Annotated in this window: 72 protein-coding genes, 3 pseudogenes and 2 riboswitches (2 of these 77 only partly in view); of the genes and pseudogenes, 49 read left to right on the top strand and 26 right to left on the bottom strand. The window is 72.0% G+C overall.

Going from position 1 to position 115343, the window contains the following annotated elements:
- Window positions 1-287: the 3' portion of a hypothetical protein gene (locus tag SNOUR_RS35870; RefSeq protein ID WP_067355513.1), read on the top strand. Its footprint begins 214 nt before the window's first position; the window shows 287 of its 501 coding nt (coding positions 215-501); the start codon falls outside the window, past its left edge; it ends in the stop codon at window positions 285-287.
- A 124-nt stretch (window positions 288-411) separates the two neighbouring features.
- Here SNOUR_RS35870 and SNOUR_RS35865 read toward each other — a convergent pair whose 3' ends face one another.
- From SNOUR_RS35865 to SNOUR_RS35855, 3 genes are all read right to left on the bottom strand, one after another.
- Window positions 412-7998: a non-ribosomal peptide synthetase gene (locus tag SNOUR_RS35865; protein ID WP_067355511.1), complete on the bottom strand. Its 7587-nt coding sequence runs from the start codon at window positions 7996-7998 to the stop codon at window positions 412-414.
- Window positions 7995-22301, bottom strand: a complete 14307-nt coding sequence (locus tag SNOUR_RS35860) for a non-ribosomal peptide synthetase (protein ID WP_312634762.1) — start codon at window positions 22299-22301, stop codon at window positions 7995-7997. The genes SNOUR_RS35865 and SNOUR_RS35860 overlap by 4 nt, the downstream gene beginning before the upstream one ends.
- Before the next feature lie 373 nt (window positions 22302-22674).
- Window positions 22675-22893, bottom strand: coding sequence for an MbtH family protein (locus tag SNOUR_RS35855; protein WP_039638827.1), 219 nt, complete (start codon window positions 22891-22893; stop codon window positions 22675-22677).
- A 1396-nt stretch (window positions 22894-24289) separates the two neighbouring features.
- On the opposite strand from SNOUR_RS35855, the gene SNOUR_RS35850 reads away from it, so the two are divergent.
- From SNOUR_RS35850 to SNOUR_RS35750, 21 genes are all read left to right on the top strand, one after another.
- Complete coding sequence (locus SNOUR_RS35850) at window positions 24290-25768, top strand: sugar transferase (protein ID WP_067355506.1); 1479 nt, start codon at window positions 24290-24292, stop codon at window positions 25766-25768.
- A 79-nt stretch (window positions 25769-25847) separates the two neighbouring features.
- Window positions 25848-27173, top strand: a complete 1326-nt coding sequence (locus tag SNOUR_RS35845) for a nucleotide sugar dehydrogenase (RefSeq protein WP_067355504.1) — start codon at window positions 25848-25850, stop codon at window positions 27171-27173.
- On the top strand, window positions 27163-28458 hold the full coding sequence (locus SNOUR_RS35840; protein WP_067355502.1) for a glycosyltransferase family 4 protein: 1296 nt from the start codon (window positions 27163-27165) through the stop codon (window positions 28456-28458). The genes SNOUR_RS35845 and SNOUR_RS35840 overlap by 11 nt, the downstream gene beginning before the upstream one ends.
- Entirely contained in the window at window positions 28455-29852 is a 1398-nt protein-coding gene (locus SNOUR_RS35835) for a Wzz/FepE/Etk N-terminal domain-containing protein (protein ID WP_067355500.1), read from the top strand. Before SNOUR_RS35840 ends, SNOUR_RS35835 begins: the two co-directional genes overlap by 4 nt.
- Window positions 29849-31435, top strand: coding sequence for a Wzz/FepE/Etk N-terminal domain-containing protein (locus SNOUR_RS35830; RefSeq protein WP_067355497.1), 1587 nt, complete (start codon window positions 29849-29851; stop codon window positions 31433-31435). The genes SNOUR_RS35835 and SNOUR_RS35830 overlap by 4 nt, the downstream gene beginning before the upstream one ends.
- Before the next feature lie 3 nt (window positions 31436-31438).
- Window positions 31439-33373, top strand: a complete 1935-nt coding sequence (asnB, locus tag SNOUR_RS35825; RefSeq protein ID WP_067355495.1) for an asparagine synthase (glutamine-hydrolyzing) — start codon at window positions 31439-31441, stop codon at window positions 33371-33373.
- Between the two features lie 29 nt (window positions 33374-33402).
- Window positions 33403-35574 (top strand): bi-domain-containing oxidoreductase, encoded by a 2172-nt coding sequence (locus SNOUR_RS35820; RefSeq protein ID WP_067355493.1) that lies wholly within the window; start codon window positions 33403-33405, stop codon window positions 35572-35574.
- On the top strand, window positions 35571-37547 hold the full coding sequence (locus tag SNOUR_RS35815) for an alginate lyase family protein (protein ID WP_067355490.1): 1977 nt from the start codon (window positions 35571-35573) through the stop codon (window positions 37545-37547). The genes SNOUR_RS35820 and SNOUR_RS35815 overlap by 4 nt, the downstream gene beginning before the upstream one ends.
- Window positions 37548-37555: 8 nt before the next feature.
- Window positions 37556-39094 (top strand): right-handed parallel beta-helix repeat-containing protein, encoded by a 1539-nt coding sequence (locus tag SNOUR_RS35810; protein ID WP_067355487.1) that lies wholly within the window; start codon window positions 37556-37558, stop codon window positions 39092-39094.
- A gap of 1 nt (window position 39095) precedes the next feature.
- Window positions 39096-40400: an O-antigen ligase family protein gene (locus SNOUR_RS35805; RefSeq protein ID WP_067355485.1), complete on the top strand. Its 1305-nt coding sequence runs from the start codon at window positions 39096-39098 to the stop codon at window positions 40398-40400.
- 2 nt (window positions 40401-40402) lie between these two features.
- Entirely contained in the window at window positions 40403-41623 is a 1221-nt protein-coding gene (locus tag SNOUR_RS35800) for a glycosyltransferase (RefSeq protein WP_067355482.1), read from the top strand.
- The gene (locus SNOUR_RS35795) at window positions 41624-42862 is read left to right on the top strand and encodes a class I SAM-dependent methyltransferase (RefSeq protein WP_067355481.1); all 1239 of its coding nucleotides are present in this window, start codon (window positions 41624-41626) and stop codon (window positions 42860-42862) included. It abuts the gene before it with no gap.
- Window positions 42862-43656: a sugar phosphate nucleotidyltransferase gene (locus tag SNOUR_RS35790; protein WP_067355478.1), complete on the top strand. Its 795-nt coding sequence runs from the start codon at window positions 42862-42864 to the stop codon at window positions 43654-43656. The genes SNOUR_RS35795 and SNOUR_RS35790 overlap by 1 nt, the downstream gene beginning before the upstream one ends.
- The gene (locus SNOUR_RS35785; RefSeq protein WP_067359054.1) at window positions 43653-44303 is read left to right on the top strand and encodes a PIG-L deacetylase family protein; all 651 of its coding nucleotides are present in this window, start codon (window positions 43653-43655) and stop codon (window positions 44301-44303) included. The genes SNOUR_RS35790 and SNOUR_RS35785 overlap by 4 nt, the downstream gene beginning before the upstream one ends.
- Before the next feature lie 3 nt (window positions 44304-44306).
- The gene (locus SNOUR_RS35780; protein WP_067355475.1) at window positions 44307-45332 is read left to right on the top strand and encodes an NAD-dependent epimerase/dehydratase family protein; all 1026 of its coding nucleotides are present in this window, start codon (window positions 44307-44309) and stop codon (window positions 45330-45332) included.
- A complete protein-coding gene (locus SNOUR_RS35775) occupies window positions 45329-46603 on the top strand; it encodes a DUF4910 domain-containing protein (RefSeq protein WP_174717929.1) in 1275 nt (424 codons plus the stop codon). Before SNOUR_RS35780 ends, SNOUR_RS35775 begins: the two co-directional genes overlap by 4 nt.
- Window positions 46600-47919, top strand: coding sequence for an MATE family efflux transporter (locus SNOUR_RS35770; RefSeq protein WP_067355470.1), 1320 nt, complete (start codon window positions 46600-46602; stop codon window positions 47917-47919). The genes SNOUR_RS35775 and SNOUR_RS35770 overlap by 4 nt, the downstream gene beginning before the upstream one ends.
- Window positions 47916-48863, top strand: coding sequence for a glycosyltransferase family 2 protein (locus tag SNOUR_RS35765; RefSeq protein WP_067355468.1), 948 nt, complete (start codon window positions 47916-47918; stop codon window positions 48861-48863). Before SNOUR_RS35770 ends, SNOUR_RS35765 begins: the two co-directional genes overlap by 4 nt.
- Complete coding sequence (locus tag SNOUR_RS35760) at window positions 48860-50143, top strand: polysaccharide pyruvyl transferase family protein (protein ID WP_067355466.1); 1284 nt, start codon at window positions 48860-48862, stop codon at window positions 50141-50143. The genes SNOUR_RS35765 and SNOUR_RS35760 overlap by 4 nt, the downstream gene beginning before the upstream one ends.
- Before the next feature lie 26 nt (window positions 50144-50169).
- Window positions 50170-50721, top strand: coding sequence for a dTDP-4-dehydrorhamnose 3,5-epimerase family protein (locus SNOUR_RS35755; protein ID WP_067355463.1), 552 nt, complete (start codon window positions 50170-50172; stop codon window positions 50719-50721).
- A gap of 7 nt (window positions 50722-50728) precedes the next feature.
- Window positions 50729-52138: a glutamate-1-semialdehyde 2,1-aminomutase gene (locus SNOUR_RS35750; RefSeq protein WP_067355460.1), complete on the top strand. Its 1410-nt coding sequence runs from the start codon at window positions 50729-50731 to the stop codon at window positions 52136-52138.
- Window positions 52139-52175: 37 nt separating this feature from the next.
- On the opposite strand, the gene SNOUR_RS35745 is transcribed toward SNOUR_RS35750, so the two are convergent.
- Together SNOUR_RS35745 and SNOUR_RS35740 are read right to left on the bottom strand one after the other, a co-directional pair.
- Window positions 52176-52856 (bottom strand): phosphatase PAP2 family protein, encoded by a 681-nt coding sequence (locus SNOUR_RS35745; RefSeq protein ID WP_067355457.1) that lies wholly within the window; start codon window positions 52854-52856, stop codon window positions 52176-52178.
- A gap of 311 nt (window positions 52857-53167) precedes the next feature.
- Window positions 53168-54220 carry a bile acid:sodium symporter family protein gene (locus tag SNOUR_RS35740; protein ID WP_067355454.1) on the bottom strand — a complete coding sequence of 351 codons (1053 nt, stop codon included), beginning with the start codon at window positions 54218-54220 and terminating at the stop codon, window positions 53168-53170.
- A gap of 170 nt (window positions 54221-54390) precedes the next feature.
- Between SNOUR_RS35740 and SNOUR_RS35735 the strand changes: the two genes are divergently transcribed.
- Window positions 54391-55230 carry a COG4705 family protein gene (locus tag SNOUR_RS35735; RefSeq protein WP_067355451.1) on the top strand — a complete coding sequence of 280 codons (840 nt, stop codon included), beginning with the start codon at window positions 54391-54393 and terminating at the stop codon, window positions 55228-55230.
- A 165-nt stretch (window positions 55231-55395) separates the two neighbouring features.
- Window positions 55396-56286 carry a COG4705 family protein gene (locus SNOUR_RS35730; RefSeq protein WP_067355448.1) on the top strand — a complete coding sequence of 297 codons (891 nt, stop codon included), beginning with the start codon at window positions 55396-55398 and terminating at the stop codon, window positions 56284-56286.
- A gap of 75 nt (window positions 56287-56361) precedes the next feature.
- Here SNOUR_RS35730 and SNOUR_RS35725 read toward each other — a convergent pair whose 3' ends face one another.
- From SNOUR_RS35725 to SNOUR_RS35715, 3 genes are all read right to left on the bottom strand, one after another.
- Window positions 56362-57738: a sensor histidine kinase gene (locus tag SNOUR_RS35725; protein ID WP_067355445.1), complete on the bottom strand. Its 1377-nt coding sequence runs from the start codon at window positions 57736-57738 to the stop codon at window positions 56362-56364.
- Window positions 57735-58397 carry a response regulator transcription factor gene (locus SNOUR_RS35720; protein ID WP_067355442.1) on the bottom strand — a complete coding sequence of 221 codons (663 nt, stop codon included), beginning with the start codon at window positions 58395-58397 and terminating at the stop codon, window positions 57735-57737. The genes SNOUR_RS35725 and SNOUR_RS35720 overlap by 4 nt, the downstream gene beginning before the upstream one ends.
- A gap of 250 nt (window positions 58398-58647) precedes the next feature.
- A complete protein-coding gene (locus tag SNOUR_RS35715; RefSeq protein ID WP_159425982.1) occupies window positions 58648-60198 on the bottom strand; it encodes a protein kinase domain-containing protein in 1551 nt (516 codons plus the stop codon).
- Window positions 60199-60310: 112 nt separating this feature from the next.
- Here SNOUR_RS35715 and SNOUR_RS43705 point away from each other — a divergent pair, with 112 nt between their 5' ends.
- From SNOUR_RS43705 to SNOUR_RS35705, 3 genes and pseudogenes are all read left to right on the top strand, one after another.
- Complete coding sequence (locus tag SNOUR_RS43705) at window positions 60311-60727, top strand: sensor histidine kinase (protein ID WP_079143633.1); 417 nt, start codon at window positions 60311-60313, stop codon at window positions 60725-60727.
- Window positions 60622-61613, top strand: a pseudogene (locus SNOUR_RS45575) (cytochrome P450). The gene SNOUR_RS43705 and the pseudogene SNOUR_RS45575 overlap by 106 nt, the downstream one beginning before the upstream one ends.
- A 301-nt stretch (window positions 61614-61914) precedes the next feature.
- Window positions 61915-62121: a hypothetical protein gene (locus SNOUR_RS35705; protein WP_067355435.1), complete on the top strand. Its 207-nt coding sequence runs from the start codon at window positions 61915-61917 to the stop codon at window positions 62119-62121.
- Window positions 62122-62378: 257 nt separating this feature from the next.
- Here SNOUR_RS35705 and SNOUR_RS35700 read toward each other — a convergent pair whose 3' ends face one another.
- Window positions 62379-63296: an endo-beta-N-acetylglucosaminidase H gene (locus SNOUR_RS35700; protein ID WP_067355433.1), complete on the bottom strand. Its 918-nt coding sequence runs from the start codon at window positions 63294-63296 to the stop codon at window positions 62379-62381.
- Window positions 63297-63586: 290 nt separating this feature from the next.
- Between SNOUR_RS35700 and SNOUR_RS35695 the strand changes: the two genes are divergently transcribed.
- The 3 genes from SNOUR_RS35695 to SNOUR_RS35685 all read left to right on the top strand — a co-directional run bounded on the left by SNOUR_RS35695 (window position 63587) and on the right by SNOUR_RS35685 (window position 66201).
- Window positions 63587-64120, top strand: coding sequence for a DUF1648 domain-containing protein (locus SNOUR_RS35695; RefSeq protein WP_067355431.1), 534 nt, complete (start codon window positions 63587-63589; stop codon window positions 64118-64120).
- A gap of 374 nt (window positions 64121-64494) precedes the next feature.
- Window positions 64495-65304, top strand: coding sequence for an SDR family NAD(P)-dependent oxidoreductase (locus tag SNOUR_RS35690; protein WP_067355429.1), 810 nt, complete (start codon window positions 64495-64497; stop codon window positions 65302-65304).
- A gap of 366 nt (window positions 65305-65670) precedes the next feature.
- On the top strand, window positions 65671-66201 hold the full coding sequence (locus SNOUR_RS35685) for a universal stress protein (protein WP_067355427.1): 531 nt from the start codon (window positions 65671-65673) through the stop codon (window positions 66199-66201).
- Window positions 66202-66583: 382 nt separating this feature from the next.
- On the opposite strand, the gene SNOUR_RS35680 is transcribed toward SNOUR_RS35685, so the two are convergent.
- Window positions 66584-66865 (bottom strand): peptidylprolyl isomerase, encoded by a 282-nt coding sequence (locus tag SNOUR_RS35680; RefSeq protein WP_039638778.1) that lies wholly within the window; start codon window positions 66863-66865, stop codon window positions 66584-66586.
- Window positions 66866-67527: 662 nt separating this feature from the next.
- Between SNOUR_RS35680 and SNOUR_RS35675 the strand changes: the two genes are divergently transcribed.
- From SNOUR_RS35675 to SNOUR_RS35665, 3 genes are all read left to right on the top strand, one after another.
- Window positions 67528-68835, top strand: coding sequence for an ATP-binding protein (locus SNOUR_RS35675; RefSeq protein ID WP_067355424.1), 1308 nt, complete (start codon window positions 67528-67530; stop codon window positions 68833-68835).
- On the top strand, window positions 68832-69959 hold the full coding sequence (locus SNOUR_RS35670; protein WP_067355422.1) for a tetratricopeptide repeat protein: 1128 nt from the start codon (window positions 68832-68834) through the stop codon (window positions 69957-69959). The genes SNOUR_RS35675 and SNOUR_RS35670 overlap by 4 nt, the downstream gene beginning before the upstream one ends.
- A 126-nt stretch (window positions 69960-70085) precedes the next feature.
- Window positions 70086-71147, top strand: a complete 1062-nt coding sequence (locus SNOUR_RS35665; protein WP_312634725.1) for a hypothetical protein — start codon at window positions 70086-70088, stop codon at window positions 71145-71147.
- 72 nt (window positions 71148-71219) lie between these two features.
- Here SNOUR_RS35665 and SNOUR_RS35660 read toward each other — a convergent pair whose 3' ends face one another.
- From SNOUR_RS35660 to SNOUR_RS35650, 3 genes are all read right to left on the bottom strand, one after another.
- Window positions 71220-71849, bottom strand: a complete 630-nt coding sequence (locus tag SNOUR_RS35660; RefSeq protein WP_067355416.1) for a hypothetical protein — start codon at window positions 71847-71849, stop codon at window positions 71220-71222.
- 75 nt (window positions 71850-71924) lie between these two features.
- Entirely contained in the window at window positions 71925-72533 is a 609-nt protein-coding gene (locus SNOUR_RS46580) for a hypothetical protein (RefSeq protein WP_159425981.1), read from the bottom strand.
- Window positions 72534-72835: 302 nt separating this feature from the next.
- Window positions 72836-75859: an amino acid adenylation domain-containing protein gene (locus SNOUR_RS35650; protein ID WP_312634722.1), complete on the bottom strand. Its 3024-nt coding sequence runs from the start codon at window positions 75857-75859 to the stop codon at window positions 72836-72838.
- A gap of 835 nt (window positions 75860-76694) precedes the next feature.
- Here SNOUR_RS35650 and SNOUR_RS35645 point away from each other — a divergent pair.
- The 3 genes from SNOUR_RS35645 (at window position 76695) to SNOUR_RS35635 (ending at window position 79249) form a co-directional block, all read left to right on the top strand.
- Window positions 76695-77921 carry a molybdopterin-dependent oxidoreductase gene (locus SNOUR_RS35645; protein WP_167739114.1) on the top strand — a complete coding sequence of 409 codons (1227 nt, stop codon included), beginning with the start codon at window positions 76695-76697 and terminating at the stop codon, window positions 77919-77921.
- Window positions 77885-78448, top strand: a complete 564-nt coding sequence (locus SNOUR_RS35640; protein ID WP_376738561.1) for a hypothetical protein — start codon at window positions 77885-77887, stop codon at window positions 78446-78448. Before SNOUR_RS35645 ends, SNOUR_RS35640 begins: the two co-directional genes overlap by 37 nt.
- Window positions 78449-78532: 84 nt before the next feature.
- Window positions 78533-79249, top strand: coding sequence for a class I SAM-dependent methyltransferase (locus SNOUR_RS35635; RefSeq protein WP_067355408.1), 717 nt, complete (start codon window positions 78533-78535; stop codon window positions 79247-79249).
- Window positions 79250-79285: 36 nt separating this feature from the next.
- Here the strand turns inward: SNOUR_RS35635 and SNOUR_RS35630 are convergent, their stop codons facing one another.
- The 4 genes and pseudogenes from SNOUR_RS35630 to SNOUR_RS48650 form a co-directional block, all read right to left on the bottom strand.
- Entirely contained in the window at window positions 79286-80743 is a 1458-nt protein-coding gene (locus tag SNOUR_RS35630) for a hypothetical protein (RefSeq protein ID WP_067355406.1), read from the bottom strand.
- Entirely contained in the window at window positions 80740-81435 is a 696-nt protein-coding gene (locus SNOUR_RS35625) for a TIGR04282 family arsenosugar biosynthesis glycosyltransferase (protein ID WP_067355403.1), read from the bottom strand. Before SNOUR_RS35625 ends, SNOUR_RS35630 begins: the two co-directional genes overlap by 4 nt.
- Window positions 81432-82226 carry a glycosyltransferase family 2 protein gene (locus tag SNOUR_RS48655; protein WP_312636196.1) on the bottom strand — a complete coding sequence of 265 codons (795 nt, stop codon included), beginning with the start codon at window positions 82224-82226 and terminating at the stop codon, window positions 81432-81434. Before SNOUR_RS48655 ends, SNOUR_RS35625 begins: the two co-directional genes overlap by 4 nt.
- A pseudogene (locus SNOUR_RS48650) lies at window positions 82200-83264 on the bottom strand (NAD-dependent epimerase/dehydratase family protein); the annotation flags it as partial. The pseudogene SNOUR_RS48650 and the gene SNOUR_RS48655, both read right to left, overlap by 27 nt.
- Before the next feature lie 371 nt (window positions 83265-83635).
- Between SNOUR_RS48650 and SNOUR_RS35615 the strand changes: the two are divergent.
- From SNOUR_RS35615 to SNOUR_RS35605, 3 genes are all read left to right on the top strand, one after another.
- Complete coding sequence (locus tag SNOUR_RS35615) at window positions 83636-84070, top strand: hypothetical protein (RefSeq protein WP_159425979.1); 435 nt, start codon at window positions 83636-83638, stop codon at window positions 84068-84070.
- Window positions 84071-84192: 122 nt separating this feature from the next.
- Entirely contained in the window at window positions 84193-85332 is a 1140-nt protein-coding gene (locus SNOUR_RS35610; RefSeq protein ID WP_067355398.1) for a PLP-dependent cysteine synthase family protein, read from the top strand.
- The gene (locus tag SNOUR_RS35605; protein ID WP_067355395.1) at window positions 85329-86579 is read left to right on the top strand and encodes an MFS transporter; all 1251 of its coding nucleotides are present in this window, start codon (window positions 85329-85331) and stop codon (window positions 86577-86579) included. The genes SNOUR_RS35610 and SNOUR_RS35605 overlap by 4 nt, the downstream gene beginning before the upstream one ends.
- A gap of 86 nt (window positions 86580-86665) precedes the next feature.
- Here SNOUR_RS35605 and SNOUR_RS35600 read toward each other — a convergent pair whose 3' ends face one another.
- Window positions 86666-88042 carry a cryptochrome/photolyase family protein gene (locus tag SNOUR_RS35600; RefSeq protein WP_067355392.1) on the bottom strand — a complete coding sequence of 459 codons (1377 nt, stop codon included), beginning with the start codon at window positions 88040-88042 and terminating at the stop codon, window positions 86666-86668.
- Window positions 88043-88088: 46 nt separating this feature from the next.
- Window positions 88089-89657: an SDR family oxidoreductase gene (locus SNOUR_RS35595; RefSeq protein ID WP_067355391.1), complete on the bottom strand. Its 1569-nt coding sequence runs from the start codon at window positions 89655-89657 to the stop codon at window positions 88089-88091.
- A gap of 277 nt (window positions 89658-89934) precedes the next feature.
- Here SNOUR_RS35595 and SNOUR_RS35590 point away from each other — a divergent pair, with 277 nt between their 5' ends.
- The 5 genes from SNOUR_RS35590 to SNOUR_RS35570 all read left to right on the top strand — a co-directional run bounded on the left by SNOUR_RS35590 (window position 89935) and on the right by SNOUR_RS35570 (window position 96550).
- The gene (locus SNOUR_RS35590; protein ID WP_067355389.1) at window positions 89935-90699 is read left to right on the top strand and encodes an SDR family NAD(P)-dependent oxidoreductase; all 765 of its coding nucleotides are present in this window, start codon (window positions 89935-89937) and stop codon (window positions 90697-90699) included.
- A gap of 103 nt (window positions 90700-90802) precedes the next feature.
- Window positions 90803-93727 (top strand): ATP-binding protein, encoded by a 2925-nt coding sequence (locus tag SNOUR_RS35585; protein ID WP_067355387.1) that lies wholly within the window; start codon window positions 90803-90805, stop codon window positions 93725-93727.
- Between the two features lie 8 nt (window positions 93728-93735).
- Complete coding sequence (locus SNOUR_RS35580; RefSeq protein ID WP_067355384.1) at window positions 93736-94275, top strand: hypothetical protein; 540 nt, start codon at window positions 93736-93738, stop codon at window positions 94273-94275.
- Window positions 94276-94503: 228 nt separating this feature from the next.
- Complete coding sequence (locus SNOUR_RS35575; protein ID WP_067355381.1) at window positions 94504-95067, top strand: winged helix-turn-helix domain-containing protein; 564 nt, start codon at window positions 94504-94506, stop codon at window positions 95065-95067.
- 40 nt (window positions 95068-95107) lie between these two features.
- Window positions 95108-96550: an alpha/beta hydrolase family protein gene (locus SNOUR_RS35570; RefSeq protein WP_079143078.1), complete on the top strand. Its 1443-nt coding sequence runs from the start codon at window positions 95108-95110 to the stop codon at window positions 96548-96550.
- A 63-nt stretch (window positions 96551-96613) separates the two neighbouring features.
- Here the strand turns inward: SNOUR_RS35570 and SNOUR_RS35565 are convergent, their stop codons facing one another.
- Window positions 96614-97411, bottom strand: coding sequence for an SDR family oxidoreductase (locus tag SNOUR_RS35565; RefSeq protein ID WP_067355378.1), 798 nt, complete (start codon window positions 97409-97411; stop codon window positions 96614-96616).
- A 190-nt stretch (window positions 97412-97601) separates the two neighbouring features.
- On the opposite strand from SNOUR_RS35565, the gene SNOUR_RS35560 reads away from it, so the two are divergent.
- Window positions 97602-98066, top strand: coding sequence for a GNAT family N-acetyltransferase (locus tag SNOUR_RS35560; protein ID WP_067355376.1), 465 nt, complete (start codon window positions 97602-97604; stop codon window positions 98064-98066).
- A 72-nt stretch (window positions 98067-98138) separates the two neighbouring features.
- Here SNOUR_RS35560 and metE read toward each other — a convergent pair whose 3' ends face one another.
- On the bottom strand, window positions 98139-100457 hold the full coding sequence (gene metE / locus SNOUR_RS35555) for a 5-methyltetrahydropteroyltriglutamate--homocysteine S-methyltransferase (RefSeq protein ID WP_067355373.1): 2319 nt from the start codon (window positions 100455-100457) through the stop codon (window positions 98139-98141).
- A gap of 166 nt (window positions 100458-100623) precedes the next feature.
- Window positions 100624-100850: riboswitch (cobalamin riboswitch) on the bottom strand.
- A gap of 540 nt (window positions 100851-101390) precedes the next feature.
- Here metE and SNOUR_RS35550 point away from each other — a divergent pair.
- On the top strand, window positions 101391-101798 hold the full coding sequence (locus tag SNOUR_RS35550; RefSeq protein ID WP_067355371.1) for an Lsr2 family protein: 408 nt from the start codon (window positions 101391-101393) through the stop codon (window positions 101796-101798).
- A gap of 58 nt (window positions 101799-101856) precedes the next feature.
- Here the strand turns inward: SNOUR_RS35550 and thiI are convergent, their stop codons facing one another.
- Window positions 101857-103191: a tRNA uracil 4-sulfurtransferase ThiI gene (thiI, locus tag SNOUR_RS35545; RefSeq protein WP_067355368.1), complete on the bottom strand. Its 1335-nt coding sequence runs from the start codon at window positions 103189-103191 to the stop codon at window positions 101857-101859.
- 154 nt (window positions 103192-103345) lie between these two features.
- Window positions 103346-103563, bottom strand: a riboswitch (cobalamin riboswitch).
- A gap of 332 nt (window positions 103564-103895) precedes the next feature.
- Here thiI and SNOUR_RS35540 point away from each other — a divergent pair.
- Window positions 103896-105767: a transketolase gene (locus SNOUR_RS35540; protein ID WP_067355365.1), complete on the top strand. Its 1872-nt coding sequence runs from the start codon at window positions 103896-103898 to the stop codon at window positions 105765-105767.
- A gap of 143 nt (window positions 105768-105910) precedes the next feature.
- Window positions 105911-108901, top strand: a complete 2991-nt coding sequence (locus SNOUR_RS35535) for an AfsR/SARP family transcriptional regulator (RefSeq protein ID WP_099055748.1) — start codon at window positions 105911-105913, stop codon at window positions 108899-108901.
- Between the two features lie 78 nt (window positions 108902-108979).
- On the opposite strand, the pseudogene SNOUR_RS43685 reads toward SNOUR_RS35535, so the two are convergent.
- Window positions 108980-109335, bottom strand: a pseudogene (locus tag SNOUR_RS43685) (ATP-binding cassette domain-containing protein); the annotation flags it as partial.
- Between SNOUR_RS43685 and SNOUR_RS35530 the strand changes: the two are divergent.
- On the top strand, window positions 109311-110093 hold the full coding sequence (locus tag SNOUR_RS35530) for an HtaA domain-containing protein (protein WP_067355359.1): 783 nt from the start codon (window positions 109311-109313) through the stop codon (window positions 110091-110093). The pseudogene SNOUR_RS43685 and the gene SNOUR_RS35530 sit on opposite strands and share 25 nt — an antisense overlap.
- 97 nt (window positions 110094-110190) lie before the next feature.
- On the opposite strand, the gene SNOUR_RS35525 is transcribed toward SNOUR_RS35530, so the two are convergent.
- The 3 genes from SNOUR_RS35525 to SNOUR_RS35515 form a co-directional block, all read right to left on the bottom strand.
- Entirely contained in the window at window positions 110191-111414 is a 1224-nt protein-coding gene (locus tag SNOUR_RS35525; RefSeq protein WP_174717990.1) for a cytochrome P450 family protein, read from the bottom strand.
- 288 nt (window positions 111415-111702) lie between these two features.
- A complete protein-coding gene (gene car / locus SNOUR_RS35520) occupies window positions 111703-115104 on the bottom strand; it encodes a carboxylic acid reductase (RefSeq protein WP_067355353.1) in 3402 nt (1133 codons plus the stop codon).
- 156 nt (window positions 115105-115260) lie between these two features.
- Window positions 115261-115343, bottom strand: the final stretch of a protein-coding gene (locus SNOUR_RS35515) for a cytochrome P450 (RefSeq protein WP_067355351.1). 1114 nt of this gene lie beyond the right edge of the window; the window shows 83 of its 1197 coding nt (coding positions 1115-1197); its start codon lies off the right edge, out of view; its stop codon occupies window positions 115261-115263.

Raw genomic sequence — 115343 nt, 5'->3', positions numbered from 1 at the left:
TCGTCCAGACCGACTGGGCCACGATGGAGTGGCCGTCGCAGGAACCCGGCCGGTCGGAGACGTTCCCCGGTCGTCCCGCGTGCAGCGAAGTCCTGCGGGCCTTGGACGGGGCCGGGTGCACCTGGGAGACATACGAGCCGCTGACGTGTGACGACCAGTGTGCGATCCGCGTCCCCGTCTCGGGAGCGATCCTCGTCTTCGACACCGAGAACGTGCCGGAACCCCTGCTCTGCAGCGTTTCGGTGGCGGTAGACCGCCCGCACGGCTGCGGCAGCCACAGCCGGTAGGACCTTGTCCGAACGCCGCCGCGCAGGCTGCCCCTTGGCCTGCTGGGGTGCAGGTCAAGGGGCAGGTTGCGGGTCTGTCTCCGCAGGGTGCGTCGTGGGTGCCGGGAGGGTGTGCCGGACCCGTTCAGCGGTTGGGGTCGAGGGTGGGCGTGGGGAGGAATCCCGTGCCGGCGAAGTACGTCAGGTAGGCCCGTACGGTCTCGTCGGTGAAGGGCGGGAGGTGGACTCCCGATGCCGCCGCCGCTCGGTGGGTGAGGGAGGAGTCCAAGGTGCGACGCCGGCGGCGGGGCCGGCCGTCGGCTTCCTCGGCGGTCTCCTGCCGGTCGACCCCGCCGAGGAAGAGCTGGGCGGCATTGTCCGGCTGGTCGGCCACCAATTTGCGCCAGTGGTCGAGTGGCACCGGCTGCACCCTGTAGCCCAGGGCGGCCGCTGCCCGGAACACGTGCGAGAGCATGGGCGGTGCGGGGTGGGTGAGATGGAAGGTTGTCCGTGCCGGACCGGCCATGTTCTGCGGTGGGTTCTGTGGCGCCTGCTGGTTGTTGGCCAGGGCCACGACTGCGGCGCTCACGTAGTCGACCGGTATCCAGTCGGTCGACTCGTCGGATCCCTCGGGTACCGCCTGTGCCTGGAGGCATCCCTTGATGTACTGCCACAGCAGGTCGCGGTCCTGGCAGGCGCCCGTGCGCGAGGCGCCCGAGATACGCGCGGGGCGATAGATGGCCACCGGGATTCCGCGGCTCTGCGCGATACCCACGATCTCCTCGGCGACCCACTTGCTCTGCGAGTAGCCGTCGGGCAGCTCGTGCACGGGGCCGATGGCGGAGGCTTCCGTGAGGGGGCCGGGGGCGGACGTGTGCGGTGGGTACACGCCGGTGGTGGAGACGTAGTGCATGCCGGTCGACCCCGAGGCGGCGGCGATGCGGAGGAGTTCCTCGGTGCCCGTGACGTTGGCAGCGCGGAGTTCGGCGTACGGGGCGGCGAAGTTGACCGTGGCGCCGTTGTGGTACACAGCGCCGACCCGCTTGCACAGTGCCTTGTGCTCCGCGTCGGACAGGCCCAGGCCCGGCGCGCCCAGGTCGCCCGGCAGCGGCCGGATCAGGTCGCCGTAGTGCTCCTTCCACAACCCGTACCGCTCCAGGCCGGACCGCAACCTGCGCGCTCCCTCGGCGGTGTCGCCGGCCCGCACCAGGCAGTCCACCGGGCCGCCCGTCGATTCCAGCAGATCACGCAGGAGGAACGCTCCGAGGAAGCCCGAGGCGCCGGTCAGCAACGGGCGGCGCGGGCTCGCGGGTTCGCCGGACGCGGGCCCGAGCGCCGGGGTGATGTCGGGCGCCAGGTGCACGTCCTGGCGCGGATCGGGGCCGGGCGCGTGGCCGGAGCCGCCGGCCGGCTCGTCCAGGAGGCGCCGCACACCGTCGGGGGTGGGCGCGGCGAAGAGGGCACGCATCGACGGCCGTACGCCGAACCTGTCCTCGATGCGCTGGGCCAGCTTGACCGCGAGCAGGGAGTGTCCGCCCGCCTCGAAGAAGTCGTCGTCGAGACCCACTTCAGGGACACCGAGGACATCGGCGAACACCGCGCACAGCAGCTTCTCCTGTTCGGTGTCCGGGGCGCGTCCGGCGCCTGTGCTCGTGGAGGGGCCGGGGGCGGGCAGTCCCCGGCGGTCGATCTTCCCGTTCGGGGTGAGGGGCAGGGCGTCGAGCACGACGAACGCGGACGGCACCATGTAGTCGGGCAGCTGCGCGACGAGTGCCCGGCGCATCCGGGCGGTCGCCTCCTCCCCCTGCCCGTCGGCGGGAACGGCGTAGGCCACCAGCCGCCGGTCGCCGGGCCGGTCCTCCCGGACGACGGCGCAGGCGGCGGTGATGTCGGGCACCGCGGCCAACGCCGCCTCGATTTCCCCGAGTTCGATGCGGAAGCCCCGTAGCTTGACCTGGTCGTCGGCGCGGGAGACGTATTCGAGCTCGCCGCGGTCGTTCCAGCGGACGAGGTCGCCGGTGCGGTACATGCGTCCGCCGGTGTGGCTGAACGGATCGGCGACGAACCGGGTGGCGGTCAGGCCCGGACGGTTCAGGTAGCCGCGGGCCAGTCCGTCGCCGGCCACATACAGCTCTCCGATCACCCCGGGCGGCACCAACTCCATTGCCGCGTCGAGCACATACACCTGTGCGTTGCGCACCGGGACCCCGATCGGTACCCGGTGGGCCGGCGCCTCCTGGCCGGCCGCCTCCTGGAAGTCGCTCATCGTCGCGCAGACCGTGGTCTCGGTCGGCCCGTAGGCGTTGGCCAACCGCCGGCCGTCGGCCCACCGGGCGACCAGCGCCGGTGGGCACGCCTCCCCGGCGAGCACCAGGGTGGTACCGCCGGGTATGCCGTCGTCCTGCGGCATGACCGCGAGGGCGGCCGGCGGGAGGGTCAGGTGGGTGATGCCGCGTTCCGCGAGCAGGCCGGCGAGCGGGGGCCCCGGCACCAGCTGCGCCGGGTCCGCGACCTCCAGGCAGGCACCGGTCAGCAGTCCCATGCAGATGTCCCAGAACGCCGCGTCGAAGCTGACCGACGCCATCTGCAGGACCCGGCTGGCGGGGGTGAGGCCGAGCCTTTCCGCCTGTGTGCGGACCATCGCGCCGACGCCCTGGTGAGTGACCACGACGCCCTTGGGCCGGCCGGTGGAGCCGGAGGTGTAGATGACGTAGGCGGGGTGGGTGGGCAGGGGGACGGTGCGCGGGTCGGCGGTGTGGCCGGTGGACCAGACCGCGGTGTCGTCGAGGGCCAGGCAGCGGGCGGTGGTGGGCAGTCCTGCGCGGAGAGCGGTGGTGGTGATGAGGAAGGCCGGCGCGGCATCGTCGAGCATGAAGGAGATGCGGGCGGGCGGGTATGCGGGGTCGACCGGCAGGTAGGCCGCTCCTGTTTTCAGTACCGCCAGTATCGCGACGATGAGGTCGGCCGACCGGGGCAGGGCGAGGGCCACCAGGTCCTCGGGGCCGATGCCCTGTCCCGACAGGTGCCGGGCGAGGTCGTTGGCCCGGGCGTTGAGCTGCGCGTAGGTCAAGGCACCCGTCGCGTCGCGTACGGCCCGGGCTTCGGGGGTACGCGTCACCCACTCCCCGAAGAGTTCCGGCACCGTCGGGGTCGGCAGGTATCCGACGGGGCCGCGTCCCCACTCCTCCAGCATCCGCGACCGCTCCTCGGTGGTGAGCAGGTCGTAGCTGCGGACAGGCAGGTCGGCGTCGGCCACGACCGCGGACAGCAGGCAGCGCAGTCGGTGGGCGAGCCGGTGCACCGTCCCGGGCTCGAACAGTTCGGTGGAGTAGTCCACGTGGCCGTCGATGCCGGCGGCACCACCCGCCTCGTCCCGCCGCTCGGTGAAACTGAAGCTCAGGTCGAACTTGCTGACGCCGGTGTGCACCGGCTGGCCGGTCACCGTGACACCAGGCAGTTCGACGTCCGCCGCCGCCTGGTTCTGCAGCACCAGCATCACCTGGAAGAGCGGGTGACGGTCCTGCGACCGCACCGGGTTGAGCGACTCCACCAATCGCTCGAACGGCACGTCCTGATGCGCGAACGCCGCCAGGTCGAACTCCCGCACCCGGTCGAGGAGTTCACGGAAGGTGGGATCACCCGACAGGTCAGTGCGCAGTACGAGCGTGTTGACGAAGAACCCGACCAGGTCGTCCAGCGCCTCATCGCTCCGGCCGGCCACCGCGGTGCCGAGCGGGATGTCGTCACCGGCACCGTGCCGGGACAACAGCATCGACACCGCCGCCTGCACCACCATGAACAGGGTGCATCCCGACGACCGCGCCAACTCGACGAGCCCGCGGTGCGTGTCCTGGTCGATCACGAAGGTGAGCGCGTCGCCCTCGTGCTTGAGCAGTGCGGGCCGCGGCCGGTCCCAGGGCAGGACCAGCGCCTCCGGCGCATCGGCCAGGGCCCGGCGCCAGAAGGCCAGTTGACGTGCCGACAGGCTCTCGGCGTCCGACTCCTCACCCAGCATGCGGCGCTGCCACAGCGTGTAGTCGGCGTACTGCACCGGCAACGGCGACCAGTCAGGCGCCCTGCCCTCTGCACGCGCCCGATAGGCGGCGCCCAGGTCCCGGGCCAACGGCGCCAACGACCAGCCGTCGCCAGCGATGTGATGCAACGTCAGGACCACTACATGGCTCTCCGCGCCCAGCCGCAGCAGGCTCACCCGCAGCGGTGCCTGGGCCTCCACGTCGATCGGCTCGGTCACCGCGGCGGAGATCCGGTCGGGCAGGTCGGACTCCTCGACATCGTCGACGGTCAGCGCGAGCTGCGCCTGAGCCGGGCCGAGGACCACCTGCTCGGGCGCGCCGTCGTGCTGGGGGAAGACGGTGCGCAGGGTCTCGTGGCGCTCGATGACGTCGCCCAGGGCGGCACCCAGTGCGCCCACGTCCAGCGGCCCGTCGAGCCGCAGCACCAGCGGGATGTTGTACGTGGCGCCGGGTCCGTCCAGCCTGCCCAGGAACCACAGGCGCTGCTGTGCGAAGGACAGCGGAAGTCGCGCCGGGCGCTGCGCGGGCACGATGGCGTCCCGCGCCGTGCCCGCACCGTCGAGGGCCGCGGCCAGTCGGGCGACGGTGGGGTGCTCGAAGAGCGTGCGCACTTCGAGTTCCACGCCGAGTGCGGTGCGGATGCGGCTGACCAGGCGGGTGGCCAGCAGGGAGTGCCCGCCGAGCGAGAAGAAGCTCTCGTCGACGGGGACGCGGCCGGTGCCGAGCACGTCGGCGAACAGGTCGGCGAGCAGTTCCTCCTGCACGGTGCGCGGGCCGCGTCCGCCGGTGTCCGCGGTGTGTCGGGGCGCCGGCAACGCCCGCCGGTCGAGCTTTCCGTTCGGGGTCAGCGGCAGTGCGTCCAGCACGACGAACACCGAGGGGACCAGGTATCCGGGCAGCGTCCGGCCCAGTTGCTCCGCCAGTGCGTCCGGGGTTGTCGTGGCGCCGTCCGCCGCCACGGCATAGGCCACCAGCCGCCGGTCGCCGGGGGCGTCCTCGCGGACGACGACGCAGGCGGCCGTCACCGTCGGCAGGGCGGTGAGCGCGGTTTCGATCTCGCCGGGTTCGATGCGGTGACCGCGGAGTTTGACCTGGTCGTCGGCGCGGGAGAGGTAGACGAGCCGGCCGTCCGCGTCCCACCGGACGAGGTCGCCGGTACGGTACATCCGCCCACCCGACGGATCGAACGGATCGGCCACGAAACGCGTCGCCGTCAAGTCGGGCCGGCCCACGTACCCGCGGGCCACCCCCGGACCGGCGAGGTAGAGCTCACCCACCACGCCCGCAGGCACCGGTCGCAGCCGGGCGTCGAGGACGTGGCAGCGCATACCGTCGAGCGGCTTGCCGATGGGCGGAACCCGATGGTCCGCGATCGGTTGCGACGGCACCTCGTAGCGCGTCGCGAACGTCGTGGCCTCCGTCGGCCCGTAGGCGTTGACGAACGACGTCCGGGGGCAGGCGGTCGCGGCGCGTTGCAGGACGCCGGCTGCCGCCACCTCGCCGCCGGTCGCCACCAGCCGCACCGTCGTGAACAGGTGCGGATCGGTGTCGGCGACGATGTTGAACAGGGAGGTGGTCAGGAAGAGAGCGGTGATCCGCTCGGCCGCCAGTATGTGGCCGAGGCGATGCGGTTCGAGTGGCCCGTCGGGGGCGACGACGACCGTGCCGCCGTTGAGCAGCGGGACCCAGATCTCGCAGGTCGAGGCGTCGAAGACATAGGCGGAGTGCATCAGGACCGCGTCGGTGGCGCCGCGCCACATGGCGTCGGCGGTGAGCGCCGCCACGTCGCCGTGCGTGACACCGATCGCCTTGGGGTCGCCGGTGGAGCCGGAGGTGAACATCACGTACGCCAGCCGCGCGCTGCCGGGCAGGTCGGGAAGCGTGCCCGGCTCGACGGGTGCGCCGTCCACGACCCGCCCGTCGGTGTCCACCACCACGACCGGGAGAGAGCCGCGGGCCTCCGCCACCCAGGGGTGGCCGGCGAGGTCCGCAGCGACGACGAGTGCGCGCAGGCCGGCCGCCGCGGATGTCCGGCGCAGCCTCCCGTCCGGCCAGCGGGCGTCCAGCGGTACGTACGCGCCGCCGGCCCGGACCGCGGCCAGCGAGGCCGTCACCACCGCGGCCGAGCGGCCGACCAGCACACCGACACCGTCCTCGGCGGCCACGCCCAGGCCCGTCAGGCACCGCGCCAGGGAACCGGAGAGTCCGTCCAACTCCGCGTAGGACAGGGCGCTTTCGCCCTGCCTGACCGCCACCGCTTCCGGGTCCGACACCACCCGGGCGGCGAACAGTTCCGGGAGGCCGGCATGGCGCACACCGGCCGGTAAGGGGGCGCCCCTCCCCTGGTCGAGCAGCCGCGCATGCTCACCGTCGAGCAGCACCGAGAGGCCGGCGACACGCTGCTCCAGATCATCGGCGCCGGTTTCCAGCAGCCGTCGCAGCCGCTCCGCCATCAGCCGTACGGTGCCGGAGTCGAAGGCGTCCGTGCGATGGCCGAAGGTGATCCGCAGGTCATCGCCCGGTGCGATGGTGAGGGTGAGCGGATAGTGCGCCGCGTCGGTGCCGCGGAAGCCGGTGACCCGAAGGCCGGGGAGGCCCTCCTGGGCCTGCCGCAGCGCCTCCGCGTCCATCGGGTAGTTCTCGAACACGGCGAGCGTGTCGAAGAGGTCGTCCAGGCCGGTCAGCGCGCGGATCTCGGTCAGCCCGAGGTGCTGGCAGCCCAGGAGCCGGCCCTGCTCGTCCTGCATCCGCTCCAGCAGCGTGGCCAGGGTGTCGTCGGGGCGTATGGCGACGCGGACCGGAATCGTGTTGATGAACAGTCCGACCATGGTGTCGACACCGGGGATCTCCGGCGGCCGTCCCGAGACGGTGGTGCCGAACAACACGTCGTCCTGCCCGGTGAGTTGGTGCAGCAGAACGCCCCAGGCGCCCTGCACCACCGTGTTGAGCGTCAGGCGGTGCCGGCGGGCCGTCTCCCGCAGGCGGGCGGTGGTGGCCGCGCCCAGGTCCAACACCAGCTGCTCGGGCAGCTCGCCCGACGACGCGGAGGCCGGCTTCTCCCCGGCCAGCAGGGTCGGCTGCGCCACGCCGGCGAGCGCCGTGCGCCAGGCGCCGGCCGCGGCCGTACGGTCCTGCGCGGCCAGCCAGGCAAGGTAGTCCCGGTAGGGGGCGACGCGCGGCATCGCGCTGCCGTCCCCGCCGCGCGCATAGAGCTCGAACAGCTCCCGTACGAGCAGCGGCATCGACCAGCCGTCGAGGAGGAGGTGGTGGTTGGTCATGACCAGGTGGTAGCGGTGGTGCGCCATCCGGACCAGGGTGAACCGCATCAGGGGCGGTTCGGAGAGGTCGAAGCGCCGCGTGCGGTCGTCGGCAAGGAACGCGGCGAGCCGCTCGGCGCGCTCGGCGTCGTCACCCGTGCCGAAGTCGAGTTCCTCGAAGACCGGCGGGACTTCCACGGCGACGGCCTGGACCGGCTCGTCGAGGTCCTCGTGGAGGAACCCCACGCGAAGGTTGGCGTGCCTGCGCAGCAGTCCCTTGACGGCCGCGTACAGCAGCGCCGCGTCGACCGGTCCCTCGATGTCGAAGACGAACTGCGCGGTGTAGACGTCCACCGCCTCGGAGTCGTACACGGCATGGAACAGCATGCCTGCCTGCAGCGGTGTCAACGGCAGGACGTCCTGCAGCTGGAACCCGGTCACTTGCGTCCACCCCACTTGTTCTGCAGCTTGTTCTGCAGTCGATCGATCTGAGCCTGGTTGAGCGAGACCAACGGAAGGTCGGAAGGCGTGTAGCCGCCGGCGTCGGGTGCCTGGGCGTGTTCGGCGACGGCACGCAGCGCCCGCAGCCACCCTTCGGCGAGTTCCTCGACGTCCTCCTCCTTGAGCAGATCCGTCGGCCAGGTCCAGCCGGCGACCAGCTGCGGCCCCTCCGGCAGGTCCTTGGTGTAGGCGTTGATGTCCAGCACGTGATGCACCGGCATGTCCGGGTCCTGACTGCGTGGCCCGCCCCCGTCGAAGAGCAGCTGCCAGTCCCCGGCGTCGCCGGCCGCCGATGAACCGGCATAGCGGCCCAGGTAGTTGAAGCCGATCTGCGGCGTCACGGCGTCCCCGAGCGCGTCGCGGGTGCCCGGGTTGAGGTGACGCAGCAGGCCGTAGCCGATGCCGTGGTCCGGTACGGCCCGCAGCTGTTCCTTGACCCGCTTCAGCGCGCGGTCGACGAGCGGGGCGTCGAACGCCCGCGCCTCGTACCGGCTCACCGGACCCGGATCGAGCCGCACCGGGTACATGCTGGTGAACCAGCCGACGGTCCGGGACAGGTCGATGTTCTCCGCGATCTGCTCGCGGCCGTGCCCCTCCAGGTCGAGCAGGACGGCCGACCCGCCCGCGCCCCCGCGTTCGGCACGCCATCCGGTGACCGCCAGCGCCAGGCCCGTCAGCAGCACATCGTTGACCCCCGCGTGGAACGCGGTCGGCACGGTGGTCAGCAGGGGCTGTGTCCACTGTGCGGGCAGGGTGACCGTCAGCGTCCGCACGCCGTCGGCGGTGTCCCGGTCCGGGTCGAGCGGCCGGTATCCCCACTGCGGGTCCTCGGTGCGCAGGATCTCCTGCCAGAGGGGCAGTTCCGCGGCGCGTTCGGCGCTCCGTGCATCGGCCACCAGTAGCTCCGCCCACCTGCGGTAGGAGGTGGGCACCGGCGGCAGCGGCGAGGTTTCGCCCGCCGCGCCGGCGACGACCGCCTGCCAGGCAGCGGCCAGGTCGGCGGTGAGGGTGCGCCACGAGACCGCGTCCACCGCGAGGTGATGGACGACGAGCAGCAGCCGACCGGGCCGGTCGGGCCCCGCGTCGTACCAGACGGCCTCCAGCACGTCACCCTTGCCGGGCCGCAGTCGCAGGCGGGCGGCCTCGGCCGCCTCGGCGACCACCGCATCGGTCCGTGCGCCGTCGAGCCCGGCGATGTCGACCCGCGTCAGCCGCGCGCGGGCGCTCACCGCGCCCTGCGGCAGGACTTCGAGCCCGGGCCGCCCGCCGGGCGTCGCGCTCACCCGGAGCCGCAGCATGTCGTGGTGGTCCAGGAGCAGTTGGAGCGCCGCGGCGATGTCCTTCTCCGTTGCCCCGGCCGGTGATCTCAGCACGCTCGACTGGTTGTAGCCGTCGAGGGTGCCGGGCCGGTCGAGGAACCACGCGGCGATGGGCGTGAGCGGCACCTCGCCGATGCCCGGGGTGGCCGCGGTCTCCGGCTCCGCGCCCAGCGGCACGGCAACCGACGCGATCGCCTCGACGGTGCGGTGGACGAAGACGTCGCGCGGCGTGATGACCAGTCCCGCGTTACGGGCCCTGCTGACGACCTGGATCGACAGGATGCTGTCGCCGCCGAGGGCGAAGAAATCGTCGTCGACCCCGACCTCCGGGAGGCCGAGCGTCTCGGCGACCACCCCGCACAGGAGCCGTTCCTCGTCGGTACGCGGAGCCAGTCCACCGCCCCGGTGCACGTCCGGTTCGGGGGCGGGCAGGGCGCGCCGGTCGACCTTGCCGTTGGGCAGCAGCGGCAACGCGTCGAGGACCACGAACGCGGCCGGAACCATGTAGTCGGGCAGGGCCGTCGCAAGGCTCCGGCGCAGCTCGGCGGCGTCCACCCGCCGCCCGGCAGCGACCACCGGATACGCCACCAGGCGCTTGTCGCCCGGTCGGTCCTCGCGGATCAGCACACGGGCCGCAGTCACACCCGGCAGCGCCGTCAACGCACTCTCCACCTCACCCAACTCAATGCGATAGCCACGCAACTTGACCTGATCATCGCTCCGCCCCAGATACTCAAGCCGCCCCAACGCATCCCACCGCACCACATCACCCGTGCGATACATCCGCCCACCCGACGGACCAAACGGATCAGCCACGAAACGCGAAGCCGTCAAACCCGGACGACCCACATACCCACGCGCCAACAACCCACCCGCCAGATACAACTCCCCCGGCACACCAGGCGGCACCACACGCAACGACCCGTCCAACACATACGCCCGCGCATTCCACACCGGCCGCCCGATGGGCACCGGACCCGAACCACCCGACACCACCGCATGCACCGTCGCATCGATCGTCGCCTCCGTCGGCCCATAGAGATTGTGAACCTCCACCGACCACGCATCAGCAACCCGAACCGCCAACTCCCCCACCAACGGCTCACCACCACACAACACCGCCCGCAAACACCCCGGAACCGGCCCCCCACTCCCCAACACCAACGACAGATGCGACGGCACGAACTGCGCCACCGTCACACCGAAGTCCCGCATACGGTCGAGCAGTTGACCCGGATCGCGATTGGTCTCGGGTGACACCAGACAGGTGGAGGCACCGTGAAGCAACGGCAGCCAGACCTCCCACACGGAGGCATCGAAACTCGGCGACGTACGCGCCAACACCCGATCCTCGACCGTCAACCCGAGATGGTCGGCCAACCACGCCATATGAGACGCCACCGAGGCATGGGTGACCACCACCCCCTTCGGACGACCCGTAGAACCCGACGTGTAGATCACATACGCCGGACCGGCAACCGACACCGCACCACCCGGACCCGACACATGCCCCACAGCCCAGGACGCGGAATCATCCATCACGACCAACGGCAGGTCGGTGGAGGGCAGTTGCCCCTGAACCGCGCGATCGGTGATCAGCAACTCGGGACGGGCGTCCTCCAGCAGATACCTGATCCGGGCGGCCGGATACGCCGGGTCGACAGGCAGATAGGCGGCACCCGCCTTCAACACCGCCAACATCGCCACGACCATCCCCGCGGTACCCGGCAGCGCCAGCGCCACCAGATCCTCCGGGCCGACCCCACGCCCCGACAAGTGATGCGCCAGGTCGTTGGACTCCAACTCCAACTGGGCGTACGTCAGGGTGCGCCGACCGTCACGGACCGCCACCGCATCCGGCGTGCGTGCCGCCTGCGCGCTGAAGAGCTCCGGCACGGTCAGTCGCGGCATCGGCCGAGGCCGGCCGTGACCTGCGGCGATCACACGCGCCCGCTCCTCGTCGGTGAACAGTTCGACATCGTGCACGCGCAGGTCGGGGTCGGCGACCACGGCTGCCAGCAGCCGGGACAGGCGTTCGGCCAGCGCCCGGACCGTGCCGGGCTCGAACAGTTCGGTGGAGTACTCCAGGTGGCCGTCGATGCCCGCGGCACCACCCGCTTCGTCCCGCTTCTCGGTCAGCGAGAAGGTCAGGTCGAACTTGCTGACACCGGTGTGCACCGGCTGACCGGTCACCGTGATCCCCGGCAGTTCGACGTCCGCCGCCGCCTGGTTCTGCAGCACCAGCATGACCTGGAAGAGCGGGTGACGGTCCTGCGACCGCACCGGGTTGAGCGCCTCCACCAACCGCTCGAACGGCACGTCCTGATGCGCGAACGCCGCCAGGTCGAACTCCCGCACCCGGTCGAGCAGTTCGCGGAAGCCGGGGTCGCCGGACAGGTCCGTGCGCAGTACGAGCGTGTTGACGAAGAACCCGACCAGGTCGTCCAGGGCCTCATCGGTCCGGCCGGCCACCGCGGTCCCGAGCGGGACGTCGTCTCCGGCACCGTGCCGGGAGAGCAGGACCGACACCGCCGCCTGCAACACCATGAACAGGGTGCACCCGCACGACCGCGCCAACTCGGACAGCCCCTGGTGCGTGTCCCGGTCGATCACGAAGGTGAGGGCGTCGCCCTCGTGCTTCAGCACCGCGGGCCTCGGCCGGTCCCACGGGAGCTCGACCAACTCGGGTATACCCGCGAGCTGTTGCCGCCAGAAGTCCAGTTGGCGTGCCGACAGGCTCGCGGCGTCCGACTCCTCACCCAGCATGCGTCGCTGCCACAGGGTGTAGTCGGCGTACTGCACCGGCAACGGCGACCAGTCAGGCGCCCTGCCCTCGGCACGCGCCCGATAGGCGACGCCCAGATCCCGGGCCAGCGGAGCCAACGACCAACCATCCGCGGCGATGTGATGGACCACCAACACCAGTACATGCGCCTCCGCACCCAACCGCAGCAACCGCACCCGCACCGGAACGTCCGCTGCCAGGTCGAACGCGAAGCTGACGGTGTCCGTGAGCACCCGGTCGAGCTCGGCGGGCGACACGTCCCGGGGGCGCGGCGCGAGGTCGACCGCGGACGCGTCCAGGACCAGTTGACGGGCGACGCCGTCGGTCACCGGGTAGACGGTGCGCAGGGTCTCGTGGCGTTCGACGAGGTCGCCCAGTGCGGCACCCAGCGCCTCGACGTCCAGCGGGCCGTCGAGCCGCAGCACCAGCGGGATGTTGTAGGTGGCGCCCGGCCCTTCGAGCCTGCTCAGGAACCACAGGCGCTGTTGCGCGAAGGAGAGCGGCATGCCTTCGGGCCGCCGTTCGGGCAGCACCGACGGCCGTGCCGCGTCGGCGGCGTCGAGGACCGCGGCGAGTCCGGCGACTGTCGGGTGCTCGAAGAGCGCACGGACTTCGATCTCGACGCCCAGGACCGAGCGCACCCGGCTCACCAGTCGCGTCGCCAGCAGCGAATGCCCGCCGGCCTCGAAGAAGTTGTCCGCCACACCGACCCGGTCGAGGCCAAGGACGGCGGCGAACAGGCCGCACAGGATCTCCTCGTGGGCCGTCCGCGGACCGCGGCCTCCGCCGCCGCCGGACGCCTCGGGCGCAGGAAGCGCGCGGTGGTCGACCTTCCCGTTCGGCGTCAGCGGCAGTGCGTCCAGCACGACGAACGCGGAGGGAACCATGTACGCCGGGAGTGTCTGTCCCACACCTGTCGCCAGCTCCGCGGGGTCCAGCGCCGCACCGGCGGAGGGCACCGCATACCCGACCAGCCGCCGGTCGCCCGGCAGGTCCTCCCGGACCCGCACGTACGCGGTGGCGACGCCCGGCAGACCGGCGAGAACGCCCTCCACTTCCCCGGGTTCGATGCGGTGGCCGCGGAGTTTGACCTGGTCGTCGGCGCGGGAGAGGTACACGAGTCGGCCGTCCGCGTCCCACCGGACGAGGTCGCCGGTACGGTACATCCGCCCACCCGACGGATCGAACGGATCGGCCACGAAACGCGTGGCCGTCAGGGCCGGGCGGCCCAGATAGCCGCGGGCCACCCCCGGTCCGGCGAGGTACAGCTCGCCGGTCACGCCTGGCGCCACCCGTGCCAGGCCCGCATCCAGCACATGGGCACGCATGCCGTCGAGGGCCCGTCCGATGGGAGGGGGGCCCAGCGGTGTTTCGGGGGTGACGTGATGGCGGGTGGCGAAGGTGGTGGTCTCCGTCGGCCCGTAGACGTGGTGGACCCGCGTGCCGGGCAGATACCCGGCGACCTGCTGCATCGCGGCGGGCGAGGCCGCCTCGCCGCCCGCGCAGACCATCCGGAGACCGGCCAGGGCCTGCGGGTCCACCTCCGCCACGACATTGAACAGGGCGGTGGTCAGGAACAGGGCGGTGACCTGCTCCGTGGTGACGATGTCGCGTAGGACGTGCGGTTCGAGAGCGCCCTCCGGGGCGACGACCACCCGTCCGCCGTTGAGGAGGGGAACCCAGATCTCGAAGGTGGAGGCGTCGAAGACATAGGCGGAGTGCAGGAGCACCGCGTCCGCGACACCGCCGGCCCAGGCACTGTCGGCGGCCAGCGCCGCCACGTCCGCATGCGAGACCCCGACGCCCTTGGGCACACCGGTGGAACCGGACGTGAACATCACATACGCCAGTTGGTCACCGGACCGCACGGAAGGCAGCGCGGCGGCGGGCGCAGGCGCACCGTCGACCACCCGGCCCACGGCATCGACCACCACGACCGGCAGACGCCGCCGCATCTCGGCGACCCACCCGTGACCGGCGAGCTCCTCACCGACCACCAGCACCCGAATGCCACTGACGCCGGCGACCTGACGCAGCCGCTCCACGGGCCAGCGGACGTCCAGCGGCACATACGCGCCACCCGCCCGCACCGCCGCCAACGACGCCGTCACCACAGCGGCAGAACGCCCCAGCAGCACCCCCACCCCGTCCTCGACCGCTACGCCACACCCCACCAGCCGCGACGCCAGAACACCCGAAAGCTCCGCCAACTCCCCATACGACATCACCACTTCGCCACCGGAGACCGCCACCGCGCGCGGGTCCGCGGCCACCCGCGCCGCGAACAGCTCGGGCAGGCTCGCCGTAGCCGTACCGATCGGAAGGCGCTCGCCCTCGCCCCAACCGGCGACCTCGGCGCGTTCGTCCTCGGACAGCAGGTCGTAGCTGTGCAGGGGCCGATCCGGGTCGGCGGCGACGGCCTCCAGCAGCCGGACCAGGCGACCGGTCAGGGCCTCGACGCTGGCGGCGTCGAAGAGCGCGGTCGCGTACTCGACGCCGGCCGTCAGCCCGCCCTGCGCACGATCCTCACCGAAGGCGAAGGTCAGGTCGAACTTGCTCACCCCGTTGTGCACCAGTCGGCTGCCGACCGTCAGTCCCGGCAACTCGGTGTCCGCGGTGTCCTGGTTCTGCAGCACCAGCATCGCCTGGAACAGCGGGTGGTGGTTGCGCGCCCGGACCGGGTTGAGGCTCTCCACCAACCACTCGAAGGGCACATCCTGATGGGCGTAGGCCGAAAGGTCGAACTCCCTCACCCTGTCGAGGAGTTCACGGAACGTCGGGTCGCCCGACACGTCCGTGCGCAGGACGAGGGTGTTGACGAAGAAACCGATCAGGTCGTCCAGCGCCTCGTCGGTACGGCCCGCGACAGGGGTGCCGAGGGGGATGTCGTCGCCGGCACCGTGCCGGGAGAGCACCGTGGCCACGGCGGCCTGCAGCACCATGAACAGCGTGCTGCCGGAGGACCTGGCCAGGTCGAGCAACCGGCCGTGCAGGGCGGCGTCCAGCGTGCGGACGCAGACTCCGCCGGCAGGGTCCGTGACGGCCGGGCGGGGCTGGGCGAGGGGAAGTTCCAACAGCTCCGGGAGATCGCTCAACGCGTTCCGCCAGAAGGCGAGTTGGCGCGACGCCACGCTGTCGGGATCGCTCTCCGTGCCGAGGATGTCCCGCTGCCAGAGGGTGTAATCGGCATACTGCACCGACGGCGCCGGCCAGTCGGGCGCCCTGCCGGCGATCCGCGCCCGATAGGCGCCGCCCAGGTCGCGGGCCAGCGGTGCCAGGGACCAGCCGTCGCCCGCTATGTGATGCAGCACCAGCACCAGCACATGGCGTTCGGCGCCGGTCCTGAACAGCCGGCAACGCAGCGGCAGATCGGTCGCCACGTCGAAGGAAGTCGTCACCGCGGCGCGCACGGCCGCGTCGAGCGCGTCGGGGTCGATCTCGCGCACCGACAGGTCCAGGTCCACGGCCGAGGGATCCAGTACGCATTGACGCGGCACGCCATCCTGCTCGGGGAAGACCGTGCGCAGCACCTCGTGCCGCTCGACCACGTCATCGAGCGCGCAGCTCAGGGCGCGGGCATCGAGCGTCCCGGCGAGTTCCAGTACAAGCGGGATGTTGTAGGTGGCACCGGGTCCGTCGAGCCGATTGAGGAACCACAGCCGTTGCTGGGCGAAGGACAGCGGTACGGTCGTGGGCCGCTCGGCCCGCACCACCGGCGTCCTGGCCCGCCCCACTCCGTCCAGCGCGGCGGCGAGTCCGGCGGGCGTGGGGTGCTGGAAGAGGGTGCGGACGGCGAGCTCGACTCCGAGGACGGAGCGCACCCGGCTGACGAGCCGGGTGGCGAGCAGCGAATGCCCGCCCAGTTCGAAGAAGCCGTCATGGACGCCGACCTGCGTCCGGCCGAGCACGTCGGCGAAGAGACCGCACAGGATCTCTTCCTGGACCGTGTGCGGTGCGCGCCCCTCGCTGTCGCCCGCCGGCGCCTCGGGCGCGGGCAGAGCACGGCGGTCGACCTTGCCGTTGGGCAGCAGCGGCAACGCGTCGAGGACCACGAACGCGGCCGGAACCATGTAGTCGGGCAGCGTGCCGGCCAGTTCGGTTCGCAGTGCTGTCTGGTGCACGGCGCTGCCGTCCGCGGGAACGACGTACGCCACCAGGCGCTTGTCGCCCGGTCGGTCCTCGCGGATCAGCACACGGGCCGCAGTCACACCCGCCAGCGCCGTCAGCGCACTCTCCACCTCACCCAACTCAATGCGATAGCCACGCAACTTGACCTGATCATCGCTCCGCCCCAGATACTCAAGCCGCCCCAACGCATCCCACCGCACCACATCACCCGTGCGATACATCCGCCCACCCGACGGACCAAACGGATCAGCCACGAAACGCGACGCCGTCAAACCCGGACGACCCACATACCCACGCGCCAACAACCCACCCGCCAGATACAACTCCCCCGGCACACCAGGCGGCACCACACGCAACGACCCGTCCAACACATACGCCCGCGCATTCCACACCGGCCGCCCGATGGGCACCGGACCCGAACCACCCGACACCACCGCATGCACCGTCGCATCGATCGTCGCCTCCGTCGGCCCATAGAGATTGTGAACCTCCACCGACCACGCATCAGCAACCCGAACCGCCAACTCCCCCACCAACGGCTCACCACCACACAACACCGCCCGCAAACACCCCGGAACCGGCCCCCCACTCCCCAACACCAACGACAGATGCGACGGCACGAACTGCGCCACCGTCACACCGAACTCGCGTATCCAACCCACGAGAGCATCGGGATCCCTGTTGGCGTCGGCCGGCATGACGCACACCGACGCACCATGAAGCAACGGCAGCCAGACCTCCCACACGGAGGCATCGAAACTCGGCGACGTACGCGCCAACACCCGATCCTCGACCGTCAACCCGAGATGGTCGGCCAACCACGCCATATGAGACGCCACCGAGGCATGGGTGACCACCACCCCCTTCGGACGACCCGTAGAACCCGACGTGTAGATCACATACGCCGGACCGGCAACCGACACCGCACCACCCGGACCCGACACATGCCCCACAGCCCAGGACGCGGAATCATCCATCACGACCAACGGCAGGTCGGTCGAAGGCAGTTGCTCCCGCACCACACTGTCCGTGATCAGAAGCTTGGGACGGGCATCCTCCAGCAGATACGCGATCCGGGCGGCCGGATACGCCGGGTCCACAGGCAGATAGGCGGCACCCGCCTTCAACACCGCCAACATCGCGACGACCGTCTCGGCCGATTGCGGTACGGCCAGGGCCACCAGATCCTCCGGGCCGACCCCACGCCCCGACAAGTGATGCGCCAGGTCGTTGGACTCCAACTCCAACTGGGCGTACGTCAGGGTGCGCCGACCGTCACGGACCGCCACCGCATCCGGCGTGCGTGCCGCCTGCGCCTCGAACCGCTGCGACATCGTCGTTGCCGGCACCTGACGGACGTCGCCCTGCCCCTGCGCGAGCACGACGGCGCGTTCGGGCGCGTCCAACAGCTCGATGTCCTGGACCCGTTGATCCGGGTCGGCGACCAGTTCCGTCAGCAGCCGCGACAGTCGGTCGGACAGCGCCTGTGCGGTGGCGGGCTCGAACAGCTCGGTGGAGTACTCCAGGTACCCGTCCACCCCCGCCGGGCGGCCGCCCTCATCATGGGTCTCGGTGAGCGAGAAGGTCAGGTCGAACTTGCTGACACCGGTGTGCACCGGCTGGCCGGTGACGGTGATCCCTGGCAGGTCCAGGTCGGCGGCGGCCTGGTTCTGCAGGACCAGCATGACCTGGAAGAGCGGATGATGGCTCTGCGACCGTGTCGGATTCAACGCCTCCACGACGCGGTCGAACGGCACGTCCCCATGGGCGTAGGCGGCGAGGTCGAACTCCCTGACACGGCAGAGCAGTTCGCGGAAGGTGGGGTCTCCGGACAGATCCGTCCGCAGCACGAGTGTGTTGACGAAGAACCCGACCAGATCGTCCAGGGCCTCGTCGCTCCGGCCGGCCACCGCCGTGCCGAGCGGGACATCGTCACCGGCACCGTGCCGGGACAACAACACCGACACCGCCGCCTGCACCACCATGAACAGCGTGCACCCGCACGACCGCGCCAACTCGACGAGCGCCCGATGCGCGTCCGCCGTGGCGAGGAAGGGAACGGCGTCACCGCGGTGCTGCGACACGGCAGGCCGGGGTCGGTCCAGTGGCAGTGCCAGCGTTTCGGGCGCACCGGCCAGTGCCTGGCGCCAGAACTCCAACTGGCCTGCCGTCAGGCTCGCGGCGTCCGACTCCTCACCCAGCATGCGTCGCTGCCACAGGGTGTAGTCGGCGTACTGCACCGGCAACGGCGACCAGTCAGGCGCCCTGCCCTCGGCACGCGCCCGATAGGCGACGCCCAGATCCCGGGCCAGCGGAGCCAACGACCAACCGTCCGCGGCGATGTGATGGACCACCAGAACCAGTACATGCGCCTCGGCACCCAGCCGCAGCAACCGCACCCGCACCGCGGGGTCCCCCGACACGTCGAAGGCTTCGGTCGCCGCGGACAGGATCGCTCCGTCGGCCCACCGCTCGATCGCGGCCGGATCTCCGCCGCCCGGCGCCTCCTCCAAGCGCAGCGGTACCAGGCCGGCCGCTTCCGCCGCGTCGCACACCTGCTGGCGCGGTGTTCCGCCCTCCTCGACGAAGACGGTGCGCAGGGTCTCGTGGCGTTCGACGACATCGGCGAGCCCGGCACGCAGCGCATCGACGTCCAGCGAACCGTCGAGCCGCAGCACCAGCGGGATGTTGTAGGTGGCGCCGGGCCCTTCGAGCCTGCTCAGGAACCACAGGCGCTGTTGCGCGAAGGACAGCGGGAGATCCCGCGGGCGCTCCTCGCGGACGAGGGCGGCCCGCGCCCGGTCGGCCGTGTCCAGTGCGGTGGCGAGTTCGCTGACGGTCGGGTGTTGGAAGAGCGTGCGCACGTCCAGTTCGGCGTCGAGTGCCGAGCGCGCGCGGCTGACCAGGCGCGTGGCCAGGAGCGAATGCCCCCCGAGCGCGAAGAAGTCGTCGTGCACGCCGATCCCGTCGGTGCCGAGGACATCGGCGAACAAGGCGAGCAGGAGTTCTTCGCGGACGGTTCGCGGGCCGCGCCCGGAGTTGCGTTCCGGCACCCGGGGCGCGGGCAGGGCGCGGCGGTCCACCTTCCCGTTCGGCGTCAGCGGCAGCGTCGCGAGAGCCACGAAGACCGAGGGGACCATGTAGGAAGGAAGGACCCGGGCCACTGCCGCGGACAGTTCGCCCTCGTCCACGGGGGAGCCGTCCGCCGCGACCACATAGCCCACCAGTTGCCGGTCGCCGGGCAGGTCCTCACGTACCACGACGCAGGCGGCGACCACCGAGGGCAGTCCGGCGAGGAGGCCTTCGATTTCGCCGGGTTCGATGCGGTGGCCGCGGAGTTTGACCTGGTCGTCGGTTCGGGAGAGGTAGACCAGCCGGCCGTCGGCGTCCCATCGGACGAGGTCGCCGGTGCGGTACATCCGACCGCCCGACGGATCGAAGGGGTCGGCGACGAAGCGTGTTGCGGTCAGCCCCGGACGTCCTGGGTAGCCGCGGGCGACGCCTGGGCCCGCCAGGTACAGCTCACCTGCGACTCCGGGCGGTACCAGTCCCAGCGCGGAGTCGAGGACGTAGGCGCGCATGCCGTCGAGGGGGCGGCCGATGGGCGGCGGGCCGGTGGGGGTTTCGGCGACAACGTGATGGCGGGTGGCGAAGGTGGTCGTCTCCGTCGGCCCGTAGACGTGATGGATGCGGGTGCCCGGCAGTGCGCGGGCGAGGTGCTGCATGGCGCGGGGCGCGGCGCGTTCGCCGCCTGTGCAGACCGCGCGGACCCCGGCGAGGGCCTGCGGGTCGACTTCGGCGATGACGTTGAACAGGGCGGTGGTCAGGAACAGGGCGGTGACCTGCTCCGTGGTGACGATGTCGCGCAGGACGTGGGGCTCAAGGGCGCCCTCCGGGGCGACGACCACACGCCCACCGTTGAGCAGGGGAACCCAGATCTCGAAGGTGGAGGCGTCGAAGACATAGGCGGAGTGCAGGAGCACCGCGTCCGCGACACCGCCGGCCCAGGCACTGTCGGCGGCCAGCGCCACCACGTCCGCATGCGAGACCCCGACGCCCTTGGGCACACCGGTGGAACCGGACGTGAACATCACATACGCCAGTTGCCCACCCCCCACCACCGCGGGCGGCAGAGCCACATCCGCGGGCGCGCCGTCGACCACGCGCCCCACGGCATCGACCACCACGACCGGCAGGTTCGCGCGCGCTTCCGCAACCCAGGCGTGGCCGGCCAACTCCTCGCCGACGATCAGCACGCGCAGACCGGCTCCGTGGGCGGTCTGCCGCAACCGCTCGGACGGCCAGCGGACGTCCAGCGGCACATACGCGCCACCCGCCCGCACCGCCGCCAACGACGCCGTCACCACAGCGGCAGAACGCCCCAGCAGCACCCCCACCCCGTCCTCGACCGCTACACCACACCCCACCAGCCGCGACGCCAGAACACCCGAAAGCTCCGCCAACTCCCCATACGACAGCACCACTTCGCCACCGGAGACCGCCACCGCGCGCGGGTCCGCGGCCACCCGCGCCGCGAACAGCTCGGGCAGCGACGCCCGCCGGGCCGGCTCGCGGTCCGGCCGTCCGAGGGGGTTGCCGCGCCCTGTCGCGAGGACCTGACCGGCAGTCCGCTCGTCGAGCATCGCGAGGCGGGAGAGAGGAGACGTCGCGTCCGCCCGGGAGAGTTCGGTGACCAGCGCCGTGATGCCCTGCTGGTGCGGCCGGACGTCCTCGGGGCGGTACAGGTCCGGGTTGACATCGAAGCCGATCAGCGGCCCCTTCCCCTCCGCGCGCTCGGAAACGAAGAGGGAGAGGTCGTCGACCGGGCCGGTGGACAACAGCCTTGAGGTGCCCGCGCTGCCGGCGAAGTCGAGGTCGTACTCGTAGGGCATGACGTTCACGACCACATCGCACAGCCGCGCCGCGTCGCCCGTGATCCTGAGGTCGCGGGCGAGCTGCTCCCTGGAGTAGCGGCGGTGACGCAGCGCCAGCCGCATCTCGGCGGCGACGGCCCGCACCAGTGCTTCGACGGTCATGGCCGGGGTGATCTGCACGCGCAACGGGAGGATGTTCGCGGTCATGCCCGGGATCGCGCGCAGACGGCCGGGGCGGCCGTTCGAGGCGAGCCCGATCGTCACGTCGCCGGTGCCGGTGACGCGGCTGAGGTACGCGGCGACCGCGGTCACGAAGACGGCGGACCATGTGGTTCTGGTCGCGGCGGCCAGCGCGCGCAGGCCGTCCATCACCTGCGGGTCGAGAGTCTCCCCCTGGTGCAGGTGGTTGCCGCGCCCAGAATGCTGTTCGCCACCGTTTTCCGGTCGCGAAGGAACGCGCTGCGGCGGTGCGGCGTCTTCGCCCGCGCTGTGCGCGGTGGCGAGAAGCGCGTTTCCGGTGTCGCGGCCGGACCGGGAGAAATCAGCGAATTTCTCGGTCCAATATGCCTGGTCACGTTCGAAATCAGGAGACCGTCGATACGCCGTCTCGTCGTCGATGAGGGCACTGAGTGGAGCGAATAATTCCGGTCCCGCTTCGCCGCGCACCGCGGCGGTATACGTCTCGGCCACTTTGCGCGCGAGAACGGAAGCACCCAGGCCGTCCATCACAATGTGGTGATAGCGGATGTACCAATAGTGGCGGTCGGGGCCCAGCGTGAGAAGAACGAAGGCATGGTGCGGCGAAGCCGAGGCCGACGTGCCTGTGGCGCCTGCGGTGCCTGTGGCGGCCATGTCGGCGGCCATGAAGCGCTCCGCGGCCGCGGCCGGGTCCGCCTCGGCGGAGAGGTCGACGGCGTATGGACGTCCCGGTGAGGTGCGCACCACGCGCTGGTGGATTCCGTCACCCTGCTCCACGAACTCGGTGTTGAGGCTGTCGCAGTCCCTGCCGACTTTTTCGAGCGAGGCTATGAAAAGAGCCTCGTCCAGGGGGCCTTGGATTTCTATGCATTCACCGATGTTGTACTTCGGGCTCTGCGGATCCAACTGCTGCCCGTACCACACTCCCTGCTGAGACATCGTCAGCGGGAGGAGGCGAGCGTGGTTTTCCTGCATAATGCTTCCGCCCTTTCAGGGGGTGCGTTTCGGTCACCCCATCAGGGCACGGGAAATAGTCCCGGATCCCCCGGAGTCAGGCGACACTATGAATCATGGGGCAACGGCCCGGAGAATTACCGTCGATCGCCGTGGCCGCAATCCCCGGAGATCTCTTCCGAGCATGACGAACTGGCGTTACCGGCGAGAGCCGATACGGAAGATTTGTTGTTCAGGCGCAGCACCGCCCGGCACGGGCGATGGCGGACAGGAAGGCCGACGGCCGCACGGCACCACCGGCGGGCGCGCCCTCAACAGGGCGCGCCTCAGCCGTACTTGCCCTGGTCACGGCCATGGGCTAGGAGCCCTGAGCCTCCATGGCGGCGACCAGACTGGCCGGTCGCATGTCCGTCCAGGTGGACTCGACGAATTCCAGGCACTCCTGGCGCGACCCCTCCGGCCGCGCAACCTGCCATCCACCCGGCACCTCTGTGGTGGCGGGCCAGAGCGAGTACTGACGCTCCTCATTGACCAGAACGATGAATCGGGCAAACTCATCGTCAAAAACGTTGGCCATAGCTTCCCCCTGCTCCTTCCCTCCTGCTGACCGGCAAACCGGGGGATGATCGGGATCGCATCGCACCCCGCCCCCGCCTACGCGCTACGGCATTGACCGATATTCCGTACGGATATCGGGCGAGCGTCAGTACGGTACACCACAAAACCTTCACACCCGACCAGTTCATCGAACGGCCTGTCTACGCGATCACGCGCCACCACGGCAACAGTGGTCCGCCTCCCGCTAAGCAACCCATCGCTCACCCTTTCCGCCCTGGGTCACCGACCTGCCGATTTACGAGAAAGAAACACCGAGGCGTGGCCCGCGACACACGCATGGCCACCTGCGGTGGTCGAAATTCGGCCACAACCTGGCCCATTCCATACAGGTCGACAACGCGCCCCAGGCTCGCCCGACATGCATCACGACCCAGGGCACGTTGAAGCTCCGTCACGCCCCTGTCTCGCAAAACAAGCCTCAATGCGCCGTCAATACGCCCTTGCGTAAACAAAGATTAGAACGCCAGTGCGGCGCGATCCTTGCGTCAGCACCGAGGCCCTTCGCCCGGCCGAGCCCGACGCGCGATGAGCTGGTTGCCCGGGGGTGCACAGGAGCCGCCTGGCACGGTGGCCGCCGGTCGAACCGCCGTCGGAATCCCCGGCTCCCGCGAAGTCCTGGATCTCCAACTGCCCTTCACGCACAGCGATGTTGGACCGCTGGAACAACACTCACACCATCCGCAACATCCGCACCACCCACACCGCTCGCACCAGGAACCTCATCCGAGCCGGAACCTGGCGAAGCGCCGCTGAGTGCGGGCCGGTTGGCAGTACTGGAACACCTCGGGATTACCGGTGCCGGCAGCCCGGAGAAGTCCCGTCATCGCAGGCCACAGGGCATGTCTTCGCCGTCAACACACCGCAGGTGGTGATCATTTGGTGGATCGGCTTCAAAGTTTGGGCACAAGTTGCACACATTCCCCTCTTCAGGGCGGGCCTCGATGGTCTACATTGACCCTGCTTCACATGACACGAGGCGACAAATCGTGATCTTTAGCTCCTGCGTTGCCGCAAGTCAGCAGTCATGTCCCCCACGCCTGACGTGGGGGTGATCAATTCTTGGCGCCCGCGAGGGGCCTTGGGTGTGGGGAGCCCGAGGTTTCGACGGGTTCTCACATACCTCCACACTCCGGCAGGACGGGCGAGTCCGCTGCCGCCTGGGTGGGGTGTTCCAGTAGCGCCGCAATAGCCGGGATGTCATTCACGGGGGCGGGGGCCTCCCTAGGAGAGGAACAGCGCGGTGCGGGGGGCGGGGGCCTCCCGAGGGGGGAACAGTGCGGGGGGCACGGGCCTCCCGGGGGGAGGAAACCGTGTGGAGCGAACATGTCGAGCCCACTGACGACCTGGGGGGGTCTGTGCAGCAGGGGGAATTGGTCAGCCCGTTTCTATCGGCGCCCGGGCGTCCGGTGGAGGGGGAAATCAGCCAGCCCGCGATCGACTGGGAGCAGCGGTACCGCCGTACCGTGATCGCCAGCGACACCGCGGCCACCGCCTTCGTGGTGGCGGCGATCGGTATCTTCTTCGGGGCCCGGGACGCGGCCAACTGGCACGAGAAGTGGGGAATTCTCGCATTCTGCACCGAGCTGCTGGTGCTGGGAACGCTCGCGGTGAGCCGGTCGTGGGCTCCGGCCGTGCTCGGCCAGGGCGCCGAGGAATTCCGTCGGCTCGGACGCTCACTGTTCACGGCGACCGTCGTACTGGCACTCGGCGGGATCGCCCTCGCCTCGCGCAACATCAAGCTCTGGATCTTCGTCGCGATCCCCGCGATCGCGCTCGTCACCATGACCGCGCGCTATCTGCTGCGCCTCTGGCTGCACAAACAGCGGAAGGAAGGACGGTGCCTGCGGCCGGTGCTCGCTGCCGGGAGCCTGGCCACCGTGCACGACCTGATCACCCGGACCCGCAAGTTCCCGCACCTCGGCTGGCGAGTGGAGGCGGTGTGCACGACGGACGGTCTCGGGCTCGACGGCGACCAACTGGACGGAGTGCCGGTCGTCGGCAGACTGGCGGACGTCGCGGGCCACGTCCGCCGCGACGGCTATCGTGTCGTCGCGGTCACACCGGACCCGCACTGGTCACCGGACCGGCTGCAGCGGCTGGCCTGGAACCTCGAAGGCAGCGATGCCGAGATGGTCGTGGCCCCCGTGCTGATGGAAGTGGCCGGCCCGAGGCTGCACGTCGACGCGGTGCTCGGGATACCGCTGCTGCGGGTCAGCATGCCGACCTTCACCGGGGGGCGCCGGGCGGTCAAAGAGGTCGTCGATCGGATGGGCGCGGCGGTCCTGCTGATGCTGTTCGCGCCGCTGATGGTGTTCGTCGGGCTGCTCATACTGGTGGACAGTCGGGGCGGGGCGTTCTATCGCCAGCGCAGGGTCGGCAAGGACGGCCGCGAGTTCACCATCCTCAAGTTCCGCACCATGGTCGCCGGGGCGCACGGGGCACGTGCCGAACTGGCCGACCGCAACGAGGGCGCCGGGCCGCTGTTCAAGCTCCGCCGGGATCCGCGGGTGACCCGGGTGGGAACGGTGCTGCGCCGGTATTCGATCGACGAACTCCCGCAACTCTTCAACGTGTTGACCGGATCGATGTCGCTCGTCGGTCCGCGGCCGCCGCTGCCGGAGGAGTCCGCCGCGTACGGCCCGGACATCCGGCGGCGGCTGCTGGTCAAGCCCGGACTCACCGGTCTGTGGCAGATCAGCGGACGCAGTGACCTGCCGTGGGAGGAGGCCGTCCGACTGGACCTGCGGTACGTGGAGGACTGGTCGCTCGCCCTCGACACAGTGATCTTGTGGAAGACGCTGCGTGCGGTGCTCCAAGGGCAGGGGGCCTATTGATGCGCGGGGGGCGGCGACGTCGTACGGCCGGCGCAGGAACCGCAGGCCGGAGGGGCCTGCCTGGGGGGAGGAACCAGTCATGAGAGTCAGCGTCTTGGGGCTCGGCTACGTGGGCTGCGTGTCGGCCGCGTGCCTGGCCAGCATGGGTCACGAGGTCATCGGGGTGGACGTCAACCAGGTGAAGGTGGACCTGGTCAACGACGGCAAGGCCCCGGTGGTCGAGGAGCGGATCGGCGAGCTCATCGCCGAGGTCGTGCGGACCGGAGCGCTACGTGCCACTGGCGACGTCCGCGAGGCGATCAGGGGCAGCGAGGTGTCGCTGGTCTGCGTGGGCACGCCGTCGGAGCCCAACGGCAGCCTGTGCACCACGTATTTGGAGCGGGTCACCGAGCAGATCGGCGCCGCGTTGGCGGACCGCGGTGGGCGCAGCGGGCGGCACACCGTGGTGTTCCGCAGCACCATGCTCCCGGGTACCTGTCTGAACCTGCTGGTGCCGATCCTGGAGAAGTCCGTCGGCGGCACGGCCGGGGTGGACATCGGGGTCGCGGTCAACCCGGAGTTCCTGCGCGAGGGCACGAGCGTGCGGGACTTCTTCGACCCGCCCAAGACCGTCATCGGCGAGCTCGACCCGGCCAGCGGCGACACGGTGAGGGCGCTGTACGACGGCCTGCCCGGCGAGGTGTTCCGGGTGCCGATCCCGACGGCCGAGGCGATCAAGTATGCGGACAACGCGTTCCACGGCCTCAAGATCGGCTTCGCGAACGAGCTGGGCGCGGTGTGCCAGGCACTCGGCGTGGACTCGCACCAGGTGATGGACGTGTTCCTGGCCGACCGCAAGCTGAACATCAGCCCCGCCTACCTGCGGCCCGGCTTCGCCTTCGGTGGCTCCTGCCTGCCGAAGGACCTGCGCAGCCTGGTCCACGCCGCACAGCGGGCCGATGTCTCGGTGCCCATCCTCGCCCATGTGCTGCCCTCCAACGCCGACCATCTGCAACGCGCGGTGGACCTGGTCGAGCGCACCGGCAAGCGCCGGGTGGGCCTGTTCGGGCTGTCCTTCAAACCCGGCACCGACGACCTGCGCGAGAGCCCGCTCGTCGAACTGGCGGAGACGCTCTTCGGCAAGGGGTACGACCTGCGGATCCACGACGCCAACGTGAGCCTCTCCCGGCTGCTCGGCGCGAACCGCGAGTACATCGAGACCCGGCTGCCGCATCTCGCGCAGCTGCTCGCGGACTCCGTGGCAGAGGTGCTGGAGCACGCCGAGGTGTGCCTGGTCGGGACCAGGGATCCGGCCGTGGTGTCAGCGCTGCCCCATGGTGGCGGCCCGGTGATCGTCGACCTCATCCGCCTTCCCGACGCCGAGGCGCGCCGGGCCGAACCGGGGTACATGGGCCTTGCTTGGTGACATATCGTTCAGTGACACATCGTCTGGTGACATAGCCGGCGGCGACCGGGCGACCCGGCGCGCGCTGATCCTGGTGGAGAACCTGTCGGTGCCGTTCGACCGGCGGGTGTGGCAGGAGTGCACGACGCTGCGCGACGCGGGCTGGGCGGTGCACGTCATCTGTCCCCGGGGGGAGAAGCGGGACACGGAGCCGGAGGCGGAGATCGACGGGGTGCGGATCCACCGCTACCCGTTGCGCGCGGCCACCGGAGGACCGGCCGGCTATCTGCGGGAGTACGGATCGGCGTTGTGGCACACGGCCCGGCTGGCCCGCAAGGTGGGCCCGGTCGACGTGGTCCACGCCTGCAACCCGCCCGACCTGCTGTTCCTGCCGGCACTGTGGCTGAAGCGGCGCGGCGCGCGGTTCGTCTTCGACCAGCACGACCTGGTACCCGAGCTGTACCTCTCCCGGTTCGACCGCGGCAGAGATCTGCTCTACCGCGCCGTGTGCGCACTGGAACGGCGGACCTACCGGGCCGCGGACGTCGTGCTCGCCACGAACGAGAGCTACCGGGACGTCGCGGTGCGCCGTGGCGGCAAGCGGCCGGCGGACGTCTTCGTGGTGCGCAGCGCGCCTGCCGTCGAACGGTTCCAACCGGTCCCTGCCGAACCGGAGTTGAAGCGCGGCAAACCTCATCTGCTGTGCTACCTGGGCGTCATGGGCCCGCAGGACGGCGTCGACTACGCCTTGCGGGCGCTGGCGAAGCTGCGCGACGAGCTCGGGCGGACCGACTGGCACGCGGTGTTCGTCGGCGCCGGCGACGCCTTCGACGCGATGGTGGAACTGTCCCGGCGGCTCGGACTCTCCGAGCAGGTGGAGTTCACCGGGCGCATTCCGGACGCCGACCTGGTGCGCCACCTGTCCACCGCGGACGTGTGCCTCTCCCCCGACCCCCGCAATCCGCTCAACGACGTGTCGACCATGAACAAGGTCCTGGAGTACATGGCGATGGGCCGGCCCATCGTCTCGTTCGACCTCCGGGAGGCGCGAGTCTCCGCCGGTGACGCCGCCGTCTACGCGCCCGCCAACGACGAGGCCGCATTCGCCGAGCTCATCGCGCTGCTGCTGGACGATCCGGAGAAGCGGGCCCGGATGGGCAGGATCGGCCAGGAGCGGATCGGCGGGCCGCTCTCCTGGCGGAACTCGCAGGCGTCGCTGCTCGCCGCGTACGCCGCTGCCTGCCGTGACCACGCTCCGGTGCCGGCGGGCGACCCGGACCGGGCAGGGCGGAGGCCCGGCCGTTGAGCGATGACACGATACGCCTGGCCATGATCGGGCGGATCATCCGTCGGCGATGGCGGCTTCTCGCCGTCCTCGCCGTGGTGGGTGCGCTCGTCGGCTACGGCACCTCCGCGCTGATCCCGCCGAGTTACACGGCGTCGGCATCGGTACTGCTGCCGGGGCAGTGGGAGGAGCGCGAGCTGCTGACCCAGGTGGACATCTCGACCAGTTCGACGGTGCTCGACCGCGCGGCCGCCACGCTCGGTTGGACCGGGGTCGGCGGCAGCGAGCTGCGGGATCGGGTGAGCGCCAAGGCCGCCGACGGGAACATCATCACGATCTCGGGCACGGCCGACACCCCGGAGCGCGCACAGCAACTCTCCGACCAGGTGGTCCGGCAGTTCGTCACATTCGCCGCACGGATCGGGGGCGACAACAGCGACCCCGAGGCGGCGGCGCGGCCCGAGGCGCTGCGGCAGATGGTGGTGCAGACCAGCCGCCGCATCACCGAGCTGGCCGGTGCGGCCGATCCGGGGCGGACCGTGGAGAGCGTGCAGACCCGCACCGAGCTCGCGAAGCTGCGCACCGCGCTGCAGGAGGCCGTCAACAAACTGGACCAGGCCGCCCCGACTGCCAACAAGGCCAACATGGTCGTCATGGGTCCGGCGACCAGGCCGACCGGCGAGGCACCGCCGACGAGAGTGCAGCTCACCCTCGCCGGGGCGCTGGTGTTCTTCCTGCTCGCGGTCATCGGCCATCTCGCCGCCGCACGGATGAGTCGCCGACTGCGCGCCGAGCCGGAGATCGCCGCGGCGCTGGGCTCGGTGCTGCTGGGTACCGTCGACGTACCTGACGAACGGCCCGCGCAGCGGCCGGAAGGCCATGGCCCGCGGACCCGGATCCGCCGGCTGCTGGGCGTCGACACCAGGTGGGACACACCCGCCCCGCAGACGTCCGGCGACGAGGCCGACAGGCAGATCCGCTACCGCCGGGTGTGCGCCCGCCTTCTGGAGCAACTACCAGCCCCCCGGCGGCTGTTGGTCGTCGTCCCGGACGGCGACGAGATCGCCCGCCGGGCCGCCGGACGGCTCGTCGCCGAGGCCGAGAGCGATCCTTCCTCGTCCTCTTCGAGCAGGGGATACCCCATGCTGCGGGTGGTGGCGGTTTCGGTGGACCGGCCGATGGTGCCGGACTGCGACAACGAGTCCGGTGCCCTGGTCGTGCTCAGCGCCGGCAGCCGGACCGCAGGCGAGCTCGCCGGCATCGCCGAGGCGTGTGCGGACGCCGGGCACGAGGTCGTCGGCATCGTCGTCGCCGGCACGGTCCGGGCCCGTCCGGCGCAGTCGCCCGGCCGACCACCGGACGACGCCACTCTGGTGCTCGCGGTCCGCGGCCGGGCGGCGGGAGGTTCCGCGTGACGACGAGTACGACGTCGGAGTCGTCGGCCACCGCTCCGCTGCTGGACCTGCAGGCGCTGGTGGTGGCGGTGCGCAGGCGGCGCCGCCTCTGGTGCGCCATGGCGCTGTTGGGGCTGCTCGTCGGCGCTGCGGTGGCGGTCCTGCTGCCGTCGCCGCCGGCCGCGGTGACCAAGGTGCTGGTCGCGCATCAGGAGGACCAGCCGAACGACCCCGGGACGCTGATCCGCACCGACGTCGCGCTGCTGGGGACCACGCGGATCGCCGACCAGGCCCTGCGGACCCTCAAGTCCCGGGAAAAACCCGAGGACTTCATGCGGGACTACCACGGGACCGGCTTGACCAACAACCTGCTGCAGATCGATGTGACAGGTGACAGCGACGCGGCAGCGGTGGCCCGCGCCAAGGCGCTGGCCGATGCGTTCGTCGCGGACCATGTACGGCGGATGTGGGAAGCCGCGAAGGCCGAGGCCAAGGCCCTGGACGACCAGCGTGACCGCATGCGGGAGGAACTCGCCCAGGTGAACAAGGCGATCGGGGACCGGGCGCCGAACAGCGATCCGAAGGATTCCGCGAGCGTCGAGTCGCGCTTCGCCCGCCGGGCCGAGCTCAACTCGCGGATCGCCGACTTCGACCAGCGGGCCGAGGAGGCGCGCACCGGCACGCCCCGGGTCGTCTCCGGCACGCAGATCGTGGACGCCCCGCGCGCGGTACAGCAGTCCCTGCTCAAGGCCGCCGTCACCGACGCCGCGATCGGGCTCGCCCTCGGACTCGTCCTGGGGCTCGTGCTGGCCGCGGTCGGCGTGGTGGTGGCGGACCGCCCCGTGTTGCGCCGGGACATCGCGGCGAACCTGGGCGCCTCGGTCATCGCGGAGCTGCCCCGCCGGCCGGGCAGGCTGTGGCAGCGCCGACGGAGCCGGGCGGCACGCGAACGGCTCGTCGTGTCCCTGGCCCGCACCGCGCGCGGCGCCGAGGAACCGGTGTCGCTGCTGGAACTGGGCTGTGCGCGCAGCACGAGCGAGATCGCCCTGGACCTCGCCGGGTCCCTGGCACCGGACGGGCCAGTGGTGATCATCGATGGTCTGCCCGGCGCGCAGCTCGCCGGCCGCCGCTCGAAGCCGGGAGGCCCGAGCGTGGTCAGCGGCGAGCGTGCCGCGGCCGTGTCGCACGAGGAACGCCGACTCGGCGTCGGCTCGGTCGCGCCCGGCACCGCGTGGACCGACCTCCAGTACCTCGGCACCCGGACCGTGCTCGTCGTGCGTGCCGGGCACGGCAGCGCCGCCTGGCTGCACACCGTGGCGCGACAGCTCGCGGACCAGCGCATCGCGGTGATCGGTGTGGTGCTGATCGACCCCGATCCGCGGGATCGGACCGACGGCACGCTGTGGGACGGGCTGGAGACCGCGCTGCGCGGCCAGCACGAGCGGCCGGCCCGGCAGAACGGGACGGGCCGGCGGCGGGCGGAGCGGCAGCCGACGTGGGCCAGTGGGGCCTCCCCTGCTCTGGGGGCCCCTCCCGGCCGACGGCCGGGGGAGGAGTTGAGGGCTCGGGGACGGGTCCCGGACAACGACCAGGAGGCGCGGTAGGACATGTGTGGCATCGCAGGGACTTACCGATGGCCGGACGGGAAGGTCGTGACCGACCGGCTCACCGACACCCTCGCCCACCGCGGTCCGGACGGGGCGGGCCGGTACAGCCACCCCGCCGGTGACGGCGAAGTGCACCTCGGGCACCGTCGGCTGGCCATCATCGACCTGTCCGACACGGGCGCCCAGCCGATGGTCTCGGGCGGCCTCGTCCTGACGTACAACGGCGAGCTGTACAACGCGCCCGAGCTGCGTGCCGAGCTGGCGGCCGCCGGGGTGCGCTTCCGCGGTTCCTCCGACACCGAGGTGGTGCTGGAGTCCTGGCGGCGCTGGGGCACGGACTGCCTGCCCCGGCTGCGCGGCATGTTCGCGTTCGGGATCTTCGATGAGCGCACCGGCGAACTGGTGCTCGTCCGCGACCAGTTGGGCATCAAGCCGCTGTTCCTGCTCCGGCGCGGCGAGGGTCTGGCGTTCGCCTCCGAGCTGAAGGCGCTGGCCGCCGCGACCGGCGGGGCGCTGGACGTGGACCCCGCGGCGCTGGTGGCCTCGCTCCTCTACTACTGGGTGCCGGACTCGCGCTGCGCCTACCGCGAGGCGGAGAAGCTGCCGCCGGGGAGTTGGATCCGGTTCCGGCCCGACGGGCGGGTGGAGCGCGGCCGTTACTGGAACCTGAAGGACGTCGCCGCCGAGGGCCGGGAGCGGGCCCGCAGCGGGGAGCGCCCGGACCTGGCGGCGCTCGTCGAGGAGTCGACCCGGCGCCATCTGCTCTCCGACGTGCCCGTGGCGACCTTCCTCTCCGGCGGGCTCGACTCCAGCTATCTGACCGCGCTCGCGGCCCGCCACCAGCCCGGGATCTCCGCCTACACGATCGGATTCCGCGCCGAGGACGCCAGGTTCGAGGCGATGCCCGACGATCTGCGGTACGCCCGGCAGGTCGCCGAGCGGTTCGGCGTCGACCTGCACGAGATCGAGATCGCGCCGAACGTGCTCGACCTGCTGCCGCAGATGACGTACGCGTTGGACGAGCCGATCGGCGACCCGGCCGCGATCAACACGTACCTGATCTGCTCGGCCGCACGGGAGGCCGGGGTCAAGGTGATGCTGTCGGGGATGGGCGCCGACGAGCTGTTCGCCGGGTACCGCAAGCACCTGGCCAACCTGATCGCGCTGCGCTACCAGCGCGTGCCGCGGCCGCTGCGGCGCGGCCTGTCCCGGGCCGTGGACCTGCTGCCGGTCGCCACGGCCCGCCGGGGGTACCGGTCGGTGCGCTTCGCGAAGCGGTTCCTGTCCTTCGCGGACCTGCCGGAGGAGACCGCGTTCCGACGCAGCTACACCATGTACGACCAGGAGGAGTTGCTCGCGCTCGTCGACCCGGACCTGGCCGGGACGGTCGACGACGTGCTCACCGAGCACGCGGACGTCTACGAGGACAACGACCTCGACGACTTCGTCAACCGTATGTGCCTGGGCGACGCCCGGATGTTCCTGCCGGGCCTGAACCTCACGTACACGGACCGCTCCAGCATGGCCGCGTCGACCGAGGTGCGGGTGCCGTACGTGGACGTCGAGGTGGTCAAGGCGGCGTTCGCGGTGCCCGGCGACCGCAAGATCGTCGGGCGGCAGGGCAAGGCCGTCCTCAAGGAGGCGGCCACCTCGGTCCTGCCCCGGGAGATCGTCTACCGGCCGAAGGGCCTGTTCAGCGCCCCCCTGCGGGCCTGGATGAGCCGGGACCTGGCGCCGCTGGTGCGCGAGGTGGTCCATGACGGCGTGCTCGTACGGGAGGGGTTCCTGCGGCGCGACGCGCTGGCGCGCATGGTCGCCGAGGACGCCGCCGGACAGCGGGACTTCTCCAAGCATCTGTGGCATGTGCTGACCCTCGAGTACTGGTATCGCGACGCGACCTCTGGGTCCGGGCGGAGCACTCGGTTGACGGCTTAGGAATTCAGGGGATTCAGGGGAGTTCGAGAGTGAAACAGATCGTGCAGAACTACAAGAGCGGCGAGCTGGCGGTGCTCGACGTTCCGGTACCGGGGTGCAAGCCGGGAGGCGTGCTGGTCCGCAGCACCTACTCGCTGATCTCCACCGGCACCGAGATGATGAAGGTGTCCGAGGCCGGCATGTCGATGCTCGGCAAGGCCCGTTCCCGCCCCGACCAAGTGGCCAAGGTCATGCAGAGCGTGGCCACCAACGGGGTGCCCGCCACGTACCGCAAGGTGATGGGCAAGCTTGACTCGTACACGCCGCTCGGCTACTCGCTGTGCGGGGTGGTCGAGCAGGTCGGCGCCGGGATCGACGACGTGAAGGTCGGCGACCTCGTGGCCTGCGCGGGCAACGAGCACGCGCTGCACGCCGAGGTGAACTGGGTGCCGAAGAACCTCTACACCCCGCTCCCCGACGGTCTCGCGCCCCGGCACGCGGCCTTCGGCACCGTCGGGTCGATCGCTCTCCAGGGCGTGCGCCAGGGCGAGCCGCAGCTCGGCGAGGTGGCCCTGGTCATCGGCCTCGGCCTGATCGGGCAGCTGGTCGTGCAACTCCTCACCGCCTCCGGGGTCCGCGTCGTCGGCGTCGACCCGGACCCGGCGCGCTGCGAACTCGCCGAGCGCACGGGCGCCGCGGCCTGCGGCGACCCCGAGTCCGCTGCGGTGGCCGCCGCCGTCGCCGAGCTCACCGACGGCCACGGCGTGGACCAGGTGTACCTGGCCGCCGGTGGCGGCAGCAATCAACCCGTCGAACTGGCGGCCCAGTTGGCGCGCGACCGCGGCCGGGTCGTCGACATCGGCAAGTGCCGACTCGACCTTCCGTGGAACGCGTACTACGAGAAGGAGCTCGACGTCCGCTTCTCGCGCTCCTACGGCCCCGGGCGCTACGACCCCTCGTACGAACTCGAAGGGCGCGACTACCCGATCGGCTACGTCCGCTGGACCGAGCGCCGCAACCTCGCGTGCTTCCTCGACCTCGTCGCGCGTGGCCGCGTGGACGTCGAGCCCCTCATCTCCCACGTCGCCGACTTCGACGACGCCGTCGAGACGTACCAGGGGTTGAAGGACGGCGGGCTGAAGGCCGTCGCCGTGCTGTTCCGATACCCCGAACAGGCCGCGGAATCAGCGGACTTGGCGGTCGCCGTACCCACGGCGAACGTGCGGCCGAGCAAGGCCGGTGCCGCCCGTACGCCGGTGCGTCTCGCCTTCGTCGGCGCCGGGAACTACGCGACGTCGATGCTGCTGCCGCACCTCGCCGAGCGCGACGGCGTCGAGCTGTCGACCGTGGTCACCACGACGGCGCTGTCCGCGGCCAACGCGCAGCGGAAGTTCGGCTTCGCCGAGGCGACCACCGACCTCGACGCCGTGCTCGGCGACAAGTCCATCGACGCGGTGTTCGTGGTCACCCGGCACAGCTCGCACGCCGAACTGACCCGCAAGGCACTCCTCGCGGGCAAGTCGGTGTTCGTGGAGAAGCCCCTGGCGCTCACCGAGGACGAGCTGGCCGGTGTGCTCGCGGCGGTGGAGGAGTCCGGCAACGACCGGCTGCAGGTGGGCTTCAACCGCCGCTTCGCGCCGCTGCTGCACGAGGCGAAGAAGCAGTTCGGCCCCCGGACCGGACCCGCGAACCTGCGCTACCTCATCAACGCGGGCACGCTGCAGCACGGCAGTTGGTACCTCAGGCAGGGCACCGAGGGCTCGCGCTTCGTGGGCGAGGGCGGGCACTTCATCGACACGGCGAGCTGGCTGCTCGGGGCGGACCCGGTCTCGGTGTACGCGGTCGCCACATCCGGCAACGACGACCTCCAGGTCGTCCTGCGCTACCCCGACGGCTCCACCGCCACCCTCAGCTACGTCACCACGGGCGCGCCCGGCTTCCCCAAGGAGACCCTCGACCTGGTCGCCGACGGCAAGGTGCTCAGGCTCGACGACTTCGTGCGTGCCTCGGTGTACGGCGGGAAAAAGTGGGTGAGTTCGCGACTGCCGAAGGCCCGGGACAAGGGGCAGAACGCCGAACTGGCCTCGTTCGTCAAGGCAGTTCGGACCGGCGGGCCGATGCCGGTGCCGCTGGAGTCGTTGGTCGCCACCACGGCGGCCACCCTCGCCGTGCAGGCCGGCCTGGCCGGCGGCGCGCCGGTGACGTTGGCGAGGACGCGATGACCGTGAGTTCGGGGAGTCCGGGCTGGTACCTGCGGCGGCTGTCCCGGATGGGACCGCGGGAGGTCGGCGGCCGGGTGGGCGACGCGGTCCGCAGGCGGCGGTGGCGGTCGGCGCGGCCGCACTGCCCGAGCGTGTCCGGTGCCCGGTTCACCGCGGTGCTGCCCGCCGGGACGATCGCCGGCATACCTCCGGACGCCGCGAAACGCCTCCTCGCCGAGGCGGACCGGCTGATGGACGGGCACGCCGAGTACTTCGGGGTGGTCCGCGAGGACCTGGCCGACCCGGACTGGTGGTACGACCCGAAGACCGGGCGCCGGGCCCCGGGGGGCTACGCCTTCGACGTGCCGTATCGGAACGAGGACGCGGTCGGCGACATCAAGCAGATCTGGGAACCGTCCCGGCATCAGTACCTCACCGTGCTGGCCGCCGCCTACGCGATCACCGGCGACGAGCGGTACGCCGAGCGGGTGGCCGATCACCTGCGGTCGTGGTGGGCGGCCAACCCACCGCTGCGCGGCGTGCATTGGGTCAGCGGCATCGAGCTGGGCATCCGGCTGCTGTCCTGGGTGTGGATCCGGCGGCTGCTCGACGGCTGGCCGGGCGCGGCCGCGCTGTTCGAGGGCAACCCGGTGGCGCTGAACCAGATCTGGCACCACCAGCGCTGGCTGGCCGCCTTCCCCAGCCGGGGGTCCTCGGCGAACAACCACGTCATCGCCGAGGCCGCCGGGCAGCTCGCCGCGGCCTGCGCGTTCGGGTGGTTCCCCGCCTCGGCGCGTTGGCGGGCCGGCGCACTGCGGTCGCTGGAACGGCATCTGCGCGGCAACACCTTCCACTCCGGCCTCAACCGCGAGCTGGCCACCGAGTACCACGGACTCGTCCTGGAACTGGGCCTGGCCGCGGTGGCCGAGGCGGATGCCGCCGCCGTGCCGGTCCCCGCGACCGTCCGGCTGGTCCTGCTGCGGATGACCGACGCGCTCGCGGCCGTCGTGGACAGCCGGTTACGGCCGCCGCGCCAGGGCGACGCGGACGACGGGCACGGTCTGGTCGTGGACGGCGCGGGCACCGACCGCTGGGCCTCGCTGTTGGCCACCGGAGACGCCGTGTTCGGTCGGCTCGCCTGGTGGCCGACGGTGACCGGCACCGATGTGCGCACCCCGCTGCTGGCCGCGTTCATCCGGCCGTACGCGAAGGTCGCAACGGCGCCGGCCGTGACCCGCCCGGTGCGCCGACCGGCCCATTTCGCCGACGCGGGTATGACCATCCTGCGTGGTCCGGGGGAGATCTGGTGCCGCTGCGACGGCGGCCGCCACGGCTTCCTGTCCATCGCCGCGCATGCCCACGCGGACGCGCTGTCCGTGGAGGTCCGGCACGACGGGGTGGACGTGCTCGCCGACCCGGGGACGTTCTGCTACCACGGGCAGCCCGAGTGGCGGCAGTACTTCCGGTCGACCCTCGGCCACAACACCCTGCGGCTGGACGGCAGTGACCAGTCCGTCTCCGGTGGCCCGTTCCTGTGGACCCGGCATGCCAGGAGCCGCGTCCTGACCACGGACACGTCCGATGAAGGGGTGGCCCGCTGGTGCGCCGAGCACGACGGCTACCAGCCGTCCGTCCACCGCCGGCGGGTTGAACTGACCGCCGAGACACAGGAGTTGACGGTGGTCGACGAGGTGCGCGGCCCGCGCCGGACCGTGCACCTGGCGTTCCACCTCGGCCCGACGATCGCCGCGGACCTGGTGGGGAACCGGGCAGTGCTCACCTGGGTCCGGGACGGCGAGGGGCACTCCGCGGTGCTCGACCTGCCCGGGCAGCTGAGCTGGCGGGCGCATCGCGGCGAGACCGACCCGCCGCTGGGCTGGTACTCCGCCGGCTTCGGGCGCAAGGAACCCACCACCACGCTGGTCGGCACCGGCTTCGCCGACGGCACAGCGCTGTCGGGGGAGTTCACCACCGTGCTCAGGTTCCGCGGCTAGGGGGGCGCGTGGGGATCAAGAGGCGGCACTGGGCGTCGGCGGCGGCACCGCTGGCGCTGGCCCTGCTGGCGGCGACCGGCTGTGCGAGCACACCGGGCGCCCGGGCGGAGCCGACCGCTGCGCCGACCACGTCCGGGGCGCTGTCCACGTCCGTGGCCCGGGTGTGCGGCAAGCCCGCGGCCGGGCCGACGAAGGCACCGGCGGACGCGGTGCCGGTCGACCCCGCGGAGGTCGGTGACCTGGCGGCGAAGACCAAGAGCAACCCCCCGAACACCACGTTCTGGCTTCGACCGGGCACGCACAGGCTCGACCCGGATCGCTACGCCCAGGTCATCCCCAAGGACGGGGACCGCTACCTCGGTGCGCCGGGCGCGGTGCTCGACGGTCGGGAGAAGAACCAGTACGCGTTCGGCGGTACCGCCCGCGACGTCACCATCCGCTACCTGACCGTGCAGGGTTTCGTCGCGCCGCAGAACGAGGGCGTGGTCAACCACGACTCGGCCGACGGGTGGGTGATCGAGCACGCGACGATCCAGGACAACTCCGGTGCCGGACTGATGGCCGGCGCCCACCAGCGGGTCCGCGCCAGCTGCCTGCGCGACAACGGACAGTACGGAATGAACGCGTACACGACCGGCGGCCGGGTCAGCGACCTGGTGGTCGAGGGCAACGAGATCGTGGGCAACAACACCGGCGACTGGGAACGGCGGCGGCCGGGCTGCGGCTGCACCGGAGGTGTGAAGTTCTGGGCCGTCAACGGCGCCGATGTACGCGGCAACTGGGTGCACGACAACCGCGGAACGGGGCTGTGGGCGGACACCAACAACAACGACTTCCGCATCGAGAACAACGTGATCGAGGCCAACTACGGCGCCGCCCTGATCTACGAGACCAGCTACAACGCGGTCATCCGGAACAACACGATCCGGCGGAACAACTGGGTCGAGGGCCGCAAGGCGGCCGACCGCGGCGACAACTTCCCGTTCGCGACCGTCTATCTGTCCGAGTCCGGTGGCGAACCACGGATCCGAGCCCGCACCGACAAGATCGAGATCTATCGGAACGTGCTGGAGGACAACTGGTCCGGGATCACCCTGTGGGAGAACGCCGACCGGTTCTGCAACAGCCCGGCCAACACCTCGTCCGGTGACTGCACCCTGCTGGTGCGGGACCCCCGCCGCTGCGCGGAGCCGGCGATCGCCAGCGCACCGCTCTACGCCGACTGCCGGTGGAAGACCCAGCGGGTGGACATCCACGACAACCGCTTCGTGCTGGACAAGTCCGTCGTCACGTGCACGGCGAAGTGCGACCGCATGGCGGTGCTGGCCAACTACGGCACCTATCCGGACTGGTCGCCGTACAAGGGCGACCGGGTGGCCGAGGCGATCACCGGCGAGCAGCACAACCGCTGGCACGACAACGTCTACCTCGGGCCGTGGACGTTCGTCGCCCACGATCCCAGTCAGGTGCTCGACTCCGGGCAGTGGCGGGGCACGCCGTACCGGCAGGACGCGGGCAGCACCCTCGACCCACAGGCCGGTGGTTGAGATGGGCGGAGACCTGTCGCGCGGTGGGCTGCCGGGCGGACTGCACACGGCGGGAACGCAGCCCGGCGCAGCACCGCGCCCTGCCGGCACGCCGAAGATCGTCGGGATCGTCTGGGGGTTGCTGGTCCTCAACACGCTCGGCTCCGCCGGGGCGAAGACCATCGTTCCGCTGCCCCGCTCCCTCATCCAGTTGGTCACCATGGGCGCGCTGGTCGCCGCGTTCGCGCTGGCGCTCGCCCTCAATGTCCGGCTGCGCATCCGTCTCAGCGCCTACTTGTTCCTGCTCACCCTGCTGCTGGTGTCGAGCGTGCTCTCCAGTGCGCTCCTGGAGTCCGGGTTCGGCGCGCTGTTCCGCTGCGCCCGGCTGGCTCTCTTCGTCAGCACGCTGTGGCTGCTCAGCCGCTGGTGGGACGGCGGACCGACATTCGTCCGGCACCACATCCGGATGTACTTCGCCGTGCTCGGGTCGGTGGCCGCCGGCCTGGTCGTCTCACCGGGCGCGGCCATGCCCGACCTCTACGGCGGGCGCCTCGTCGGCGCGCTGTGGCCGCTCACCCCGCCGCAGATCGGGCAGTACGCCGCGGTCATCGTCGGGCTCACCGTGCTGCTCGTCCTGGGCCGCCGGACCGACCGGGCCGGCGCGGCGGTCGTCATCGTGCCGTCGCTCGTCCTGCTGGCGTTGACCCATACCCGGACGGCCACGCTGGGCCTGTTCATCGGGCTGGCGTTGGCGATCGGCTCGCTCGTCCTGACCAGTGCCGCCGCCCGCCGGTTCTTCACCTGGGCGGTGGTGTGCGCCACGGTGGCCGCGGTGGCGTTCAGCTCCGCGCTGCAGGCGTGGTTCCTGCGCGGGCAGAGCCAGGAGAACTTCTCCAACCTCACCGGCCGGGCCAAGGTCTGGGACGCCCTGCTGGCAGCTCCCCGGACGACCATGGAGCAGTTGTTCGGCGTGGGTCTGGGCGACAAGTCGTTCGGCGGGCTGCCGATCGACAACAGCTGGCTGGCCGTCTACAACGAGCAGGGGCTGATCGGCATCGCCCTGGTGGCGGCGATCATCCTCGTGCTGGGCGGCGTCGCGTTGCTGCGGCCACCGTCGCTGCAGCGGGCCTGCGCGATCTTCCTGATCGGCTACTGCGCGATCGCGTCCTACACCGAGGCCGGGCTGGGCGACGCCTCGCCGTATCTGCTGCACCTGACGGTCGCCGCCTCGCTGCTGGTGGCACCTGCCGCGGTCGCGCCCGTCCCGACGCCCGAAGTTCCACGACGACACATCCCGCGCTGGGCCCGGAGATCGGAGGTGACCTGACCATGCACGTCCTCGTGGTGCACAACCGCTACGCCTCGGCGCAGCCGAGCGGGGAGAACAAGGTCGTCGACCAGGAGGCGGCGCTGCTGCGCGCGGCCGGCCACCGGGTCGAGGTGTTCGAGCGGCGCAGCGACGACATCGCCGCCCGGTCCCTGCTGGGCAAGGTCGCGGTGCCGCTGCTGGTGCCGTGGAACCCGGCGGTCCGCGCGGAACTCGCCGCCCGGCTCCGTGCCGAGCGGCCGGACGTGGTGCACGTCCACAACGTCTTTCCGCTCCTGTCGCCCGCGGTGCTGGCCGCCTGCGCCGACGCCGGTGTGCCCGCCGTCGCCACACTGCACAACTACACCCAGGTCTGCCCGCCCGGCACGCTGCAGCGGGACGGCCGGCCGTGCACCGAGTGCGTAGGGTCGACGCCGCTGCCCGCCGTCCGGCACGGCTGCTACCGGGGCTCCCGCCTTGCGACGGTGCCGCTCGCGGTCAGCCTGTCGGTCAACCGGCGACGGTGGTGGTCCGGCGTGGAGCGGTTCTTCTGCATCTCCGCGGCGCAGCGCGACGTCCTGGTGCGGGCCGGCATGCCGACCGAACGGCTGGTGGTGAAGCACAACTTCGTGCCCGACCCGGACGCCCGCCGATCGGGCGCCGGCGAGCAGGTGCTCTATCTCGGTCGGCTCGCGGAGGCCAAGGGTGTGCGGCTGCTCATGGCCGCGTGGGACGAGATCGCCGCGGACGGCGGGGTGGGCGTGCCGCTCGTGATCGCCGGCGCGGGGCCGCTGGAGCGAGAGGTGACCGCCTGGGCGGCGGGCCGGGACGACGTGCGGTTCGTCGGCCTGTACGACACGGCTCAGTGCCGGCAGGCCATCGCACGCTCGGCCGCCGTGGTGGCTCCCTCGACGTGGCTGGAGGCGTTCGGTCTCGTGGTCGTCGAGGCGATGGCGGCGGGGGTCCCGACCGTCGCCGCCGGTCACGGCGCCTTCGTCGAACTCGTCGAGGACGGGGTGACCGGGCTGCTGCACCGGCCGGGCGAGGCCGCCTCGCTCGCGTCCTGCATACGCCGGATCGCGGTCGAGCCGGCCCGCAACCGGGAGATGGGCCGGGCGGCCCGGCGCCGTTACGAGCAGGGGTTCAGCCCGGCCGTCGGCCTTGAGCGCCTGGTGGATGCGTACCGCGCCGCGATCGCGGGTCGGACGGAATCAATGGGGGACGGAATCAATGGGGGGAAATAGATGACACGATGCCGACTCTGCGGCTCGGAAGCGATGGCGAGCGTCGTCGACCTCGGGGCGACGCCACCATGTGAGAGCTTTCTCGCCGCGGACCAACTGGACAGGGCGGAGCCGGCGTACCCGCTGCACCTGCGGGTCTGCACCGACTGCTGGCTGGCGCAGATCCCTCCGCTGATCACGCCGGAGGAGACGTTCAGCGAGTACGCGTACTTCTCCTCCTACTCGACCTCCTGGGTGGAGCATGCGCGCACGTTCGTCGCCGACGCCGTGCGGCGCCTCGCTCTCGGCCCCGACGCCTTCGTGGTCGAGGTCGCGAGCAACGACGGCTACCTGCTGCGGCACTTGGTGGACCGGGAGATCCGCTGCCTGGGCATCGAGCCGTCGGTGAACGTCGGTGCCGCGGCGCGGGAGAAGGGTGTGCCCACGCTCACGGAGTTCCTGTCCCCGGACACCGGCTCGGCCGTCCGCGCCGAGCACGGTCCGGCGGACCTGGTCGTGGCCAACAACGTCTACGCGCACATCCCCGACGTCGTCGGGTTCACCAAGGGGCTGCGCGCCCTGGTCGCCGACGACGGCTGGGTCTCCATCGAGGTGCAGCACCTGCTGACCCTGATCGAGGAGAACCAGTACGACACGATCTACCACGAGCACTTCCAGTACTACACGGTCGCGTCCGCGATCCGGGCGCTGGCGAGCGGCGGACTCGCGCTCGTGGACGTCGAGTTGCTGCCCACGCACGGCGGCTCGATCCGGCTGTGGGCCCGGCCGACCGAGGTGGCCGGCGAGCCGAGAGCTTGGGGAAACGTGGCCGACGTGCTGGCCCGGGAGAAGGCTGCCGGCCTTCAGGAGCTGTCCGGGTACGCGGAGTTCGCCGCCCGGGTGGCCAAGGTGCGCCGGGACCTGTTGAAGTTCCTCATCACAGCGGCCGAGCGCGGCGAGACGGTCGTCGGCTACGGCGCGCCGGGCAAGGGCAACACCCTGCTCAACCACTGCGGCATCCGCCCCGACCTGCTCGCCTACACGGTCGACAGGAACCCGTACAAGCACGGCAGGTTCACCCCCGGGACCCGCATCCCGATCCTGCCGCCCGAACAGATCGCCGCCGACAAGCCGGACTACGTCCTCGTCCTCCCGTGGAACCTGCGGGCCGAGCTCGTCGAGCAGCTGTCCTACGTGCACGAATGGGGCGGCCGCCTTGTCTTCCCCATCCCGGAACTGAGCATTGTCGAGGTCAACTGATGAAGGTCGTTCTGTTCTGCGGCGGCTACGGGATGCGGATGCGCAGCGGCGCCGCGGACGACGTGCCGAAGCCGATGGCGATGGTCGGGCCCCGGCCGCTGATCTGGCACGTCATGCGCTACTACGCGCACTTCGGGCACACGGAGTTCATCCTGTGCCTCGGTTACGGCGCCCACCACATCAAGGACTTCTTCCTCCACTACGAGGAGACGACGTCCAACGACTTCGTGCTGCGGGGCGGGCGCACCGAGCTGCTCTCCACCGACATATCCGACTGGACGATCACGTTCGCGCAGACCGGTGTGGAGTCGCCGATCGGGGAGCGGCTGCGCCGGGTGCGCCACCACCTGGACGGCGACGAGATGTTCCTCGCCAACTACGCCGACGTGCTCACCGACGCACCGCTGCCCGAGATGATCGACCGGTTCGCGCAGCGCGACGCGGGTGCGTCGATGATGGTCGTGCCGCCCCAATCCTCCTTCCATTGCGTGGAGTTGGGTGAGGACGGGCTCGTCGGCGGGATCACCGCGGTCAGCGAACTGCCGCTGTGGGAGAACGGCGGCTACTTCGTGCTCCGCCAGGAAGTCTTCGACCACATACCGGAGAACGGCGATCTGGTCGCCGACGGCTGCTCCCAACTGGCCAAGCAGGGACGCCTGGTGGCGCATCAGCACCGCGGCTTCTGGAAGCCGACCGACACCGTGAAGGAGCGGGCCGCGCTCGACGCCGCCTACGCGCGGGGCGAGCGCCCCTGGGCCGTGTGGGAGCGGGACGCCGCCGGGGTGTGCGCATGATCCGGCTCGGCGCCGGGCGCAACCTGGCCCGGATCGTCGCGGTGGGCGCGCACTGCGACGACATCGCCATCGGTGCCGGCGGCACGCTGCTGACGATGTGCCTGGCGCGGCCGGGTATCCGCGTCGACGCGCTGGTGCTCTCCGGCAGCGGCACCGAACGGGAGCAGGAGGAGCGGGCCGCGCTCACCGCCTTCTGTCCGGAAGCCGAACTGCACCTGACCGTACTGAAGTTGCCGGACGGGAGGATGCCCGTGCACTGGGACGAGGCCAAGGCCGCCGTCGAGGAGCTGCGCGCGCAGACCGACCCGGACCTGATCCTCGCCCCGCGCACCGATGACGCGCACCAGGACCACCGCGGCCTGGCGCGGCTGATTCCCACCGCGTTCCGCGACCACCTCGTACTCGGCTACGAGATCGTCAAGTGGGACGGCGACCTCGGCCGCCCGGCGGCGTACCAGCCGCTGTCGCCCGAGATCGCCGAACGGAAGGTACGGCTGCTGCAGGAGCACTACCCCTCGCAGCGGCACCGGCCCTGGTACGACCGCGAGGCGTTCCTCGGCCTCGCCCGGATCCGCGGAATCGAATGCCACGCGCGCTACGCCGAGGCGTTCGCCGTCACCAAACTCGCTCTCGACCTGGGGGATTGAACCTTGCGCGTACTGCTCACCGGACACCAGGGCTACCTGGGCACCGTCATGGCCCCGGTCCTCACGGCCGCCGGACACGACGTCGTCGGCCTCGACGCCGGCCTGTTCGCCGACTGCGTCCTCGGCCCGACGCCTGCGGACCCGTCCGGACATCAGGTGGACCTTCGCGACGTCACGGCCGAACACGTGGCCGGGGTGGACGCCGTTATCCACCTGGCCGCGCTGTCCAACGACCCGTTGGGATCACTGGCGCCGGAACTCACCTACGACATCAACCACCACGCGTCCGTACGCCTCGCCCAACTCGCCCGCGACGCCGGAGTACGACGCTTCCTGTATGCGTCGACCTGCTCGGTCTACGGCGCCGCCGGCGGTGACGACCTGGTGGCCGAGGACGCCCCGCTGCGCCCGGTGACGCCGTACGCGGAGTCCAAGGTGCGGGTGGAGGACGACCTGCACGCGCTGGCCGACGGCGACTTCACCCCGGTGTACATGAGGAACGCCACCGCCTTCGGCTACTCCCCCCGGCTGCGCGCCGACATCGTGCTGAACAACCTGGTGGGCCACGTGCTCCTGTCCGGCGAGGTGCTGGTGCTCTCCGACGGCACCCCCTGGCGCCCGCTGGTGCACGCCGCCGACATCGCACGGGCCTTCGCGGCCGCGCTGAGCGCGCCGCGGGAAGCGGTGCACGACCGGGCGTTCAACATCGGCAGCGAGACCAACAACGTCACGGTCGCCGAGATCGCTGAGCAGGTCGCCGAGGCGGTGTCCGGCGCGAAGGTCAGGATCACCGGGGAGAACGGCGCCGATCCGCGCTCGTACCGGGTGGACTTCTCCCGGTTCCGCGCGGCGATCCCCGGCTTCGACTGCGAGTGGACGGTGCAGCGGGGCGCGCTCGAACTCGCCGACGCCTACCGGACGTTCGGCCTGACCCGGGAGGACTTCGAGCAGCGCTTCACCCGCCTCGCGGTGCTGCGCGCGGCGTCCGACGCCGGCACCGTCGACGACACCCTGCGGTGGCGCCGATGACCGTGCTCGGCGAACAGATGCATGCTCTGGTGGAGCGGCTGTACCCGCTCTGCCGGAGCATCACCGGCGACGGCGTGCGCGCCACCCTGGACATCGTCGGCGAGTACGTCCCCCTCCAGGTCCACGAGGTGCCGACGGGGACCCAGGTGCTCGACTGGACGGTGCCGCAGGAGTGGAACATCCGGGACGCGTACATCGCCGACACCACGGGCAGGCGGGTCGTCGACTTCGCCAAGTCCAGTCTGCACGTGCTCGGTTACAGCGTCCCGGTGGCGGCGACGATGCCGCTGGCCGAGCTGCGCGCACACCTGCACACCCTGCCGGACCACCCCACCTGGGTGCCGTACCGCACCAGCTACTACACGCCGGAATGGGGGTTCTGCCTGGCCCAGGACACCCTCGACGCGCTGCCGGAAGGCGACTACGAGGTCCGCATCGACTCCACCCTCGCCGACGGCCACCTCACCTACGCCGAGCATGTGATCCCCGGTCAGGTACCGGACGAGGTGATCGTCTCCTGCCACGTCTGCCATCCGTCGCTGGCCAACGACAACCTGGCCGGCATCGCGGTGGCGACGTTCCTGGCCCGCGCGCTCGCGCAGGAAACGCCGTACTACACCTACCGGTTCGTCTACGCGCCCGGCACCATCGGCGCGATCACCTGGCTGGCCCGCAACGCGGAGCGGATCGACCAGGTCAAGCACGGCCTGGTACTGGCCTGCGCCGGCGACCGGGGCCAGCTCACGTACAAGCGGAGCAGGCGCGGCGACGCGGAGATCGACCGGGTGCTGCGGCACGTGCTGACCGCCTCCCAACGCCCGCACCACATCGCCGAGTTCACCCCGTACGGCTACGACGAGCGGCAGTACTGCTCACCCGGGTTCGATCTCGGTGTGGGCTCGCTCAGCAGGACTCCGTACGCCGGCTACCCCGAGTACCACACCTCGGCGGACAACCCGGACTTCGTCTCCCCGGAGGCGATGGCGGACACCCTCGCCGTCTGCCGCGAGGCGTTCGCCGTGCTCGACCGCAACCGGCGGTACCTCAACCTCAGCCCCTACGGGGAACCGCAGTTGGGCCGCCGCGGGCTGTACGACGCGCTCGGCGGGCGCAGCGACACCAAGCAGGCCCAGATGGCCATGCTCTGGGTGCTCAACCTCTCCGACGGCCAGCACAGTCTGCTGGACGTCGCCGAGCGGTCCGGGCTGCCGTTCGACACCGTCGCCGTCGCGGCCGGCGCCCTGGGCGCCGCCGGGCTGATCAAGGCATGACGCCGATGACCCCCGGAGGGGAGCAGACGACGACAGCGGCGGCCCCGCCCGGACACGCCCGGCGGACCGCCAAGCGGGCCATGGTCGGCCGGCTGTCCTGGGGACTGGCCGACCAGGCGGCCTCCAGCTTGTCCAACTTCGTGGTGGGGATCTACGTGGCCCGCTCGCTGGGGCTGACCGCGTTCGGCGTGTTCAGCCTGGCCTGGGTGACCTACGGCGTGGTGCTCAGCGTCTCCCGCGGGCTGGCCACCGATCCGCTCGTGGTGCGCTTCAGCGGCGTGTCGGACGCGTCCTGGCGCGGGGCGGTGGCCCGGTCGTCGGGCACCGCGCTCGGCGTCGGTGCCGCCATCGGCGCGGCGTGCCTGGCGCTCGGACCGGTGCTCGGCGGTGACGTGGGCTCCGCGTTCGCCTGCCTCGGCGTCGTGCTGCCGGGGCTGCTGTTGCAGGACGCCTGGCGGTACGCGTTCTTCGCCGCCGGCACCGGGCGGAAGGCATTCGTCAACGACCTGGTGTGGGGCATCGCGCTCGTCCCGGCCATGGTGCTGGCGGCCCGCGTGGGCAGCGTGGCCGCCTTCGTGCTCGCCTGGGGCGCGTCCGCCGCGGTGGCCGCGGCCTACGGCTGTCTCCAGTCCGGTATCCGGCCCCGGTTGACCGGAGCGCGCGAGTGGCTGCGCGGGCACCGGGACCTCGGCTACCGGTACCTGCTGGAGAACGTCAGCACGAGCGGCGCGAGCCAGCTCCGGGCGTACGGGCTCGGCGCGATCGTCGGGGTCGGCGCGGTGGGTGCGGTCCGGGGCGCCGAGCTCCTGCTCGGCCCGTTCATGGCTGTGCTGATGGGTCTTTCGCTGGTCACCGTCGCGGAGGCGGCACGGGTGCTGCGGCGGACCCCGCACCGCCTCGGCGCGTTCTGCCTCCTGCTGGGCGGCGGGCAGGCCGTCGCCGCGCTGCTCTGGGGCGCGGCACTGCTGCTGGTGCCGGACCGGGTCGGCGCGCTCGTGCTCGGCGGCGTCTGGAGCTCTGCCTCGGGGCTCATCGTGCCGGCCACGCTCGGCGTGGCGGGCGCCGGCCTCGGCACCGGCGCGGCGGCCGGGCTGCGCGCGCTCGCCGCGGCCCGGCGCAGCCTGCGCTGCCAGTTGTTCGCCTCCATCTGCTACGTCGTCGGCGGGCTCGGCGGTGCGGCCGTGGCTGGCACGGTCGGCTCGGCCTGGGGCGTCGCCGCCGCGACCGTCTGCGGCTCGGCCGTGTGGTGGCTGCAGCTGCGGTCCGCCCTGCGCGAGCGCCACCAGATCCCCATCCCCGAAGTGAGGACGTCATGACCGCCCATCCCCGGTTGAGCATCGGCCTGCCCGTGTACAACGGCGAGGAGTACCTCGCCGAATCGCTCGACGCCCTGCTCGGCCAGACCTACGAGGACTTCGAGCTGGTCATCACCGACAACGCCTCGACGGACGGGACCCAGGACATCTGCCGCAAGTACGCCGCACAGGACGCGCGCATCCGCTACCTCCGGCTGGCCCGGAACGTCGGCGCCGCGCCGAACCACAACTACGTGTTCACCCAGTGCCGCGGCGAGCTCTTCAAGTGGGCCTCGCACGACGACCTCTACGCCCGGGACCTGCTGCGGCGCTGCGTGGAGGCGCTGGACGAGCGGCCGGACGTGGTCCTCGCGCACTCCGGCCAGGCGGTCATCGACGGCGACGGCCGACTGAAGGTCCCGTACGCGTACGGGCTCGCCACCGACTCGCCGAGCGCGCCGGAGCGCTTCCGCAGCTTCCTCTTCGAGCCCGGTGGCGACGACTTCTACGGCGTCATGCGGGCCGACATGCTGCGCCGGGTGAAGCCGCACGACAGCTACCACCACGCGGACCGCACGTTCGTCGCCGAGATCGTCCTGCACGGGCCCTTCCACCAGGTGCCTGAGCTGCTGTACTTCCGCCGCGACCACCCCACCCGCGCCGAGCGGGCGAACCCCTCCAAGCGCTCCCGGTGCGTCAACCTGGACCCGCGCCGGGCGGGCCCGCTGCACCCGACGCCCCGGTTGCTCGCCGAGTACGTCCAGGGCTTCGTGTCGGCGATCCGGCGGGCGCCGTTGTCCGCGGCCGACCGGCGCGCATGCTTCCGGCACCTGGCCGCCTGGATGACCAGCCGGGTCCGGCCGGGCGCCGGCGAGCGGGTGGAGGACCGCGCACCGGTCGACACGGCCGAACTCACCGTCCGTGTCGACGACCTGGTGGCCGGCCGTGAGGGGCGGCAGGCATGACGTCCACGGGCGAAACTCCCCTGCGCGTCGGGGTGTTCGGCCTGCTCGGCTCCGGCAACCTCGGCAACGACGGATCACTGGAAGCCGTGCTGGGGTACCTCCGCGCCGCGCACCCGAAGGCGGTCGTGGACGCACTGTGCGGCGGACCCGAGGTCGTCGCGACCCGGTACCGGATCCCCGCGACGCGGCTGCACTGGTACCGGGGGGAGTACCGCACCGCGTCACGCGCGGGCGCGATCGCGGGCAAGGGCCTGGGCAAACTCGTCGACGTCGTGCGCACCGCCGCCTGGGTGCGCCGGCACGACGTGGTGATCGTGCCGGGCATGGGCGTCCTGGAGGCGACGCTGCCGCTGCGGCCGTGGGGCTTCCCGTACGCGCTGTTCCTGCTCTGCGCGTCCGGCCGGCTGTTCGGCACCCGGGTCGCACTGGTAGGCGTCGGCGCCGCCCCGATCGGCGACCGGGCGACCCGGGCGCTGGTGCGCTGGTCGGCACGGCTGGCCACGTACCGGTCGTACCGGGACGCTCAATCCCGCGCCGCGCTACGGGAGATGGGCGTGGACACCACACGCGACGAGGTCTACCCGGACCTCGCATTCGCCCTGCCCACACCGCGGGACGGGGGTATCCCCTGCTCGGAGCCTGTCGGAGAACTCGGGCAAGCGCCCTCGAACACACCGGGCCCGGTCTGCGTCGGCGTCATGGACTTCCACGGCGGCAACGACGACCGCGCTCGGGCCGAGGAGATCCACCGGCGCTACCTCGACGGAACCACGCGTTTCGTCGGCGCGCTGGTCGAGGACGGCCGGCCGGTCCGACTGCTCACCGGCGACGCCTGCGACGCGCCGGTGGTCACCGCGATCCTCGACGCGGTGGACTCGCCGCTGGTCACCGCTACCGAGGCGGGCTCGCTGGCCGAGCTGATGAAGGAGACGGCGGCGGCCGACACCGTGGTGGCGACCCGCTACCACAACCTGATCTGCGCGCTGAAGGTCGGCACGCCGACGCTCGCACTCAGCTACGCCGCGAAGAGCGACGCACTCATGGATCGGATGGGACTCGGCGCGTACTGCCACTCGGCTCGCGAGGTCGACGCCGACCGGCTGCTCCAGCAGTTCCGTGCGCTGGAGCGGCGATCGGCGGAGCTGCGACGGACCCTCGCCGAGCGGAACCTGGTCGCCGAGCGGCAACTCGACCACCAGTTCAGGGCCTTGACCAGGGCCGTGTTCCGGACGAACGACCACACCCACAACCACACCCACGCCGTGCGGGAGGCTCCATGAACGCGCCCGGAATGAAAGCGACCGGAATGAAAGCGACCGAAGTCCCGGCGATAGCCGGCGCGTACCTCTTCGAACCGACGCCGTACGCCGACGAACGCGGCTTCTTCTGCCGCACCTTCGACGCCGACGTGATCCGCTCGGTGGGCCTCGACCCGGACGCCTTCGTCCAGGACAGCGTGTCCCGCTCGGTCCGGGGCGTGCTGCGCGGCCTGCACCTGCGCTCCGGCGCCGGCGAGGCCAAGCTGGTGCGGTGCTCGTACGGGAGGATCTTCGACGTCGTCGTGGACCTGCGGACGGACTCGCCGACCTACCGCAACCGGGCCTTCTTCGAGCTGTCCGGCGAGACGCAGATGAGCCTGTACATCCCGGCGGGGTGCGCGCACGGCTTCCAGGCGCTCACCGAAACCGCCGACACCTCGTACCGGATCGACCGCCCGCACGATCCGGCCGAGGACGTGACGATCGCCTTCGACGACCCGGAGCTCGCCATCCCCTGGCCGCTGCCGGTCACATCGATGTCCCAACGGGACCTGGAGGCGCCGCGCCTCGCCAAGGTCCTTCAGAACATGGAGAGTTGAGGTCGGCGTGGCCACCGAGAACAACGCGGGGACCGAAGAGCTCGACCTGCCCCGGTCGCGGCAGGCGAACGAGCGGCTGCACGCCCTGATCCCCGGGGGCGCGCACACCTATGCCAAGGGCGACGACCAGTACCCCGAGAACCTCGCCCCGGTCATCAGCCACGGCCGCGGTGCCCACGTATGGGACATCGACGGCAACCGCTACATCGAGTACGGCTCCGGCCTGCGGTCGGTCAGTCTCGGCCACGCCCACCCCCGCGTGGTCGAGGCGGTGCAGCGGGAACTCCACCGCGGCAGCAACTTCGTCCGGCCGTCCATCCTGGAGGTCGAGGCCGCGGAACGCTTCCTGGCCACGGTGCCCACCGCCGAGATGGTGAAGTTCACGAAGAACGGCTCCGACGCAACCACCGCCGCGGTGCGCCTCGCCCGCGCCGTCACCGGGCGCCCGCGGGTGGCCGTCTGCGGCGACCATCCGTTCTTCTCCGTCGACGACTGGTTCATCGGCACCACCCCGATGTCGGCCGGTATCCCGGCGGCGACCACCGAGCTCACGGTGTCCTTCCCTTACGGGGACCTGGTCGCCACGGAGGAGTTGCTGACCCGTCATCAGGGCGAGATCGCCTGCCTGATCCTCGAACCTGCCACCCACGCCGAGCCTTCCCCAAGTTCTCGACTTCTCCCCCGGCCTTCGGCCGGGAGGGGCCCCCAGAGCAGGGCAGACCCCACTCCTGGGTACCTCGCCGGACTGCGCGAACTGGCCGACCGGCACGGCTGCGTACTGATCTTCGATGAGATGATCACCGGCTTCCGCTGGTCCGAGGCGGGCGCCCAGGGCCTGTACGGCGTCGTCCCCGACCTCTCCACGTTCGGCAAGGCGCTGGGCAACGGGTTCGCCGTCTCCGCGCTGGCCGGGCGCCGCGACCTGATGGAGCAGGGCGGGCTCCGTCACTCCGGCGACCGGGTGTTCCTGCTGTCCACCACACACGGCGCGGAAACGCACTCGCTGGCCGCCGCGATGGCCGTGCAGACCACCTACACCCAGGAGGGGATCACCGCGCGGCTGCACGCCCTCGGCGAGCGGTTGGCCGCGGGCGTCCGCGACGCCGCGGCGAGCATGGGCGTCGGCGACCACGTCGTCGTCCGGGGCCGGGCCAGCAACCTGGTCTTCGCCACCCTCGACGAGAACCGCCGGCCGTCGCAGCAGTACCGCACGCTGTTCCTGCGCCGGCTCCTCGCGGGCGGAGTGCTGGCCCCGTCGTTCGTGGTGAGCAGCGCGCTCGGCGACGCCGACATCGACCGCACCGTGGAGGTGGTGGCCCAGGCATGTGCGGTGTACCGGAAGGCACTGGACGCCGCCGACCCCACCCCCTGGCTGGCGGGGCGTCCGGTGAAGCCGGTGTTCCGCCGCTTGTCATGACGAGTCGAGAAACAACCTGACGTGATGTGACGTGGCGTCAGCGACGCCCCGGCCGATCGGCGTCGGCCACCCGGTCGACCAGCCGGTCGGCCGCCCGGTCGACCAGCCACCCGGTCGCCACCGTCACCGCCAACGCCGTGCACCAGCCGCCGAGGACGTCGGTCGGGTAGTGCGCGTCCAGGGCGACCTGCGCCCAGCCCATCGCGGCGCCGGCCACCAGCGCCGCGGCGAGCACGAGCAGGGTGCCGGCCGACCTGCCGAGGCCGAGCCGGCCGGTCGCGAGCAGCGCCACCACGAGGCAGAGCGCGGTGAAGAAGGCGGTGTGCCCGCTCGGGTAGGACAGATTGTCGCCGTGGATGGTGCGTCCCACCAGGTGCTTGAGCAGCGTCGTCGTCCCCACCGTCATGCCGACGCCGGCAACCACGAACACCGCCGCGCGAGGATGCCGGAGCAACAGGCAGCCCGTCACGGTGACCACGACCAGCGTCGCCGACCCGGCGGGCTCCCCCAAGAAGTCCATGGCCAGGGCGACATACCGCCACGACGGCCGCACACCGTCCACCGCCGCCCGGATCCACGCGTCCGCCACGCCGGGCTTGCCGCCGTCGGCATACAGGACCCCCAGCACGACGACCACCAGCGCGGCGAGGGCCGCAATCGGCCCGAGCCACGCGCGCAGCGACCAAGGCAGCGCCGCGGGCGCCGGCCGGCCGGTCACACCCCCGCCCCCGCGTCCGGTCCGAATGCCTCTACAGCCCCGCGGGCACCCGCTCCTGGCCTGTACGACACCGCGGGAGTCGCCGGCCCGTGCAGCCCCGAACCCGCCATCCCGGCAATCCCCCCGGCCAACACAGCACGATCAGCCTCCAGTTGCCACCCTAACCAACAATCCGGTTCACCGCCGCCCCCCACCTGCTGGACGCCGCCCCGCAGGGGCTGGACGCCGCCTGGTTCCCCGGTCGGAAATCCTTGGCCGAGCTGGTCCTTCTTTCGGTGGTGGCAGTGCGTGCCGGGCGGTGTCGTGCCTGCTCACGGACGCGAGGCCGTGGCGACGACCCGGTTGGCCGCGGTCTTCTGCAGCAGTCCGTAGGCGAGGACGGGCAGGAGCAGGTGTGGCTTGTCGGGCAACGTGGTGGTGAGCAGGACGGCGCTCGCGCTGCTGTTGTTCATGCCGCAGGCGAGCGTCAGCGACGAGGCGGCGGGGGCGTCCAGCCGCAGGAGACGGGCGGCGGCCCGGCCGAGTGCGAAGGAGAGCAGGCACACGAGCGCCGCCACGAGCAGTGCCGCGCCGAAGAGCAGAGGACGCGGCGACGCGAGGAAGGAGCCCAGGGCACCGCTGGCGTTCACGTACGTCAGCACGAGCGAGGCGACCAGGGACCCGGGCACCATCCCGGCCAGTGCACGCCCGTGCCAGGTCCGCGGCAGCGCGAGTCGGCACAGGATGCCTGCCGCGCAGGGAAGGACGACGCCGACGAGGGCGAAGCTGCCGTGGGCGGTGCCGGCGGTCGTACTGAGCGTCTTGGCGTAGTCGTCGCTGAGGAGGGGCGTGAGGGCACCGACGACCAGCGGAATGGTGAGGGGGCTCAGGAGCGTGGAGGCGAGGACGAGCCCGACCATGGTGGGCTGGTCGCCGTCGCTCCTGCCGGTCCAGACGGTGGCTCCGGCGGCGACGGGCATCGCCACGATCAGGATCGTCGCGGTGACCAGGCCGCTGCCGCCGTCCGTGTCGGGAGACCGGCTCAGTGCGAACGCGACGGCGGGGATGACCAGGAGCGGGATCGCCAGATGCAGGGCCAGTCCGGCAACCAGGGCGGTCGGTCTGCGCACCAGGCGGCCCAGTTCGCGGACGGATACCTGGAGACCGGCGCCGAAGAGCACCAGGGCCAGCAGCAGCGGGGCCGCGCTCACCGGGAGGCCGGACGGGGTGCCGAGCGGCACGGTGTGCTCCCGGCGCAGCCACAGTCCGGGGCCGGGCAGGAAGAGGGCGGCGGCGTAGGACACCACGACGGCGCGCCCGAGCCGCCGGCGCAGCCAGGCCGTCGCCCGATCAGTGGGCGAGCAGGAGCGGGACGGCTGGGGCAAGGGGGCCTTCTTCCACGGCGACGGAGGGGACGGGGGCGAGTGCCGGTATGCGAAGGCGGTGGTGGTGAGTGGTCATGGCATCCATGGTGCTCGGGCGAGGGCGGTCGGCGCGGCTCACGCCGCACGGCGGTCAGGATGCGTTCAGGTGCTCCGTGGCACGGTCGGGCCTCATGACATCCGAGACATCACAGCCCCCCGCGCCTTCGGTGGCCGACGGCGCTGCCGCGCGCTCCGGTCGCCTCCCGGGCTGGAACAAGGTGCCCGAAGTCACCCTCTACTTCTGGATCATCAAGGTGCTGTGCACGACGGTCGGGGAGACCGCGGCCGACCTGCTCAACGCGAAGGTCGGTCTCGGCCTGACCGGCGTGTCGGCGCTGATGAGCGCCTTGCTGGCCATCGTCCTGGTCATACAGTTCCGCACCGGCTCCTACCGGGCGGGCGTCTACTGGCCGGCCGTCGCCCTGATCAGCGTCGTCGGCACGCTGATCAGCGACAACCTCACGGACAATGTGGGTGTCCCCCTGGAGGCCAGCACGGCCGTCTTCGCGATCGTCCTGGCGATCGTCTTCGTGGTCTGGTTCCGGCGTGAGCGGACGCTGTCCATCCACCACATCGACACCACCGGCCGCGAGTCCTTCTACTGGCTCGCCGTTCTGTTCACCTTCGCCCTGGGTACGGCGGCCGGGGACCTGGTCTCCGAGCGGCTGGCCCTCGGATACCCGCTCTCCGCGGTCCTGTTCGGCCTGGCGATCGCCACCGTCACCGTTGCCCACTTCGCTCTCGGGCTGGACGCGGTGTGGAGCTTCTGGATCGCCTACATCCTCACCCGCCCGCTCGGTGCGTCCCTCGGCGACTACCTCTCCCAGCCGACCGGTGACGGCGGGCTGGGCCTGGGCACCGTCGTCACCAGCGCGCTGTTCCTCGCCGTCATCCTCGGTCTGGTCGGGTACCTGGCAGTGACCCGCCGGGATGTGACGCAGCCTCAGCAGAGCGCGCGGGACGCGGCCTGATCCGGGCGGGCGGCAGACGCTCGGGACGCGTTCAGGATGCGTTCAGGCCGACCCTGCCAAGGTCGGTCGTCGACGATCGTCTCCCGGCGGTCGCCCGTCCCGCCGGCGCCCGCCCTCAGCTCGGGCCGCCGGCCCTGCCGTACGACCACCCGAGGAGCCCCCGCCTTGCCGCAGTCGCAAGTCCTCACCGCCCACGACGTCGCGAGCACGGCGACGACGGTGATGAAGAAGCTGCCCGAAGTCACCCTGGCTTTCTGGGTCATGAAGATCGCCGCGACGACGCTGGGCGAGACCGCCGGAGACCTCTTCTCCCAGACGCTGAAACTGGGCTACTTCCTCACCACGGTCGCACTGTTCCTGATCTTCTTGGTGACGCTGGTCGTCCAACTCCGGGCCGGCCGCTACAACCCGTTCTCCTACTGGACGGTGATCCTGTCGACCAGCATGGCCGGCACCACGATGTCCGACTTCATGAACCGTGACGCCAGTGCCGAGTACCTTTCGAACGGCGCCACCTCGCTCGGTCGGGGACCGCAGGGGCTGGGCCTGGGCTATCCGATCGGCGCGGCGATCCTGATCTCGATCCTGCTGGTCGTCTTCGCGATCTGGAAGCTGAGCGGGACGACGTTCCGGATCCGGGACATCGTCACCTTCCGCGGCGAGGCGCTGTTCTGGTCGGCGATCCTCGTCTCCAACACCCTGGGCACCTCCATGGGCGACTTCCTCTCCGACAGTTCCGGCCTCGGCTACGGTGGCGGCGCGCTGCTCGTCGCCACGGCACTTGCGGTACTCGTCGCCCTGGTGAAGGTGCCCGCGGTGCCGAACGTCCTGCTGTTCTGGCTCGCCTTCGTCCTCACCCGCCCGCTCGGCGCGACCGCGGGCGACTTCCTGACCAAGCCGGTCGCCAAGGGCGGCCTGGACCTCGGCACCACCGGCTCCTCGGCGGTGCTGCTCGCCGTCCTGCTCGGCCTCATGGCCTACACGCAGGTCCAGGAGCGCAGGAGTCACGCCGCACACGCGCCGGTGCCGGAGCCGGTCGCCCGGCGGACCGACTGAACCACCGCGTCGCCGCCTCCCCCGGGCGTCGGCCGCGCCGCCCGGGGCAGACCACACCCGCTGAGCCGGCGCTGGTCACCCGGCGGGCAGGTCGGCCAGGAAGCGTGCCCCGCAGGTGTAGGTGGGATCGTGGGACACCTCACCGCCGGCGGCGCGGGCCAACCGGCGGGCGAGCGGCAGCCCGAGACCCGCGCCGTCGTGTCCGTCGTCGTCATCGGCCCGGCGACCGGGCTGGAAGAGGTCGTCGACGAATGCCCGGGGCACGCCGGGCCCGTCGTCGGCGACTTCGATACGCACACCGCCGGGCGACTGCCGTACGGACACCGTCACCCTCGAACGGGCGTAGCGGACCGCGTTGGCCAGCAGCGGGCTGACGATGCGTTCGAGGAGAGCGGGGGCCAGGCCCGCCGTCAGCTCGGGATCCGACACCTCGATGACGGCCTGCACCCGATCCCGTCCGTCGAGGTCGTGGACGAGCCGGTGCAGGACGGGGACGACGGCCGTCGCGCCGGGGGCGGTAAAGGCGTGCTGCGCGCTTTCACGGGCGTCGTTCAACAGGGTGTCGCAGATGGTGCGCATGGACTGGGCGGCCTCGGCGATCACCTCGTGGGTGGCGCGGGTCTCGGCGGCGGAGCGCGGGCGGCTCCGCCACCAGTCGAGTTCGACGATGATCCGGGTGAGTGGGGTGCGCAGTTCGTGGGACAGCTCGCCGGTCAGCTGCTGCTCGTGGCGCAGGACGGCGCGTATGCGGTCCAGCAGCGCGTCCAACGAGGCGCCCAGGCGGGCCAGTTCGGCCGGCTGGCCGTCGGCTCCGAAGCGTTCGTCGGAGCCGACGGCGCTCCACTGGGTGGCCTGGTCGGTCATGGTGCGCACGGGGCGCAGCGCCCGTCCGACGGCCAGGCGGGTCAGCGCATAGGTGCACGCGAGCATGACCGCGTCCAGGACCAGGGAGCCCAGCAGCAGAGTGTCCGCCGAGTTGCGGTACGGGGCGAGGTCCAGGGCGGTGACGACCGTGGCGGCGCCGCGATGGCCGGACACGGGGCGGGAGCACAGGCGGACGTGGTGAGGGCTTTCGGCCTCGACCGTCGTGCAGAGTTCGCCTCCTCGCGCGGCGAGCCGGCCGGCGGCTCGGGTCAGCGTGCCGTCGGCGGTGGCCGCCGCCGGTTTCTCCAGCAGCTGCGGCCCGGTGTAGATCCACACGTTGGCGTCCAGGAGGCGGTCGTCGGCGGTCTCCACGACCCGCACCTCGGGGCCGCTGGTGTCGACGGTCGTGGCGACGGCGGCCGCGCGGCTGCCCAGCTCGTTGTCCGCCTGGTGCTGCAGGTGTCGGTCCACCACCGTGTTGAACACCACGGTCAGCATGGCCATCAGGAGCGCGGCGGTGGTCAGCGCGACGAGCGAGAGCCGGCCGCGCAGGGTACGGGGAGCCGGGCGACGCAGGGGTCGGATCACGACAGCCGGTTTCCGATGCCGCGGACCGTTCGCAGGCTCAGGTTGCTGCCCGCCTCGCGCAGCTTGCGGCGCAGCCGGCTCAGGTACTGGTCCAGTGTGTTGTCGCTGACCTGGGCTCCGTCCGGCCAGGCGGCCCTGACCAGGTCGCGGCGGCGCACGATGGCGCCGCCCGCGGCCACCAGGGTGGCCAGCAGCCGGAATTCCGTCGGGGACAGCTCGACATGGGCATCGCCGACACCGGCGGTGTGCCGGGTCGCGTCCAGCACCAGGTCACCGGCCGTGGCAACGGCCGGCGGCGCGGCGCGTTTGAGTGTGGCCCGCAACCGGGCGACGAGTTCGGCGAGGTGGAACGGCTTGGGCAGGTAGTCGTCGCCGCCGGCGGAGAACCCGGACAGCCGATCGGTGAGGTGGTGGCGGGCGGTCAGAAAGAGGATCGGGGCGGTGAACCCGTTGGCGCGCATCGCCTGGCACACGTCCCGGCCGTCCGCGTCGGGCAGTCCGACGTCCAGGACGACCGCGCCGATGTCGTCGGCGACCAGCCGCAGGGCAATCGCCCCGTCGGCGGCCGGCACCGGCGCGAAGCCCTCGTCGGCGAGGCCACGGCGGAGCACGTCACGCAGGGCGTGATCGTCCTCGACGACCAGGATCTTGTGGCGCATGGTCCTCCATCGGATCGTCGGCCGCCTGGGCCGTGCCGGACAGGCACCCGGCCTGGACGCCGGGACCGGTACCGCCGGCCGGACAGGTCACGCGCTCCACCAGCCGACTACAGCCTTGTAGACACTGCACGGAACTGTAGACGACCGCACGGGCATGCCGGTTCCCGCCGCCGTCCCGAACCGCGGAAGCGCAGGATCCGAGGATCCTGTGCCGAGGCGGGGCGGGCGACACCACCGACGGTCGACGTCCCTAACGCGCCTCTGCGGAGGGCAGCCGGTCCGTGGGGGTGCTCCCCACCGGTCGGCGAGCGCCGTGGTCGGCCGACCGGCGGATCGGACCGGGCGGCGCCCCGCCGACCCGTGCGCGGCGGCCTTCGCTCGCCGGCCGGCGGTTCGCCGTGCGCCGTCGGTACCGGCCGACGGCCTCCTGGGCCGCTGCCGCAAGGGTCACCGCGGCCAGGAGGAGGTAGAAGACATAGAGCTTGTGCAGGTCGTCGAGGAAGTACCAGATCGACGCGGTGGCGGTGAACCAGAAGGCGATCACGGCGTAGGGACTGGTGTCCCGCTTACGGGCCGCGCCGGCGAGGCAGAGGGCCGCGGTGATCGCGAGCAGCACCGCGACGCCCACATACGCGCGATCCCAGCCGACCTCGGCGCGCCGCAGTTCGGAGTAGACCGCGATGCTCTCCGCCACCGGCCCCCAGGCCACGACGCTGGACAGCCGGGGCGACAACGGCAGTGCGACCAGGCCCAACACCCCTGCCGCGAGGGCGACATCGCCGAAGTGGTCGGTGTCGACGAGATCACCGTGGGCGCACAGCAACGACAGCAGGCTCCCGACCAGCCCCAACGCGCCCGCGAGGGAAGGGCGGAGGGCCGTGCGGAGCCGGCGCAGCACGGCGGCGCCGCGGGCGGGCGCCGCGGCCGGCGGGAGCGGCGCGTCCGCCTGCATCGTCGGAGCCGACGCGGCGCCGAGCGCGTCGGTCAGCGCCGTACGCATCGCCGCCGCGTCCTCGAAGCGCTCCGCCGGGTCCTTGCACAGAGCCCGCGCGACCACCGCCGCCACCGCGGGGGGTATCTGCGGGCGGACCCGGGTGAGCGGCACCGGCTCGGTGAACAGGTGCTGGTGCATCACGGCGAACGGCGAATCCGCCTGGAACGGCGGGGCGCCGGTGAGCAGTTCGTACAGCAGGCACCCCATGGCGTAGAGGTCCGCCCGGTGGTCGATCTCCACCCCGCTGATCTGCTCCGGCGACAGGTAGGCGGGGGTGCCGGGGGCCACCCCGCTGCCGGTGAGACGGGTGGCGGCCTCGGCGAGCGCCTTGGCGATGCCGAAATCCAGCACCTTCACCGTCGTGGGGCCGGTGAGCATGATGTTCGACGGTTTGATGTCCCGGTGCACGATGCCGTGTTGGTGGCTGTGGTCCAGGGCGTCGAGCACCTGGCACGCCACGGTGACCGCCTGGGCGACCGACAGCGGGGCGGTACGCAGCGACTCGGCGAGCGTGCTGCCCGCCACGTACTCCATCACCAGGAACGGCCGCGGGCCGTCCTCGTCCGGTTCCACGCCGACATCATGGATGGTGGCGACGGCCGGATGGTTCAGGGCGGCCACGGCGTGCGCCTCACGCTGGAACCTGGCGCGCGCCTCCGGATGGTGGGCCAGTTCCGGGGACATCAGCTTGACGGCGACCGTGCGTCGCAACCGGTGGTCGATCGCGCGGTGGACCGTGCCCATCCCGCCGCGGCCAAGCCGCTCGATCAGCTCATAGCGGCTGCCGAGCATTGTGTCCCGCCCCACCGACTTCTCCTTGTCGCCCTTTGGCCGAAGCTTACGTCCGCCGTGAACGGTACCTGTCACCCCCGTCGCCCACGGCCCCTGGAATCCGCCCTGGCACGGGAGGGGCCGGGACCTGCCGCGCCGCGCCGTCACCAACCTGTTCGTCGACGCGCTGACGCACGGGCACGCGGCGGACCGGCCCGCCGAGATCCAACTCGGTGTCACCACCGGCGGCGTACTCACCGTCGGCGACGCGGGCCCCGGAATACCACCCGCCCTGGCCGACTCGCTCTTCGACCGCTTCCACAGCGGCTCCGGCTCCACCGGCCTCGGCCTGTCCATCGCCTTCCGGGTCGCCCAGGCCCACGGCGGCACACTCACCGCGACCGACAGCCCCCTCGGCGGCGCCCGCTTCACCCTCCGGCTGCCCACACACGACAACTCATGCATGCGCCGCTGCCTGGCTACGAGGGCCCCACACCGCCCGCGGACCCCGGCGTCTTCATCAGTATGGACACGCCGGAACACCCCCGGTACCGCAGGCTGCTGACCGGCAAGTTCACCGTGCGCCGCATGACACAACTGACCGCACGGATCGAGCGGGTGGCCGCCGAGCACCTCGACATCATGGAACGGCACGGCGGACCGATCGATCTGGCCACGACCTACGCCCAACCGATCCCTGCCACGGTGATCTGTGAACTGCTCGGCGTGCCCTACGAAGACCGGGAGCGTTTCCACGCCGACGCCGCCACCATCTTCGGAGCCGACACCACCACGCCGGAAGGACCGGCCGAGTCGTACCAGGCTTACGAGGAACTGACTTCCTACGTGCGGGAACTGGTCACGGCCAAGCGCGCCGAACCGGCCGACGACGTGCTCAGCGACCTCACCGCCCGTGATCTCACCGACGACGAACTCACCGGTATCGGAGGGCTGCTCCTCGCGGCGGGTCTGGACACCATGACCAACATGATCGCGCTGGGCACCTTCGCGCTGCTGCAGCATCCCGACCAATGGGCGGCCCTGGGCACGGATCCGGACCTGGCCGCCCCGGCTGTCGAGGAGCTGATGCGCTACCTCACCGTCGTGCCCACCCTGATACGGGTGGCGCTCGTGGACGTGGAGTTCGACGGTCGCCTGGTGAAGTCGGGATCCACGGTGGTGCTGGCGTCGTCGGCGGCCAACCGCGACCGGCGAGGTTCACCGGCCCGAACACCCTGGATCTGCGCCGCAACCCCGTCGGCCGTGTCGGCTTCGGCCACGGCCCCCACCAGTGCCTCGGCCAGCAACCGGCCCGGGTGGAGATGCGAGTCGCGCTCCCCGCCCTGGCCGCCCGGTTCCCGGGATTGCGCCTCGCCGGCCCCACCGACGACATTCCGCTGCGCGAAAGGGCGACTGTCTACGGGGTGACCACGCTCCCGGTCGCCTGGTGAGGCACGACGACGCCCACCGTCGATGCTGCCGGTGATCGCGTACTCGTCACTCGTGACGACCAGGTGGAGGCCGGCCAGGTGCCCGAGAGCGGTCCGGGACTTCCGCACTCGGCCCTCGTGGCCGGCCGCAGGACCCCAGGTCACACCGCCGGCGAGGGCACCGCCGAGGATGTGCGACTCACGCGAATGGACCAGTCACCCGACGACAGAATCCGCCAAACGGGTACCTTTGAGTGAATGCGTAGCTTCATAGCGTGCCTGTCCGCAGGTGCCGCTAAATCCCGCCAAGGAGGAGTAAGCCATGACGCGTTTTCGTCGAATAACGACCATCGCAGCGGCAAGCGCGATCCTCTCCCTCGGGCTCATCGCACCCGCCCAGGCACAGCCCCGGTTCGGGGGCGACGATGACGGGGATCCCGTCCACATCGGGGGCAACGAGGCGGACCACCTCCACATCCACGTCCACGGACACTGCCCTCCCATCATCGGCTGCCTCATCTCCCTCTGAGGCGTCATCTCGCTTCGGGCGCCGCTTCCCACCTGGTGCGGTTGACCCATCACATCCCGCGGTCCGGTCCGTACCAGGGCTCAGGACGCTCGTCGGCGGACATCGGAAGATGTTTCAGCTTCACGGCGAAGGGGTATATGGCGGAGCTTTCGGGGGCTTCCCCTATCCCCTCGGCAAGCCGGACGGCTCGTTCGCCTCCACGACCGAAGCCCTGGCCGGTCTCCTGCGGCATAGCGGGGTGACGCTCGTGGATGTCGTCAAGGGGTGTAGACGGCGTCGCTGCCGTACAGCTCCCTGGTGAAACCGGAGATGTAGTCGTGCCGGTCGGAACCGTCGAGGTTGTAGGTCAGGTACACACCGTACCCATCGGCCACGGTCTGCTTGGCGAAGTCGGCCGCGGTGTTCGGAGGAGTGTTTCCGATCTCAACCGCCGCCGGTGACAGGCTCGACTTGGGCAGCGAGATATTCGGTACCTGCCACTGTCCGTACCACGGGTTCCAGGCGTAGTTGAACTTCGACGAGACGTCCACGCCGCCGTAGGAGAGCTTCTCCGCCGACGGGCCGATGTCGTACAGGGAGATGAGCTTGTCGGGCATGTAGTCACGCAACGCGGAGACCAGGTGGACGAAGGAGCCGTCGTTGGGTTGCCCGGTGCCGTTCTTCCCGTACTCGGCGTACTCGTCGTCGAAGTCGATACCGTCCAGGCCGTACTTGCTGACGGCGTCGGACAGCTGCTCGGCGAACGCCGAGGCAGCGTCCTTGGAAGGGAAGTTGGCGAACCCGGCACCCTCGTGATTACCGAGCACCGACAGCATGACCTTGATGCCCTTGGCCTGCAGCGGTCGGATCTGGGTCGCCGCGTCGTCGAGGACGCGCTGGACGTTCTCATTGAAGTGCAGATAGGCCGACTGCTTGCCGGCGTCGTAGTTGATGTTGGCGGCGAAGATGACCGCGACGTCGAACACATTACCGCCGCCCTTGGCCAGCGTGTACTTGCCGACGTTGAGCATGCTGTTGTTGTTCACCTCGACATAAGCCACCGAGGTCGGCCCCTTTTGCTTCCCGGGTAATGGCGCCGCAGGGGCGGTCGCCGTCGCACCGACCACGAGTGCGGCCGCAGCCACAAACGCAAGCGCGGCCTTCCGCGCTCCACCTCGGCCAAGAGTGAAATTCATCGACCGATCTCCCATCGATGCGATGGCACTGAGAACTTGCCGCGGAGCACCGGCCGCAGACGCGCGCCTCGCTCAAGGACAATCAGAGCAACACCTGCCCACACCGGCCCCAGACGCAAACCCCGTGCGTAGTAAGGCCGTTCCGTTCCACGGGACGTCGCCGCACCCACGGCCACCACCTCCCGTCGCCTCCCCCAGGCCCGACGCCGCTGCCTCCAGGCCCGAATTGTCGTGGCCCTTACGCAACATATCGCCTGCGAAGAACTCCTCGGCATCGGACAATCGGTCCCATGGTCTTCTCACGCCCCGTCCGGCCCTGGCTGCTTCCCAATGCCGCGTTGCTCGCCGCAATGACCCTCTGGGGCATCCTCCGCTATCCGCATCTGCCGAGCCGAATACCTCAGCACCTCGGCATCGCTGGGGTGGACTCCTGGACGGACCGGTCGATCGGCAGCGCGTTCGGGCTGGTGTTCGTGTACCTCGGAGCGACGGTGCTGCTGACCGCCTGCGCCGAGCTGACCCTGAGGGTGACTCCGCAGGCCGAGATGCCGAAGGAAGCGGCGCCGTTCGGCAACGGGTTGGTCAGCTCCTCGCTCAACCGGCCCCGCACCCGCGCCTCGGCGATCGGCACCGCCCGGGCGTTGCTGATACTCAATGCCTGTACGGGAGTCTCGCTCCTGATCGGCTGTGGCGTGCTGTGGCGCTCCGCACCCGATCCGGAGGTGCCCGGCTGGTCGTTCGCCGCGATGCTGCTGCCGCTCCTCGCCGGGACCGCCATGACGGTGGCGGCCGCGATCCGCGACCGGCGCACGCCAGTCAACTGAGCACATGGGCGGGGGTGGGGAAGGTCTCCAGGAAAGTCTCCGGGAACGCCGGTCCGTCATGGGTACGTCAAAAGTGGGTCAGCCCTCTTGAAGGCTGGTGCGGCGCGGAATCTAATGAGGCTGTGAACAGCGCCTGGCTCCTTCTCGACCGCCCGCCTCATCCGGCGGTCCTGAGTCGTGCGCCGCGCTGCACGGAGACCTCCGCCTCACGCTGAGACCTCTCCCGCATTCGGACGGGGCGCCCTGACCTACTCAGGCGCCCCGTTTTCGTGCGCCCGTACGGCATGGCTCCGAGCCGCTGAGCAGCTGCTCGGCCGAGCAGCCGGTACGACGCACTCGCTCCTCCCCCTTAACCCTCGCCCTGTGAATGGATCATGTCCGTCTACGACCTCTCCTCCCGTACCGTCCTGGTGACCGGCGCCACCTCCGGCATCGGCTTCGAAACCGCCCGCCAGCTCGCCGAACGCGGCGCCACCGTCCTCGTGCACGGCCGCACCGCCGAGGAGGCCCAGGCCGCCACCGACCGGCTCGTCGCCACCGCGGGCATCGACGCCTCCCAACTGTGCGCGTTCTCCGCGGACTTCACGCGCCTGGAGGAGGTCGAGGCGATGGCACGGCGCGTCCTCGCCGAACACCCCCGCCTGACCGTCCTGGTCAACAACGCCGCCACCGCCGCGCCCGAACGCCACACCCTCACCGCCGACGGCAACGAACTCGCCCTCCAGGTCAACTTCCTCGCCCACTACCTGCTGACCTACCTCCTGGAGCCGGCACTCACCGCAGAACCCGGCGGACGCGTCGTCAACGTCTCCTCCTCGCTGCACCGCACCGCCTCCATCCAGTGGAACGACCCCCAGCGCGCCCGCCGCTACTCCCGGCTCGCCGCCTACGCCCAGTCACAGCTGGCACTCACCATCTTCGCCGCCGACCCCCGCGTCACCGCGGTCTCCGTCCACCCGGGCATCTGCGAGACGGACCTGCTCCCCCTCTACGACATCCAGGGCGACACCGCCGCCCAGGGCGCGACCCACGTGGTCCGACTGTGCGACCCGTCCATCGACGTCGTCAACGGCGCCTACTACGACCGCGACCAGCGCGTCGACCCGGCACCCGCCGCCACCGAGGACCGCACCGTCAAGCGCCTCACCAAACTCGCCGACCAACTCGTCGGCCAGCACGCCTGAAACACACCGGCGACCGAGGCGTCACGAGGCGCCCTCCCTCCCCTCCATCCGAAAGGCCCGTACGTCCCATGTCCAAGCGCGCCCGCAAGAAGAAGGCCCGCCGCAAGAAGAAGGCCAACCACGGCGGCAAAGCCAACCAGGGCTGAACCACCGGGCGGGGCGGCACCCAGTCGCCCCGCCCGGTGGCCCGGCCGGCGTCATGGCGCCGTCAGGGTCTCCCGCGCCCGCGTAAAGGAATCGCCAACGAGACACGACCGCTCCATCGGCGACGCTTCGATGAACGGGACACAGACACGCGGGACGCAGTCGCGGCGCGGAAGCACGGCTCGGATCACGCGAGGACGGCACAGACAAGGAGCGTGGCCCATGGCCGGTCCCCTCGGCCCGCGCGTCGTGGCCGGCGTGAGCGGTTCGCTGGGGAGCCTGACGGCTCTGCACCGGGCCGCCGCCGAAGCCCGCCTGCGCGGCGCCGAACTGTGGGCCGTGCTGGCCTGGGAGCCGCCCGGCGGCGACCTCCCCACCCGCGGCGGCTCCCACCCTCCGTCGCTGGTCGCCAAGTGGCACCGCATGGCGAACGAGCAGCTCATGGAGGCGCTGGGCACCGCCTTCGGCAGTGAGGGGCCCGGAGTCCCGCTCCAGCCCATGATCGGGCGCGGCAAGCCGGGCACGGTGCTGCTGACGGCTGCCGACCGCAACGACGATCTCCTGGTGATCGGCGCCGGAGCGCGCGGCAGGCTGCGCCGCGCGGTGCGGCCGTCCGTCGCCAGGTACTGCGTGGCACGCGCCCGCTGCACGGTGCTGGCCGTTCCCCCTTCTCCCCTGCACCACGCCCTCACCGCCGCACACCGCCGCAACGTGTGGAAACTCCCGCTCACCACCCGCGGGTTGACCGACTGAAGCGTGCCGCGCCCCTGTGATGACGCCGAGCGTCTCCAATACGTGGGTGACGTCTCCGGTGCTGGGGTGACTGTGCAGGACGGACCACCACCAGGCATGCCACACGTTCTCCAGCGCCGCGCGCTCCGTCGCGGTCCAGTTGCGCCACCCGGCGGCGATGAACCAGGAGGCGACCATGTCGTGGTTGAGCTTGTCGGCAACGAGGAAACGGACGGTCCGGGGAGCCAACTTGCGGTACAGGCCGGGGAAATCGTCCCAGTGGCCGGGTACCTCGTGCGCGACGTGGTGGAGGCGACCCGGGCAGCGCCGCCATCCGGCTCCGCGCATGACTGCCGACGGAACCGGGCTGCGCCTCACGACGCAGCCCGGCACATCGCTCGCGTCAGTCCTCGCGGCTGGTGACCTCAAGGAGGTGGAACCCGAACTGGGTCTTCACCGGGCCCTGGATCGTGCCGACCGGAGCAGAGAAGACGACCGTGTCGAATTCCTTGACCATCTGACCCGGCCCGAACGACCCGAGGTCACCACCCTGACGCCCGGAGGGGCACGTGGAGTGCTGCTGAGCAAGCCCGGCGAAGTCTGCACCGGCCTCGATCTGCGCCTTCAGCTTCGACGCCTCGTCTTCACTGGCGACCAAGATGTGACGTGCGGTTGCCCTAGCCATTTCTTACACCTTTCAAGTACACGGCAATGCCACCAAGGGTTACACGCCCAGGGACCTTCCGGGTGGCAGCGATCACGGCTCCCGACCCGCCACAGGTCCCTTCGGCCTCCCCTGAGCGGCCTTCGTGAGTCAGGCATGCACCATCTCACAGACGGTCATCCCATGGCCCATCGGACAGGCCCTTTCGCTGCTCTCGGTGCCGGTCCACCGGCACGACACCTCGGCCGCACCGCATGATCCGCCGGGCCGAACCCGGCGGTCCGCCGGATCCACGAGTCGGGAAAGTCGGCGAATTCGGAAAATTAGGAGAATGGGTTGAATTAGGAGAATCGAGGCAGTTCGGTCTCCCGCGCGTGTCCGGCGGGTTCGTCCCGCAGGCGATCAGGGGTTCCGGAAGCTCGGCGCCGGCGTACCGATCGTCCTGGAGAACGGACCGCCGCGGCCGAGCAGCCGCCCATGACGAAGACTCCACATGCGTCGACGCCCCGGCCTCCGCGGGCGACTCCCTTCCTCTATGGCGGTCAAGTGCCCTGTCATGCAGGCGAGTTGTGGCTGCCGCAGGCGGACACGAGTGACCGCGGCGGTCCGGGTGGGGCCCTTGGAGTTCGGCCGGGGCGCACGCGAGTCGCTGTCGCACACGTCGGCTCCGTAAAGTGGGGGACATGTCGGCGGAGTCCCCCCTCATACAAAGCATGCGTTCGGCCGTTGCCGCGACGCCCGATGACGTACCACTGCGGCTCCACTTGGCCGAGCTGCTGCTGACCGCGGGGTGCGACGACGCCGCGGTCGGCGAGGCCGCCGTGGCATTGCAGCAGGCGCCCGGGGATGCCCAGGCACGCGAGGTGATGCTCCGGGCCCTGACCGGTGCTGCCGCGTCCCCGCCCCGCGAGGCCGTGCCACCCGCGTCATCGCAGGCCGCACCGCCCGCCCAACCTCCCACCACCACATCGCCGGCCGCCGGCCCCGCCCCGACCCCGGGATTCGACTGGAAGGCCGCCCAGGACCAGGTCGGCGACATCGTCCCGCCACGGTTCGTCGAGGCGCCGCTCGCCGTCGACGGCAGTGGCGACCCCGGGGACGCCGCCGCCTGGGACGTGGAACGGCCAGGCACCGTCCGGCTCGCCGACGTGGGCGGCATGCAGCAGGTCAAGGAGCGGCTCGAAGCCGCCTTCCTGGCGCCGCTGCGCAATCCGGAGCTGCGCCGCCTGTACGGCAAGAGCCTGCGCGGCGGGCTCCTGCTCTACGGGCCGCCCGGCTGCGGCAAGACCTTCATCGCACGGGCCGTCGCCGGTGAACTCGGGGCGAGTTTCCTGTCCGTGTCGGTCACCGACGTGCTCGACATGTGGATCGGCAACTCCGAGCGCAATATGCACGAGCTCTTCCAGACCGCGCGCCGCCAGGCACCGTGCGTGGTCTTCCTGGACGAGCTGGACGCGCTCGGCGGAAAGCGCAGCCGCACCCAGAGCGCCGGTATGCGCAACACCGTCAACCAGCTGCTCACGGAGCTGGACGGCGTCGAGGCGGACGCCAACGAGGGCGTGTTCGTGCTCGCCGCCACCAACGTGCCCTGGGACGTGGACGTCGCCCTGCGCCGGCCCGGTCGACTGGACCGGACCCTGCTGGTACTGCCGCCCGACGCGCCGGCCCGGGAGGCGATCCTCCGCTACCACCTGCGGGAGCGGCCCATCGAGAACGTCGACCTCGGCAAGCTGGTCAAGGCCACCGACGGCCTCTCCGGCGCCGACCTGGCCCATGTCTGCGAGGGCGCGGCCGAGCACGCGCTGTTGGACTCGGCCCGCACCGGCACCGTCCGCATGATCGGGATGCCGGACCTGCTGGCCGCGGCGGGGCAGGTCGCGCCCTCGACGGAGCCGTGGTTCGCGGCCGCCCGCAACGTGGCGATGTACGCGAACGACGGCGGCATGTACGACGACCTGGTGGCCTACCTGAAGAAGAAGCGCAAACTGTGACCACACTGCACCCGACCGTCGAACGGGCCCAGGCCCTGATCGACTTCGAACGCCACGACCAGGCACGGGACCTGCTGGCACGGCACCTCGCCGAGGTCCCCGACGACCTCAGCGCCTGGATAAAGATCGGCTACTGCCACCTCAACACCGGCCAAGCGGAACAGGCCCGGGACGCGGCGAGCCAGGCGCTCAAGCTGGCGCCCGCGGACTACGGGGCGTTCATCCTGCGCGCCCAGGCACTGACCCGCGGGGCCGGCTCGTCATGGCGCGAGGCCGAGCCCGTCCTGCGGGAAGCGGTCCGCGCCGACCCCGGCCACTGGTTCGGCTACGCCATGCTCGCCGACGCCGTGTGCCGCATGTCGCTGATCCGCTACGCCCAGGCCAACAACCTCAAGGAACTCCCCCGCGACGGACTCGACGCCGTGCTGTGCGAGGCGGCCAACCTGGCCGCGAAGGCGCTGCAGCTGGGCCCCGAGGAGGTCTACGCCCACGAAGTCGCCATCCAGATCGCCAGCTTCGCCCTCGACACCGAGGCCGTCGACCGGTTCGACCGCGCTCTCCTCCGGATCGACCCCACGCACGCCGAGGCCCTGGCCCGGCAGACCCGGAAGGCCGCCCGGGCACCGGGCGTCAAGGCCGCCGAGGCCGCCGACCTCTACGCCTCCGGGCTCGCCGCCGCACCGGACTCCACCGACCTGCGACGCGGCCTCGACGAGGCCACCTACCGCATGCTGCGCGGAGTGCGGTGGCTGGCCCTGCTCTGCGTCGGCCTCGCCGGAGCGATGCTGGACCTGTTCGCCGTCGAGGGCAAGGTGCAGCGGGAGCTGCCGCTGCCGCTCGGCCAGCGTCTGTGGTACCTCGTCCCGATGACCGTCATCTGGCTCGTCGGCGCCCTGCTGCGCTACCGGCGACGACGCGCCGGCGTCCGACTCAACGTCCAGTCCCTGATCCGCCGCCACCGGTGGTCCCGCATCGTGCTGGGCCAGGCAGCCTGGGCGATGCTGTGCGCGCTGATCATCTCCCAAGTCCCCTGGACCGCACGGACATTGCCCCAGGTGCTGTTCTGGGCCGGGCTGGCACCGACCTTCGCCACCCTCTGGTTCGACCGGCCGAGGACCCGCTGACCGACGCCCCGCGCCCGCCCAGGCGACGTCTCCCTCACCGAGCGGCAGCCGCCTCCCCCGGGCGGCGGAGGCGGATCGTTCGGGTGGTCGATGCCGTGCCGTCGCGGTCGGTGCGACGTTCGAGGCATGAGTGACGACAGGCAACAACCAGGGACCCTCGGGCGCGCGTGGTGGCAGGGCCGGCCGCGTCGGGTGGGGTTGGTGACGGTGCTCTGGGGGACGGCGTACGCCGCCTTCGGAGTCGTCTGCGCAGTGATCGGGACACCGCTGTTTCATGGCGTCGGCGCCCCCGCCCCCGCCGGCCTCGACTACGCCGTCGTGGTGGTCGGCGCACTGGCGGCCCTGGTCTCCGCGGGGGCGGTGCGGTACGGCGTGCGGACGAGGGTGCGGGCACTGCTCTGGACGGTCTGCGGGCTCTCCGGGATCGCCGCGTTCGGCCTGCTGATGGACGTGATCACGCTGATGTTCGGCCAGGGCGTGGACAGTTGGGCGGCCGCCGCCAACCATGCCCTGGCCGCCGTCGGTGTGTGCCTGCTCGTCGCCACCGGCCGCTCCGGCCACCGCCCGCCCACCGGGGCCCGTGCACCGGCACCGTCCTGTGCTCCCGCCGGGGTCCAACTCGCCGCCTGTGCCGGCACGACTGCCTTCCTGCCGTACTGCGCGATGAAGTCGTCCTGGGCGTTCGGAGGGACCTTCGCGGGGACGCGCATCGAGGAGATTCTCGCGACCTCCCGGCGCAACGGGGCCTCGGAGATGTGGCTCACCCTGGAGTCCTGGGGCCTGGACGCCACCGTGCTGCTGGCCGCGCTCGGCACCTTCCTGCTCTGGGGCCTGGTGCGTCCCTGGGGCCAGGTCTTCCCCCGCTGGACGCTGTTTCTGCACGGTCGGCGCGTTCCGCGCTGGCTCCCGCTCGCCCCGGCCCTGATCGGCGCCGCCACCCTCGCCCCGTACGGGGTGCTGGGCACCGGCTACTGCGCCCTGGTCTCGACCGGCGTGCTGGCGATCCGACCGGGCGACTTCCACTCCTCGCAGTCCGCACTGCTGGTCAGTTGGATCGGCATGATCGCGTTCGCCGGGTATGGAGTCACCCTGGCAGTGGCCGCCCGCTCGTACTGGCTCCGGACCCGCCCGACCGGTCAGGTGCGTACCGGCGACGGGCAGGCCAGCGGTGTCCGGCAGATCCGATGACTTCGGCTCAGCCTCGGTTGCGGCCGCCGCCGAGTCCTTGCGATCGGCGGCGTGTGCGTGGGGTGCGGTGGCTCACGGGTGGTACTTCTCCGCGACCGTCTCGGCGGCGCCGGACTTGCGGTCCATGGTGACGCGGACGGTCACGCTGTCGGTCTTCGCCGCCTTCTCCAGTTGCTCCACGGTGCACTTCGAGGTGCCGTAGCCGTCCGTACCGATGGTCACGCTGCCGCCGTCGACGGAGCAGATCGCGGCCGCGCCGAGAATCCGCGTGGCGTTGGCGACGAAGAACGCCTGCTCCATGCCGCCGCCCTGGGGCTTGACGGTGAGCTTGCCTGGCGCGAGGTACCCCAGCGTGCCGACGAGGGTGCGGTGGTTACCCGCGTGGGCGACACCGCCCCCGCCGGAGGCGGACTGGTTGCCAGTGGCGCCGCCGTTACCGGCGTGCGCGCCGGTCCCCGACGTCCGGCCGGTGGACGGCGTCGCGGCGGACCGGCCGCCGTTGTGGCCCTGCGCGCCGGTGTTGTCCGAGGAGGAGCCGCTCGTGGGCTGTGTCGGGGCCGCGGTGCCGGCAGCGCCCGGCGTCCCGGATCCCTGCCCACAGGCCGTGACCCCCAGGCCCAGCGCCGCGGCGGCGACGATCGTGACGGCTATGCGGCGGCCGGTGCGGCCGCGGAAGCGGTTGGCGGGGGTGGCGGTGTTCATCGGGTCTCCCGTTGCTGTTTTCGCTCGTCTCGCTCTCGGACGGCACTCAGCCTCGACGACCGGGATGGCGTTCCACTAACGGATGGCTAATACGGCGCAGGCGCATCGGTACCCCGCAACACACTCGCCGTCGAACACCGCACCACGCGTGCCGTCGAGGACATTGCCGTGCCCGGCGCCGGGCCCTTCACGCAAGACCGGAATGTCTAATTCAAGCCAGATGTCAGACGACAGGGGAGATTCAGACATAAGGTCTGCATCGCGTACCGAGTGTGCGCCCATCGTCCCGTCTATAACGTTTCGTAAGGATGCGCCCTCTGTGATACGCACCAGAGCCCGCCACCGTGCTTCCCTGTCCGCCGCAGCGGTTGTGACCGCGGCACTGCTCGCCCTCACCGGCTGCCAACCCAGCGCCGGCGGCGGGGACAAGGGGAATCCGTCGCCCTCCGCTTCGGTCTCGGCGTCGGCCTCGCATTCGCCTTCCCCGTCCCCCAGCCCGTCGAGCGCCTCCCCCTCGCCGTCCGCCACGACCGCGTCGCCGACGCCCGCGGCCCCGACGGAGAATCCCGGGACCCGGACGGGTTCGGATTCCGGTTCCGGCTCCTCGTCCGGTTCGGGATCGGCTTCCTCGGGTGGATCGTCCTCCGGCAGCACTTCCGGCTCCTCGGACACCGCCGATGTCATCCTCTCCCCCTCCGGGCGGCACTATCAGCGCGGTCAGTTCTGCAAGAAGGCCCATCTCGGTCTGACCACGCGCGACGCGCACGGCAATCAGCTGTTCTGCGCCATGCAGAGCGGACGACCTCACTGGCAGTGAGCCCCCTCCCGCACCGCCACGGTGCGGTCGCGCTCGTCGATCGCCGTGCGGCCGGGGAAGGGGGAGGTCGGCAGCCGGTGGCAGGCCCGGGAGGACGGCACATGCGTCGCCCGGGCCCGCGCCGCGCCCGTGTCGTTCGTCCGGTGTCGCGCGCGGAGACCGGGCCCTGTCAGGCCGTGCGGACCGTCTCGGCGAGCCCGGCCACGCGGGCCAGGGTCGGCTGCGCGAGGAAGTCGGGCGCCCGGCGGGTGAACGCCTCGGCTCCCGCGGCCCCGACGATCTCGCCGGCGACCTCCGCGACCATGGCGATCATCGCCAGCGAATCCCCGCCCAGTTGGTGGAAGTCGCTGGCCGGGCCCAACCCGTCCACATCGGTGTCCAGCACCCGCGCCCAGATCTTCGCGACGGCCGCCTCGGGGGCGCTCAACGGCGTCGCGTCACCGGGCGCCGCCGCGTCGGCGAACGGGTCCGGCAGCGCCGACGCCGCGACCTTGCCGTTCACGGTCCGCGGGATCTCCTCGACCGCCAGCATGGCGGCGGGCACCATGTACGACGGCAGGTGTTCGAGGAGGTGGTCCGTCAGCTCCGCCATCTCGACCGGGGGGACGTCGGGCCGCGGCACGACGTAGCCGCACAGCGCCCGGTCCGTCCGGCCGGGCGGGGTGCGCGGGACGACGACCGCGGCGGCGACCGCCGGGTGCGTCTCCAGTGTGAAGGCGATCTCCGACGGTTCGATGCGGTGGCCGCGCACCTTGACCTGGTCGTCGACGCGCCCGCAGCACTCCACCTCGCCCGACGGCAGTCGGCGCGCCAGGTCTCCGGTGCGGTAGGCGCGGGTGCCGTCGGCCAGGCGCACGAACCGCTGCCGGGTCAGGTCCGGGCGTCCGCGGTAGCCGCGGGCGAGTTGCACACCGCCGATGTAGAGCTCGCCCGTCTCGCCCGGGGCGACGAAACGGCGCTCCGCGTCGAGCAGGAACAGCGAGACCCCGTCCTGCGGCAGCCCGATCGGCACGTTCGCGCCGGTGTCCCGCTCGGCGTCGAAGACGTGGTGGCTGACCCCGATGGTCGCCTCGGCCGGCCCGTAGAGGTTGATGATGCGGCATTCCGGGCCGAACATCTCGCGGGCCCGTAGCGCGAGGGCCCGGGTGAACTGCTCGCCGATCACCATCAGCGTGCCGACCGCGCCGGGGCGCAGCCCCAACCGGGTCATCAGGTCGAGGTGCGACGGCGTCAGCGCGAGGGCGGTCGCACCGTCGTCGATCACCTCCTGCAACGACAGGTGGTCCAGCTCGTCGCGCATGAGCAGCAGCGTCCCGCCGACCAGGAACGGCAGGACCAGGGAGATCTGCGCGACGTCGAAGGAGAGCGAACACAGCAGGGGGAGCCGGGTGTGCGGACCGATGCCGTGCTCGCGCACCGCCCAGTCCGCGTAGTTGCTCAGGCTGCGGTGCTCGATGTCGACGCCCTTGGGGTGGCCGGTCGAGCCGGAGGTGTACACCACGTACGCCAGGTCCGACGGCGCGGGGGACGTCGGCGGCGCGGCGGGGTCGGCCGCGTACGACAGCTCGTCCAGCACCAGCGGTTCGCAGCCGTCGGGCAGGAAGTCCCTCTGGCCGTACGGGTGTTGGGTCAGGCACAGCGGTGCCCGCGCGTCCTGGAGCAGGGCGCGCAGGCGCCCGTCCGGGTGCTTGGTGTCCATCGGGAGGTACGCCGCGCCGGCCAGCAGTGCTCCCCAGGCGCCGGTGACCGCGGCCGCCGAGCGGTCCGCGCACAGTCCGACGACCGTGTCCCGGCCGATGCCGCGGGCCCGCAGCTCGGCGGCGATCACCCGTGCCCGGCGGTCGAGTTCGCGGTAGCTCATCTCGCCTTCGGGGCCGCTGATCGCCACGGCGTCGGGCTGGGACCGCACCTGGTCCCGGAACAGCTCGACCACCGTCCGGTCCCTGGACCCGGCGTCCCGGTCGGCCGGGACCGGCGGCGGCAGCAGCGTCGCCTGCGCGCGGTGGACCGCGGGCGACAGGCTCTCGCAGAGCGTGTCGAGCAGCCGCTCCGCGCGGGCCTCGGTCTCCTCGCCCGGCCACCAGGACAGGGTCAGCTCGGTACGGCCCTCGGACTCCACGACGTTCAGCCCCGGCGGGCTCGCCGGCTCGCGCGGGCAGAGCAGATAGAGCGCGCCCGGCTCGAAGTCGTCGGTGGCGAACGCGTCGAGGGAGGTCCGGCCGAGGCTGTTCACCCCGGCCACGGAGGAGAACCGGTCCGTCCGGCGCGCTTTGCGGTCCACCCCGCGCACTATCACGCGCAGCAGACCCAGTGGAACCTTCAGCACCTCCGGCCCCGGCGCGCGCACGGTCCCGCGGCGTTCGGACAGCACCGTCAGCAGCTGCTGCTGAGTGGCCTCCCACCCCTGGTCCGGGGTGACCTGGAGCGAGACGGTGACCGCGAAGTTGGACGTGGACCGCACCTCCGGGTGGAACGGCCGCAGGTCCACCGGGATGCTGACCGGCGCGGTCGACTGCCCCGTAAGTCGGGCCAGTTCGGTGGCCAGCCGCGCGGCCACCGCCGGGAAGGTGCCGTCCACCGAGCGCCGCCACCAGCGGTAGCCGCCGAACCGCGCGTCCGCCGGCACGCCGAGCAGCGACGGGAGGACGAACTCCTGGCCACCGGCGTCCGCCTGGGCGATCAGCGGGTCGTCCAGCTCGGCCACGGTCGTCACCGACAGCGCGCCCTCGGGCTGTTCGCCGCGCAGTGCCCGGAAGACGTCGAGTGCCCACATCCGCAGCCCGCGCGCGTCCATCACCGCGTGCGAGGCCCGGAAGGCGACGGCCGGGAACTCCCCGTCGAACAGCACGACTTCGCAGTACGCGCCGCGCACCGGCAGGGGGCGGCGCAGTTCCGCGACGTCGTTGAGGGTGCTGCGGTCCAGCACCGTGCCGGCCGCGAGCCGGACCGGTGGCGGCTGGCCGCTGTCCGACCAGCGGGAGCCGTGGCGGGCCAGCCGGGCGCCGGGGCAGTACTCCGCGGCCACCGCGACCGCCCGGCGGAGCTCCGCGTCCGCGATCCGGCCGGTGCCCTCGACGACGAGGTTGAGCACCGGCGACAGCCCGTGGGGGAACCCCAGGTACCAGTGCTCGAAGGGCACCACTGTTCTGGCAAAGCGATCATTGTCCGCCGTGGTGGCTGATTTCGACATCATCCCCGCATCGAACTGCTCCCGACACTATGCAAATCACTAGAGCGTTCGACACCATCCGACCCCAATTCTGGAGGAAGTGCAGCAAAACCGAACAGAGCGCGCGGCCGATGATGCGGAGATGCGGAGATGATGCGGATACGGCCCCGGCCTCGGCGGTGCGCTCCTTGACCGTGGGCGGTGCGGGCCACGCGGCGCGCCCCGATATCGCCCCCCTTGCGCCGATCGCTCCGGACGCGCAGCGCGTCCAGGCCCGGCGCGTCGCGGTCGACGGTCGGACCCGAATCGTCGTCGCCCCCCGTCGGAGCCGCGGCCGCCGAAGGGCCGGCGGGCGGCGGTGACGGCCCCGGGACCGCCCCCACCCTCGCGGCCGCAAAGCCGAAAGGGTTCACAAATGATCACCTTGGGCGTGTTGCGACCGATATGCCGCATACGGTGGTTGTGCGTGGCGGTCACGGTGCGCTGGCCGCCGGAAGGGATGGACGTGGACGGTAGTGACCGTGGCGAAGAGCCGCGCCGCCCCGAGCCCCACACGCCGGACGGCAACGCCGGCGACAGCCCGTCGGAGCGGGGCGGGCAGGCGGGGAAGGGCCGGCCCGATGCGGACGGGCAGGAGGGGAAGGACCGGCCCGATGCGGACCGACAGAAACAGAAGGGGAGCGGTCCGCCACCACGAGCCGGAGCGGTGAAGCGCCCCGCCGGTAGCCCCGCGGGCCGTCCCCCGGAGTCTGCGCAGGCGACTCCCGCGCAGCGGCCCGCCGGCGCTCCCGGTCGGCCGACCGCACGGTGGAGTTCTCCGCCACCGGGCCCCGCCCGTCCGGGTTTCTGGCGCAGCCCGCTGCGGGGGCCGTGGCTGACCTCGGTGTTCGGACTGGTCCTGCTCCTCGGCATCACCGTGCTGTTCGTCACCGGACTGCTGTCGTACGCCGCGTACAACCCGAACCTGGCACCGGGCAACGACCACACACCGGACAAGGGCTGGCTGGGCTTCTACCTCTTCCCCTGGCCGACCCGGCCCTACTGGCTCTACCGCCTCACCCAGGGAGTCCACGTCACCCTGGGCGTGGTGCTCATCCCCGTGCTGCTGGCGAAGCTCTGGTCGGTCATCCCGAAGCTGTTCGCCTGGCCACCGCTGCGGTCACCGCGCCACGCGTTGGAACGGCTCTCGCTGCTGCTGCTCGTGGGCGGCGTGCTGTTCGAGTTCGTCACGGGCGTGCTCAACATCCAGTTGCACTACATCTTCCCCGGGTCCTTCTACCCCCTGCACTTCTACGGTGCCTGGGTCTTCATCGGCGCCTTCGTCGTCCACGTCGTCTTCCGCATCCCCACCATGACAACGGCGTTGCGCAGCCGCCGCTGGCGCACCGAGCTGCGTACCCCCACCGCCCGTACCCGGCCCGAACCGCCGGACGACACCGGTCTGGTGACCCCCGACCCCGCACCGCCCACGATGTCCCGGCGCGGCGCGCTCGGCATGGTGGGCGCGGGGTCGCTGGTGCTCCTCGTCGTGACGGCGGGTCAGAGCATCGGCGGGGCCCTCCGCAGGACCGCGCTGCTGGCGCCGCACGGGCGGGAACCGGGCACGGGGCCCAACGGCTTCCAGATCAACAAGACCGCCGCGGCGGTCGGTATCCGCGCCCGCGACATCGGTCCCGACTGGCGCCTCGTCGTACGCGGTCCCGGCCAGGAACGGCGCTTCACCCGGGAGCAGGTACTGGCCCTGCCGCAACACATGGCCGCCCTGCCGATCGCCTGTGTGGAAGGCTGGTCCACCGACGACCAGATCTGGAGCGGCGTGCGGCTGCAGGACCTGGCGGCCCTGGTCGGACTGCGGGAGAGCCCACCCGGTGTCTTCGTCGAGTCCGCCCAGCGTTCCGGATCCTTCAACTCCGCCCATCTGCGCGACAACCAGGTCCGCGACCCCAGGGCACTGCTGGCGCTGCGGGTCAACGGTGCGGACCTCTCCGTCGACCACGGCTATCCGGCGCGGATCATCGTCCCCGCCAACCCCGGTGTGCACAACACCAAATGGGTCACCCGCCTCACCTTCGGAGCGCCACGGTGAGGGGCCGGGCAAAGGGTCCGGCAGAGGGCATCCGCGCGCACTACGGCGGCTCCCTCGCACACCTCGTCCTGGTCCTGTGCTCCTTCGCGCTGACCTGCTACGCCGGGCTCCGGCTGCTGCGCGGGGACACGCTCGGCATCGTCATCTGGTTCGTCGGTGCCGCGCTCCTGCACGATCTGGTCCTCCTCCCGCTCTACACCGTCACCGACCGCCTGGTACAACGCCTGTTCCGTGGCCACCGGGGCCGAAAGCCCCGGAGCCGGGACACCGCGGGCGGCACCCGCCCGGTGACCGGCCGCGTCAACTACATCCGGGTACCCGCCTTCGTGGCCCTTCTACTGCTCCTGGTCTGGTACCCGCTCGTCCTCGGCCGGGTCCCGGGCTTCACCGCCTACACCGGCCTGCCCGCCGACGTCTTCTGGGGGCGCTGGCTGCTGATCACCGCCGTTCTCTTCGCGGCCTCCGCCGCATGCCTGCTGGTCACCATGTGGCGGGCTCGCCCGCGCCGGGACCGAGTCGGCAGATGAATCGCCCCGAACGTGCCGGCCGCCACCGTGGAACGAGGACGGTTCCCGGACCGGAACCGCACACGCCGAAAGGCACCCCGTCCGATGAGCACCGACGAACAGGCGCCTGAGCCCGGCGCGGGCCCCCGCGCCCGGCACGAGGACCCCTATGCCCGCGCGCTCGCGAAGGGCCGCGGCCCCCTGTACATGCGCTGTACGGACGGGGGGATCCTGCTGTCCGAGGTGGACCGCTGGTGTTCCGCACCGGACCCCGCCGACCTCAGCGTCCTGCGGCGCTGCCAGGGGGCGGTCCTGGACATCGGCTGCGGTCCGGGGCGGTTGGTCAGCGCCCTCCGGGCACGCGGCCACGTCGTGCTCGGCATCGACATCAGCGACGCGGCCGTCGCGCGGACCGAGCACACCGGGGGCATCGCGCTGTGCCGGTCCGTCTTCGACAGGCTTCCGGGCGAAGGACTCTGGAACACCGCCCTGCTCATGGACGGCAACATCGGCATCGGCGGCGATCCGCGGGCACTGCTGGCGCGCATCGGTTCTCTGGTGGCGCCCGACGGAACCCTGCTGGTGGAAGCGGCTCGGCAGGACGTCGACGAGCGGCTGAACGTGCGGTTCGACGACGGCCGCGGCCACCTGGGCAGCCCGTTCCCCTGGGCCCGTGTCGGCCTCGCCGCGCTGCGCCGTGAGGCGGCGGTCACCGGCTGGCGGACCGGTGACCACTGGACGCTCGACGACCGCCACTTCCTCGCACTGCGGCACCGTCGAGGCGCCGGCTCCGACCGCGGCCCGGCACCGGCCGGCAGCTAGGACGGCGCACGACGGTCGTCCCTCGGCGGGCGGTCGTCACCAGCCGGTCAGCAGAAGGTGGTTGACCAGCAGCGCGAGGACGGCCTGCGCGGCCAGCCACCAGCCGTGCGTCCGGCGCGGCAGCAGCGCGCAGGCCGGCAGCAGCCAGAGGGCGAAGGGCAGCCAGATGCGTTCGGTCTCCGCCTTGCTCATGCCGGACACGTCGGCGAGGAGCATCACGCACAACGCCGCTCCGACCAGTACGGACAGCGCGCCACGCCCGCGCGGCGCCACGCGCCGCATCCCCCGCACGGCAGGGAACAGCCGACCGACCGCACGGCCCAGCCCCGCGACCGTCGCGAGACCCACCGTCACGACCTGGGCAGCCAGGTTGGCCCAGACGAAGTAGGCGTACGGGCGCACCTTCGCGGCGCCCTGGTAGTACCGCTCGACGAGGGTGGCGTACCCCTCGGGCCACCAGAACCCCAGGGCGGTGAAGGCCACCACCCACGGCACGGCTCCCGCCAGCACGTACGGCAGCGGACGGGCCGAGCGGGCCAGGAGCAGCACGGCGACACCCAGCACCGCCAGGACGGTCAGGCCGTAGGAGAGGTACCAGGTGAGCCCCAGCAGCAGCCCGGCGCCCAGGGCGGCCAGGCGGGGCGCCCTGGTGGTGCGGGTGGCCGCCAGTGCGAGCAGGGCGATGGCCCAGGCGGACACGCCGGCGAAGTAGCCGTCGGCACTGACGCCGATCCACACCGCCGCGGGGGCCAGTGCCAGGAACGGGGCTGCCAGCCGGGCCGGGCGCTCGCCGCACAGCGCCCGTACCGTCACCATGACCGCGACCGCGCCGGACGACCCGATGGTGATGCACCAGGCCGCCGCCCAGGCACCGCCGCCCAGTCCGATCCGGTCCAGGCCGACGAACGTCAGCAGCGCGCCGGGCGGGTGTCCCGCCACGTGCGCGGGCCAGTTGTGCGGCGAGTCGGCCAGGATGTGCTGGGTGAAGTCCCGCAGGAAGGCGGGCACGTCGTGCACGTCGGCGACCGACCGCAGGTACTCCATGCTGCTGGTGAGCCGTCCGGCGACCCCCCGCTGCCAGCCGTCCACGAGCGCCAACGACCATGTCCAGGCCATCGACGCGCCCCATACGGCCGGCACCAGCGCCCGCCACCGCAGACGCCGCGCGATCCGCGGGCCGTGGCCCACCACGAGTACGGCCACCACGAGCGCGGCCGGGGTCCCGGGGCCCACGTGCGGCAGCCACGACGCGTACACCGGGGGCCAGCCGAGTCGCAGGATCCCCTCGGTCCCGTAGACGGTCCGGTTGACGACGTTCCCGACGACCACCGCGAGGGCGAACAGGACCACCGCGGCCGCCACCGCCCACAGATCGCGGCGCCCCGCCCGTTTCCGCGCGGGCGTGGTCGCCGCGGCGCCGTGGGCGGCCGGACCGGCCGGCTCGCCGTCCCGGCCCGTGCATCCGCGGTCCTGGCGGACGGGGCGGGGGGTCACCGGCCGCCCGCCGGTCGCAGCCGGGCCAGGGTGGCGGCGAACCGGCCGCCGGGAGCGGCGTCCGCCACGCGTTCGGCGTCCTTAGCGGTGTCGACGTCGCGCAGCGGCGGCAGGTCCCGCACCCGCAGGCCGGCGGCGATCAGCCTGGCGCGCTGCGCGGCGCCGGTGTGGTCGGTGGACATGGGGACGCCGCGCAGCAGTCCGGGCTCGGGCGCGGCCAGGCCGAGCGCCCAGAATCCGCCGTCCTCGGCCGCCCCGAACCAGGCATCACAGTCGTCCCAGGCACCGATGTCCAGTGCGGGGGCGAGGAGTTGCGGCGTGACCTGGGGGGTGTCCATGCCGATGAGCAGCGTCGGTCCGGCGCTGTCCGCGAAGGCCGCGGCCAGCCGCTCGTCGAGGCCGCCGGTGCTCTGCGGCCGGATGTCGAAGCCGGGCGACAACCAGGTGCCCGGCCGGCCGTCGAGGACCACCACCCGCCGTCGGGCGGGCATCGCGCCGACGGCCCGGAGCGTGTCGCACAGCGCCGCCTCCGCCAACTGGGCGGCTTCGTCGGGGGTGTAGGGCGGGGTCAGGCGGGTCTTGACCCGTCCGGGCACCGGTTCCTTCGCGATGACCAGGATCGTCGTCGGCCCGGTCGGGCCGGTCAGCGGGCTCGGCCCGGTCGGAGCCGCCGGTGCGGTCGGGCGGGTCATCGCGTCACCGTCTCGGGTACCGGGGCCGTCAACCGCGGCTGGTTGAGGACGCTTCGCATGTCGCGGACCGCGTGCCAGGTGCCGCGCCAGGTGCCGGTGACCTTCGAGTGGCCGGTGCGCGGCCGGTAGGGCACGTCCCGCTCAGCGACCCGCCAGCCGGCGTCGGCGGCCCGGACGACCATCTGCAGCGGATAGCCGCTGCGGCGGTCCGTCAGGTCCAGGCCGAGCAGCGCGGCGCGGCGGGCGGCGCGCAGCGGACCGAGGTCGTGCAGCCGCAGCCCGGTACGCCGGCGCAGCATCTGCGCCAGGACGAGGTTCCCGGCCCGGGCGTGCGGCGGCCAGGCTCCGCGGCCCTGCGGCCGGCGGCGGCCCAGCACCAGATCGCTCTCCCCGTCCCGCACGGCGCGGACGAACGGTTCGAGCAGCGCCGGGTCGAGCGAGGCGTCGCAGTCGCAGAAGCAGACGATGTCCGCCTCGGCGGCGAGCAGTCCGGCATGGCAGGCGGCACCGAAGCCGCGACGCGGTTCGTGGACGACGGTGGCGCCGAGACCGCGGGCGATCTCGGCCGAGCCGTCGGTCGAGCCGTTGTCCACGACGATGGCCCGCCAACCGTCCGGGATGCGCGCCAGCACCCACGGCAGCGCGCCGGCCTCGTCCAGGCAGGGCAGCACGACGTCCACCGGGGCGGGGCGGTTCCTGCCGCGCCCGGGCTCCGCCGCGGGACGCGCGCCGGGGTCGATCGCGTCCGTCCCGCTCCCTTCCCGCGTCCCCTGCCGAGCGCCCTCCCGCATGCCTTCCCGCGCGAACTCCGCCATGCCTTCGGCGAATCCGGTCTCCGCGCGCCACCCCAGCTCGTCGGCGATCCGCCGGGACGAGGCGGTGATGTGCCGGACGTCGCCCAGCCGGTACTCCCCCGTCACCACCGGCTCCGGCCCGCCGTACGCCTCGGCCAGCGTGCGGGCCATCTCGCCGACGGTGTGCGGTTGTCCGCTGCCCGTGTTGTAGGCGGTCAGGGTGCCGGCCGCGCGGTCCGCGAGGGCCTCCAGCGCCACCGTGTTGGCCGCCGCGATGTCCCGGACGTGGACGAAGTCCCGCCGCTGGCTGCCGTCCTCGTAGACGGTGGGCGACTCGCCGCGGGCCAGCGCCGAGCGGAAGAACGAGGCCACCCCCGCGTACGGGGTGTCGCGCGGCATGCCCGGCCCGTAGACGTTGTGGTAGCGCAGCACGGTGGCCCGACCGCCGGTGGCGCGGGCCCAGGAGGCGGCGAGGTGCTCCTGGGCGAGCTTCGTCGCCGCGTACACATTGCGCGGGTCGACGGGCGCGTCCTCATGGACCAGGCCGGGCAGCAACGGGGCGTCGCAGCGCGGGCAGCCCGGCTCGAACCGCCCGGCCTCCAGCGCGTCGACCGCGCGCGGCCCCGGCCGCACCGTGCCGTGCGACGGGCAGCTGTAGCGGCCCTCCCCGTAGACCACCATCGATCCGGCGAGCACCAACTGGCGCACCTCCGCCGCGGCCATGGCCGCCAGCAGCACCGCCGTGCCCAGGTCGTTGGAGCCCACGTAGTCGGGCGCGTCCGCGAAGTCCTTGCCGAGGCCGACCATCGCCGCCTGGTGGCAGACCGCGTCGACGCCGACCAGGCCCGCCTCGACGGCCGCCCGATCGCGTACGTCGCCGACGATCCGGTGGACTCCGGGGCGGGGCGGTGGGGGCTCGGGATGGACCGAGGGCAGCAGCGCGTCGAACACGACGGGCTCATGGCCACGCGCGAGGAGCGCCTCGACGACCTGCGCCCCGATGAATCCGGCGCCACCGGTAACCAGTACTCGCATGCCGATCACGCTAGGCGCGCCACCTCGATCCGGCGCGCGCCACGACGAGCACGTCATGACTCCGTAAGATCCGGCCTCCGCCAGTCGGGTCGGTGCGACCTGCCGCTCGCCGACGCCGATCCGCCGCACGTGCGGCGGACGACTTCCCTTTCCCGGACCGACCGTTGGCCGGGTCGGGGGGCGGGGCTTCACCCGATGTGGTGATCGTCGACGCGGAAGGCGGCCTGCGCGGAATCGGGCCGCGTCGCATCCCGCGGGCGCCCGGCAGCAACGGAATCCGGGCGTCCTGGCCGGTCCCGCGTGCCCGCAGCGCGACGCCCCGACGAGCACTTTGCGCGCCTGGCGAATTACGCTTCGTATCCATGCGGGCCGTGTCGTCCACGCGAATCAGCCGCTCCCTGCCGTGGGCCGGAGCGGTGGTCGGCGTGCTGCTGACCACGCTCCTGCACGTCCTGTGCTGCTCACACGGCCCGACGGAAACCAACGCCCCGCGAGCCGACGCCCTGCTGTACGCGTCGCCCGTCACCTGCGGGCAGCCCCCCGCGGAAACCCACCGGGAGACCGCGGCGGGGCGGAGCGCGCCCGCTCCCGACCACGGTCCCCACTGCGGGGACTTGGACCAACCGACCATCCAACCACCGCGGGACGAAGGACTGGCAGGACCACCCGTCTCCGCGGTCGTGGCGCTCTGGTCCGCCGGCCCCCACGTGGGCATCCCGCCGCCGGCACCTCGCCGATCCCCCGCGCAGGCCACGGCGTTGTCCGACGGACCGACGCGGGCTCTCCTCGGCGTGTGGCGGAACTGATCGGTCCGCGCCGCCCCCGTACCAGGCGGGCCGCGCGGCGACCGCTCGCCTCCGCCCCTCTTCCTCGTCCTCGAACATCGGCCGGCCGCCTGTCGTGGCGCCGGCCGTAGGAGACGCACGCCATGAACCGTCCCACCTGCCCCACCCCGGCCATGCCTCCGGCCCAGTTCCCGACCGACGTCAAACACCCCCTGCACACCCCCGCCGGTCTCGTCGGCAACACGCCGGTCCTGTGGATCGGCGACCCCTTCACCGCCGCAGGCCGCGGTTTCTGGGCCAAGCTCGAAGGCCACAACCCCGGCGGCATCAAGGACCGCACCGCCCTGCACATGGTCCGTGCCGCCCTGGAGCGCGGTCGGCTCCGGCCCGGCGCCCGCATCATCGAATCGACCTCCGGCACCCTGGGCCTTGGTCTGGCACTGGCCGGCGCGGCCTACGGCCATCCGGTCACCGTGGTGACCGACCCCGGCATGGAACCGCTGATGACCGGGCTGCTCGCCGCGTACGGCGCCGCGGTCGACGTCGTCACCACCCCCCACCGGGAGGGCGGCTGGCAGGCGGCACGCCGACGGCGCGTCGAGGAACTCCTCGCCGCCCGTCCCGACGCGTGGTGCCCGGACCAGTACAACAACCCGGACAACGTCGTCGCCTACGCCCCGCTCGCCCGTGAACTCCTCGCGCAACTAGGGCGCATCGACACCCTCGTCGTCTCCGTCGGCACCGGTGGCCACTCCGCGGGCATCGGCTCGGTGCTGCGCGGCTGCTTCCCCCACCTGCGGATCGTCGGAGTCGACACCACCGGCTCGACGATCTTCGGTCAGCCCGCCGCCTCCCGCCTCATGCGCGGTCTGGGCTCCAGCATCCACCCCCGCAACGTCGCCTACCACCTCTTCGACGAGGTCCACTGGGTCGCCGCGCCCGAAGCCGTGTGGGCGGCCCGCCGCCTGGCCCGCGACCACTACGCCACCGGCGGCTGGAGCGTCGGAGCCGTCGCGCTGGTCGCCCGCTGGCTGGCCCGCACCCTGCCTCCGGAGGACCGGGTCGTCGCCGTCTTCCCCGACGGTCCGCAACGCTACGTCGGCACGGTCTTCGACGACGCCTACTGCCGCCGCCACGGCCTCTTGGGGCAGCTGCCCGCCGACGACCCGGACGAGATCGACGACCCCCGGGAGCGCACCGTCACCCGATGGACCCGCTGCACCCACATCACCGACCCCCTCGCCCGCCCCGCACGCCCCGACCTCGTGGGAGCCGCCCGATGAAGCACCTGTGGCAGCAGACCCGCTCCTTCCCGCCCGCCGCAAGGCTGTTGATGGCCAACCAGTTCGCCATCAACCTCGCCTTCTACATGCTGATGCCCTACCTCGCCTTCCACCTCTCCGACGGACTCGGCCTCGCCGCCTGGGCCGTCGGACTCGTCCTCGGCGTCCGCAACTTCTCCCAGCAGGGCATGTTCCTCATCGGGGGCACCCTCGCCGACCGCCTGGGGCACAAGATCCCCATCATGGCCGGGTGCCTCCTGCGCACCGTGGGCTTCGGCCTGCTCGGCTGGGTCGACAACCTGCCCGCCCTCATCGTCGCCTCCGCCGCGACGGGCTTCGCCGGCGCGCTGTTCAACCCGGCCGTCCGCGCCTACCTCGCCGCGGAGGCCGGTGAGCGGCGGGTGGACGCCTTCGCCACCTTCAACGTCTACTACCAGGCCGGCATGCTGCTCGGCCCGCTCGTCGGACTCGCCCTGCTGGCCGCCGACTTCCGGCTCGTGTGCACGGTCTCCGCCGCGCTCTTCGCCGCCCTCACCCTGCTGCAGTGGCGCGCACTGCCCGCACGTCCCCGCCACGGCACGGACAGCGGACACGAGAGCGTGCTGGCGCAGTGGCGCAGCGTCGTGGGCAACCGGCCCTTCGTGCTCTTCTCCGCGGCAATGATCGGCTCGTACGTCCTGACCTTCCAGGTCTACCTCGCCCTGCCGCTCGCCGTGACCGACGCCCTCGGCTCCCGGGGCACGGCGGTCACCAGCGGGCTGTTCGTCGTCTCGGCCGCGGTCGCCGTGGTGGGCCAACTACGGCTCACCGGCTGGGCCAAGGCCCGCTGGCAGCCCGGCGAGGCCCTGGTACGGGGCCTGGCGGCGATGGGGCTGGCGTTCGTCCCGCTCGCCCTCAGCCCGCGCGGCTCCTCGACGGCCGTGCTCGTCTCCCTGGTCGTGGCCGTGGTCCTCCTCGCGGCCGGATCCGCGATCGTCTACCCCTTCGAGATGGACACGGTCGTCGCCCTGTCCGGCAACCGCCTCGTCGCCACCCATTACGGCCTCTACAACACCGTCTCCGGACTGGGCATCACCCTGGGCAACCTCGGCACCGGCGCGCTCTGGGACTTCGCCGGGCGCCAGCACGCCACCTGGCTGACCTGGACAGCCCTGACGGCGACCGGCACGGCCTGCGCCGCGGCCGTCGCCGCCCTCGCCCGAACCGGACGCCTCGCCACACCGGAGCCACAGCCGGCCGCGGCCTAGGGTTCGCGGCCGCTGCGGGCCCGCGCCACGGTGCGGGCCCGCCTGCCCATCGGGGCCTTGCCCCACGGAGATCCGTCAGGAGCGTCCTAGACCTCCTTGCCGCGGGCGCGGCGGAAGCGGTCGAGGGCGGTGGAGAGGCTGACGATCGGGTCGGGATAGTCGAGGTCGGCTCGGTCCGCGGCGGGCAGTTTCCAGGGCTCGTGCACCAAACGGGGTGTCAGTCCGGCGAGTTCGGGGACCCAGCGGCGGACGTAGGTACCGTCCGGGTCGTACTTCTTGCTCTGGGTCACCGGGTTGAGGACCCGGTTCGGCCGGGTGTCGGTGCCGGTGCCGGCCATCCACTGCCAGTTGAGCTGGTTGTCGGCCACGTCTCCGTCGACCAGCCAGTACAGGAAGTGGGCCGCGCCGATCCGCCAGTCGACGTAGAGCGTCTTGGTCAGGAAGCTGGCGACGAGGAGCCGGGCCCGGTTGTGCATCCAGCCCTCGTGGCGCAGTTGCCGCATGGCCGCGTCGATCACCGGGTAGCCGGTGCGGCCTTCGCGCCAGGCGTCGATGTCGGCGCCCGCGGTGCGCTCCGTGCGCCAGTGGTCGTGCTTGGTGCGGTAGTCGGCGTGCGCGGTCTCCGGACGGGCGGCGAGGACCTGGTGGTGGAAGTCCCGCCAGGCGAGCTGCCGGACGAACGCCTCGGCGCCCGCACCACCGTGCCGGCGTGCCCGATGCACCAGTTCCACCGGGGACACCGTGCCGAAGTGCAGATGCGCGGAGAGGCGCGAGGTCGCGTCGGCGGCCAGGTCGTCGTGGGTGGTCTCATAGCCGTCGAGACCGCGCCGCCAGTACGCGGTGACCTGTTTGCGCGCCTGGCTCTCCCCGCCCGGCGGCAGGGCCGGGGACACCCCGACGTGGTCGCCGTGCGCCGGCACCTTCTCACCGCCCGCCCCATCGGGGACGACGACGCGCTCCGGGGCGCGGACGACCGGACGGAGCGGCGTCCGTGCCCAGTGCCGGTAGTACGGGGTGAAGACGGCGAAGTGGTCGGAGGAGGCAGGGGTCACCATGCCGGGCGGCACGGCGACGGTGACCGCGTCGTGCACGCACAGCCGCCGTCCCGCCGCCTCCAGGGCCGCGCGCAGCCGTTCCTCCCGGCGCGCGGCGAACCGGCTGTGCCCGGCCGCCATGTGCACCTCCTCGGCGTCCGTCCCGGTCACCACCCGGCACACCTCCTGCACCAGGTCGCCGGAGCGCACGACGAGGCGGCCGCCCCGCTCGCGCAGCCCGGCGTCCAGGTCGGCCAGGCAACCGTCGAGGAAGGCGCGGCGGTTGGGCGCGACGAAGCCGGTCGCCTCGACGGCGCGGTCCCGCACGAACAGCGGTACGACGGCATCAGCGGCGTCCAGGGCCGCGCGCAGCGGCGGATGGTCGGTCAGGCGCAGGTCGGCGGTGAACAGGACAACCGAGACATTCATGTGGGGCAGCTTCTCGCAGCCGGGCGTCGGGGACCGGTAGGGACGCTCAGTGCTCCGGTCCCGGCGGGGCCTGCGGATCGGGTCCGCCGGGACCGCCTGCGGTGGGCGCGCGCTCGGCGGCGCGGACGATGTTGCGGGCCATGCCGCCGAAGACGACGGCATGGAAGGGCCAGACGCTCCACCAGTACAGGTGGCCCAGCAGGCCGTGCGGATGGAACACCGCCCGCTGCCGGTAGCGCGCGCCCCCGGCGCCGGCCTCGTCCACGTGCATCTCCAGCCAGGCCAGGCCCGGCAGGCGCATCTCGGCGCGCAGCCGCAGCAGTCGGCCGCGTTCGATCTCCTCGACCCGCCAGAAGTCCAGCGAGTCGCCCACCCGAAGGCGCCGGGCGTCCCGTCGGCCCCGGCGCAGCCCGACCCCGCCGGCCAGCCGGTCCAGCCAACCGCGCACCGCCCAGGCCAGCGGGAAGGAGTACCAGCCGTGCTCGCCGCCGATGCCCTCGACGACCTCCCACAGGGTGTCGGCCCCGACCCGGGCGTCGCGTTCACGCAGGTCGGTGTAGAGGCTGCCGCCGGCCCAGTCGGGGTCGGTGGGCAGTGGGTCGCTGGGGGCACCGGGCACGGACGCCGACGACCAGCGGGTGGTGACCTGGGCGTCGCGGATGCGCTGCAGGGCGAGCGCGAGGGCGCGGTCGAAGCCGAGGGGGTGGCCGGGCGGGCCGGCCACATACCGTTCGAGGTCGTTCTCCCGGCACACCACCTCGTGCCGAAGGGATTCCGTCAGGGGGCGGGCGATCCGGGCCGGCACCGGCGTCACCAGGCCCACCCAGTGGCTGGACAGGCCGGGGGTGAGGACCGGCACCGGCAGGATCAGTCTCCGGGGCAGGCCGGCCACGGCCGCATAGCGGCGCATCATGTCGAGGTAGGTCAGCACCTCCGGGCCCCCGATGTCGAAGGTGCGGTTCACCTCGCGCGGCAGGGTCGCGCAGCCGGTCAGCAGCCGCAGGACGTCGCGTACGGCGATCGGCTGGATCCGGGTGTGCACCCAGCGCGGCGTGACCATCACCGGCAGCCGCTCGGTGAGGTAGCGCAGCATCTCGAAGCTGGCCGAGCCCGAGCCGATGATCACGGCGGCGCGCAGCACGGCCGTCGGCACTCCCGAGGCGAGCAGGATGCGGCCGACCTCCGCACGGGAGCGCAGGTGCGGCGACAGCTCCGCTTCGGGTACCGCCCGGGGAGTCAGTCCTCCCAGGTAGACGAGCCGGCCCACCCCTGCCCTGCGGGCCTGCTCGCCGAAGACCCGGGCCGCCGTGCGATCGGTCTCCTCGAAGCCCCGCCCGGTGCCGAGGGCGTGTACGAGGTAGTAGGCGACGTGCACGTCGCGCATGGCGCGCGCGACCGCGTCGGGATCGGTGACGTCGCCCTGGAAGATCTCCACGCGGTCGGCCCAGGGGTGGTCGCGCAGTTTGCCCGGTGTACGGGCCAGGCAGCGCACCCGGTGGCCCGCGTCGAGCAGTTCGGGGACCAGTCGGCCGCCGATGTAGCCGGTCGCGCCCGTCACCAGGCACGTCACGCCGCCGCCCGGGTGCCCGGTCGGTGTGGTGTCGTCGTCGGTCATGGTCGATCCCGCCGCCCGTCCTGTTCTCAGTCTGCCGCCGTGGTGGCGCACCTGTCATCCGTATCCCGCGCCGGTCGTCCGTCTCCACCGTGCGAGCGGGCCGCACGGATGCGCCCGGGTGCGGAGGCCAGGCGGGTGACGATCGGGCGCGCGGGCCCGGGGTGTGCCGCGGCACGGCGGTGAGCCGTCGGTGAGCGTGCGGTGAGCCCGCTCCGCCATCGTGAGGGCACCGCCGGTCCGGAACCGAGGACCGGCCACCGAGAAGGGGAGTTCGGCGATGACTTCGTTGACGGGGAAGACGGCACTGGTGACGGGCGGCTCGCGAGGGATCGGCCGGGCGGTGGCGCTGCGGCTGGCCGGCGAGGGCGCGCTGGTCGCGGTCCACTACGGCGACAACGCGGAGGCGGCCGAGACGACCGTGGCGCGCATCGAGGAGGCCGGTGGCCGGGCGTTCGCGGTTCGGGCGCGGTTCGGTGAAGGCGGCGCCGTGGAGCGGCTGTTCGAGGGGCTGACCGCCGGGCTCGCCGGCCGGGGGCTGGACGTCCTGGTCAACAACGCCGGCATCTCGTCGGCGCATGCGATCCGGGACGTGACGCCACGGGAGTGGGAGCGGCTGCTGGCGGTCAACGTCACGGCCCCGTTCTTCGTCATCCAGCGGGCCCTGCCGCTGCTGAACGACGGTGGCCGCATCATCAACATGGGGTCGACGGCCAGCCGTTTCGCGGTCTCGACGCAGATCGGGTACACGGTCACCAAGGCGGCGCTGGAGTCGTTGGCGCCGTCGCTGGCCAATGAACTCGGTCGGCGGGGCATCACGGTGAACACGGTCGCGCCCGGGGCGGTGCGGACCGATCTGACCGCCGGCTACACCGCGATCCCCGAGGTGGTGGCGGAACTTGAGGCGGTCACCGCGTTGGGGCGGCTCGGTGAGCCCGAGGACGTGGCCGACGTCGTCGGATTCCTGGCGGGGCCGCAGGGGCGGTGGATCACCGGCCGGACCATCGACGTGTCGGGCGGTACGTATCTCGGCCCCATCATGTGAGGCGGCGGGTGGCGTGGGAGCGTGCGGGTCCCCACTCCCCCGCGGTCCCTCTCCGCGACCGCTCAGGCACGGCCGGAGCGCGGGTCGATGAATAATCACCGGCATGCGCTTCGGAATCCTCGGCGGTACGCAGGCGTGGCGGGACGGCGGGGCGGAGGTGCCGCTGGGCGGTCCCGCGCGCCGGGCGCTGCTCGCCCTGTTGCTCGTCCGGCCCGGTGAGGTCGTCCCGGCCGAGCGGTTGGCCGACGGTGTCGGAGCCGCCGGGGGCGGTGCGGCGGAGGGGGCGCCGTCCGCCCATGCGCTCCAGTCCCAGGTGTCCCGGCTGCGCTCGGCCCTGGGCGGGGCGGCGGTGATCGAGCGCAGTGGGGCGGGCTATCGGCTGGTCGTCGCCGCGCAGCACGTCGATGCCGGGCGGTTCGAGGAGTTGGCCCGGGAGGGCCGGTCGGCGTTGCGGGAGGGCGATGCCGGGCGGGCGCGGGCGCTGCTGCGCGAGGGGTTGGCCCTGTGGCGGGGGCCGGCGCTCGCGGACGTCGCCGACAGCGCGCCGGGGCGGGCCGCGGCGGCGCGGCTGGAGGAGTTGCGGCTGACGGCGCTGGAGGACCGCTTCGAGGCCGAGCTGGTGATCGGTGAACACCGCGCCGCCGTACCCGAGTTGCGGGCGTTGCTGGACCGTCATCCGCTGCGGGAACGGCTCGCCGCGCTGCTGATGCGGGCGCTGTTCGCCGACGACGGGCAGGCCGCGGCGCTGGTGGTGTTCGAGCAGGTCAGGCGCCGCCTCGCGGAGGAGCTGGGCACCGGGCCGTCGGCGGAGCTGGCCGGGCTGCACCGGGAGCTGCTCAATACCGACGCCGCGCCGACGCCCACCGCGCCGCCCGCCCCGCTGACGGCCCTCGTCGGCCGCGCCGGGGAGGTGGCCGAGATAGGTGAACTCCTGGGCGGGGCACGGCTGGTGACGCTGACCGGGCCGGGCGGAGTCGGCAAGACCCGGCTGTCCGTCGAGGTCGCCGCGGCGGCGACCGGAGAGGTGTGCTTCGTGGAGCTGGGCGCGCTGCGCGACGCGGCCCTGCTCCCGCAGACCCTGCTCGTCGCCCTCGGCCTGCGCGAACGGGGCCTACACCTGACCCGCGACGACCAGGGCCCGCTGGACCGTCTGCGGACGGCGTTGTCGGGGCGGAGCCTGCTGCTCGTGCTGGACAACTGCGAGCACCTGGTCGAGGAGGTCGCCCTGGTCGCGGCACGCCTGCTGACGGCCTGTCCGCGCCTGCGGGTGCTGGCGACGAGCCGGGAGCCGCTCGGCGTCATCGGCGAACACCTGCACCCCGTGCGGCCGCTCGACGACCCCGCGGCCGAGGCGCTGTTCACCGACCGGGCCCGCGCCGTACGGCGCGCCTTCGTGCCCGACCCGGTCGCCGTACGACGTGTCTGTGCGGCCCTCGACAACCTGCCGTTGGCGATCGAGCTGGTGGCGGCCCGGCTGCGCACCCTGAGCCTGGAGGAGCTCGCGGCCCGCCTGCCCGACCGGTTGGCGGTCGCCGCGCGCGGCACCCGGGCGGCCGACGGGCGGCACCGGACGCTGCGTTCCACGGTCGCCTGGAGTTGGGACCTGCTCTCGGTGCCGGAGCAGCGGGCGGCGCGGCGCTTCTCGGTGTTCGCGGCGGGGGCGGGCGTGGAGACCGCGCTGCGGGTGTGCGACACCGACGAGGAGACACTGGAGTCGCTGGCCGACAAGTCGCTGCTGGACCGGTCCGGCGGGCGCTATCGCATGCTGGCCACGATCCGTGCCTTCGCCGCCGAGCAGCTGGACGCCGCGGGCGAGACGGCGGCGGTGCGGCGCGCCCACGCGCGGACGGTGCTGGAGCTGGTGCGCGCCGCCGAGCCATGGCTGCACCGCAGGGAACAGCTGTCCTGGTTGGCGGTCCTGGCGGCGGAACAGCCCGAGGTGCTGGCGGCCGTGCAGTGGGCCGTGGCCGCGTCCGAGACCGCGACGGCCCTGGAACTGCTCGCCTCGGTCGCGTCGTACCTGTGGATCCGCGGCCTGTCCGGCACGTTGGCACCGCAGGCCGCGGCCCTGCTGGACGCCGTGGGGGACGCTCCCCCGCCCGGGCTCGACGAGGAGTACGCCGTGTGCGTGCTGTTGGCCGCCTCGGGATCACCCGGGAGCCGCGCGGCCTGGCACGGGCACCGGGCCTCGGCCGAGCGGGCACTCGTCTCGGTGTGGTCGGCCGGGCGCGCGGGCCGCTGCCCGACCGCCCTCCTGTTGTGGATGATGCACAACGCCGGCGACGGCGACGCACCGGGCGCGTACGCCCTGGTGTCCGCCCAGCGCCACCGCCCCGACCCCTGGGTCAGTGCGGCCGCGCAGTACGTGACCGCGTTCGGCCCGCTCGGCGACGGGGACCTCGCCGAGGCCGAACGGGGCTTGCGCACGGCCGTCGGGCGGTTCCGCGCACTGGGCGAACGCTGGGGCACCGCGCTGGCCCTCGATGCGCTCGCCGGCCTGGTCGGCGTGCGCGGCGACCAGGCCGCCGCGATCGCGCTGACCGACGAAGCGCTCGCCCTCGCCGAGCAGTTGGGCGCCTGGGAGGACCATGCCGACTTCCTGGTCAACCGGGGGGACCACCGGGTGACCACCGACCCGGTGGCGGCCCGCGCCGACTACGCGCAGGCCGCCGACCGCGCGCACCGCGCCGGCAGCGCCACCGCCCTCGCCGCCGCCCACCGCGGCCTGGCCGACCTGGCACTGCTGGACGGTGACCGCACCGCGGCGCGGCGCCTGTACGAACAGGCCCTGGAGGACCAGGACCCGCACTGGGTGAAGGGCCTGGCCAACCGCATCCGGACGCTGGCCGGCCTGGCCCGGGTCGCCGAGGCCGGCGGCGACCGCGCCGGGGCCCGGGCCCGCTATCGGCAGGCGGCCGAGGCGGCGAGCGCGTCCGCGGCGGCTCCGCGGACGTCGTTGCCCGACGCGCTGCGCCTCATGGGCCTACCGGCGTCCGTCGCCCAGGAGGTGGCCCGCCACCTGCCATAATCCGCACTATGACTGCTTCGACCCGAATACTGGCGGAGTTCGCTCGGACGGCCAGGATCGGGCCGATCGGTTGCGGTGCCGCGCTGCCCGAGTTGGTGGCGGCGCTGGGGCAGCCGTTCGTCGGCGACCCCGTGTACGACACGTCCCACTGGCCGCGCTGGTTCGGCTACGGCAACCTGCAGTTGGTCGTCTGTCGGTGCCGGCTGGTGGTCCAGGTCATCGTCACGGTGTGGCACGAGGAGATCGAAGTCCCCGACGCCCGGACGCACGCGATGGTCAGCCATCCGTCGGAGGTGACGTACTCGCGGTTCACCGCCGCGCTGGACGCCGTGGGGTGCGACTGGCGACGCGAGCAGGACCTGCCCTGGCAGTGCACCGTGGAGACCGAGGTGGACGGGATCCGGACCGGGTTCGTCTTCGTCACCACCGAGGGCTACGACGAGCCTCCGCTCGCTGACCCGGTGCTGAACAAGGCCGTCTCCTCCGCGTTCCACGACTGCCCGCCCATGACGCCGGACCAGGAGGGCGACGACTTCGGCGTGGCCTGAGCGCGCCTCAGGCGGGCCGCATGGAATCGAGCAGGGCGGTGCACCGGCCGAGCAGGCCGACCAGCGTCTCCCTCTCCTCGTCGGTGAACTCGTCGGCCAGGGCCCGCTCCACCCGCACAGGGCGGCCGCCGGGGCCGCAGCGCCCCGCACCAGCAGCCGGATGACACCCTGCCACCCGAGTTGCAAAACTCCCTTGCAAAGCCGCTTTGCAACTCCTAGCCTGCTCCCATGGCAGAGCAACCGCCCGCGCAGGAGATCACCGACGTCGAGGCGCTCCGCGTCCTGGCGCATCCGATCCGCCAGAAGATCGAGCAGTGCCTGCGCAAGGGGCCGGGCAACTCGGCCGGGCTCGCTAGGCAACTCGGCGAGAGCACCGGCCTGGTCAGCTACCACCTCAGGCAGATGGCCAGGCACGGCTTCGTCGAGGAGGTTCCCGAGCTGGCCAAGGGGCGGGAGCGGTGGTGGCGCGCGGTGCCGGGCGACCGGCGGTATCCGCCGTACAGCCGGCAGACACCCGAGATGCGCGAGGCCCTCACGGAGATGCATCGGCTCAACCTCGCCGAACTCATCGAACAGGCACAGCAGTTCGCACAGACACGCGACGCGCTCGGGCCGTGGGCCGACGCGGCGCTGTTCTCCCGGGCCACGCTGCGGCTCGACCGCGACCAACTCCGCGCGTTCTTCGAGGAGTACATCGCCCTCGTCCACCGCTACTCCCCGCCCGAGGGCGAGGCCGCACCCGACGCGCGCGCCGTGCTCGTCCGCCTGCTCGGCTTTCCCGAGATCAACTGAACACTTCGCAACGCGTCTTCAGGGAAGGAGCCGCACCGCCGTGCAGCTCACCGTCAAGTCGCTCATACGCACCTGCCTGGCCCTGGCCTGGGTGGCGCTCGCCGTGCTGCTCGCCGCACCGCGGGCCCACGCGGACACCAAGGACGGCGACCCGGTCCGCCAGGACGTCTCCTTCCGAGGCGGTGGCGGCCTCGTCCTCCACGGCACCGTACTGACCCGCCCGGACCCGCCAGGCACCCGTCCAGGCACCCGCTCCACCACCAGCCCGGGCATCGTGCTCATCGGCGGCTCGGGTCCGGGCCCGCGGGACGAGTACCGGCAGGAGGCCGAGGTCTTCGCCCGCGCCGGCATCACCACGCTCGTCTTCGACAAGCGGACGGTCGGATACTCCACCACCCACCGCGACTTCGACCTGCTGGCGGACGACGCGCTGGCCGGAGTACGCCTGCTGCGCGAACGCAGGGACGTCGATCCGCACCTGGTCGGGCTCTGGGGATTCAGCGAGGGCGGCTGGGTGGCGCCGCTGGCCGCCGCCCGCTCCTCCGACGTCGCCTTCCTGATCACGCTCGGTGGGTCCGGCTACTCGCCGCTGCGCACCGAGACATGGAATCTCGGCATGCATCTGCAACACCGGGGCGTCGGCGGTTCCTTCCGCGGCGTGGTCGCCGGCCCGGCGGCCCAACTCATGGACTCCACCGGCCTGTTTCCCGCGGCCGACCACGACCCCCGGCCGGTGCTGAACCGTCTGCACCACACCCCGGTACTGGCGCTGTGGGGCGTCTACGACAACCAGATACCGCCCGGGGAAAGCGCACGGATCTTCCGGGAGTCCCTCGACCGGGCAGGCAACAGGCACGTCGTCATCGGCTTCGTGCCCGGCGCCGCGCACAACGGACACCGGACGACGGACGGCTTCGACCGCATCGGCGGCCCCCTGTTCCACGGCAAGCCACTGGGAGAGCTGCCGCCCGGCTACGCCCGGACCATGACCTCCTGGATCCGGGCCGTCGCGGCCGGCCACCCGCCCGAGTCCCGCACCGCCCCCGCACCGCCCCAGGCCATGTCCAGCACTCCCGTCCCGGGCCGCACCTGGTGGGCATGGCTCCTCCCCGCCCTGCTGTGCGTCGGCTTCGCCGCCTACCCCCTGAGCGCCGTCCTGCGCCGGGGCCCGGCCGTACGCCCCGGGCGCTGGCTGTCCGGACTGGGCCTGCTCACCGTCGTGGGCGCGACGCTGTGCCCGCTCGCGGTGTACGTGGCGGGCGACGGGGCCGCGGCACCCGTCCTGTGGGGGCGCCCGCTGGCCTGGCTGGCCGTGCGGACGCTCGCCATCGCCGTGCTCGTGTCGGCGGGTGTCACGGTCGCCGCCGTCCTGCGCAGGCACCGCACCCGGGGCAGGGCGGCCCTGCTCCGACTCGCGCCGGCCGCCCTCGCCACCATCGGCTTCGTGCCGTGGGCCGTGTGGTGGGGGGTGTTGCGGCCCTAGGGTCCGTCCGATGGGTCATGGCCGGGTCCGCGGTGTCCGGCGCGGACCCGGCCTCGTCCGTCGTCACAGCCTGGCGCCGCCGGTGGCGTCGATCACCTTCCCGGTGACCCAGCGCGCGTCGTGCGAGGCGAGGAACGCGACGATGTCGGCCACGTCGTCCGGCTGGCCGACCCGGCCCAACGCGGCCCGCGATGCGGCGTCCGCCTCCGCGGCCGGATTGCCGCGCAGCCACTCGGCGTTGACGTCGGTGTCGATGATCCCGGGCGCGACCGCGTTGGCGGTGATGCCTCGGGGACCCAGTTCCTTGGCCAGGTTGAGGGTGAAGTTGTCCAGGGCGCCCTTGGTGGCGCCGTAGGCGATGGCCTCGGGCATGGCCAGCCGGCCAGCGCCGCTGGAGACGTTGATGATCCGGCCGCCGTCGCGCAGCCGCTTCAGCCCTTCCCGTACGACGAAGAACGGGGCACGGACGTTGACCGCGAAGACCTTGTCGAAGTCCTCCTCGGTCAGCGCGGGGAGGGCCGCCAGCATCCCGATGCCCGCGTTGTTGACGATGATGTCGACCGCGGGCCGCGCCTGGGTCCCGGGAGCGTGTTCCGTGATCCGTTCGTCGAAGGCCGACCAGAGGTCGGCGGCGTCGCCGTGGTGGCCCAACGGGGCGTGCAGCGCGACCGCCCGGCCACCGTCCTCGCGGATGCGCGCTACCACGTCGTCCGCCGCAGCCGCGTCGCGGGCGTAGGCCACGGCGACCACGGCCCCGTCGCGGCCGAGGCGTTCGGCGATGGCCCGCCCGATGCCCCGGCTGCCTCCGGTGACCAGGGCGATCTTGCCGTCGAGCGGGCGGTGGTGGCGGTGCTGCGTCATGGCGGATGGCTCCCTCTCACGTTGCGGGCGCTGCTGCGCGCGCTGGTGATCGGGACGTTAAAGCCTCACACGGATGTGAGAGTCAAACCGTCGCGCGCCTGACGGCGGAGTGCGCGGGCAGGAGGTGACCGGCGGGGCCTGGGCGGTATTTCGCTCGATCGCGCCGTGGCGGACCCGGTAGGTTCCCGCCGTGAGTGATGACGAGGAAACGGAGATCCGCCTCGCGGCGACGGCGGACGCGGCGGCGATCGCCCACATCCACATGGCCTCCCGCGCGGCGGCGATGCCGTACCTGCCGGCGCAGAAACGGGGTCACGAGCAGGTGACCCGATGGTTCGAGCAGGTCGTCCTCACGACGTGCCGGGTGTGGGTGGCGGTGCGGGGGACGGAGATCCTCGGCTACGCCGCCCTCGAAGGCGACATGCTCGAACACCTCTATCTGCGGCCCGAGTTGCGCCGCCGAGGCATCGGCACCCTGCTGCTCGACGAGGTCAGACGGCACAGTCCGGACGGGCTGTCACTGCACGTCTTCCAGCAGAACACCCAGGCCCGCGCGTTCTACGCACGCCATGGCTTCCATGTGCTCGACACCAGCGACGGCGACCGCAACATGGAGAACCTGCCCGACATGACCCTGCGCTGGCCCGGGCGGTGACCAGGTGCCGAGGGTGGGGAGGGGGTCGGGGAGGGGCGCACGACTCCCCTCCCCGACCAAGCGGTCCCGGTGTCAGGAGGTCGGCAGCTCCGCACGGACCGTGCGGGCCGCGGCCACCAGGCTCTCCAGGGAGGCCCGCACCTCGGGCCAGTCACGGGTCTTGAGCCCGCAGTCGGGGTTGACCCACAGGCGTTCGGCGGGGATGGCCCGCAGGCCGGTGCGCAGCAGGTCCGCCGCCTCCGCCGGGCTCGGCACGCGCGGGGAGTGGATGTCGTACACGCCGGGTCCGGCCTCGCGCGGGTAGCCGTGGGCGGCCAGCTCCCGGGCGACCTGCATATGGGACCGGGTGGCCTCCAGGCTGATCACGTCCGCGTCGAGGTCGTCGATGGCCTGCACGATGTCGCCGAACTCGGCGTAGCACATGTGGGTGTGGATCTGGGTGTCCGGGCGCACCCCGCTGGTGGACAGGCGGAAGGCATCGGTGGCCCACGCCAGGTACGCGGGGCGGTCGGCGGCGCGCAGCGGCAGCGTCTCGCGGAGCGCCGGCTCGTCCACCTGGATCACCGATGTGCCGGCCGCCTCCAGGTCGGCGACCTCGTCGCGCAGTGCCAGGGCGACCTGGCGCGCGGTCCGCGCCAGTGGCTGGTCGTCGCGGACGAAGGACCAGGCGAGCATGGTGACGGGACCGGTGAGCATGCCCTTGACGGGGCGTTCGGTCAGTGACTGGGCATAGGTCGTCCAACGGACCGTCATGGGCTCGGGACGGGAGATGTCACCGGCCAGCACCGGCGGGCGGACGTAGCGGGTGCCGTAGGACTGCACCCAGCCGTGCCGGGTGGCGAGATAGCCGGTGAGCTGCTCGGCGAAGTACTGGACCATGTCGTTGCGTTCGGGCTCGCCGTGCACCAGGACGTCCAGCCCGGCCTTCTCCTGGAAGGAGACGACCTCCTGGATCTCGGCCCTGATCCGCTCCTCGTAACCGGCGGTGTCGATCCGGCCGGCCCGCAGGTCCGCGCGGGCGGCGCGCAGTTCGTCGGTCTGGGGGAAGGATCCGATGGTGGTGGTCGGCAGCAGCGGCAGGCCGAGGTGGGTGCGCTGGGCGACGGTCCGCTGGCCATATGCCTGGGAGCGCCGGACGTCGGCCTCGGTGACGGCCGCGACGCGGGCCCGCACGGCCGGGTCGTGGGTGAGGACCGAATTGGCTCGGGAGGCCAGGTCGGCGCGGTTCGCGGCGAGTTCGGCGGCGATGGTGTCGGTGCCCTGCGACAGGCCGCGGGCCAGGGTCACCAGCTCCGTGGTCTTCTGCCTGGCGAAGGCCAGCCAACGGGCGATCTGCGGGTCGATGTCCCGCTCCAGGGCGGCGTCCAGCGGCACGTGCAGCAGGGAGCAGGACGCCGCCACATCGACCCGGTCGGCGAGGCCGAGCAGGGTGCCGAGGGTGGCCAGCGACTTCTCCAGATCGTTGATCCAGATGTTGCGGCCGTTGACCACGCCCGCCACCAGGCGCTTGCCCGGCAGTCCGCCGACGGCCGCCAGCGCGTCGAGGTTGGCCGCGGCCGCGTCGGTGAAGTCGAGCGCCAGTCCGTCCACCGGAGCCTTGGCCAGTACGGGCAGGGCATCGCCGAGCCGGTCGAAGTACGACGCGACCAGCAGTTTCGGGCGGTCGGTACGGGTGCCCAGTTCGCGGTAGGCCCGTGCGGCGGCGTTCAGGTCGGCCGGGGTGCGGTCCTGCACCAGGGCGGGCTCGTCGAGCTGCACCCACTCCGCGCCCGCCGCCCGCAGGTCGGCGAGGACCTGCGCGTAGACCGGCAGCAGCCGGTCGAGGAGGGTCAGCGGCTCGAAGTCGGCGGCCACGCCTGGGGCGGGCTTCGACAGCAGGAGGTAGGTGACCGGGCCGACCAGCACCGGCCGGGCCGTCAGCCCGAGCGCGAGGGCCTCCTCGAACTCGGCCACCTGCTTTGCGGAGTCGGCGGCGAAGACGGTGTCGGGGCCCAACTCCGGCACGAGATAGTGGTAGTTGGTGTCGAACCACTTGGTCATCTCCAGCGGCGCGACGTCCTGCGTGCCGCGCGCCATCGCGAAGTAGCCGTCGAGGGCGTCGGCCGCGACGGCGGCGCGGTGGCGGTCCGGGACGGCACCGACCATGACGCTGGTGTCCAGCACATGGTCGTAGTACGAGAAGTCACCGGTGGGCACCTCGTGGATGCCGGCGTCGGCCAGTCGCCGCCAGTGGGCACGGCGCAGGGTGCGGGCGGTCTCCGTCAGGGCGTCGGCGGTGACCTTGCCCTTCCAATAGCCCTCGACGGCCTTCTTCAGTTCCCGGTGCCGGCCCTGGCGGGGGTAGCCGTACACGGTGGCCCGTGCTGCCGCGGCTGCGGGCTTCGCTGTCACGGAACTCTCCTTCGCGAAATGGTCTCCTGAAACGTCCCGGCGAGGGAACGAGGAGCGCGAAGGGATGACGAACCGGGCGGATCCACGGTGCGCTCGCGACGCACGTGTCCGCCTGGTATGTACGCCGACCCGCCCTCGAGGTCACCGGGATGTCCGTGTACGCAGGGGCGCACACGGGCAACGGGCAGGTCTTCGGACTCGCGGGCGCGCCTGCCGGAGTCTTCCGGCGGGCACCTACTGGCCGTCGCTTCCCGGATCCGCGGCCCGGATCCAGTGCGTATGACGGCGGTCGTTCCCACTCACCGCTGCGGGGCAGTCCCGGATTCCCACCGGGTTCCCTCTTGCGACGCTCCCGTCTGGCGGACGGGGCGAACCTGTTGCCCGGCCAGCGTAGAACGCCGTCCCCCTGACGGTCACCCATGTTCAGATGCCGGACTATGAGATGAGACACAGGTGGCGCAGGGTTCGGCCGCGGCGGGGCGCGGCGCGACCCCCGGAGCACCGGTCCGCACGCGTCGCCGCGCGCCCGCCCTCGCCGGCGCCCCTTTCCCCTCCCCGCGTCCTCCGGTCCCGAAGTACTTCGATATCGATGGGGACGGCACCGCCGTGGACGCGGGGCAGGAATCCAGGAATTCCAAGGAAGCGGCAGCAGGGGCGAAAGGCACGCCCCACAGCGTGCCAATTCGGCACGGAAAGGGGCTGGTCACAGAGGAGATGGGTGGTTTTGCAGAGCAGTTCACCGACGGGCGCGGGCGGCGACTCGCGGGGAGTGGAAGTTTCCGGAGAATGCCTGGGATGTCGGCGATGACCAGCTGACTTGCCCATCCGTTCGCGAGCGGAGACCGGCATGATCTAGCCCCCGTCGCCGATTGGCTTCAACTCACCTATTTCCACTAAAGTTTGGGGTGCACCGCACAGGAAAGGGGCGCAAAAATGGCCGTCAAGGAAACCATCCAGGTTGATGAGTCGCAGAAGGATGAGCCGGGTGTTCAGGAGGTAATCACTCCTGTTCCGGTCGGCAACCAGATTGTCAAGAAGGCGACTTACTGGCAGTCGATTCTCCAGGACGACCTCAATCCCGAGGTGACGGACGGCGTCACGCCGATCCGGTTCGCCGTCCCCGAGATGGTCGACGAGGAATACGAGACCGAGGAGTCGAACGAGGACGGCACCAAGAAGATCGCGATCCGTCAGGTTCTCGATCTCAAGTGGTACGAGGCCGACCTCGGCGCCGAGAACGTGGCCAAGCTCCAGGAAGCGGTCAAGCCCTTCGTGGCCGTCGCCCGCGCCTCCGAGGCTCCCACGTCGAAGCCGGCACGCAAGAAGCGCGCGGCCAAGTAAGGAAGCAACGCCCCCTCCGACGAGGGGGCGTTCACGTCCGTACGACCGGGCGCGATCACTACGGCGCCTGCGCGGCCCCTGCCGGCGCACCGCACACGGGCGGGCCGGTCCGGGCCGGGGCGGGGTCCTCGTCCGGGCTGCCCGCTTCGGTGGCCGTCTCCTCGTCGGTCTCCCCCGGGTGCATGATCTGGACGTCCCGCAGCAGCCCGTCCACCAGGTCGTCCAGGTCGAGGCGCTTCTCCACCGACCGCAGGTCGGCCAGGCCGGCCCGGAGGGTGACCCGGGGCGGTGCGAGGAGCTTGCAGCAGTCCTCGTCGGGCAGTACGGAGATCTGTTCGGTGCCGATGGACCGGGCTTCGTCGATGATCTCCTGCTTCTCCCAGCCGATCAGCGGGCGCAGCACCGGCAGGGTGGCGGCCTCGTCGACGGCGGCCAGGTTCGCCAGGGTCTGACTGGCCACCTGCCCCAGGCTGTCGCCGGTCACCAGGGCCTCCGCCGCGATCCGGCCCGCCAGCGCGGAGGCCACGCGGACCATGAGCCGTCGTTGTGCGACGACTTGGAGCCTGCCGGCCCCCGCGATCGCCAACTGCTTCTGTGCCTGGCCGAGCGCGATGACATGCAGCCGTCCGGCGGGCTGACAGCGGTTGAGTTCCCTGGCCAGGGCGTACGCCTTGTACATGGAGGCGGCGTTCGTGTAGGGAGCGCCGGTGAAGTGGACGAAATCGCAGCGCAGTCCACGGCGCATGGCCCGATAGGCCGCCACCGGTGAGTCGTACCCACCGGACAGCAGCACCAGCGCGCGTCCGCTGGAGCCGACGGGCAGTCCGCCCGGCCCCTGATGGCGGACCCAGGAGACATAGCTTTCCTTGTGGTCGATCTCGATGGAGATCCGCACGTCGGGGTGGGAGAGGTTCACCGGCACCGGCCCGAGGGCTTCCCGGACCCGGGCCCCGAGGAAGCGCTCGAACTGCGACGAGGTCATCTCGAAGTTCTTGTTCCGGCGCTTGACCCGCACGGCGAAGGTGACGCCGGGCCGCTCGGCGCGGACGCCGGCCAGCGCGTCCACGGCTGCCTCGGTGATGTCCGTCACGGAGGTGGGCACGCGCACGGCGGGCTCCACCGAGTTGAACCCGATCACCCGGCGGGCGCGGTCGACCAGGACGTCCTGGGGGACGTCGCCGCCGAGCACGGTGACGTGCTGACCGGACTTGATCCAGGTGGAGCCGCCGATTCCGCGCAGGGAGCGGCGGAGGTTGTCGTGCAGCCGCTCGGTGAACCGGTGCCGGTTGCGGCCCTTGAGGACGATCTCGCCGTGCTTGAGCAGGACGCAGTGCCCGCTCGGGCGTGGCCCTGCGGGGGACGGGATGGCGGGAATGCTCGGTTCGCCGGGCACGAAACTCTCCTTCGCGAGTCGTCGTGAGGACCGGCGCCGGGCCGTGAACGGCAGGCAGGCCGGCCCCTCGTGCCCGGGGCACGGTGGGGTGGAGGCGCACCACTCGCTCAGCGGTCCCGCTGCCGGGTCGCCGTGGACGCGTGCGCGGTGATCGCACCCCGCACGGGCAGTGGCAGGTCTTCGGACTCGTGGGCACGCCCCGAAGAACGGGACTCCCTCGGCCGTCGCTTCCCGGGCCACGGACGTGCCCGGTGCGTCATGACGGCGGTCGTTCCCACTCACCGCTGCGAGGCAGTCCCGGACGTGCACCGGGTTCCCGCTCGCGACACCTCGCCTGGCGGGCGAGGTGAACCAGCTGCGCGTACAGGGTAGACAAGGCGGGGCTCGGGCCGTGAATCGAGGCGGGGAAAGTCCGTCGCACCGGCCGCCGCCGGCTCGGCCGGGGGCTTTAGAGGGTGCCGGCCGTGCGGCCACCCGAACGGCGGCGACGGCCGAGGGCGGCCCCCGGGCCCGGCCCGGCCGGCCACCGGCACGCCGCCGCCGACCGCCCCCGACCACCGCGTTCGAACACATCGCCCAGGACCGTCTGCCTGCCCGATCACCGGCCGACCCGGCGGTTAACCTGCCCCGGACGGTGAGCGGCCACCCCGAACCGGCGGCCGCTCACCCTGCGCCCACCGGCCGTCCACGAAAGGCCCCCCACCATGACCGCAGCGCAGACCACCACGCTCGGACCCGACAGCGAGCTGCCCCAGATCTTCGAACTCGCGCAGCAGCTGCGCGTGGACTCGGTGCGCGCCAGCACCGCGGCGGGCTCCGGGCACCCCACTTCCAGCCTGTCCGCGGCCGACCTGATGGCCGTCCTGATGACCCGCCACCTGCGCTACGACTGGGACGCGCCCGACAACCCCGCGGGCGACCACCTGGTCTTCTCCAAGGGCCATGCCTCTCCCCTGCTCTATGCGATGTTCAAGGCGGCCGGGGTGGTCAGCGACGACGCGCTGATGACGACCTACCGCCGCTTCGGCCACCGGCTGCAGGGCCACCCCACGCCCGTGCTGCCCTGGGTGGACGTGGCCACCGGTTCGCTGGGCCAGGGCATCGGCTACGGCGTCGGCATCGCACTGGCGGGCCGGGACCTGGACAAGCAGCCCTACCGGGTGTGGGTGCTGTGCGGGGACAGCGAGATGGCCGAGGGGTCCGTCTGGGAGGCCCTCGACAAGGCCGGCCACTACCGGCTGGCCAACTTCACCGCCGTCGTCGACGTCAACCGCCTCGGCCAGTGCGGCCCCACCGAGCTGGAGTGGGACACCGGCACCTACGCCCGCCGCGTCGAGGCGTTCGGCTGTCGCGCGATCGTCATCGACGGGCACGACCTGCAGGCGATCGACCAGGCCCTGACCACCGCCGCCGACGGCCAGGCCCCCACCGTCATCGTCGCCAGGACCGTCAAGGGCCGCGGCGTGGCGGAGGTCGCCGACAAGGAGGGCTGGCACGGCAAGGCCCTGCCCGAGGACATGGCCGACCGCGCCGTCGCCGAACTGGGCGGCATCCGCAATCTGCACGTGCGCGGCCCCCGGCCGCCCGCCGTCACGCCCGCCCCCATCCCGGCCGCCGGACCCATCGAGCTGCCGCGCTTCGAGGTCGGCGACAAGGTCGCCACCCGTGTCGCCTTCGGTCACGCCCTGGCCGCCCTCGGCGCCCGCCCGGACGTCGTCGCCCTGGACGCCGAGGTCGGCAACTCCACCCACGCCCAGGACTTCGAGAAGGCGCATCCCGAGCGGTACTTCCAGACCTACATCGCCGAGCAGCAGATGATCGCCGACGCGGTCGGCATGGCCGTGCGCGGGTACCGCCCCTACGCCACCACCTTCGCCGCGTTCCTCACCCGCGCCCACGACTTCATCCGCATGGCCGCCGTCTCCCAGATCACCATGGCGCTGTGCGGAACCCACAGCGGCGTCGAGATCGGCGCCGACGGCCCCTCGCAGATGGGCCTGGAAGACCTCGCCATGATGCGCGCCGTGCACGGCTCCACGGTGCTCTACCCCAGCGACGCCACCTCCGCCGCCGCCCTGACCGCCGCCATGGCCGAGCTCGACGGCATCTCCTACCTGCGCACCACCCGCGGCCCCTACCCCGTCCTCTACGACGGCGACGAGACCTTCCCCGTGGGCGGCTCCAAGACCCTCCGCCACAGCCCGCACGACCGGGTCACCCTGATCGGCGCCGGCGTCACCCTCCACGAGTGCCTGGCCGCAGCCGAGCACCTCGCCGCCGACGACGTCCCGGCCCGCGTCATCGACCTGTACTCCCTCAAGCCCGTCGACGCCGGTGCCCTCGCCCGGGCCGCCCAGGAGACCGGCGCCCTCGTCGTCGTCGAGGACCACCACCCCGAGGGCGGCATCGGCGAGGCCGTCCTGTCGGCGCTCGCCGCCACCGGCAGCCGTCCCGCCTTCAGCCACCTCGCCGTCACCGACCTGCCGGGCTCCGGCACCACCGACGAACTCCTCGACGCCGCCGGCATCTCCCATCCCCACATCGCCCGGGCGGCCCGCGCCCTGATCCAGCGATAGCCCGCCCGGCGCGGCGCTCCACGGGTGGCCGGGCGCCGCGCCGCCGCGGGACGCGGAGCGGGAACGTTCACCTCGCCCACACGTTGTGCAACCTCGTCGCAGCGCGCTGAAGGGCTGGTCAGCGGCGACCTATACTCCCCTGCGTGTCTTCGACGGGTGGGGTGTCCACGGGTGTGCGGCAGCTTCGACTGGCTCTTCTCGGACCGCTTCAGGGCTGGCGTGGTGGCGTACCGCTGGAGCTCGGTCCGGTGCGCGAACAGGCGCTGCTCGCCGCGCTGCTGCTGCGGCCGGGGGTCACGGCCAGCCGTCAGCAGCTCCTCGACGGTGTCTGGGGCACGGAGCAGCCGGGCACCGGCGCGAAGGTGATCCCGGTCTATGTGCACCGGCTGCGCCGATGCCTGGACGGTCCCGGGGCCGGCCCCGCGGAGTCCGTGATCGTCACCGACCGCGGGGGGTATCGCTTCGTCCCGCGGGACGTGTGGGTGGACGCGGCGCGCATGGTGGAGTTCGCCGCCGAGGCGAGCTCGGCGCGGGTCAGCGGCGACCTGACCACCGCGGTGGATGCCTGGTCCAAGGCCCTGGAGCTGTTCCGGGGTGAGCCGTTGGCCGGGATTCCCGGGCCGTTCGCGCAGGGGGAACGGCTGCGGTTGACGGAGTACCGGCTCGCCCTGCTCCAGGACAAGCTCGGCTGCGAGCTGCGGCTGGGCCGGCACGCGGCGGCCGTCGGCGAACTGTTCGCGCTGACCGAGGCGCACCCGTACCACGAGGCGCTGGCCGCCCTGCTGATCCGTGCCCTCTACGTCGGCAATCGGCAGGCCGACGCCCTGGACGTCTACGCCAAGGTGCGCCGTCGCCTGGTGCGGGACCAGGGGGCGGAGCCGGGACCCGAACTGCGGCAGACGCACGAGGCGGTGCTGCGCCGCGATGACGCGCTGCTGTTCGGCACGGCCGCCCGGCAGCGGCCCCGGCCGTCGCCACCGCAGCCGCCGGCCGGGCACCGGGACCGTCCCGAGCGCCCGGTGCGCAACGAACTGCCGGTCGGTGCCGGCAACTTCACCGGCCGGGACCGGGAGCTCGCGCTCCTCGGCGCGACGGCCGCGGACCCGCACGGTGTGACGGTCCGCGCGGTGGACGGCATGGCCGGCGTCGGCAAGACCGCGCTCGTGGTGCACGCGGCGCGGACGGTGCACCAGCGGTATCCGGACGGCGCTCTGTTCGTCGATCTGCACGGGTACCGCGAGGATCGCGGGGCACCGGGTCCGCAGCGGGTACTGCGCCGGTTGTTGCGGGCGGTCGGCGCCGACGAGGGGGAGGATTCCGAGGACCTGGACGAGCTGGCCGCGTCCTGGCGGACGGCGACCGCCGCGCTGCGGCTGCTGGTGGTCCTCGACGACGCCGCCGGCGCCGAGCAGGTGCGTCCGCTGGTGCCCGCCGGGCCGGGCAGCATGCTGCTGGTGACCAGTCGTCAGCGGCTGACCGGCCTGGACGTGGACCGCAGGATCTCGCTGGCCCCGCTGGACCTCGACGACGCGGTGGGCCTGCTCAGCCGCATCGTGGGGGGCTCGGGCTCCCCCGACGAGCACGGCGCGATCCGCCGGCTCGCCGGCCTGTGCGACCAGCTGCCGCTGGCCCTGCGCATCGCCGGTGCGCGGCTGCAGAACCGCCCGTTGTGGGCGTGGGAGTCGCTGGCCGCCCGGCTGGCGGACGACGAGCGCCGGCTCGGTGAACTCTCGGTCGAGGACCGCAGCGTGGAGGCCGCTTTCCAGCTCTCCTACGACCAGTTGCCGGCCGCCGAGCAGCGCGCGTTCCGCGCCCTGGGGCTCTCCCCCACCGTGGAACTCGACGCGTTGACGCTGGCCGCCATGCTCGACGGGACCCGGCCGGACGCCGAACGCGTCCTGGAGAGCCTGGTCGACGCGAGCCTCGTGCAGCAGGTGGCGGCCGACCGCTATCGGTTGCACGACCTGGTCGCGGTCTACGCCCGACGCGTCGCGGCCGGGTTTCCCGGGGAGGTCGCGGCGGTCCGGGACGGCGTGTTCCGGTTGTATGTGTCCGCCGCCCGCCGTTCCAGCGACTGGGGCCCCTCGGCCTTCCCGACCGGTCCGGCTCCGGGGACGGCCCCTTTCGCCGACTGGGAGGAGGCAACGAACTGGCTGGACACGGTGGGCGGCGAGCTGGTCGACGTGGTCGGGCACGCGGTGGACGTGGGCAAGCTGGACGAGGCGTGCTGGATCACCGAGGGCCTGTTCGACTACCTCACCCGGCAGGGCCGGTTCCACGAGTGCCGTACCGCCCTGGAGACGGTGCTGCCCCTGGTCACAGCGGTCACCGACCGGCGGATGGTCTCCGAACTGCGCACCTGTATGGGGATGATGTACGGCCTGCAGGGCCGTTACGAGCAGGCCCACCCCTTGTTGACCGAGGCCCTGGAGATCAGCCGCCGCTCCGGCGACCTGTTGGAACAGGCCAGGGCCCTGGGCAACCTCGGGACGTTCGCCAACCTGCAGGGCCGGGTCGCGGAGTCCATGGAGTTCTTCGCCGAAGTCGCCGGGATCGTCGGGAAGTTGGACGACGAATGGCTCACGGCCGTGGTCACGGCCACCGTCGGCGACATGCACCATCAGCTCGGCGAGCACGAGCGGGCGTACGAGTGCTACACGGAGGCGATCGTCCTCGCCGAGCGGGTCGACAGTCCCCGACTGCTCGGCAAGACGCTGCTCCGCCTGGGGTGTCTGCAACTCGACCGCGGCCGGCCCCTGGACGCCGCGGGCACGCTGCACAGGGCCGCGGATCTGGCCATCCGCCTGGCCGACGTGCCCCTCTACGCGACCGTCCTCGGCAGACTGGGCACCGCCGCGGCATGTCTGGGCAACGTGGCGCAGGCGGCCGAGTTCGGCAGCCGGGCGCGCGGAGTGCTGAGCGGGCGGACCGGCGGCACATCCGAGATGGTCCGCTCCGAGATGATCCGCACGCGACTGGTCTGGAACAACGTCGCGGCGGAGGATCTCGCCGGATCGCGGGAGTTCTTCGAGCGGTCCGTGGCCCTCCCCGACGCCGCTCCCAACCGCGCGCGGATCTCCCACTTCCTGGACGACATACGCCGCCAACGACAGTGGGAAGGACCCGACTTCTAGGGTCGGCCCGGTGGGTCGCACACCGCCGGTATCGCGTGATCTCCCCGGGCGCCCGAGCGGTCCTGAACCGCGCGGCGGTCAGCGCGGGCGTACGGGAACGACCAGGGGCGTGCCGGTGCCGGGGTGGGCGACCACCTCGATCGGCTGTCGGTAGATCCGGGACAGCAGGTCCGCCTCGAAGACCTCGGCCGGCGGGCCTGGGCGGCGATCCGTCCGCCGTGCAGCACGGCGGCCCGGTCCGCGTACGCCGAGGCCAGCCCGAGGTCGTGGAGCACCACGACGACCGCGTCCCCGGCCGCCGCCCGCTGCCGGCAGATCCCGAGCACCAGCTCCTGGTGGCGCAGGTCCAGGGCGGCGGTCGGTTCGTCGAGCAGGAGCAGCGGGGCGCGCTGGGCCAGTACCCGGGCCAGTGCCACTCGCGCGCGCTCCCCGCCCGGCCGCCGACTCCGGCAAGCTCCACGGCGGAAACCTCGACTGGGGCGTCAAGAAGAAGTTCCGCGACTACGTCAACGGCCCCATCGCGCACGGCAAGGCCGAGCCCTCGGACGGCGCCACCGCCACCGCGGCCGGCTACCGCTTCCCCAAGGGGCACGGCACCTACGACGGCAAGGAGGCCACCCTGGTCGCGGAGTTCAACGGCGCGGTGCGCTTCACCGGCCACGGCGGCGCGCTGGACCTGAAGTTCAGCAACCTCCGCATCAAGGCCGAGAACGGCAAGGGCACGTTGATCGCCGACGTCGCGAGCAAGCCGCGCACCGAGGAGGGCCGGGCCCCGGCACGGGTCGTCACCACCCCCGACACCCCGATCGCCGATCTGAAGCTGCCGACGGGCACGCTCACCGCCAAGGGCGGCGTGGTCACCCTCAAGAACGTCCCGGCGACCCTGACCGCCGCCGGCTCCGAGGCGTTCTCCGGCATGTACCCGACGGGAGAGGCCCTCGACCCGGTCGACGCGACGGTCGCCGTCGAGCCCGGCGTCCAACTGCCGTCCGACGCAACCGGATCCGACGACTCGCACGCCTCCGCCGGCGCGGCCCCCGCGGGCGGCGCCGACGGCGCACCGGGCGCGAGCTTCAACAGCGGCAGCACCGTCGGCGGCACCGGGGCGCTGGCCGCCACCGGCAGCACCACCCCCAACGGCGCCCTGATCGGCACCGCAGCCGCCCTCCTGGTCACCGGCACCGCCCGCTGACCCTAGGTCCAGCGCCTCTCGGACCGCCGCCCCCGACAGCACGGGCGTCCGCCGTCCCCGCCGGCGGGCGCCCGTGCGCGAGCATGCCCGCGCGGCGCTACGGGGTGTCGGGCGACAGGCGTACCGGAAGCGCGTCCACGCTGTTGCCGACGAAGCCAGAGTGGCGTGGCAACTCCCCTTCGGGTACGGCGAGTTCCAACTTCGGGAACCGCTCGAACAGCCGCCGGAGCGCGGTTTCGGCCTCCAAGCGGGCCAGCGGTGCGCCGAGGCAGTAGTGGGCGCCCTGCCCGAGCGACAGATGGCGCACCGCACCGGGCCGCCCTGGCCGCGTCACGTCGAAGCGGTCGGCGTCCGGCCCGTGGGCGGCCGGATCGCGCCCGGCCGCGGAGTACCCGGCCAGTACCGGAGTGCCCTTCGGGACGACCGTCCCGTCCACCGTCAGATCCCGCACGGGATAGCGGAACGGGAAGTAGCTGACGGGCGCATCCCATCGCAGTGTCTCCTCGACCACGTCGCCCCAGTCCGCCTGTTGCCCGCGGACGCGTGCCAGTTGGTCGGGGTGTGCGCACAGGGCCCGTACCGCATTGGTGATGAGGTTCAGTGTGGTCTCGTGTCCCGCGACGATCATCAGCAGCAGGGTGCCGATCAGCTCCTGCGCGGACAGCCGGTCGCCGTCGTCGTCCCGGGCGGCGAGGAGCGAGGTGGTGAGGTCGTCACCGGGGCACTCGGTCTTGGCCGCCACGATCTCGCCGAGCACGGCGACGAACTCGCGGTTGGCGGCGACGGCCTGCCGCGAGCCGATGTCGGTGGTCACCACCTGTGTGGACAGGGCGTGCAGCCGGTCGCGGTGGGCCACGTCCACGCCGAGCAGTTCGCTGATGACCCCCATGGGCAGCGGCAGTGCGAAGTGGCGGCGCAGATCGGCGACTCCACCGCCCGCCGCGGCGGCGCGCGCCAGTTCGTCGAGCAGCGCGTCCGTCAACTCCTCGACTCGCGGCTGGAGTTCGGCCACGCGTCGGGAGGTGAACGCCCGGCTGACCAACGACCGCAGCCGCCGATGGTCCGCCCCGTCGGCGGTGGTCATACTCCGCACGGTCGCGAAGGTCCGCAGCGGCCACCCCTCGGGGATCGCGCCCTCGCGCAGCAACGTGAAGTGCCGGGCGCTCTTGGCGACGTCGGGGTGCCCGAGGAACGCCTTGAGCGCTTCGTGCCCGAGCACGGCCATGCCCTCGATCTCGCCGGGCAGCACGACGGGGACGACGGATCCGCGGGCGCGCAGTCGGGCGTTGTCGGCGTGCGGACAGCCGCCGGAAGGGTTCATGCGGTGCGGTTCGGCAGCGGAGCGTTCCACCCTGACTCCTCCTTGAAAGGCCCGAGATGACGCCACCCGAGGAACGGCAGGGCAGCGTATCCCCGCCGCCGGGCAGCCGCCAGGGCGCGCCGCGGCGCGGCCGGCGGGCTGCCCTCACGGGTCCGTCGACCCGTGGGGGCCCGCGTCGCGTTCTCCGCCCTGAACGTGTCCCATGCGTCCGACGGCTGATCCGCGCCCCGCACGCGGCCCCGTTGCGACGACCTGAGGTCCGTCCGATGGGTCAGGGTCGGACAGGTCCTAGAGCAGGTCGAGTCGGCGCAGGTCGGCGACGTACTTGCGCAGGAGGGCCGCCGACAGGTGGGGGATGTCCTGGTCGGGGCCGACCTTGGCGGCTCGTACCGCGGCGTGGAACCGCTCGGCGGAGATCGTCGCTCCGGGGACGGCCTCCTCGGGGTGCGCGAAGGCGTGCAGCAGGGGCAGCAGCGAGTGCGGACGCTGTCTCTCCGGCAGGGTGCGGAGTGCGGCGGTGAGGCGGTCGAGCCAGGCGTCGTAGTCGTCGATCCGCCGGATCGGGTGGCCGGCCTCGGTGAGCCAGTCGACGAACGTGTCCAGCGAGATGCCGTCGTCGTGCGGGTTCAGCACGTTGAAGGTCCGGTGGCCCTCGGTGGCCGCCGCGCCCAGTGCGACGACGGCCTCGGCGGTGAAGTCGACCGGCAGACCGTCGTAGTGCGCGCGGGTGCCGCCGCGGTAGAAGGAGCCCGGCGCGATGCCGGTGGCGACGAGGCTGAGCAGCAGGCGGGTGAACACGTCGGGGACGTTCAGCTGCCCCGGGTGTCTGCTGTGCGCGAGGATCATGTTCGACCGGAAGGTGGCGACCGGCAGGCCGCACAGGTCGTGTGCCTCCCTGAGCAGGACCTCGCCGGCCCACTTGCTGTTGGCGTACCCGTTGGCGTAGCCGTCGTCGATGCGCCGCACCGGGCTGGTGGTGCGGATGTCGGCGTCCTCGTCGAGGGCGCCGGCGGCGGCACCCATCTGTACGGCGACGGTGGACACATAGGTGAAGGGTTTGATCCGGGAGGTGAGCGCCAACCGGATCAGTTCGGCGGTGCCGACGACGTTGGGGCCGAACAACTGGGAGTAGGGCAGGACGTGGTTGACGAGGGCGGCCGGGTGGACGATCAGGTCCACGGTGTCGGCCAGCCGGTGCCAGGCGTCCTCGTCCAGACCCAGGTGCGGTTCGCCGATGTCGGCGGCGAGCACTTCCAGGGTTTCGTCGGCCAACTGCCGGTAGTGCGCCAGCAGTTCGGGGTCACCGGTGTCGAAGGCGTCGGTGAGCCGCCGCTCCGCCGCTGCCGCGTCGCTGCCGCGGACGACGCAGATCAGCCTGCCGCCCGCGGGCGCCAGCCGCTCCAGCCATTCCAGGCACAGGAACCGGCCGAGGTAGCCGGTGGCCCCGGTCAGCAGGACGGTGCGCACCGCGCCGTCGGGGCGGGGCAGCGTCGGGGCGGCGGCGAGGGTCGGCGCGTCGAGGAAGGCGTCCAGGGTGAGGTCGCCGGCGCGGATCTCGGTGGCGTGCGCGCCGTGCACCGAGGCGGCGGTGGGCCGCTTCGCCCCGGACCGGCGTTCCGCCTCGATGTACCGGGCCACCCGTGCCAGGTCGTTGGCCGGACTGATGACCACCCCGACCGGGACCTCGATGTGGAAGATCTCCTGCATGAGGTGGGAGAAGGACAGTGCGGACAGGGAGTCCCCGCCCAGGTCGGTGAAGTGCGCGTCGGCGCGCACGTCGGTGGTCGCGCAGCCCAGCAGTGCCCGGGCGGCCCGCCCGACCGTCTCCCACACCGGCTGGTCCGGTCCGGCCTGTCGCAGCTCGCGCAGCTGCCGGGCCTGCCCGTCGGCGAGTTGGGCGTACCGTCGCTCCAGGGCTTCGCCGTACCGCTCCCGGAGCCTGGGGCGCAGCAGTTTGTGACTGTCGGCGAGCAGGCCGTTCTCGGTGCTGAAGGGTTCGGTCTCGATCAGGAAGTCCCGTGGGATCTCGTACGAGTTGAGCTCCGCCTCCTTGGCCATCTGCTGGAGGGCCTCGCCGATCAGCGGCCTGAGCGCCTCGACGTCGTCGCCGACCCGGGCCAGCGCGTCCGGGGCGGGCACCACCACCGCCAGCAGATAGGCGCGCTCGCTGTTGCCGTACACGAAGATCTGCCGGATGTGGGGGCTGCCGACGAAGGCGGTCTCCAGGCGGGCGACGGCCACGAACTCGCCCTGGGACAGCTTCAGGACGTCCTTGGTGCGGTCCACCCAGACCAGCCGGTCGGGTCCGGTCTCGGCCATGATGTCGCCGGTCCGGTAGTAGCCGTCCTCGTCGAAGACCGCGGCGGTGACCTCGGGGCGCTTGTAGTACCCGGGGAACATCGCATGCGTCTTGAGCAGCAGTTCGCCGCGCGGGTGCGGCTGGTCGGTCCGGAAATAGCCCAGTTCCGGGACGTCGGCCAGCTTGTAGTCGATCACCAACGAGCGCTGCACCACCGAGTCGAGGAGCACCCCGCCGGCTTCGGTGGAGCCGTAGCCGGTGAACAGGTGGAGACCGAGGCAGGACTCGACGAAGGCCGCCACCTCGGGGGACAGCGGGGCGGTGCCGCAGAACGCCTTGGCGACGCGCCCGCCCAGGAAGTTCTCCCGCAGGTCCGTCTTGACCGCCGTCTCGACGTCGCCCCCCTCACCGGCCCGCCGGTCCAGCTCGCTCTGGTACTGCTGGAAGAGCATGTCGCACAGGCGGGGCACCATGGTCAGCTCGGTGGGGCGGATCAGACCGATGTCCTCGAACAGGGTGGACAGGTCGCTCTTGGCGGTGAAGTAGCCGATGCCGCCGCGCACCAGCGAGCCCATCAGCGCATAGCGGCCGGCGAGATGGCTCTGCGGCATGTAGAGGATGCTGACCGGGGGCATGTCCGCCGCCCCGTAGCTGAACCCGTACCAGGCGCTGCCGACCAGCCGCTGGGTGTACATGGCCCCCTTGGGCGTCCCGGTGCTGCCGGACGTGTAGATGAGCAGGGCCAGCGGGTCGTCGCCCGGTTCGGCGGTGAACAGGGGCGCGGGCGGCAGTTCGGTGCCGTCCGCGATCAGCTCGGCCAGCGTGTCGAGGACCACCGGGCTGCCGGCCTCGGCCAGGCGCCGGCGGGCGGCCTCGAAGGCGTCGCGCTGTTCGGCGGCCTCGGGGTGGTAGTCGAACACCAGCAGGCGCCGGATCGAGGGGACCGCGATCGCGGCTTCGACGGCGGTGTCCAGGCGCTCGACGTTCGAGGCGAGGACGTGCGGCTCGGTCTCCGCGACGATCGGCTGCAGTTGGGACAGCGGCGCGCTGGACTGCAGGGGCACGGACACGATGCCCAGGTGGATGCAGGCGAAGTCCAACGTGGCGTAGTCGGTGCTGGTGAAGCCCAGGAGGCAGATCCGGTCGCCGGCGCCCAGTGGGTACGTCGGGTCGTGGTACCACTTGCCGGCGAGCGCCCGGATGCGTGCCCACAGTTCGCGGTAGCTGATGGTGTCGAACCTGGGGAGCAGGCGTTGCGTCGTGGGTTCCTTGGCGCGTTCGCCGAGGGCCGGGCGGTCCCCGTAGCCCTCCATGACGGCCGCCATGACCTCGGCAAGTGAGCTGCCCGGATCATGCACCGTCGCGCTGATCGCCTCCAGTGGTTCGGCCATGACCTGCTCTCCCGTTGCGTCCCAGTGATGTCGGCGGGTCGTGCATGAGTGGGGCGTCGTGCGGCAACCGGTCGGATCCGGGCCCGTACTCGGGCCTGGTCCGGGCCCGGGTACGGCGACGTCGCCCTCAGGTGATCGAGGGTCCCGGTGAGGGGCTCACCAGCGGACCGGCAGTGCCTCCACCCCGCGGATCAGGCGCTCGGTCCGCCAGGTCAGCTCGTCGGCCGGCACCGCGAGGC

The organism is Streptomyces noursei ATCC 11455 (assembly GCF_001704275.1).
GTDB classification, from domain to species: Bacteria; Actinomycetota; Actinomycetes; order Streptomycetales; family Streptomycetaceae; genus Streptomyces; species Streptomyces noursei.
Note: the sequence above shows the minus strand (reverse complement) of the source record. Positions and strands in the feature narration are given on the sequence as shown.

Bases quoted from the DNA above. Each gene is read 5' to 3' on its own strand.
- SNOUR_RS35785 (WP_067359054.1), top strand. From the start codon at position 43,653: ATGATCCGGCTCGGCGCCGGGCGCAACCTGGCCCGGATCGTCGCGGTG.
- SNOUR_RS35590 (WP_067355389.1), top strand. From the start codon at position 89,935: ATGACTTCGTTGACGGGGAAGACGGCACTGGTGACGGGCGGCTCGCGA.
- SNOUR_RS35795 (WP_067355481.1), top strand. From the start codon at position 41,624: ATGACACGATGCCGACTCTGCGGCTCGGAAGCGATGGCGAGCGTCGTC.
- SNOUR_RS35855 (WP_039638827.1), bottom strand. From the start codon at position 22,893: ATGGCCAACGTTTTTGACGATGAGTTTGCCCGATTCATCGTTCTGGTC.
- SNOUR_RS35720 (WP_067355442.1), bottom strand. From the start codon at position 58,397: ATGCGCCACAAGATCCTGGTCGTCGAGGACGATCACGCCCTGCGTGAC.
- SNOUR_RS35595 (WP_067355391.1), bottom strand. From the start codon at position 89,657: ATGACCGACGACGACACCACACCGACCGGGCACCCGGGCGGCGGCGTG.
- SNOUR_RS35800 (WP_067355482.1), top strand. From the start codon at position 40,403: ATGCACGTCCTCGTGGTGCACAACCGCTACGCCTCGGCGCAGCCGAGC.
- SNOUR_RS35705 (WP_067355435.1), top strand. From the start codon at position 61,915: ATGACGCGTTTTCGTCGAATAACGACCATCGCAGCGGCAAGCGCGATC.
- SNOUR_RS35605 (WP_067355395.1), top strand. From the start codon at position 85,329: ATGAAGCACCTGTGGCAGCAGACCCGCTCCTTCCCGCCCGCCGCAAGG.
- SNOUR_RS35790 (WP_067355478.1), top strand. From the start codon at position 42,862: ATGAAGGTCGTTCTGTTCTGCGGCGGCTACGGGATGCGGATGCGCAGC.
- SNOUR_RS35700 (WP_067355433.1), bottom strand. From the start codon at position 63,296: ATGAATTTCACTCTTGGCCGAGGTGGAGCGCGGAAGGCCGCGCTTGCG.
- SNOUR_RS35760 (WP_067355466.1), top strand. From the start codon at position 48,860: ATGACGTCCACGGGCGAAACTCCCCTGCGCGTCGGGGTGTTCGGCCTG.
- SNOUR_RS35640 (WP_376738561.1), top strand. From the start codon at position 77,885: ATGGGTCACCCGCCTCACCTTCGGAGCGCCACGGTGAGGGGCCGGGCA.
- SNOUR_RS35775 (WP_174717929.1), top strand. From the start codon at position 45,329: ATGACCGTGCTCGGCGAACAGATGCATGCTCTGGTGGAGCGGCTGTAC.
- SNOUR_RS35685 (WP_067355427.1), top strand. From the start codon at position 65,671: ATGGCCGGTCCCCTCGGCCCGCGCGTCGTGGCCGGCGTGAGCGGTTCG.
- SNOUR_RS35680 (WP_039638778.1), bottom strand. From the start codon at position 66,865: ATGGCTAGGGCAACCGCACGTCACATCTTGGTCGCCAGTGAAGACGAG.
- SNOUR_RS35770 (WP_067355470.1), top strand. From the start codon at position 46,600: ATGACGCCGATGACCCCCGGAGGGGAGCAGACGACGACAGCGGCGGCC.
- SNOUR_RS48655 (WP_312636196.1), bottom strand. From the start codon at position 82,226: ATGCGGGAGGGCGCTCGGCAGGGGACGCGGGAAGGGAGCGGGACGGAC.
- SNOUR_RS46580 (WP_159425981.1), bottom strand. From the start codon at position 72,533: ATGACATCGGCGGTGTCCGAGGAGCCGGAAGTGCTGCCGGAGGACGAT.
- SNOUR_RS35735 (WP_067355451.1), top strand. From the start codon at position 54,391: ATGACATCCGAGACATCACAGCCCCCCGCGCCTTCGGTGGCCGACGGC.
- SNOUR_RS35860 (WP_312634762.1), bottom strand. From the start codon at position 22,301: ATGTCTCAGCAGGGAGTGTGGTACGGGCAGCAGTTGGATCCGCAGAGC.
- SNOUR_RS35695 (WP_067355431.1), top strand. From the start codon at position 63,587: ATGGTCTTCTCACGCCCCGTCCGGCCCTGGCTGCTTCCCAATGCCGCG.
- SNOUR_RS35765 (WP_067355468.1), top strand. From the start codon at position 47,916: ATGACCGCCCATCCCCGGTTGAGCATCGGCCTGCCCGTGTACAACGGC.
- SNOUR_RS35635 (WP_067355408.1), top strand. From the start codon at position 78,533: ATGAGCACCGACGAACAGGCGCCTGAGCCCGGCGCGGGCCCCCGCGCC.
- SNOUR_RS35575 (WP_067355381.1), top strand. From the start codon at position 94,504: ATGGCAGAGCAACCGCCCGCGCAGGAGATCACCGACGTCGAGGCGCTC.
- SNOUR_RS35625 (WP_067355403.1), bottom strand. From the start codon at position 81,435: ATGACCCGCCCGACCGCACCGGCGGCTCCGACCGGGCCGAGCCCGCTG.
- SNOUR_RS35580 (WP_067355384.1), top strand. From the start codon at position 93,736: ATGACTGCTTCGACCCGAATACTGGCGGAGTTCGCTCGGACGGCCAGG.
- SNOUR_RS35565 (WP_067355378.1), bottom strand. From the start codon at position 97,411: ATGACGCAGCACCGCCACCACCGCCCGCTCGACGGCAAGATCGCCCTG.
- SNOUR_RS35525 (WP_174717990.1), bottom strand. From the start codon at position 111,414: ATGAACCCTTCCGGCGGCTGTCCGCACGCCGACAACGCCCGACTGCGC.
- SNOUR_RS35665 (WP_312634725.1), top strand. From the start codon at position 70,086: ATGAGTGACGACAGGCAACAACCAGGGACCCTCGGGCGCGCGTGGTGG.
- SNOUR_RS35610 (WP_067355398.1), top strand. From the start codon at position 84,193: ATGAACCGTCCCACCTGCCCCACCCCGGCCATGCCTCCGGCCCAGTTC.
- SNOUR_RS35755 (WP_067355463.1), top strand. From the start codon at position 50,170: ATGAAAGCGACCGAAGTCCCGGCGATAGCCGGCGCGTACCTCTTCGAA.
- SNOUR_RS35540 (WP_067355365.1), top strand. From the start codon at position 103,896: ATGACCGCAGCGCAGACCACCACGCTCGGACCCGACAGCGAGCTGCCC.
- SNOUR_RS35585 (WP_067355387.1), top strand. From the start codon at position 90,803: ATGCGCTTCGGAATCCTCGGCGGTACGCAGGCGTGGCGGGACGGCGGG.
- car (WP_067355353.1), bottom strand. From the start codon at position 115,104: ATGGCCGAACCACTGGAGGCGATCAGCGCGACGGTGCATGATCCGGGC.
- SNOUR_RS35815 (WP_067355490.1), top strand. From the start codon at position 35,571: ATGACCGTGAGTTCGGGGAGTCCGGGCTGGTACCTGCGGCGGCTGTCC.
- SNOUR_RS35690 (WP_067355429.1), top strand. From the start codon at position 64,495: ATGTCCGTCTACGACCTCTCCTCCCGTACCGTCCTGGTGACCGGCGCC.
- SNOUR_RS35600 (WP_067355392.1), bottom strand. From the start codon at position 88,042: ATGAATGTCTCGGTTGTCCTGTTCACCGCCGACCTGCGCCTGACCGAC.
- SNOUR_RS35845 (WP_067355504.1), top strand. From the start codon at position 25,848: ATGAGAGTCAGCGTCTTGGGGCTCGGCTACGTGGGCTGCGTGTCGGCC.
- SNOUR_RS35805 (WP_067355485.1), top strand. From the start codon at position 39,096: ATGGGCGGAGACCTGTCGCGCGGTGGGCTGCCGGGCGGACTGCACACG.
- SNOUR_RS35660 (WP_067355416.1), bottom strand. From the start codon at position 71,849: ATGAACACCGCCACCCCCGCCAACCGCTTCCGCGGCCGCACCGGCCGC.
- SNOUR_RS35650 (WP_312634722.1), bottom strand. From the start codon at position 75,859: ATGATGTCGAAATCAGCCACCACGGCGGACAATGATCGCTTTGCCAGA.
- asnB (WP_067355495.1), top strand. From the start codon at position 31,439: ATGTGTGGCATCGCAGGGACTTACCGATGGCCGGACGGGAAGGTCGTG.
- SNOUR_RS35675 (WP_067355424.1), top strand. From the start codon at position 67,528: ATGTCGGCGGAGTCCCCCCTCATACAAAGCATGCGTTCGGCCGTTGCC.
- SNOUR_RS35550 (WP_067355371.1), top strand. From the start codon at position 101,391: ATGGCCGTCAAGGAAACCATCCAGGTTGATGAGTCGCAGAAGGATGAG.